The organism is Tessaracoccus sp. MC1756 (genome assembly GCF_014164735.1).
Lineage (GTDB): Bacteria > Actinomycetota > Actinomycetes > Propionibacteriales > Propionibacteriaceae > Arachnia.
Genome location: NZ_JACJFZ010000001.1, coordinates 633,092 through 747,075, shown reverse-complemented (window position 1 = coordinate 747,075; position 113,984 = coordinate 633,092). Strand labels below are relative to the sequence as shown.

At 68.4% G+C, this 113,984-nt stretch carries 106 protein-coding genes, 1 other RNA gene, 1 pseudogene and 1 riboswitch (2 of these 109 running past the window's edge); of the genes and pseudogenes, 55 read left to right on the top strand and 53 right to left on the bottom strand.

What is annotated here, in order from left to right; translation table 11 throughout:
* Window positions 1-2,115 carry the 3' portion of a UvrD-helicase domain-containing protein gene (locus tag H5393_RS03435; RefSeq protein ID WP_182765473.1) on the top strand. It extends 87 nt beyond the left edge of the window, so the window shows 2,115 of its 2,202 coding nt (coding positions 88-2,202); the start codon falls outside the window, past its left edge; it ends in the stop codon at window positions 2,113-2,115.
* Window positions 2,116-2,124: 9 nt separating this feature from the next.
* On the opposite strand, the gene H5393_RS03430 is transcribed toward H5393_RS03435, so the two are convergent.
* A complete protein-coding gene (locus H5393_RS03430; RefSeq protein WP_182765472.1) occupies window positions 2,125-3,015 on the bottom strand; it encodes a methylenetetrahydrofolate reductase in 891 nt (296 codons plus the stop codon).
* Between the two features lie 46 nt (window positions 3,016-3,061).
* On the opposite strand from H5393_RS03430, the gene H5393_RS03425 reads away from it, so the two are divergent.
* On the top strand, window positions 3,062-4,153 hold the full coding sequence (locus tag H5393_RS03425) for a polyprenyl synthetase family protein (protein ID WP_182765471.1): 1,092 nt from the start codon (window positions 3,062-3,064) through the stop codon (window positions 4,151-4,153).
* Entirely contained in the window at window positions 4,143-6,518 is a 2,376-nt protein-coding gene (locus tag H5393_RS03420) for an HAD-IC family P-type ATPase (protein ID WP_182765470.1), read from the top strand. The genes H5393_RS03425 and H5393_RS03420 overlap by 11 nt, the downstream gene beginning before the upstream one ends.
* Here the strand turns inward: H5393_RS03420 and H5393_RS03415 are convergent.
* A complete protein-coding gene (locus H5393_RS03415; protein WP_182765469.1) occupies window positions 6,494-7,171 on the bottom strand; it encodes a thiamine phosphate synthase in 678 nt (225 codons plus the stop codon). The genes H5393_RS03420 and H5393_RS03415 overlap by 25 nt on opposite strands.
* A gap of 146 nt (window positions 7,172-7,317) precedes the next feature.
* Between H5393_RS03415 and pknB the strand changes: the two genes are divergently transcribed.
* The 3 genes from pknB (at window position 7,318) to H5393_RS03400 (ending at window position 11,688) form a co-directional block, all read left to right on the top strand.
* Window positions 7,318-9,372, top strand: a complete 2,055-nt coding sequence (gene pknB / locus H5393_RS03410) for a Stk1 family PASTA domain-containing Ser/Thr kinase (protein WP_182765468.1) — start codon at window positions 7,318-7,320, stop codon at window positions 9,370-9,372.
* 40 nt (window positions 9,373-9,412) lie between these two features.
* Complete coding sequence (locus tag H5393_RS03405; RefSeq protein WP_182765467.1) at window positions 9,413-10,618, top strand: hypothetical protein; 1,206 nt, start codon at window positions 9,413-9,415, stop codon at window positions 10,616-10,618.
* A gap of 239 nt (window positions 10,619-10,857) precedes the next feature.
* Complete coding sequence (locus H5393_RS03400; RefSeq protein WP_143570830.1) at window positions 10,858-11,688, top strand: hypothetical protein; 831 nt, start codon at window positions 10,858-10,860, stop codon at window positions 11,686-11,688.
* A gap of 1,324 nt (window positions 11,689-13,012) precedes the next feature.
* On the opposite strand, the gene H5393_RS03395 is transcribed toward H5393_RS03400, so the two are convergent.
* The 5 genes from H5393_RS03395 to H5393_RS03375 all read right to left on the bottom strand — a co-directional run bounded on the left by H5393_RS03395 (window position 13,013) and on the right by H5393_RS03375 (window position 18,095).
* A complete protein-coding gene (locus H5393_RS03395; protein ID WP_076058246.1) occupies window positions 13,013-14,029 on the bottom strand; it encodes a low specificity L-threonine aldolase in 1,017 nt (338 codons plus the stop codon).
* The gene (locus tag H5393_RS03390; protein WP_076058244.1) at window positions 14,026-15,411 is read right to left on the bottom strand and encodes a class II 3-deoxy-7-phosphoheptulonate synthase; all 1,386 of its coding nucleotides are present in this window, start codon (window positions 15,409-15,411) and stop codon (window positions 14,026-14,028) included. The genes H5393_RS03395 and H5393_RS03390 overlap by 4 nt, the downstream gene beginning before the upstream one ends.
* Window positions 15,412-15,472: 61 nt before the next feature.
* Window positions 15,473-16,114, bottom strand: a complete 642-nt coding sequence (locus H5393_RS03385; protein WP_076059384.1) for a response regulator transcription factor — start codon at window positions 16,112-16,114, stop codon at window positions 15,473-15,475.
* A gap of 30 nt (window positions 16,115-16,144) precedes the next feature.
* Window positions 16,145-17,344, bottom strand: coding sequence for a sensor histidine kinase (locus H5393_RS03380; RefSeq protein ID WP_182763655.1), 1,200 nt, complete (start codon window positions 17,342-17,344; stop codon window positions 16,145-16,147).
* A complete protein-coding gene (locus H5393_RS03375) occupies window positions 17,337-18,095 on the bottom strand; it encodes a 1-acyl-sn-glycerol-3-phosphate acyltransferase (protein WP_182763706.1) in 759 nt (252 codons plus the stop codon). Before H5393_RS03375 ends, H5393_RS03380 begins: the two co-directional genes overlap by 8 nt.
* Window positions 18,096-18,128: 33 nt before the next feature.
* On the opposite strand from H5393_RS03375, the gene H5393_RS03370 reads away from it, so the two are divergent.
* On the top strand, window positions 18,129-18,893 hold the full coding sequence (locus H5393_RS03370) for a carboxylesterase (protein ID WP_182765466.1): 765 nt from the start codon (window positions 18,129-18,131) through the stop codon (window positions 18,891-18,893).
* On the opposite strand, the gene H5393_RS03365 is transcribed toward H5393_RS03370, so the two are convergent.
* The 15 genes from H5393_RS03365 to H5393_RS03295 all read right to left on the bottom strand — a co-directional run bounded on the left by H5393_RS03365 (window position 18,890) and on the right by H5393_RS03295 (window position 33,795).
* Entirely contained in the window at window positions 18,890-19,912 is a 1,023-nt protein-coding gene (locus tag H5393_RS03365; protein WP_182765465.1) for a zinc-dependent alcohol dehydrogenase, read from the bottom strand. The two genes, H5393_RS03370 and H5393_RS03365, sit on opposite strands and share 4 nt — an antisense overlap.
* On the bottom strand, window positions 19,909-21,978 hold the full coding sequence (gene pta, locus H5393_RS03360; protein ID WP_370585912.1) for a phosphate acetyltransferase: 2,070 nt from the start codon (window positions 21,976-21,978) through the stop codon (window positions 19,909-19,911). Before pta ends, H5393_RS03365 begins: the two co-directional genes overlap by 4 nt.
* A 4-nt stretch (window positions 21,979-21,982) precedes the next feature.
* Window positions 21,983-22,291 (bottom strand): hypothetical protein, encoded by a 309-nt coding sequence (locus tag H5393_RS03355; protein ID WP_182765463.1) that lies wholly within the window; start codon window positions 22,289-22,291, stop codon window positions 21,983-21,985.
* Between the two features lie 10 nt (window positions 22,292-22,301).
* Window positions 22,302-22,928, bottom strand: coding sequence for a hypothetical protein (locus H5393_RS03350; RefSeq protein ID WP_182765462.1), 627 nt, complete (start codon window positions 22,926-22,928; stop codon window positions 22,302-22,304).
* 1 nt (window position 22,929) lies between these two features.
* On the bottom strand, window positions 22,930-23,808 hold the full coding sequence (eutJ, locus tag H5393_RS03345; RefSeq protein ID WP_220488152.1) for an ethanolamine utilization protein EutJ: 879 nt from the start codon (window positions 23,806-23,808) through the stop codon (window positions 22,930-22,932).
* Window positions 23,809-23,810: 2 nt separating this feature from the next.
* Complete coding sequence (locus H5393_RS03340; RefSeq protein ID WP_076058229.1) at window positions 23,811-24,416, bottom strand: cupin domain-containing protein; 606 nt, start codon at window positions 24,414-24,416, stop codon at window positions 23,811-23,813.
* A 39-nt stretch (window positions 24,417-24,455) separates the two neighbouring features.
* Window positions 24,456-24,743 (bottom strand): ethanolamine utilization microcompartment protein EutM, encoded by a 288-nt coding sequence (eutM, locus tag H5393_RS03335; protein ID WP_076058227.1) that lies wholly within the window; start codon window positions 24,741-24,743, stop codon window positions 24,456-24,458.
* Between the two features lie 212 nt (window positions 24,744-24,955).
* Entirely contained in the window at window positions 24,956-26,479 is a 1,524-nt protein-coding gene (locus H5393_RS03330) for an aldehyde dehydrogenase family protein (protein WP_182765461.1), read from the bottom strand.
* Window positions 26,480-26,491: 12 nt separating this feature from the next.
* Window positions 26,492-27,148 (bottom strand): ethanolamine utilization microcompartment protein EutL, encoded by a 657-nt coding sequence (gene eutL, locus H5393_RS03325; protein WP_182765460.1) that lies wholly within the window; start codon window positions 27,146-27,148, stop codon window positions 26,492-26,494.
* Window positions 27,149-27,163: 15 nt separating this feature from the next.
* Complete coding sequence (gene eutC / locus H5393_RS03320) at window positions 27,164-28,069, bottom strand: ethanolamine ammonia-lyase subunit EutC (protein WP_076058223.1); 906 nt, start codon at window positions 28,067-28,069, stop codon at window positions 27,164-27,166.
* Window positions 28,070-28,073: 4 nt separating this feature from the next.
* The gene (locus H5393_RS03315; RefSeq protein ID WP_182765459.1) at window positions 28,074-29,441 is read right to left on the bottom strand and encodes an ethanolamine ammonia-lyase subunit EutB; all 1,368 of its coding nucleotides are present in this window, start codon (window positions 29,439-29,441) and stop codon (window positions 28,074-28,076) included.
* 31 nt (window positions 29,442-29,472) lie between these two features.
* Window positions 29,473-30,981: an ethanolamine ammonia-lyase reactivating factor EutA gene (locus H5393_RS03310; protein ID WP_182765458.1), complete on the bottom strand. Its 1,509-nt coding sequence runs from the start codon at window positions 30,979-30,981 to the stop codon at window positions 29,473-29,475.
* Between the two features lie 35 nt (window positions 30,982-31,016).
* Window positions 31,017-31,310, bottom strand: coding sequence for a EutN/CcmL family microcompartment protein (locus H5393_RS03305; protein WP_076058216.1), 294 nt, complete (start codon window positions 31,308-31,310; stop codon window positions 31,017-31,019).
* Between the two features lies 1 nt (window position 31,311).
* Complete coding sequence (locus H5393_RS03300; RefSeq protein ID WP_076058214.1) at window positions 31,312-32,523, bottom strand: ethanolamine utilization protein EutH; 1,212 nt, start codon at window positions 32,521-32,523, stop codon at window positions 31,312-31,314.
* Window positions 32,524-32,688: 165 nt separating this feature from the next.
* The gene (locus tag H5393_RS03295) at window positions 32,689-33,795 is read right to left on the bottom strand and encodes a C40 family peptidase (protein WP_182763657.1); all 1,107 of its coding nucleotides are present in this window, start codon (window positions 33,793-33,795) and stop codon (window positions 32,689-32,691) included.
* A 132-nt stretch (window positions 33,796-33,927) separates the two neighbouring features.
* On the opposite strand from H5393_RS03295, the gene H5393_RS03290 reads away from it, so the two are divergent.
* On the top strand, window positions 33,928-35,661 hold the full coding sequence (locus H5393_RS03290; RefSeq protein WP_182765457.1) for a DEDD exonuclease domain-containing protein: 1,734 nt from the start codon (window positions 33,928-33,930) through the stop codon (window positions 35,659-35,661).
* Between the two features lie 23 nt (window positions 35,662-35,684).
* Here the strand turns inward: H5393_RS03290 and H5393_RS03285 are convergent, their stop codons facing one another.
* Entirely contained in the window at window positions 35,685-36,194 is a 510-nt protein-coding gene (locus tag H5393_RS03285; RefSeq protein ID WP_143570829.1) for a peptidylprolyl isomerase, read from the bottom strand.
* Window positions 36,195-36,354: 160 nt separating this feature from the next.
* Here H5393_RS03285 and H5393_RS14800 point away from each other — a divergent pair, with 160 nt between their 5' ends.
* The 3 genes from H5393_RS14800 (at window position 36,355) to H5393_RS03270 (ending at window position 39,209) form a co-directional block, all read left to right on the top strand.
* Window positions 36,355-37,242 (top strand): hypothetical protein, encoded by an 888-nt coding sequence (locus H5393_RS14800; RefSeq protein ID WP_182763660.1) that lies wholly within the window; start codon window positions 36,355-36,357, stop codon window positions 37,240-37,242.
* Window positions 37,243-37,306: 64 nt separating this feature from the next.
* Window positions 37,307-38,509, top strand: coding sequence for a winged helix-turn-helix domain-containing protein (locus tag H5393_RS03275; protein ID WP_182763661.1), 1,203 nt, complete (start codon window positions 37,307-37,309; stop codon window positions 38,507-38,509).
* 52 nt (window positions 38,510-38,561) lie between these two features.
* Complete coding sequence (locus tag H5393_RS03270; RefSeq protein WP_182763662.1) at window positions 38,562-39,209, top strand: prepilin peptidase; 648 nt, start codon at window positions 38,562-38,564, stop codon at window positions 39,207-39,209.
* On the opposite strand, the gene trpD is transcribed toward H5393_RS03270, so the two are convergent.
* Genes trpD through H5393_RS03255 form a run of 3 tightly spaced genes read right to left on the bottom strand, consistent with a single transcriptional unit; the run spans window position 39,196 to window position 41,641 of the window.
* Window positions 39,196-40,236, bottom strand: a complete 1,041-nt coding sequence (gene trpD / locus H5393_RS03265) for an anthranilate phosphoribosyltransferase (RefSeq protein WP_076058197.1) — start codon at window positions 40,234-40,236, stop codon at window positions 39,196-39,198. The genes H5393_RS03270 and trpD overlap by 14 nt on opposite strands.
* Window positions 40,236-40,643, bottom strand: coding sequence for a response regulator (locus H5393_RS03260; RefSeq protein WP_182763663.1), 408 nt, complete (start codon window positions 40,641-40,643; stop codon window positions 40,236-40,238). Before H5393_RS03260 ends, trpD begins: the two co-directional genes overlap by 1 nt.
* Window positions 40,643-41,641: a cytochrome c oxidase assembly protein gene (locus H5393_RS03255; protein ID WP_182763664.1), complete on the bottom strand. Its 999-nt coding sequence runs from the start codon at window positions 41,639-41,641 to the stop codon at window positions 40,643-40,645. Before H5393_RS03255 ends, H5393_RS03260 begins: the two co-directional genes overlap by 1 nt.
* Before the next feature lie 215 nt (window positions 41,642-41,856).
* On the opposite strand from H5393_RS03255, the gene H5393_RS03250 reads away from it, so the two are divergent.
* The 5 genes from H5393_RS03250 (at window position 41,857) to H5393_RS03230 (ending at window position 47,740) form a co-directional block, all read left to right on the top strand.
* Entirely contained in the window at window positions 41,857-42,447 is a 591-nt protein-coding gene (locus H5393_RS03250) for a cytochrome c oxidase subunit 3 (protein ID WP_182763707.1), read from the top strand.
* 25 nt (window positions 42,448-42,472) lie between these two features.
* Window positions 42,473-43,291, top strand: coding sequence for a c-type cytochrome (locus H5393_RS03245; RefSeq protein WP_076058189.1), 819 nt, complete (start codon window positions 42,473-42,475; stop codon window positions 43,289-43,291).
* Window positions 43,288-44,352 (top strand): ubiquinol-cytochrome c reductase iron-sulfur subunit, encoded by a 1,065-nt coding sequence (locus H5393_RS03240; protein WP_182763665.1) that lies wholly within the window; start codon window positions 43,288-43,290, stop codon window positions 44,350-44,352. Before H5393_RS03245 ends, H5393_RS03240 begins: the two co-directional genes overlap by 4 nt.
* A complete protein-coding gene (locus tag H5393_RS03235) occupies window positions 44,352-46,091 on the top strand; it encodes a ubiquinol-cytochrome c reductase cytochrome b subunit (RefSeq protein ID WP_083665289.1) in 1,740 nt (579 codons plus the stop codon). Before H5393_RS03240 ends, H5393_RS03235 begins: the two co-directional genes overlap by 1 nt.
* Window positions 46,092-46,279: 188 nt before the next feature.
* Window positions 46,280-47,740, top strand: a complete 1,461-nt coding sequence (locus H5393_RS03230) for a GuaB1 family IMP dehydrogenase-related protein (RefSeq protein WP_182765456.1) — start codon at window positions 46,280-46,282, stop codon at window positions 47,738-47,740.
* A 13-nt stretch (window positions 47,741-47,753) separates the two neighbouring features.
* Here the strand turns inward: H5393_RS03230 and H5393_RS03225 are convergent, their stop codons facing one another.
* Window positions 47,754-48,737 carry a pirin family protein gene (locus H5393_RS03225; RefSeq protein WP_182765455.1) on the bottom strand — a complete coding sequence of 328 codons (984 nt, stop codon included), beginning with the start codon at window positions 48,735-48,737 and terminating at the stop codon, window positions 47,754-47,756.
* A gap of 49 nt (window positions 48,738-48,786) precedes the next feature.
* Between H5393_RS03225 and H5393_RS03220 the strand changes: the two genes are divergently transcribed.
* The 4 genes from H5393_RS03220 to H5393_RS03205 all read left to right on the top strand — a co-directional run bounded on the left by H5393_RS03220 (window position 48,787) and on the right by H5393_RS03205 (window position 52,818).
* Window positions 48,787-50,037 carry a sensor histidine kinase gene (locus H5393_RS03220; RefSeq protein WP_182765454.1) on the top strand — a complete coding sequence of 417 codons (1,251 nt, stop codon included), beginning with the start codon at window positions 48,787-48,789 and terminating at the stop codon, window positions 50,035-50,037.
* A gap of 8 nt (window positions 50,038-50,045) precedes the next feature.
* Window positions 50,046-50,705: a response regulator transcription factor gene (locus H5393_RS03215; RefSeq protein ID WP_182763711.1), complete on the top strand. Its 660-nt coding sequence runs from the start codon at window positions 50,046-50,048 to the stop codon at window positions 50,703-50,705.
* Window positions 50,706-50,773: 68 nt separating this feature from the next.
* On the top strand, window positions 50,774-51,655 hold the full coding sequence (locus H5393_RS03210; RefSeq protein WP_182765453.1) for an ABC transporter ATP-binding protein: 882 nt from the start codon (window positions 50,774-50,776) through the stop codon (window positions 51,653-51,655).
* Entirely contained in the window at window positions 51,652-52,818 is a 1,167-nt protein-coding gene (locus tag H5393_RS03205) for an ABC transporter permease (RefSeq protein ID WP_182763713.1), read from the top strand. Before H5393_RS03210 ends, H5393_RS03205 begins: the two co-directional genes overlap by 4 nt.
* A 77-nt stretch (window positions 52,819-52,895) precedes the next feature.
* On the opposite strand, the gene H5393_RS03200 is transcribed toward H5393_RS03205, so the two are convergent.
* The 7 genes from H5393_RS03200 to H5393_RS03170 all read right to left on the bottom strand — a co-directional run bounded on the left by H5393_RS03200 (window position 52,896) and on the right by H5393_RS03170 (window position 58,523).
* Window positions 52,896-53,294 (bottom strand): cytochrome c oxidase subunit 4, encoded by a 399-nt coding sequence (locus H5393_RS03200; protein WP_182763714.1) that lies wholly within the window; start codon window positions 53,292-53,294, stop codon window positions 52,896-52,898.
* Entirely contained in the window at window positions 53,291-54,934 is a 1,644-nt protein-coding gene (ctaD, locus tag H5393_RS03195) for a cytochrome c oxidase subunit I (protein WP_182764223.1), read from the bottom strand. Before ctaD ends, H5393_RS03200 begins: the two co-directional genes overlap by 4 nt.
* An 89-nt stretch (window positions 54,935-55,023) precedes the next feature.
* On the bottom strand, window positions 55,024-55,761 hold the full coding sequence (gene coxB, locus H5393_RS03190; RefSeq protein WP_182764224.1) for a cytochrome c oxidase subunit II: 738 nt from the start codon (window positions 55,759-55,761) through the stop codon (window positions 55,024-55,026).
* Between the two features lie 279 nt (window positions 55,762-56,040).
* A complete protein-coding gene (locus tag H5393_RS03185; protein WP_076058174.1) occupies window positions 56,041-56,385 on the bottom strand; it encodes an iron-sulfur cluster assembly accessory protein in 345 nt (114 codons plus the stop codon).
* A gap of 106 nt (window positions 56,386-56,491) precedes the next feature.
* The gene (locus H5393_RS03180) at window positions 56,492-57,391 is read right to left on the bottom strand and encodes a glycerate kinase (RefSeq protein ID WP_182765452.1); all 900 of its coding nucleotides are present in this window, start codon (window positions 57,389-57,391) and stop codon (window positions 56,492-56,494) included.
* Entirely contained in the window at window positions 57,388-57,723 is a 336-nt protein-coding gene (locus H5393_RS03175; RefSeq protein WP_182765451.1) for a hypothetical protein, read from the bottom strand. Before H5393_RS03175 ends, H5393_RS03180 begins: the two co-directional genes overlap by 4 nt.
* On the bottom strand, window positions 57,720-58,523 hold the full coding sequence (locus H5393_RS03170) for a PspA/IM30 family protein (protein ID WP_182765450.1): 804 nt from the start codon (window positions 58,521-58,523) through the stop codon (window positions 57,720-57,722). The genes H5393_RS03175 and H5393_RS03170 overlap by 4 nt, the downstream gene beginning before the upstream one ends.
* 153 nt (window positions 58,524-58,676) lie before the next feature.
* Between H5393_RS03170 and H5393_RS03165 the strand changes: the two genes are divergently transcribed.
* Together H5393_RS03165 and H5393_RS03160 are read left to right on the top strand one after the other, a co-directional pair.
* Window positions 58,677-59,336, top strand: coding sequence for a DUF3043 domain-containing protein (locus H5393_RS03165; protein WP_182763718.1), 660 nt, complete (start codon window positions 58,677-58,679; stop codon window positions 59,334-59,336).
* A gap of 12 nt (window positions 59,337-59,348) precedes the next feature.
* Complete coding sequence (locus H5393_RS03160) at window positions 59,349-59,555, top strand: hypothetical protein (RefSeq protein WP_182765449.1); 207 nt, start codon at window positions 59,349-59,351, stop codon at window positions 59,553-59,555.
* Here H5393_RS03160 and H5393_RS03155 read toward each other — a convergent pair.
* Window positions 59,545-59,853: a hypothetical protein gene (locus H5393_RS03155; RefSeq protein ID WP_182763720.1), complete on the bottom strand. Its 309-nt coding sequence runs from the start codon at window positions 59,851-59,853 to the stop codon at window positions 59,545-59,547. The two genes, H5393_RS03160 and H5393_RS03155, sit on opposite strands and share 11 nt — an antisense overlap.
* 56 nt (window positions 59,854-59,909) lie before the next feature.
* On the opposite strand from H5393_RS03155, the gene H5393_RS03150 reads away from it, so the two are divergent.
* Window positions 59,910-61,415 (top strand): leucyl aminopeptidase, encoded by a 1,506-nt coding sequence (locus H5393_RS03150; protein ID WP_245243945.1) that lies wholly within the window; start codon window positions 59,910-59,912, stop codon window positions 61,413-61,415.
* A 33-nt stretch (window positions 61,416-61,448) separates the two neighbouring features.
* On the opposite strand, the gene H5393_RS03145 is transcribed toward H5393_RS03150, so the two are convergent.
* A complete protein-coding gene (locus tag H5393_RS03145) occupies window positions 61,449-61,793 on the bottom strand; it encodes a hypothetical protein (protein ID WP_076058160.1) in 345 nt (114 codons plus the stop codon).
* 69 nt (window positions 61,794-61,862) lie between these two features.
* Between H5393_RS03145 and H5393_RS03140 the strand changes: the two genes are divergently transcribed.
* From H5393_RS03140 to H5393_RS03105, 8 genes are all read left to right on the top strand, one after another.
* Window positions 61,863-63,260 carry a dihydrolipoyl dehydrogenase gene (locus H5393_RS03140; RefSeq protein WP_182765448.1) on the top strand — a complete coding sequence of 466 codons (1,398 nt, stop codon included), beginning with the start codon at window positions 61,863-61,865 and terminating at the stop codon, window positions 63,258-63,260.
* Between the two features lie 51 nt (window positions 63,261-63,311).
* Window positions 63,312-65,138, top strand: coding sequence for a 2-oxoglutarate dehydrogenase, E2 component, dihydrolipoamide succinyltransferase (gene sucB / locus H5393_RS03135; RefSeq protein ID WP_182765447.1), 1,827 nt, complete (start codon window positions 63,312-63,314; stop codon window positions 65,136-65,138).
* Window positions 65,139-65,195: 57 nt separating this feature from the next.
* Complete coding sequence (locus H5393_RS03130; RefSeq protein ID WP_182763723.1) at window positions 65,196-65,936, top strand: DUF554 domain-containing protein; 741 nt, start codon at window positions 65,196-65,198, stop codon at window positions 65,934-65,936.
* Between the two features lie 16 nt (window positions 65,937-65,952).
* Window positions 65,953-66,597, top strand: a complete 645-nt coding sequence (lipB, locus tag H5393_RS03125) for a lipoyl(octanoyl) transferase LipB (protein ID WP_182763724.1) — start codon at window positions 65,953-65,955, stop codon at window positions 66,595-66,597.
* A 58-nt stretch (window positions 66,598-66,655) separates the two neighbouring features.
* Window positions 66,656-68,119 (top strand): glycosyltransferase, encoded by a 1,464-nt coding sequence (locus tag H5393_RS03120; RefSeq protein WP_182765446.1) that lies wholly within the window; start codon window positions 66,656-66,658, stop codon window positions 68,117-68,119.
* A 131-nt stretch (window positions 68,120-68,250) separates the two neighbouring features.
* Window positions 68,251-69,183 carry a lipoyl synthase gene (lipA, locus tag H5393_RS03115; protein WP_182763726.1) on the top strand — a complete coding sequence of 311 codons (933 nt, stop codon included), beginning with the start codon at window positions 68,251-68,253 and terminating at the stop codon, window positions 69,181-69,183.
* Between the two features lie 14 nt (window positions 69,184-69,197).
* Window positions 69,198-69,956 (top strand): DUF4191 domain-containing protein, encoded by a 759-nt coding sequence (locus H5393_RS03110; protein ID WP_182763727.1) that lies wholly within the window; start codon window positions 69,198-69,200, stop codon window positions 69,954-69,956.
* A gap of 3 nt (window positions 69,957-69,959) precedes the next feature.
* A complete protein-coding gene (locus H5393_RS03105; RefSeq protein ID WP_182763728.1) occupies window positions 69,960-71,723 on the top strand; it encodes an ABC-F family ATP-binding cassette domain-containing protein in 1,764 nt (587 codons plus the stop codon).
* 67 nt (window positions 71,724-71,790) lie between these two features.
* Here the strand turns inward: H5393_RS03105 and ilvD are convergent, their stop codons facing one another.
* The gene (gene ilvD / locus H5393_RS03100) at window positions 71,791-73,488 is read right to left on the bottom strand and encodes a dihydroxy-acid dehydratase (protein ID WP_182763729.1); all 1,698 of its coding nucleotides are present in this window, start codon (window positions 73,486-73,488) and stop codon (window positions 71,791-71,793) included.
* A 26-nt stretch (window positions 73,489-73,514) separates the two neighbouring features.
* Entirely contained in the window at window positions 73,515-74,333 is an 819-nt protein-coding gene (locus H5393_RS03095; RefSeq protein ID WP_182765445.1) for an aldo/keto reductase, read from the bottom strand.
* Window positions 74,334-74,382: 49 nt separating this feature from the next.
* Between H5393_RS03095 and H5393_RS03090 the strand changes: the two genes are divergently transcribed.
* The 3 genes from H5393_RS03090 to H5393_RS03080 all read left to right on the top strand — a co-directional run bounded on the left by H5393_RS03090 (window position 74,383) and on the right by H5393_RS03080 (window position 78,163).
* Window positions 74,383-74,856 (top strand): FABP family protein, encoded by a 474-nt coding sequence (locus tag H5393_RS03090; protein WP_182765444.1) that lies wholly within the window; start codon window positions 74,383-74,385, stop codon window positions 74,854-74,856.
* Window positions 74,857-74,922: 66 nt separating this feature from the next.
* Window positions 74,923-76,065, top strand: a complete 1,143-nt coding sequence (locus H5393_RS03085; RefSeq protein ID WP_182765443.1) for an AAA family ATPase — start codon at window positions 74,923-74,925, stop codon at window positions 76,063-76,065.
* A 52-nt stretch (window positions 76,066-76,117) separates the two neighbouring features.
* Entirely contained in the window at window positions 76,118-78,163 is a 2,046-nt protein-coding gene (locus tag H5393_RS03080; RefSeq protein WP_182765442.1) for a heavy metal translocating P-type ATPase, read from the top strand.
* On the opposite strand, the gene H5393_RS03075 is transcribed toward H5393_RS03080, so the two are convergent.
* Window positions 78,141-78,581 (bottom strand): iron chaperone, encoded by a 441-nt coding sequence (locus tag H5393_RS03075; protein WP_182765441.1) that lies wholly within the window; start codon window positions 78,579-78,581, stop codon window positions 78,141-78,143. The two genes, H5393_RS03080 and H5393_RS03075, sit on opposite strands and share 23 nt — an antisense overlap.
* Before the next feature lie 25 nt (window positions 78,582-78,606).
* Entirely contained in the window at window positions 78,607-79,026 is a 420-nt protein-coding gene (locus tag H5393_RS03070; RefSeq protein ID WP_245243947.1) for an RDD family protein, read from the bottom strand.
* 202 nt (window positions 79,027-79,228) lie between these two features.
* Here H5393_RS03070 and H5393_RS03065 point away from each other — a divergent pair, with 202 nt between their 5' ends.
* From H5393_RS03065 to H5393_RS03055, 3 genes are all read left to right on the top strand, one after another.
* Window positions 79,229-80,581, top strand: coding sequence for a dicarboxylate/amino acid:cation symporter (locus H5393_RS03065; protein WP_182765440.1), 1,353 nt, complete (start codon window positions 79,229-79,231; stop codon window positions 80,579-80,581).
* Window positions 80,582-80,751: 170 nt separating this feature from the next.
* Window positions 80,752-82,173 carry a type I glutamate--ammonia ligase gene (gene glnA / locus H5393_RS03060; RefSeq protein WP_182763737.1) on the top strand — a complete coding sequence of 474 codons (1,422 nt, stop codon included), beginning with the start codon at window positions 80,752-80,754 and terminating at the stop codon, window positions 82,171-82,173.
* A 148-nt stretch (window positions 82,174-82,321) separates the two neighbouring features.
* Entirely contained in the window at window positions 82,322-84,445 is a 2,124-nt protein-coding gene (locus H5393_RS03055) for an MMPL family transporter (RefSeq protein WP_370585911.1), read from the top strand.
* Between the two features lies 1 nt (window position 84,446).
* Here H5393_RS03055 and H5393_RS03050 read toward each other — a convergent pair whose 3' ends face one another.
* On the bottom strand, window positions 84,447-85,850 hold the full coding sequence (locus H5393_RS03050; protein WP_182765439.1) for an MATE family efflux transporter: 1,404 nt from the start codon (window positions 85,848-85,850) through the stop codon (window positions 84,447-84,449).
* A gap of 210 nt (window positions 85,851-86,060) precedes the next feature.
* On the opposite strand from H5393_RS03050, the gene H5393_RS03045 reads away from it, so the two are divergent.
* From H5393_RS03045 to H5393_RS03035, 3 genes are all read left to right on the top strand, one after another.
* A complete protein-coding gene (locus H5393_RS03045; protein ID WP_182765438.1) occupies window positions 86,061-87,032 on the top strand; it encodes an MDR family oxidoreductase in 972 nt (323 codons plus the stop codon).
* Window positions 87,033-87,197: 165 nt separating this feature from the next.
* Window positions 87,198-87,617, top strand: coding sequence for a Fur family transcriptional regulator (locus tag H5393_RS03040; RefSeq protein WP_182765437.1), 420 nt, complete (start codon window positions 87,198-87,200; stop codon window positions 87,615-87,617).
* A complete protein-coding gene (locus tag H5393_RS03035) occupies window positions 87,614-89,116 on the top strand; it encodes a catalase (protein ID WP_182765436.1) in 1,503 nt (500 codons plus the stop codon). The genes H5393_RS03040 and H5393_RS03035 overlap by 4 nt, the downstream gene beginning before the upstream one ends.
* Window positions 89,117-89,213: 97 nt before the next feature.
* Here the strand turns inward: H5393_RS03035 and H5393_RS03030 are convergent, their stop codons facing one another.
* The 4 genes and pseudogenes from H5393_RS03030 to H5393_RS03015 form a co-directional block, all read right to left on the bottom strand.
* Complete coding sequence (locus tag H5393_RS03030; protein ID WP_182765435.1) at window positions 89,214-90,209, bottom strand: ABC transporter substrate-binding protein; 996 nt, start codon at window positions 90,207-90,209, stop codon at window positions 89,214-89,216.
* A complete protein-coding gene (locus H5393_RS03025) occupies window positions 90,206-91,045 on the bottom strand; it encodes an ABC transporter permease (protein ID WP_158069014.1) in 840 nt (279 codons plus the stop codon). Before H5393_RS03025 ends, H5393_RS03030 begins: the two co-directional genes overlap by 4 nt.
* Before the next feature lie 115 nt (window positions 91,046-91,160).
* Window positions 91,161-91,289: riboswitch (FMN riboswitch) on the bottom strand.
* A gap of 48 nt (window positions 91,290-91,337) precedes the next feature.
* A pseudogene (locus H5393_RS03020) lies at window positions 91,338-91,871 on the bottom strand (NAD(P)-dependent oxidoreductase); the annotation flags it as partial.
* A gap of 33 nt (window positions 91,872-91,904) precedes the next feature.
* Entirely contained in the window at window positions 91,905-94,823 is a 2,919-nt protein-coding gene (locus tag H5393_RS03015) for a bifunctional [glutamine synthetase] adenylyltransferase/[glutamine synthetase]-adenylyl-L-tyrosine phosphorylase (protein WP_182765433.1), read from the bottom strand.
* 89 nt (window positions 94,824-94,912) lie between these two features.
* Between H5393_RS03015 and H5393_RS03010 the strand changes: the two genes are divergently transcribed.
* Window positions 94,913-95,341, top strand: coding sequence for a sterol carrier family protein (locus H5393_RS03010; RefSeq protein WP_182765432.1), 429 nt, complete (start codon window positions 94,913-94,915; stop codon window positions 95,339-95,341).
* 148 nt (window positions 95,342-95,489) lie between these two features.
* Window positions 95,490-96,395 carry an aldo/keto reductase gene (locus H5393_RS03005; protein ID WP_255436248.1) on the top strand — a complete coding sequence of 302 codons (906 nt, stop codon included), beginning with the start codon at window positions 95,490-95,492 and terminating at the stop codon, window positions 96,393-96,395.
* Between the two features lie 4 nt (window positions 96,396-96,399).
* On the opposite strand, the gene H5393_RS03000 is transcribed toward H5393_RS03005, so the two are convergent.
* Window positions 96,400-97,692, bottom strand: coding sequence for a glutamine synthetase family protein (locus tag H5393_RS03000; protein WP_182765773.1), 1,293 nt, complete (start codon window positions 97,690-97,692; stop codon window positions 96,400-96,402).
* A 118-nt stretch (window positions 97,693-97,810) separates the two neighbouring features.
* On the opposite strand from H5393_RS03000, the gene H5393_RS02995 reads away from it, so the two are divergent.
* The 7 genes from H5393_RS02995 (at window position 97,811) to H5393_RS02970 (ending at window position 102,890) form a co-directional block, all read left to right on the top strand.
* Window positions 97,811-98,656 carry a DUF2510 domain-containing protein gene (locus H5393_RS02995; protein ID WP_182765431.1) on the top strand — a complete coding sequence of 282 codons (846 nt, stop codon included), beginning with the start codon at window positions 97,811-97,813 and terminating at the stop codon, window positions 98,654-98,656.
* 46 nt (window positions 98,657-98,702) lie between these two features.
* Window positions 98,703-99,551 (top strand): type I methionyl aminopeptidase, encoded by an 849-nt coding sequence (map, locus tag H5393_RS02990; RefSeq protein WP_370585909.1) that lies wholly within the window; start codon window positions 98,703-98,705, stop codon window positions 99,549-99,551.
* A 78-nt stretch (window positions 99,552-99,629) separates the two neighbouring features.
* Window positions 99,630-99,994: RNase P RNA component class A (gene rnpB, locus H5393_RS02985), an RNA gene on the top strand.
* 85 nt (window positions 99,995-100,079) lie between these two features.
* Entirely contained in the window at window positions 100,080-100,739 is a 660-nt protein-coding gene (locus tag H5393_RS02980) for a TRM11 family methyltransferase (protein WP_182765429.1), read from the top strand.
* Between the two features lie 90 nt (window positions 100,740-100,829).
* Window positions 100,830-101,240 carry a hypothetical protein gene (locus H5393_RS14795; RefSeq protein ID WP_370585908.1) on the top strand — a complete coding sequence of 137 codons (411 nt, stop codon included), beginning with the start codon at window positions 100,830-100,832 and terminating at the stop codon, window positions 101,238-101,240.
* The gene (locus H5393_RS02975; protein WP_370585938.1) at window positions 101,168-102,247 is read left to right on the top strand and encodes a DUF222 domain-containing protein; all 1,080 of its coding nucleotides are present in this window, start codon (window positions 101,168-101,170) and stop codon (window positions 102,245-102,247) included. The genes H5393_RS14795 and H5393_RS02975 overlap by 73 nt, the downstream gene beginning before the upstream one ends.
* A gap of 454 nt (window positions 102,248-102,701) precedes the next feature.
* Window positions 102,702-102,890 (top strand): DUF5302 domain-containing protein, encoded by a 189-nt coding sequence (locus H5393_RS02970; protein WP_182765428.1) that lies wholly within the window; start codon window positions 102,702-102,704, stop codon window positions 102,888-102,890.
* Window positions 102,891-102,897: 7 nt separating this feature from the next.
* Here the strand turns inward: H5393_RS02970 and H5393_RS02965 are convergent, their stop codons facing one another.
* The 5 genes from H5393_RS02965 to rplM all read right to left on the bottom strand — a co-directional run bounded on the left by H5393_RS02965 (window position 102,898) and on the right by rplM (window position 107,581).
* Entirely contained in the window at window positions 102,898-104,331 is a 1,434-nt protein-coding gene (locus tag H5393_RS02965; RefSeq protein ID WP_182765427.1) for an RNB domain-containing ribonuclease, read from the bottom strand.
* A complete protein-coding gene (locus H5393_RS02960; protein ID WP_182765426.1) occupies window positions 104,331-105,071 on the bottom strand; it encodes a zinc ribbon domain-containing protein in 741 nt (246 codons plus the stop codon). The genes H5393_RS02965 and H5393_RS02960 overlap by 1 nt, the downstream gene beginning before the upstream one ends.
* A gap of 55 nt (window positions 105,072-105,126) precedes the next feature.
* On the bottom strand, window positions 105,127-106,476 hold the full coding sequence (glmM, locus tag H5393_RS02955) for a phosphoglucosamine mutase (RefSeq protein WP_182765425.1): 1,350 nt from the start codon (window positions 106,474-106,476) through the stop codon (window positions 105,127-105,129).
* Between the two features lie 116 nt (window positions 106,477-106,592).
* Complete coding sequence (gene rpsI / locus H5393_RS02950; RefSeq protein ID WP_182763753.1) at window positions 106,593-107,120, bottom strand: 30S ribosomal protein S9; 528 nt, start codon at window positions 107,118-107,120, stop codon at window positions 106,593-106,595.
* A gap of 17 nt (window positions 107,121-107,137) precedes the next feature.
* Complete coding sequence (gene rplM, locus H5393_RS02945) at window positions 107,138-107,581, bottom strand: 50S ribosomal protein L13 (protein ID WP_182765424.1); 444 nt, start codon at window positions 107,579-107,581, stop codon at window positions 107,138-107,140.
* 276 nt (window positions 107,582-107,857) lie between these two features.
* Between rplM and H5393_RS02940 the strand changes: the two genes are divergently transcribed.
* The 3 genes from H5393_RS02940 to H5393_RS02930 all read left to right on the top strand — a co-directional run bounded on the left by H5393_RS02940 (window position 107,858) and on the right by H5393_RS02930 (window position 110,766).
* Complete coding sequence (locus tag H5393_RS02940) at window positions 107,858-108,349, top strand: DUF2975 domain-containing protein (RefSeq protein WP_182765423.1); 492 nt, start codon at window positions 107,858-107,860, stop codon at window positions 108,347-108,349.
* Complete coding sequence (locus tag H5393_RS02935) at window positions 108,350-108,622, top strand: helix-turn-helix transcriptional regulator (RefSeq protein WP_182765422.1); 273 nt, start codon at window positions 108,350-108,352, stop codon at window positions 108,620-108,622. It abuts the gene before it with no gap.
* A gap of 65 nt (window positions 108,623-108,687) precedes the next feature.
* Window positions 108,688-110,766, top strand: coding sequence for an elongation factor G-like protein EF-G2 (locus H5393_RS02930; RefSeq protein WP_182765421.1), 2,079 nt, complete (start codon window positions 108,688-108,690; stop codon window positions 110,764-110,766).
* On the opposite strand, the gene coaBC is transcribed toward H5393_RS02930, so the two are convergent.
* The gene (coaBC, locus tag H5393_RS02925) at window positions 110,742-111,950 is read right to left on the bottom strand and encodes a bifunctional phosphopantothenoylcysteine decarboxylase/phosphopantothenate--cysteine ligase CoaBC (RefSeq protein ID WP_182765420.1); all 1,209 of its coding nucleotides are present in this window, start codon (window positions 111,948-111,950) and stop codon (window positions 110,742-110,744) included. The two genes, H5393_RS02930 and coaBC, sit on opposite strands and share 25 nt — an antisense overlap.
* A 45-nt stretch (window positions 111,951-111,995) precedes the next feature.
* Here coaBC and H5393_RS02920 point away from each other — a divergent pair, with 45 nt between their 5' ends.
* The gene (locus H5393_RS02920; RefSeq protein ID WP_220488149.1) at window positions 111,996-112,703 is read left to right on the top strand and encodes an NRDE family protein; all 708 of its coding nucleotides are present in this window, start codon (window positions 111,996-111,998) and stop codon (window positions 112,701-112,703) included.
* A gap of 9 nt (window positions 112,704-112,712) precedes the next feature.
* Here H5393_RS02920 and H5393_RS02915 read toward each other — a convergent pair whose 3' ends face one another.
* The gene (locus H5393_RS02915) at window positions 112,713-113,096 is read right to left on the bottom strand and encodes a YccF domain-containing protein (protein ID WP_182765418.1); all 384 of its coding nucleotides are present in this window, start codon (window positions 113,094-113,096) and stop codon (window positions 112,713-112,715) included.
* 70 nt (window positions 113,097-113,166) lie between these two features.
* Here H5393_RS02915 and trmB point away from each other — a divergent pair, with 70 nt between their 5' ends.
* Both trmB and truA read left to right on the top strand, forming a co-directional pair.
* Entirely contained in the window at window positions 113,167-113,898 is a 732-nt protein-coding gene (gene trmB, locus H5393_RS02910) for a tRNA (guanosine(46)-N7)-methyltransferase TrmB (protein ID WP_245243950.1), read from the top strand.
* A protein-coding gene (gene truA, locus H5393_RS02905) for a tRNA pseudouridine(38-40) synthase TruA (protein WP_182763760.1) crosses the window boundary here: on the top strand, window positions 113,882-113,984 show its 5' end (the start). 701 nt of this gene lie beyond the right edge of the window; 103 of the gene's 804 nt are visible here — the first part of the coding sequence; it begins with the start codon at window positions 113,882-113,884; its stop codon lies beyond the right edge, outside the window. The genes trmB and truA overlap by 17 nt, the downstream gene beginning before the upstream one ends.

The following is a 113,984-nucleotide window of genomic DNA, read 5'->3' as shown; positions in this document are numbered from 1 at the left end:
GCGACGGCGAGCGCCAAGAACCTGGCCCAGCAGGGCAGGGAGATCTTCATCTCCGACCGCACCGATTTCCTCCGCGAGGAGGACGGCACGGCGTTGTTCGAGCGCGACGCGTTCGCCTACCAGGCCGCCAAGCGGCTGGCGATCCTCGACGCGGAACACGAAGGCCTCGTCTTCGGACGCATCGACCTCACCACCGACGAGGTCCGCTACATCGGCCGCATCGGCGTGCGCGACGAGGACTACGAACCGCTGGTGATCGACTGGCGCGCGCCCGCGGCGGAACCGTTCTACCGCGCCACGCCGGCCGAACCCATGAAGGTCATCCGCCGGCGCGTGCTGCGCTGCCGCGACGACAAGGTGGTCGGCCTCGAGGACGACCTGCTGGATTCGTCTGCCGCGACCGACCTGCCCATCCTCGGTGAAGGCGCCCTGATGGCGGCCCTCAGCCGGGCCCGGGGCCGCACCATGCGCGACATCGTGGCCACCATCCAGGCCGAACAGGACGAGGCGATCCGCGCGCCGTACCAGGGGGTCACGATCATCGCCGGCGGCCCCGGCACCGGCAAGACCGTGGTCGCACTGCACCGCGCCGCCTACCTCCTCTACACCAACAGGGCGCGGCTCGAGAAGGGCGGCGTGCTCGTCGTCGGCCCCTCCAGCGTCTTCATGAACTACATCGAGCGGGTGCTGCCCAGCCTCGGCGAGGACTCCGTGACGCTGAAGGCCATCGGCTCGGTGGCCTCCGACGTGTTGGGCTTCAGCACCGAACGCGTCGACGAGGCGGCAGCCGCCACCATCAAGGGGTCGCTCGCGATGCAGAAGGTCCTCAAGCAGCTCGTGCGCGCCCCGCTACCGGAACACGACGTGGACTCCGTCCGGGTCACGGTCAAGGGTGAAGTACTCGGGCTGGGCGCGAGGGAGCTGCAGCGGATCCGCGAACAGGTGCTCTCCAGCGTCAAGCTCAACAAGGGCCGCCGCATGGCGACCGACCTGGTCGCGGCCGCACTCATCCGCAAGTTCCCGGGCGATGTGGAGATCGAGCCACAGGAACTGGAGGCACAGGTGCGCGAACACCCCAGCCTCCACGCCTTCATGCCCCGGTGGTGGCCCCTGCTCAGCGCGACCCGGGTGTTGGCCCGACTGGCCGACCCCGCCGTCGTGGCAGAGGTCGCCGCCGGCGAGCTCGACGAGGACCAGCGTGCCCGCCTCGTCTCCTCCTACCGCTGGCTCGAGGCGGCTGACGAGGGCGACGAAATCGTGCGCGGCTGGTCCGTGGCCGACATCGCACTGCTGGACGAGCTGATCCACATCCTGGGCGTGCCGCCCGAGGATGTCGACAAGGAACTCGACGTCTTCCTCGAGGGCGGCGCTGTCGCCGAGGTGCTCACGACGGCGGACCTGCTGCGGCACGAGAGGCACGTGGATCCGGATGAGGACCCGCACAACACCTACGCCCACATCCTCGTCGACGAAGGCCAGGACGTGACGCCCATGCAGTGGCGGATGCTGCGCAGACGGGGGCCGCAGTCGTCGTGGACCATCGTCGGCGACCCCGCCCAGAGCTCCTACCCCAACCAGGAGGAGACCACCCGGGCCCTCAACGAGGTCGTGGGGCGGGCGGCCAGCCGCACCTTCACGCTCTCGACGAACTACCGCTCCCCCAGCGAGGTGTTCGAGTTCGCCGCCAAGGTCATCACGAAGGTCTTCCCGGACGCGGACCTGCCCAAGGCGGTGCGCTCCACCGGCGTGGAGCCCAGCGTCGAGGCGACCACCACGGAGGCCCTGCCACTGGCGCTGCGCGAGCACCTCCTGTCGGTCGCGGCGAAGGTCAACGGAACCATCGGCGTGATCGTCCCCCCGTCGCGGTTGCGTGCCGTGCAGCTGGGCGTGTTCCAGGATCCCCGCCTCGCGGCGTTCGAGGACCGCCTCATCGTGGTGACGGCGCTCCAGGCCAAGGGCCTCGAATACGACGGTGTGCTGGTGGTCTCGCCGGACGAGATCATCGCGGAGTCGCCGGGCGGCGCCCGCGTCCTCTATGTGGCGCTGACCAGGGCCACGCAGAAGATGATCACCCTCGACGTCGACACTTCCCAGTGGCGGGCTCTGCTGGACTAGGTGTCCAGTTCAGGAGAGGTGCTTCAGCTCTGCCAGGATCTCGCGCGTGGCCTTGCTGCGGTTCTGCGTGAAGAACTGCAGCCCGGGCGCGCCGGCGTCCAGCAGCGTGCGGCACAACTCGAGGCACGTGGCCATCCCGATCTCGCGCACCTCCTCCTTGGAGGCGGCCGAGCGGAGTGCTGCGACGAACTTCTCCGGCAGCGGGCGGCCCGACAGCCCGGCGAAACGCTCGATCTGGGAGATCACGGTCAGCGGCATGATGCCCGGGATGATCGGGATGCTGCAGCCCAGCGCCCGCACGCGGCGCACCAGGTCGATGTAGCTCTGCGCGTCGAAGAACAGCTGGGTGATGGCGAACTCCGCACCCGCCTCCACCTTGGCCAACAGGATGCGGTCGTCGAGTTCAGGGTCGTCGGTGGTCTCGTGGGGGTTGGCGAAGGCGGCGACGCCCACGCAGAAATCGCCCTGGTCCTTGATGAAGCGCACCAGCTCGGTGGCGTTGGCCAGGCCGTCTGCGTGCCGCACCCATTCGCCGCCGCCCGGCATGTCGCCCCGGATGGCCAGGATGTTGGTGACGCCCACGTCGCGGTAGGCGGCCAACGCCTCGGCGATGTCGGCCTTCGACTGGTCCACGCAGGTCAGGTGCCCCACGGTCAGCGGACCGTTCTCCGTGGCGATGCGGCGGGTGGCGTGGATGGTGCGGTCGCGACGCGAGCCCGTGGCCCCGTACGTGACCGACACGAAATCAGGCTCCAGTGGCGTCAGCGCCTCGACGGCGCGCCACAGGATGGGCTCTTCCTCCTCGGAGCGGGGAGGGTAGAACTCGAAGGAGAAAAGGGGACCCTGTGCGGCGGAGAGCAGCTCCCCCACCGTCGTGGGCCGTGAGATCGTCGACGCCATGTACCCACCATAGGGAACGCCGCAACGCCTCGACTAAGCTGCCCACGTGAGCACCCCGTTTGACCCGAGCTCCCCGCTGAGCGCGCCACTGCTGTCCGCCATCGGCGGAACCATCGACCGGTTCCTCGACGGGCAGGAGGAGTTGCTGGACACCATCGGTTCCTCGGACCTGCTCCCCGTCGCGCGTGCCGCAACCGCCGGTGGCAAGCGGCTGAGGCCCGCCTACTGTTACTGGAGCTACGTGGCCGCCGCGGGGCAGCCGACGCAGGGCCAGTCACTCCTCGACGTCGCGAGCTCACTGGACCTGCTCCACGTGTCGGCGCTGGTGCACGACGACCTCATCGACGCCGCCGACACCCGCCGGGGGCTGCCGTCGGCCCACAAGCAGTTCGAGTCGCTGCACGCGGCGCGCGGCGGCCGGGGGTCGGCCACCGACTTCGGGGTGTCGTCGGCCATCCTGCTGGGCGACCTCCTCCTCATGTGGAGCATCGAGCTCGCGGACGGTTCCGGCGCCCCGGGCCTCGATCGCGCCCGGCCGCTCCTCAGCGCCATGCGGGCAGAGGTGACCGCCGGGCAGTTCCTCGACGTGAGCGCGCAGTACCGCGTCACCGGGGCCACGACCGTGGCCGATGAGCTCGATGTCGCCCGCCGAGTGCTCGAATACAAGACGGCCAGCTACTCCATCCGGCGCCCCTCCCAGATCGGCGCTGCGCTCGGTGGTGCTGACGCCCAACTCCAGGGCGCCCTGGCGGAGTTCGGTTCCGTGATCGGTCGCGCCTTCCAACTGCGCGACGACGTGCTCGGCGTCTACGGCCGGCCGGAGATCACGGGCAAGCCCTACGGTGGCGACATCCATGAGGGCAAGCGCACGGTTCTGGTGCTCACGGCCCTGTCCCACGCCTCACCCGACGAGGCCCGCGAACTCGGTGGAATGCTGGGGGCCGAGGGCCTCACGGACACCGACGTCGATCGGGCCGCCGAGCTGATCGAAGCCTCAGGCGCCCTGGCCCACGTGGAGGCCGTGATCGAGGAGAACATGCGCCACGCCCTGGCCGTCCTCGACGACACCCAGATGACCGCGGACGGCCGCACCGCTCTGGCGGGGCTCGCCGAGCGGAGCGTCAGACGTGCCCACTGAGCTCTCCGGGCTCACCTCCACCGAGGTCGCTGAACGCGTCTCATCCGGCCGGGTCAACCACCTGCCCTCGCGGTCCGGGCGCAGCACCGCAGACATCGTGCGCGCCAACGTGCTCACCCGGGTCAACGCCATCCTCTTCGTGCTGTTCTGTCTGGTGCTGGTCACGGGCAACCTGCTCCAGGGAGCGTTCGGCCTGCTCATCATCGCCAACTCCGTCGTGGGCATCGTGCAGGAACTGCGCGCCAAGCGCACGCTGGACAACCTGGCCGTGGTGGGCGAGGCCCACCCCATCGTCGTGCGGGACGGCGAACGCACCCGGGTCGCCAGGGACGAGGTGGTCCTCGACGACCTCATCGCGGTGGGCCCCGGCGAACAGATCGTCGTCGACGGCTCCGTGGTGGCGGCCGACTACCTCGAGGTCGACGAATCGCTGCTCACCGGCGAGGCCGACCCGGTGGCCAAGCAGCCGGGCGACGAGGTGCTCTCGGGGGCCTACGTCATCTCCGGCACCGGGCTGTACCACGCGGAAAAGGTGGGGGCCGACGCCTACGCGGCGCAACTGACGGCTCAGGCCGCCAGGTTCACCCTCGTCTCCTCTGAGCTGCGCCAGGGCATCAACCGGATCCTCCGCTGGGTCACCTATCTGTTGGTCCCGGTCGCCGCGCTGTCCATCTTCGTCCAGTTCAACCAGCCGGACACCACCTGGCAGGAGTCGGTGCTGCGGATGGTGGCCGTCTTGGTGCCGATGGTGCCAGAGGGCCTCGTGCTGCTCACTTCGATGGCCTTCGCGCTGGGCGTGATCAGGCTGGGCCGGCGCCAGTGCCTGGTCAACGAACTCCCCGCGATCGAGGGCCTGGCCCGCGTCGACGTGGTGTGCGCCGACAAGACCGGCACGCTCACCCAGCACGCCATGACGCTGGGCGAACTCCTCGACCTCACCGACGACCCGGCCCACACCCGCCTGGTCCTGTCGCAACTGGTGGCTGCCGACGACGCCCCGAACGCCTCCATGCAGGCCATCGCCGCGGCGATCGAGGCCGCCGACGAGCCCTGGGCCGTCGAGACGCGGGCCCCGTTCACCTCCGCCAGGAAGTGGTCCGGCGTCAGCTTCGCCGGCGACCGTGGGCACTGGGTGCTGGGAGCGCCGGAGGTGCTCGCAGGCCATGACGAACTCGCCCGACGCGCCGAGCAGATCGGCGCCACCGGCCGGCGGGTCCTGCTGCTCGCCCGGACGAAACAGCGCGTCGACTCCCCTCAGGCGCCCGGCGAACTGAGCCCCGTCGCGCTCCTGGTCCTCGACCAGCTCATCCGGCCGGACGCTGCGGAGACGCTCACCTACTTCCAGGAGCAGGGCGTGGCACTCAAGGTCATCTCGGGCGACAACGCCGCGTCGGTGGCCGCCGTCACGCGCTCGCTGGGCGTCGCCATCGGCGACGTCATCGACGCCCGGACGCTGCCCGGGGCGGGCGAGCAGTTCGACGACGCCGTCGACGCCGTCGATGTGTTCGGCCGCGTCACGCCTGAGCAGAAGCGCCAGATGGTGGGTGCCCTGCAGGGCCGCGGCCACACCGTCGCCATGACCGGCGACGGCGTCAACGACGTGCTGGCGCTCAAGGATGCCGATCTCGGCGTGGCGATGGGCTCGGGTGCGCCGGCCACCCGTTCCGTCGCGCAGATCGTGCTGCTCGACGACAAGTTCGCCACCCTCCCCCACGTCGTCGCCGAGGGGCGCCGGGTGATCGGCAACGTGGAACGCGTCGCCAAGCTCTTCCTCACGAAGACTGTCTACGCCATCGCGCTCGCCCTGGTCCTCGGGCTGATGGGCCTCCCCAACCCGTTCCTGCCGCTGCAGATGACGGTGGTGGGGTGGTTCACGATCGGCATCCCGGCATTCCTGTTGAGCCTCGCGCCGAACCGCGAGCGGGCGAGGCCCGGGTTCGTCTGGCGGACCCTCTCCGTGGCGATCCCTTGTGGCCTCATCGTGGCCGGCGTGACCATCGCCACCTACGTCACCGCCCGCGGCTTCGGCGTGGTGCCGGATCCACACCAGGAGCAGGCCTCCACCGCGACGCTCATCGCGCTCATCCTGACGGCCACCTGGGTGCTGGCCGTGGTGGCGCGGCCCTACTACTGGTGGCGGGTGGGCCTGGTGGGGTTCGCGTACGCGTTCTACTTCCTGGTGTTCGCGCTGCCCTCCCCCCGCCGCGCGCTGGGGCTGGACATCACGAACACGGCGGAGATCACCTTCGGCGTCGTCGCCGGGCTGATCGGGATGGCGTTGGTGGAGGTCACCTGGTGGGTCACCAAGATCGTGCGCCGGGAGCGTGCCGACGTCTGGGGTCAGCCGAAGGCGGCGCTCCCGTAGTCTGCGGAGCCGGGGTCCGCCGTCCAGGCGGCCTTCAGCGCGCCTGCGATGGCCTGCGACTCCACGAACGGATCTGCCGCCGTGAACACGGCCGTCGAGACGACGGCGCGGCGCGCGCCGGCGGCGAGCACGGCGTCGACGTTGCCCGACGAGATGCCCCCGGCCGCGAACCACACCGGGCCGGCGGGCAGTGCCAGTGGCGGGTACTGGGCCGCCATCTCCGCGACGGCGTTGCCGGCGTTCTCCCCGTCCATGGCCGGGCCGACGAAGGCGAAGTTCCACGGGTCACCGTCGATCTTGTCGGCGTCGCCGGCACCGTCGATGGAGCGCCCGAGCAGGGCGAACTCATGGGGCCGCTTGACCCCGAACGGACGCCACCCGGGGCGCTTGAGGAAAACCACGTCAGCGCCGCTGGCCTCGGCGACGTCGAGATGGTCCGCCGCGATGAGCGTCTGCAGGCCGAACAGCCGGTTGCGGGCCACGCGGATCCCCTCCGCTGCTTCCTCGACCGAGCGCTCGCCCCTGGTCAGGACCAGCAGGTCGGCCCCGTGGGCGGCGAAGTCTGCGGCCTCCGGGCCGGAACGATCCGGTGGCACCACCAGGGCGAGACGGGCCAGGCGCAGTCTGGTGTGAAGAGACAAGGGTGCGGTCACAAGGGCAATGTACTTCGTCGGGGAGTCCACCGGAAGGAGTTCGGCGAGGTGCCCGCGCGCCGGTCGCGGACGCTTCGGCCGGGCAGCCTACAATCAGGAGAGCAAACGGGCCCACGGCCTCCTTCCCCGACCGTGCTTGGAGTGGCATGAACAGCACTTTCGACCCGTTGGTCGGCCAAGTGCTCGACGGTCGCTACGAAATCGTGGCGAAAGTCGCCCGCGGTGGCATGGCCACGGTGTATCGCGCGCGTGACCGACGTCTGTCGCGCGTCGTCGCGGTCAAGGTCATGCGCAGCGACCTCGGGGAGGACGACGAATTCGCCGCCAAGTTCGACCGCGAGGCCAGGTCCGCGGCCGTCCTCTCTCACCCGAGCGTGGTGTCGATCTTCGACCAGGGCTCCTCCCAGGGCAAGCCGTACATCGTCATGGAGTTCATCGAGGGCGAGACGATGCGCCGGATGATCAGCCGCGACTCCCCCATGCCGCCGGACAGGGCGCTCGAGCTGTTCGAGCAGGTCGCGGCCGCGCTGGCCGCCGCCCACGAGGCGGGCGTGGTGCACCGCGACATCAAACCCGAGAACGTGATGATCACCCGCCGTGGCCAGGTCAAGGTCGCGGATTTCGGGCTCGCCCGCCAGGTGGGCTCCCCCCAGATGACCGCCACGGGCATCCTGGTGGGCACCGCCAGCTACCTCCCGCCGGAACTCGTGACGCACTCGCGCCCGGACGGCCGCAGCGACGTGTACTCCGCGGGCGTGGTGCTCTTCGAGCTGCTCACCGGCAAGAAACCGCACACGGGCGAGAACAACTACCAGATCGCCTACCGCCACGTGAACGTCGACATCGAGCGACCCTCCGAGCGGCTCGCGGAGATCGGGCACAGCGCCGACTGGGAGATCCCGGACTACCTCGACACCCTCGTTCTCGCCGCCACCCGACGCGACCCTCGGGCCCGCATCTCTGACGGCCGGGAACTGCTCAGCGCGGTGCGCCGCGCGCGACGCGAACTCGCGCGCACCGGCGGCCATGACAACCCCACCCTCGCCGCCGCCCTGCTTCCCGAGAGTCCCGCGGAGGATGAGACCGAACACCTGCCCACACGTTCCTCCGAACGGCCGCGCCCCCTGTCCTCGGGCTCGCCCCCCACCGTCGTGCTCCGCCGCGACGAATGGCGCCCGGCGCAGAAGAAACCACGCCCGGACCCGGTCCCCGTCGCCGAACCCGTGTCGCCACGGCCCGTGGCCACCACCTCGCAGCCGCGCAGTCAGCGCACGCCCGTGTTCCCGCACCTGCACATCTCCGACGACCCGGTCCACCGGCGCCGTCGCGTCGTCGCGCTCGTCCTGGTGGTGCTCCTCCTGGCCGGCGCCGCGGGCGTCGGCTCGTGGTGGTGGCTCGACGGGCGCTTCACCACCGTGCCCGCGATGAGCACGCTCAACGAGACCAAAGCCCGGGAGGCCGCAGCAGCCAACGCCCTCAAGGTCAACCGCACCGAGCAGTACTCGGAGACCGTACCGGCGGGGGTCGTGATCACCACGGACCCCACCGCGGGCGAACGCCTCTTCCGGGGCTCCGACGTCACGTTGGTGTTGTCGAAGGGGCCGGAGCGCTACCCCATGCCCGCGGTGGTCGGGATCCCGCTCGAGACGGCGTCCCAGGCACTGACCGCCGGGCGGCTCGCCGTCGGGACCGTCACGGAGCAGTTCTCGGAGACGGTCGCCGAGGGCATCGTGCTGACCGCCTCGCAGGAGGAGGGTGCGCAGTTGAAGCCGGACACCCCCGTCGACCTGAGCGTCTCCAAGGGCCGCGAACCCATCCGCGTCCCGGACCATGTGGGCGGGAGCGCAGACAAGGCCGTGAAGGAACTGGAGAAGCTGGGCTTCACGGTGGCGATCGAGGAGGAGAACTCCGCGGAGGTCGGAGCCGGCCGAGTCATCAGGCAGGACCCGCGCGGCGGGAGCGGCCACCGCGGCGACACCGTCACCCTGGTCAAGTCCCTCGGTCCCGTGATGGTGACGGTCCCCGACGTCTGGATGAAGAGCACGGACGAGGCCACCAAGCTGCTTGAGGACCTCGACCTGGTGGTCAAGGTGGAGCGCAGTTCGAACTTCCCGATCCCGCTGGACATCGCCAACAGCACAGACCCGGCGGCGGGTACCGAGGTCGCCGTGGGGACGAAGGTCACGCTCTACGTCGCCTGATCGCGATCGCTGGCACACTGGTGGCCGGAGGTGGGGGATCGTGCCCGATTTCATGGTGGTCGTGCTCATTGTGCTGGCGGTGGCCGCCGTCGGCTTCGGCATCTGGGGGCTGCTGCGGCACCGCTATGTGCAGTCGCTGCGGGCCAAGGGCTGGGAGTTCATCACGTCTCCCCCGCTGTCCATCACCCACGGCCTGAACGTGCCGCCGTTCGGCCTGGGTTTCGACCGGCGCGTCGACGACCAACTGCTCGGCGTCGCGAAGGACTCAACGCCGTTCACGGCCTTCCGTTACTCGTGCGACGCCTGGCGCAGCGCCGGGTACGTGGCGACCATGCCCCTGCCGAAGTCGCTCCCGGCGGCTGAGGTCCTCCATGTCACCGACGACCGGCTGCCCAGGCTGGGCGAGCCCGTCGAACTAGGCGAACTGCGCGCGGCCGCGCCGTCGCGCCGCTATGCCGAGGAGTTGCTCACGGCGGTGGGCGCCCACCTCCGCGGGCCGTACCGGATCAGCATCGACCACGACAACCTGGTCCTGGTCGACGCGCCCCGCGAGGCGGACCCCCTCGAGGACGCCATCGAGCAGTTGGCAGCCGTGCGCGCCGCGCTGCTCACCACCGCGATCACCCAGTACAGCGGGCCCCCCGCCCCTGCGGGCCTGAGTTTCCACGGCCGCCCGGGCTGGTCCTACCTCCCCCGCGACGACGCCTACCTGGGCGCCGTGAGCAGCACCGGCGGCGGCTTCGACCACCAGGCCCACGACATCATCACCTCGTCCAACGACGGGCTGCCCTTCGTCCGCCTGAAGCACACCTGGAAGACCAGGCACACCCGCAGGGACTCCGAGGGCAGGACCCACACAGAGATCCGCAACCACGACGAGATCCTCTGTGAGTTCCGCACCACATTCCCGTTCGAGGACCTGTCCGTGAACTGGGGCCTGTTCGGGCGGTCGCAGAAGTTCGAGTGGGAGGACTTCAACCGGCGCTTCACCGTGCGCACCGGCAACGCCAGGTTCGGCTCTGACGTCATGCACCAGCGCCAGATGGAGTACCTGATGCTGGCCGATGCGCCGAAGTTCGAGATCTCGGCAGGGGTCATCCGGGTGGGCGACGGCGACGACTGGCTGCCGGCAGACCTGGACCGCACGTCGCGGTTCCTCCACGGGTTCTTCGCGCGGGTGCCCAACTTCGTCTGGCAGGAACTGGGCGCATGGCCGCGCCCGATCGCGGAGCTGGAACCCCGTTAGCCACAGGCTGCAAAACGGAGAGCCGCCATGCTGAGTCCAGCGGGAAGATCTGATCGACATATGACGGCTCGAACTGCATCTCCGCGCTGCGGATCGGCGTCGCTCACCTGACGTGCCCAGTTCACGCTCGGCCAGTATAGAGCCCCTCTCTGTTCACTACGGTTCGTAGTACTCTCGGCATCGCGCCACCCCCATTAGCGCTCGTCTAGCACCGCGCGCTTCAGTCGATGGAGACACCTATGATTTCGCACAAATGGAGCTTAAGCATTCTCCTCGCGATCGGGATAAGCCTCTTTTCGGGAGTGGCTGTGGCGGACGATCCTACGCACGGCGCATCGGTTGGCCCCGGTGTTTCCGATCCTCGGATCGACGAGATACTGTCTGTGAATCCCGGCGTTAGTTCGAAGGAACTCGCCGAGTCCATTGCAGATCACGCGATCAACCGAGGAATCAGCGAGGAAGATGTAGTCGCGATGCTGTATGAAGATTCGAGCGAGGCTAGAGCAGCGCACATTCCGAAAGCAACAGAACTGTCCACGAACAGCACAGGTGAAGGCACCGCTGTCAAGCTAGGTTGCGCAGCCGCTGGATACTTCACGTACTCTTACTCTAAGACCCTCACCGTGGCCCATGGGCACAACACTCTCTTCACAGGCCAGTGTGAGGCAGTGCACATGCCGGGCAGAGACATCCCGAGCATCCGGCGCATCACTAGTACCTACACCGGGCTTCGAACGCATGCAAGTTATCCTGCTCATCTTCGTCGAGTCGACGGTGCGTCCATCAACATGAACGACCGCGCAGGGCAGTTCGGCATCAATCGGTTGAGCGCTAACGTCCAGTACGAGTCCGATTTCTCATTCAACAAACATCCTCTTTGGCCTTTCGCTTCCCTCGACGACCAGGTGTGGAAGTCGACATACAACTGCTCGAGTCTGGTTTGGGCAGCTTGGATGTATGCATCGACCTACAACGTCGACCTGGATCGCAATGGCGGGCCTGGTGTATATCCGGAGGACCTCTGGAAGTCGCCGCTGACCGTCCTGAGTCGCTACCTTGAGCGAGCCTAAGTGCGACGGAGGTCATTCCTAGCGGGAGGCTTGGCGCTCTGCGCCGCGTCTGCCAGCGGTTGCAGCGCAGATCCGTGGATTGAAAGCCCTGCAGAGTCGGAGGGCGAGTTCGATCCCACTGCCAGCGGTTACGCGCTGGGGTTCTCCAACTACGGCGCTGGTGATGAACCTTCGACCCGTAAAGGAGTGGTGCTTCGTCTCAGTGACGACGGCCGCAGTCGTGATGTGACGGAGTTCACCCCGATCGATAATGCCCGCTTGATCGGCTGCAACGGTGCCGTCGCATGGCTCTCGAACGACCGGGCCCACTATTGGGATCAACAACACCGCACATGGGAACTCCCTGTACGCGGCGGAGCAATCGACACTCTTTCGCCGGCGGGAGACCATGTGCTCGCGGTCATCAACTACGGCACTCAAGACCTGAGTAGATACGACTCCGCGCTCCTGTTGTTCAATGGGACCGATCATCATTATTGGGACCATCATGGATTCCTCGGAGCGGGGAGCGGTTGGAACGGGGGACGCACGTTCGCCTTCTCCGCATCAGGATTGTCTCCCGAAGTCCACCTCACCGACCTGACATCCGACGCAGTCTCGAGCTTTGGACCCGCTGCAGAGGTGTCTTCGGTGTGGGGCGAGCGGATGGCTACTTTGGATCGGTTCAGTTACGCCTTCGTGGCGAGGTCACCTGATGCCCAGTCAACAATAGACATTTGGCGGATAGATCCGGAGGCACGCTCAGTCACCCCCCTCCCTCTCACTGGCCCCGGCGCCAGCGTAGCCCAGTGGCAGTCCGAGGGCGGACCGACCACGCTCACAGCGCTCGGCAGGTCCCTCTACTGGTTAGCTACTGGAAGTCTGTGGACAGCGGATCCCCAGACCGGGGTTTCTCGCGAAGTTGTGAGCTTGTCAAGGGAAAGCAGCTGGTTCCTGGGGCCATCGGGAGTGGTAGGAGTTCGACCTGCTGGTCTGGGCTGGTCGTTGGAACATCGCTCGGTCACTGATGGAGAAGTCGTTCACCAGCTGGAAGACATCATGATTCCTGATGTGCCAGGTCTGCACCCTTTTGGTGCTGTCTATACGGGAGGGACTCTCCCCACGGGCCGGGGGTAATTGTCCCTTTTAGCGGAGTGAAACCCCTTGTGGTGAGGAGCCGCCTTGCCCGGCGGGCGAGCACACCGGGCGCGACTCGAAGGCAAGGCACCCACCGCCATCGTCACGAGATCCTCGCCGAATCGAGCACCGCGTGACTGTTCGCCAACCCGCCGCGAACGAGAGCCCTTGGTTCATGGCCGCGCTCGACGGCAGAAATCGAGCCGCGTCAGCGCAGTGCCCAGGCGACACGTTGGCCCGCTTCGGCACACTGCTCCCCAGTGACATCGAGGTGCGTCACGGCGCGCAGCGCCCGCGGGCCCAGGACGCTGACCAACACACCCTTGTCCTTCAGCCGTGCGGCGACTCCCGGCGCATCCGGGGTGGAGATCAGCACGATGTTGGTCACCACCGACTCGACGGTGACGACGCCGGGCCGGGCCGCGTCGATGGTCTCGGCCAGGACGCGCGCCGCGGTGTGGTCCTCCACGACGCGGGCGAGGTTGTGGTCCAGCGCGTAGAGCCCGGCGGCGGCGAGCACGCCGGCCTGGCGCCAGCCGGCACCCAACCGCTTGCGCTGCACGCGGGCGCGGGCCATCTGCTCCGCGCTGCCGACGAGCACGCTGCCCACCGGTGCGCCGAGCCCCTTGGAGAGGCAGATGCTGACGGTGTCGAACAGCGAGCCGTACTCGGCGAACGAGCGACCGGTCACAGCAGCGGCGTTGGCGAGCCGGGCGCCGTCGAGATGCGTGGCGATGCCGAGCGCACGGGCGCCCTCGGAGACCATGCCGAGTTCGTCGAAGTCCTGCACGGTCCCGCCACCGAAGTTGTGGCTGTCCTCCACCTCGATGCAGGCCGTCTCCACCAGGTACGGGCCGCAGTCGACCGCCACCATCGCCAGGGCGTCGTCGGCCACGAGCCGCCCGCGATCCGAGCCCCAGGTGCGCATGGTCACTCCGCCGACGGCGCCGTGGGCGCCCATCTCCGCCCGGGCGATGTGCGCCTGCGCGTCGCAGAGCACTTCGGTGCCGGGCGGGGTGTGCAGCCAGATGCCGAGCTGGTTGGCCAGGGACCCGGTCGCGCAGAAGAGCGCGTCCTCCTTGCCGAATATCCCGGCCACTCGGCGCTCCAGCTCCGCGACGGTGGGGTCCTCGCCGTAGACGTCGTCCCCGACGGGGGCCTCCACCATGGCGGCCAGCATCCCGGCCGAGGGCCGGGTCACCGTGTCGCTGCGGAGATCGATCACAGGTCCTTGGCCTGGAACCACTGGACCGGGTTTTCGCGGTTAAGGCGGCCCGAGCGGAGGCGGCGGGCCACGAGGAAGGCCAGTTCGAGCGACTGGTTGCGGTTCAGGCGGGGGTCGCAGACCGTCTCATAGCGGTTGGCGAGATCGTTCTCGTCGAGGTTGTAGACGCCGCCCACGCATTCTGTGACGTCGTCGCCCGTCATCTCCACGTGCAGGCCGCCGGGCCAGGTGCCGAGTTGCTCGTGGACGTCGAAGAAGCCGTTGACCTCATCGGCGACATCCGCGAACGAGCGGGTCTTGTAGCCGTTCTTCGCCTCGAAGGTGTTGCCGTGCATGGGGTCACAGACCCAGGCGACCTTGCGGCCGCTGGCCTCGACAGCCTCGATGACGGCGGGCAGCACGTCGCGGACCTTCTTGGCGCCCATCCGGGTGATGAACGTCAGGCGCCCCGGGACGTGGTGGGGATCAAGCTTGTCTGCCAGCGCGAGCGCATCGGCGACGCTGGTGGAGGGGCCGAGCTTGACCCCGAGCGGGTTCTGCACGCGGCTGAACAGCTCCACGTGGGCGCCGTCGAGCTGGCGGGTGCGCTCCCCGATCCAGAGCATGTGGCCGGAGCAACCGTACAGCTCCTGCGAGCGGGAGTCGACGCGGGTGAGGGCGCGCTCGTACTCGAGCAGCAGCGCCTCGTGGCTGGCGTAGAAGTCGACGGTGCTGAGCGAGTCGTCCTTCACGCCGCAGGCGACCATGAAGGCCAGCGCGCGGTCGATCTCGGAGGCGAGCTCCTCGTACTCCGCCTCGACCTGCGAGTCGCGGACGAATTCGGCGTTCCAGCTGTGCACTCCACGCAGGTCGGCGAAGCCGCCCTTGACGAAGGCGCGCACGAGGTTCAGCGTGGCCGCGGAAGCGTTGTAGACGCGGAGGAGGCGCTGGGGATCGTGTTCCCGCGACTCCTGCGTGAAGTCGAAGCCGTTGATGGCGTCGCCGCGGTAGGAGGGCAACGACAGGTCGCCCCGGGTCTCCACACCGTTCGAGCGCGGCTTGGCGTACTGACCCGCGATGCGGCCGACCTTGACCACCGGGACCTGCGCGGCGTAGGTCATGACCACTGCCATCGAGAGCTGCACGAGCAGCTTGCTCTTGATGGCCTGGGCGGTGACCCCGGAGAACGTCTCCGCGCAGTCGCCGCCCTGCAGGAGGAACGCCCGGCCGTCGGCGACATCGGCCATCTTGAGACGCAGGTCGTCACACTCCCCAGCGAAAACCAGCGGGGGCAGCTTCTCCAGCGCGTCGATGGTCCGATCGAGGGCCGCGGGATCCGGGTACGACGGCTGCTGGACGTAGGGCAGCGCGCGTAGTTCTTCCCGGGAAATGATGCTCGACATGCGCGTTAGGTTACCCCACCCCGCACAGCGCCCTCACCGGTCGACGAGCCGGTGGACGGCCTCACTCGTTGGGATCGTGCAGGCCCTTGTCGATCGCGTAGAGCGTCAGTTCCACCCGGTTGTGGAGTTGCAGCTTGCGCAGCACGTTCTGCACATGGTTCTGCACGGTGCGGTGGGACACGAACAGTTCGTCGGCGATCTCCTTGTAGGCCATGCCCTTCGCGACGCGGCGGAGCACTTCGATCTCCCGGCTGGTCAGCACCGGGCCCTCTTCGTTGTGGGAGCGGGCCACGTTCACCATCCGGCGGAACTCGCCCAGCACCAGCCCGGCCAGACCCGGCGTGAACACGGCATCGCCGACAGCCGTGCGGCGCACGCCGTCGATGAGTTCCTCCTTGGACGCCGACTTCACCAGGTAGCCCTTCGCACCGGCCTTCATGGCGCGGAGCACGTCGTCGCGTTCACCGGAGGCCGACATCACGAGGACGTGCATGTCCGGGAACTCCTGCAGCAGGATCTCGATGCAGGTGGCGCCGTCCGGCTCGGGGATCTGCAGGTCCATCACCATGACCTCCGGACGGGCCGCGCGCGCCCTGTCCAGGCACTCCCGGCCGTTCTTGGCCACGGCCACGATCTCGAAACCCACCTCGGTGAGGTCCTCGCTCAGCGCGTCGATCCACATGGGGTGGTCGTCGACCAGCATGACCCGCTTCCGCTCCAACTTCGCAACCACTCAACTCTCCATCGCGTCGACGTCGATCGGGAACCTGAGTTCCCATTCTGCCCCAGCACCGGGCGAGGATTTCAGGATCGCCGAACCGCCCAGGGCCGCCATGCGGCCCACGATCGAGTCGCGGATGCCCATCCGGCCATTGGCTGCGGCGGCCTCCACCTGCTGGGCGCTCATGCCGACGCCATTGTCGCGGACCCAGAGGATCACCTCGTCGCACATCTCCTGGTCCAGCAGGATCCAGACCCGGGCGTCCGGGCCGGCGTGTTCCTCCACGTTGTTGAGGATCTCCGCCAGCGCGGCCTCGATCTCGTCCGCCAGGGGCCGCGGGATCTCCACGAGGCTGGCCATGGTGGCGACGGTGACCTTGGATGATTCGTACTTGTCGAGGACGGCCGCCAGGTCGACGGTGGTGGTGGGCTCGACGTCGAGCACGTCGCGGTCCTGCAGGTGCGAGCGCAGCTGCATCTCGGACTCACGCGCCAGCGCCGCGAGCCGGATGCCGCGGGGCCCGAGCGACGGGCCTTCCCGCTCGACGAGGGCCAGCACCTGGAGGGCGCCGTCGTGCACGAGCCTGGAGAGCCGCTCCCGTTCGCCGAGGGCCGCCGAGCGGACGCGCTCCTGCTCCTGCTCCACGATCGTGGCCCGGAACTGGGAGATCAACACGCCCAGGCAGGCCGTGAACAGGATCATGACGAAGCTGCTCCCGAGCCGTTCGAGGCTGAAGTGCGAGGGCACCATCAACGTCGAACCGGCGATGACGACGGAAAACACCACGCCGTAACGGACGCTGTTGAACAGGGCGGCATAGGCAGCCGCGCCGCCCGCCCAGTAGCCCGCCAGCGTCAGCGGCGCCCCTCCGGGCGGTAGGACCAGGGAGGTGAAGAGCACGATCGTCACGGTGACGCCCAGATCTGCCAGATGCGCGGCGCGGGTGCGCTTCGACGGCTTGCGCATCCGCAGCGAGATGAAGATGTGCCAGAACACGAGCGCCATCGTGGCCACGATCACGCCCAGCCGGTTGTCGGCGCGGGGCAACACGAGCAGGAAGTTCACCAGCACCACGTGGAGGCCCAACAGACCCCGGGCCACCTCCACGACGGTGTAGACCCTGCTCAGCACGTCGTGCCGGTCGCGGTACCAGAGGGTGAACGGGCGCAGGCCCCGTGCTGCCTGCGCCTCGTTCCACTGTGTGTCAGGCATCAGAGGCGGCCTGCTCCACCGGGGGCCCCTCCCCACCGGGGCGGGGCCGCACGAACTCGTCGGAACCGATGTCCCTGAGATCGCCGTGCTTCACCCGCGTGGCGTACACGTCTGCGTATTCCTGGCCGGTGAGTTGCTGGATCGCGGCCAGGGTCTCGTCCGTCACCCAGCGCAGCAGCGCCGTGTTGGGCTTCGCGGTGGCGTGGGCGGAGAAGTCGAGGGGCTTGCCGATGATCACGACGGGGCGGCGCACCCACGGCAGGCCGAAGGGACCCTTGAAGGACTTGGTGCCGGTGACGCCCACCGGGATCACGGGCACATTGTTGCTGAGCGCCATGCGGGCCATGCCCGTCTTTCCCTTGTACAGGCGGCCGTCGGGCGAGCGCGTGCCCTCGGGGTAGATGCCCACCACGTTGCCCTCGGCGAGCACGGAGGTGATGCTGCCGAGCGCCTGCGCGCTGGCGCGGCCTCCGCTGCGGTCCATGGGCACCATGCCCACGTTCTTCAGGAACCAGGCCACGATCTTGCTGCCCAGCCCGCCCTCGCCGGAGAACAGTTCCGCCTTGGCGGGGAAGATGATCCGGCGCGGCATGCTGGCGGGCAGCACCAGGGAATCGAAGGCGGCGATGTGGTTGCTGGCCAGGATCGCGCCGCCCTGCCTGGGGAAGTTCTCCTTCCCGATCACCTTCGTGCCATAGCCGTACTTCACCATGGGCGTGAAGATGACGTACTTGAAGAACTGGTACCACATGGGCGGCAGTCTAATCTCTGTCATCGTAGGAAGATGACTACCTCCTACAGCGTCCGGAATGAGGCGCGCACGTTCCGGGGTGGACAGGGCGACATCGGTGTCGTCATGTGCCACGGATTCACCGGGACCGTCGGAAGCCTGCGACCCTGGGCCGAAGGGCTGGCTGAGCCCGACGGCGACTGGCCCGGGGTCCGGGTCCTGGCCCCGCGGCTCCCTGGCCACGGGACACATTGGCGCGACCTGGCACGCACCAGGTGGTGGGACTGGTACAACGACGTCGAGGACGCGTACGTCGACCTGGCCTCCACCTGCAGCACGGTGTTCGTCGCCGGCCTCTCGATGGGCGGCGCGCTGGCGCTGCAGCTGGCCGCAGCCCACCCTGTGGGTGGCACCCTGCTGGTGAACCCCTCCCTCGGCACCAGGGACCGCCGCGTCGCCCCAGCGGTGAAGATCCACCGGCTGCTGCCGCCTCAGCGCGGCATCGCCTCCGACATCGCGCTGGCCGGGGTGGAGGAGCCGGCCTACTCGCGCTTCTCCGTGACCAGCCTCGCCACGATGGCCGAGCTGTGGGCAGACACCCGGGCGAAGCTGCACCGGATCCCCGGCCCGGTGCTCCTGATGGCCTCGACGGTGGACCACGTCGTGGACGGCCTCAGCCGCGAGGTGATCCGCCGGGACATGGCGGAGGTCGTGGATGTCGAACTGACGCGCAGCTACCACGTCGCCACCCTCGACCACGACGCCGGCCGGATCGTCGCCGAATCCCGCCGCTTCATCACGGGGCGCGCAGCCGCCTAGAACTCCAGGACGGTACGGCCGGGCAGGGCCGTGCCTTCGAGCTTGGCCAGCACGTCGTTGACGTCGTCGAGGCGCGCCGGGTGCACCGTCGCCTCGATCTTCGCCTGCGCCGCGAGCGCGAGCGCCCGGTCCAGGTCGTACCGGGTGCCCACGATGGAGCCGCGCAGCGTGATGGCGCGCATCACCATGTCGTAGATGTTGATCGGGAAATCGCCCGGAGGCAGTCCGTTGAGCACCACGGTGCCGCCCGGCCGCATCATCGCCACGGACTGGCCGAATGCCGCCGGCGAGACGGCCGTGACCAGCGCCGCGTGCGCGCCTCCGATGATCCGGCGGACGTAGCTCACCGGGTCCGCCTCCCGCACGTTGATGGTGAGGTTCGCGCCCAGGCGGGCCGCCAGCGTCAGCTTCGCGTCGTCGATGTCGGTGGCCACCACCTGCAGGCCCATGGCACGGGCGTATTGCACGGCCAGGTGGCCCAGCCCGCCCACGCCCGAGACCACGACCCAGTCCCCGGGGTCCGATTCGGTCATCATGAGGCCCTTGTACACGGTGAGCCCCGCGCACATGAGCGGCGCCGCCTGCTCATACGGCAGGCCGGCCGGCAACTTCACCGCGAAATCAGCCTTGGCCACCACGAAATCCGCGAACCCACCGTCCACGTCGTAGCCGGTGCGTCGCTGCTTGGCGCACAGCGTCTCCCACCCCGACATGCACTGCTCGCACCGGCCGCACGCCTCGTGCAGCCACGGCACTCCGACGCGGTCGCCCACCTGGTGCAGTTCGACGCCGGGGCCGACCGCCGCCACCTCGCCCACGGCCTCGTGGCCGGGGATGCGGGGCAACGCGGGCTTGTCGGGCCAGTCGCCGTGGATGGCGTGCAGGTCGGTGTGGCACACGCCACAGGCCCTGACGCGGACGAGGACCTCTCCCCACCGCGGTTCGGGGACGGGCACCTCGCGCAGTTCGAGGGGGGTGCGGAACCTCGTGACGACGGCGGCCCGCATGGTGTCGGTCATGGCTGCTTCCCTGCCTGGATGGCGGTGATGGCGACGGTGTTGACGATGTCGGAGACCAGCGCGCCCCGCGAGAGGTCGTTGACCGGCTTGTTGAGGCCCTGAAGGACGGGCCCGATCGCCAGCGCACCGGCGCTGCGCTGGACTGCCTTGTAGGTGTTGTTGCCCGTCTGCAGGTCCGGGAAGACCAGCACGGTCGCCCGTCCGGCGACCCGGGACTCCGGTGCCTTGGTGCGGGCCACGGCCGGTTCGACGGCCGCGTCGTACTGCAGTGGCCCGTCGACGGGGAGCCCGGGCGCGCGCTCGCGCACGAGCCGGGTCGCCTCGACGGTCTGTTCCACGTCCGGCCCCGTTCCGGAGGCGCCGGTCGAATAGGACAGCATCGCGACGCGGGGCTCGATCCCGAACTGCCGGGCGGTCTCGGCGGAGCTGAGCGCGATCTCGGCCACCTGGTCCGGCGTGGGGTTCGGGTTGACCGCGCAGTCGCCGAACACGAGCACCCGGTCCGCCAGGCACATGAGGAACACCGACGACACCACGGTGATCCCCGGCCTGGTCCTGATGATCTGCAGCGCTGGGCGGATGGTGTGCGCCGTGGTGTGCACCGCCCCTGAGACCATCCCGTCGGCGAGGGACTCGTGAACCATCATGGTGCCGAAGTAGCTGACGTCCTTCATGGTCTCGCGTGCCTGCTCCAGGGTGACGCCCTTCTGGGCGCGAAGCCGGGCATAGCTCTGCGCAAACTCCTCGCGCAACGGGCTCGTGGCGGGGTCGATGAGCTGGGCGGCACCGATGGCGAGGTCGAGTTCCTGCGCCTTCGCCCTGACGACCCCGGGGTCGCCGAGCAGGGTGAGCCGGCAGATCCCCTGATCGAGGAGGCGGTGCGCGGCACGGAGGATGCGCTCCTCCTCTCCCTCGGGCAGCACGATGTGGCGGTCGGCGGCGCGGGCCGCCTCCAACAGCCGGTGCTCGAACATCAGCGGCGTCACCACGTCCTCGCGTCCCACCACCCGAACGCCGCGCAGAAGTTGTCCAGCGTCGGCGTCGCGGGCGAAGACGTCGCGGGCCTCCCGCAGTTGGCGGGCGTTGAGCTGGGCGGGTACCCGCTCGTAGTCACCCAACGCGAGATAGACCTGCTCGATGGTGCTGCTGGTGCGCAACAAGGGCGCGCCCGGCGTCAGCCGCTGCCAGAAGGCGCCGACTGCGGGGTCGAGCGGCCACGGTCCGGCGGCGATGGCCGCCGCAGCGGCGGGGAACCGCCCGGTCGCGGCCGCCAACGGCAGTCCGACGCCGATCTCCGTCCGGTCGGCGGAGAAGATCACCAGCGACTCGGGACGCACCTGGGGCAGGAGGTTGGACAGGCTCATGTCGGCGATCAGCAGCGCGCGCCGGGTGGTCACCGCGGCGAGGTCCCCCTCCCCCGCGACCGGCTCTGCACCGATCGCCACAAGCGCACCCTCGAGGCCGCTCACGGCCCCAGTCACCTCGGGCACGACGAACGCGGGCACCGGCAGTTCGCCGAGGTCCGCGGCACTCAGTTGCTGGCCCTCGCCCCTCGGCGCGAGCACACCGACCACCTGCGCGAAATTGCGGGTCGCCTCGTCCAGGGCGACGTCGATGCGTTCGCGGGTGAGTTCCGCTCCCCCGCCGGACGGCACGACGAGCACCATGGGCACGTCGATGTTGGCCGAGACGCGGGTGTTCCAGGCGAATTCGATGGGGGCCAGCGAACAGTCGTATTCGCTGCCCAGCACCAGCACGGCGTCGTGCCGTTGTGCGCAATCGGCGTAGCGCGCGATGATCTGCGCCATCGCCGCCGTCGAGTTGTGCAGCACCTCGTCGGCAGTGGCGCCCCACCGGGGCTCCGGCCCGTCGTCAGCCGCGAGTTCCAGCAGCGCGCCGAGCACCCGATCGGTGGGTTCCGCCACGATCGGCCGGAACACGCCGACGGATGCATGCCGCGAGCCCAGGTCGTCGAGCAGGCCCACAGCGAACTGCAGGAGGTGGGGGCAGTGCTCGGTCGGACAAAGGTAGATCGATGCGCCGCGCACGTCGGTGCCGGGGCTCACGGCGTTACTTCTTGAGGGCCTTGTTGATGGCGCTGTCCAACCCGTCGGGCTCATAGCCGAGGGCGGCCACGACGGCCTTGCGCACCTCCGCACCCACCCCGGTGGAGCCCGAGGACTGTGGCGGGGGCTGCGCCGCCGGCGAATGGGCGGACGGCGCCGCCGCCGCAGGGGCGGGCACGAGCCGCAGCCCGTGGTCGAGGGCGTACTCCTTGGCGAGCGCGGTCACGATGTCGCCGGGCGCGAGCCGGACCTCCGTGGTGCCGGAGGCGAGCAGTTGGTCGATGGATTCCTTGGTGAGTACGCGGCGAGCCATGGCGTGTTCCTTACTGTCCCGTGACGGCTTCGATGGCGGTGATGGCGGCCGCGCGGGCCGCTTCGATGTCGGCCTCCGTGCCGGAGATCCACATCCGGCCGTAGATGCCCACGGAGCTCATGTGGTTGAGGAAGATCGGTGAGGCCTTCTCGGCCTCGTTGGCGGCCAGCGTGATGTAGGCGGCGGGTTCGACCTCCAGCACCAGCATGGTGTGGCCGCCCTCGATCATCGTGCCCATGTTCATCCGGTTCAGGACCTGGGCCTGGAGGGGATGCACGTTGGTGATGATCTGCTCGGAGGCGATCTTGGGGGCGATGCGTGCCTCCAAGGGCCGGCCCAACGACTCCAGGACCACCTCGCCGGCGCGGAGCACCTCGGACTGGTTGTCGGAGTGCACCTCGAACATCCCGAACTGGCGCTCGACCACCTGGGCGCCCGGCTTCACGTCAACGGCCTTCAGCACGGTGTCGACCACCCTGAAGACCCAGTTGCCCGGCGCCATCTCGACGTAGAGACTGCTCATGCCCTCCACCGGCGGGGAACCGGCCGCGATCTTCCCCGTGAACGCGGCGAACTGGGGCTGGATGCGGTCGAGATGGCAGTAGGCCCGCAGCTGGAAATCGGACTGATCGGCCATGTCAATGGCCTCCCTTCTGGGCGATGGGCTCGGCGAAGCTCGCGACCCCGAGCGGGGTGACGAGCATGGGTTCGGGGGCCACGACGGTGCGGATACCGGTGATGTCGGCCATGATGTCGGCGATGCCGAGGAAGGCGGCGGTGCCTCCCACCAGGTGGATCACGTCGACGTCGTGGCCCGCCACGGCTGCGCGGACGATGGTGGAGATCTTCTCGAGGGTGGGATGGACCAGGGGCAGCAACGCCTCCTGCTCGCGCTTCCTGACCTTGCGTTTCTCCGCTTCGGCCAAGGGGATCTTCAGCGCGCCGGCGATGACCAGCGACAGGTGGGTGCCACCGGTCGGCTCATCGATGTTGGCGATGACCTCGCCGCCGCGCAGGATGGCGACCCCCGTGGTGCCGCCCCCGATGTCGACGACCGCGCCGTCGGTGATCCCGAGGACCGCGTTGGCGGCGGTGGTCTCGTCGACGACGGCGGTGCACTCGATCCCTGCGCCCTCCAGGACGTAGCCGTGCGCGCGGTGGTCAGCTGTGCCGACCGCCGGCGGGATGGTCACGGCACCCTGGGTGAGCGTGCGCCCGGTGGCGGCCTCGACCTCGTTGCGGAGTTCACGGATCACGGCCTGGGCGCCGGCGAAGTCCCACACCACACCGTCGCGCACCACGTCGGCGAACCTCGTGGCGGCGGCGAGCGGGGCGCCGTCGCGATCGGTGACCATGACGACGCTGAACGCGGTGCCGAGATCGACCCCCACCCTGATCGGGGTGTGGGGCGCGATCCGCTGGGGCTGCCGCAGCGCCGCCTTGGCCGCCTTCATGGTGCGTCTGACCGGCGCCGGGGAACTCGGCGTGGGGTCCGACGCAGCCGCGGACACGTGCATGTTCAGAGCCCTTCCTCCCAGTTGGCCGGGAAGGTGACGTAGATGAACTTGGCCCACGACGGCGTGCCGAACGTGATCGACGACCCCTTGGGCACGTAGAGGATGTCGCCGGGGCGGCCGATCTGGCCGCCCCCGTCGCCACCCAGGTGGAGCTCACCTTCGAGGACGATCTGAATCTCGTCGTAGGTGAGGGTCCAGGGGAACGACCCCTTGGTGAGGGTGAGATAGCCCGCCGCCATGGGCGCACCGTCGTCGGCCGTGACCACGTCGCCTGCGGTGACGGCCATGGACGGGGGCGGCCCCGGGTACGGGAACGGTTCGAGCCGCGCGTCGGCCTGGCGGGCCAGTTTGACGCGTGGCCGGGCGGTGGAGGCGGCGAGCGCGCCCCCACCCGACCCCAGCATGGAGGTGACGATCGTGCGGATCTGCGTCATGAGAGCGTCATCGGCCCGCGGCGCTTCCTCCGCGGCACCTCCCCGCACAATGCTGACGCCCCGGTCCTTCGCCACGTCCCGCGCGAGCGGGGTGACGATGGCATCGGCGGGCACCACGAGGCGGTCACCCGAGGCCGCTTGGACCTCGGCTGCTGTGATGACGCTCCTACCCATGACGGCTCACTCCTTCCGGTTCACGATCGTCTTCGGTGGTCAGTCGCGGTGCGGGAGGATGAGTTCCACGTCGCCGTGCGGGCGCGGGATCACGTGGACCGACACGAGCTCGCCGACGCGGCCCGCAGCCGCTGCGCCGGCGTCGGTGGCGGCCTTGACCGCGCCGACGTCGCCGCGCACGAACACGGTGACCAGACCGGCACCGATCTGTTCCTTGCCGATGAGCCGGACGTTGGCGGCCTTGACCATCGCGTCAGCGGCCTCGATGGCGCCGACGAGGCCCTTGGTCTCGACCATGCCGAGAGCGATCATCTGGACATCTGCCATGGGAGTTCTCCTTTGAGTGGGTGTTTCCGGGGTGTGGGGTGTGGTTTCGGATTGTTGTTCCGGTTGTGGTGACGGCGTCGACGGTGGTGGGGCCTCTTCAGTGGCCTGCACCGCGGTCTCTGCCGTGGCTTCGGGGTTCTTCCCGTTGCCGGGTCTGCGCCTCGGCGGCACATTGGTTGGTTGATCGGTCATTGGCTACCTCCTCGCGGACCTCATTTCTGCATTTCTGTGAGTATCTGGCGCACCAGCTTCTCGATCAGCGCCGCGTCCGCGTCCTGACCGGACGCCTCTGCGGTCTGCGCCGTGTCGTCGGTGTCGCCGACGGCCGGCGTCATGCCGTCGAGCCGTCCTCCGTGCGCGCGGGCCACATCGGGCGCCGGGCGCAGGTGGTAGGCGAGCCGCTTGACGTTGAGCACGTGCTCGACGGTGATGTTGTCGCTGACGACCGCCCCGCCGATGCCACCGGGCGCGAGCGTCATGGACGGCCGTACCCCCGTTGTCGCTCCGACGCCACCCAGGCTGCCCCAGGTGTTGACGAGGACGCGGAAGGCGGGCTTCTCGATACCGAACTGGAGGATGGACTCCTCGTCGCGCGAGTGGATGACCATCGAGTGGCCGTCGCCACCGAACCTGAGCACCTGGATGGCCCGGTCGCAGCCGGCTTTCCACCCGTCCTCCACCATCCACCCGAGCACGGTGGTGAGCTTCTCGCGCGACAGTGGGTACTTCGGCCCCACCCCGTCGAGGGGCGCCACGAGGATGCGGGTGCTCGCGGGGACCTGGATCCCGGCCATCCGGCCGAGCTCCTGGGGCGTGCGCCCCACGTACTCCGCGTACATCATCCCGTTGGGACGGAACATGGCTCCTGCGAGCTTGTCCGACTCCTCCGCGGAGAGCCACTGGGCGCCCCGCTGCTGCATCTCGGTCTTGAGTCGCTCTGCGATCGGCCGGTCGGCGATGACCACCTGTTCGGTGGCGCAGATCGTGGAGCAGTCGAACGACTTCGACTCCACGATCATCTGGGCGGCCTTCACGATGTGCGCCGTGCGGTCGACGTAGGCCGGCACGTTGCCGGGCCCGACTCCCAGCGCGGGCTTTCCGCAACTGTGCGCCGCCTTGACCATGCCCGGGCCTCCGGTGGCCAGGATCATGGAGGTGGCGTAGTGGTTCATCAGCTCGTTGGTGCCGTCGAGGCTGAGTTCGGTCATGCAACTGACCAGGCCCTTGGGCATCCCCGCAGCCTCGCCCGCCTCGGCCATGACGCGCACCGCCTCGGCGGTGCAGTTCCGGGCCGAGGGGTGCGGCGCCACGACCACCGCGTTGCGGGCCTTGACGCCGATCAGCACCTTGAAGATGGCGGTGGAGGTGGGGTTGGTCGAGGGGGTCAGTGCGCACAGCACGCCCACCGGCCAGCCGATCTCCACGATGCCCCGGCTCTCGTCGCGACGGAGCACGCCACAGGTGGGGATGTCCTTGATGGAATCCCACACCCCCTGCGCGGCGAACTCGTTCTTGACCTGTTTGTGCGCCGGGTATCCGAAGCCGGTCTCGTCGTGGGCCATCTGGCCCAGCCGGCCGGCTTCCCGCATCGCTGCCGCGACCATGGCCGCACAGATCTTGTCCACCTGCGCCTGGGAGGCGAACTGGAAGGACCGCATCGCCTCCCTCGCCGCCACGGCCAGGTCCCTGGCCTGCTGGATGGACCTCAGATCCGAGTCCATGTTGTTCGGGCTCATGACTCAGTGCTCCTAGAGGCGCTTCGGGTTGGCCGCGACTTCGAGCACGCCGTCCTGGAAGGCAGCACAGGCCGCCCGGCAGGCACTCTGTGAGCCGGTGAGCAGACCGCCGGCGAAGTTGGTCTCGCTCGGCGGTGCGAAGTACTCCTGCACCGAGACGTCCGCTGCTTTGACCGCGAGGTCCAGCGCGTAGGTGGCTTCCAGCGGCGGTGCGATCAGGTACGCCAGGGGCTCGCCCTGGCGGATGCCCGCGCCCTCCGAGAGGTAGCTGCCGGTGCTGGAGATCAGGTGCGCGAAGAAGTTGAGCTCACCAGCCTCGTCCGCGGTGTAGAACCACGCCTCCTCCTCGGCGTAGGAGATGGCGGCGTCCACCCCGGCGCGCACTTCGGCCGGGGTGGGCCCGGCCAGCATGCCGATGATCTCACCGGACAGCGGGCCCGAGGGGTAGCCCGAGCCTGCATAGAAGCTCTTGGCGTAGACGACGTCGACCTCGGCGTACTTCGTGGCGTCGTCGAGCGCCACGTAGAGCGAGTCGTCGATGTCGCACGTGATGAGGCCGAGCGAGCGTTGGTTGTCCGCCAGCCCCAACTTCTCCGCGAAGCCACGATCGACGTTCGCGATGATGCGCACGGCCAGGATGGTCGGCTTGACCGGTTCCAGGATTGCCATGTCAGTTACCTTCCGTCAGTCTTTCGCGACCTCGCGGAGCTTGACTCCGCTGGCGCTGTACTTGAGCATCCGCTTGATGAATTCGACGATGTAGGCGCCGGCCTCGAGGGGGTTGGTGCCACCGTGGGTGGTGATCATGCAGATCAGGTCCCGGTCGGCGTCGGATTTGCCGGGCTGCGGGTCGAAGCCCATGTAGGCGCTCATGGCGTCGGCGATGCCGAGGCCGGGGCGTTCGCCGATGAGCAGGACGACGACCTTGGCCTTGACGATCGTGTTGATGTCGTTCATGAGACCCACCCGGCCGTTCTCGATGAAGAACGGGGTGCCAACGGAGACCCCACCGGATTTGAGCCCCTGCTCGATCACCGGGTAGATGTCGCGCAGGTTGTTGTCGATGGCGGCCGCCGAGAGGCCGTCGACAACACACAGCTGCACGTCGGGCCCCTTGACGCACTTCTCCTCGATGAGCTTCTTGGCGTCGTCGTTGAGCAGGCGTCCGAGGTCCGGCCGGAGCAGGTACTCGGCCCGGTCCTCCACCCTGGTGGTCACGGTGAACAGGTTGAACTGGTCCCTGATCTCCTGGGACACGACGCCGTAGATGGCGTCCTGGGTCACTCCGTGATCGGCCTGGAACAGCAACGCGGTGGCTGTCTTCGGGCGCGGCCCGGCCCTACCGACACCCAGCCGTGCACTGGTGGTGGCCATCAGGTTGCGCAGCCCGTCCGCGTCGGCGGGATTGTCCACCAACATCGCGTGGCGCGCTTCATCCAGCGTGGGGTCTGCCAGGTCGATGACCAGGTCACCACCGTCACGCTTGATGACGGACTCCGAACGCTGTTTCACGTTGTCCTTGGGCTCGAAGCCCTCGGCCTTCAGTTCCGCCAGTACCCTGGCGACGATCTCCTCAATCTTCTGGTTCATCAGTTCACCTCTTCAGGAAGAAGGACGCGTCGCCGGCGATTTCGGTGAGCTGGCCGTCCTTCCACAGGCCCACCTCTTCCATCCAGGCCTCGAACTCGGGCAACGGGCGCACTCCGAGTGCCTGGCGGAGCGCCGCGGCCTCGTGGAAGCTCGTCGTCTGGTAGCTGAGCATCGCGTCGTCGCCCATGGGAACACCCATGATGAAGTTGGCGCCGGCCGAGGCCAGGAGTACAGCCAGGTTGTCGTTGCTGTTCTGATCAGACTTGGCGTGGTTGGTGTAACACACGTCGCAGCCCATCGAGATGCCGCTCAGCTTGCCCATGAAGTGGTCTTCCAGGCCGGCGCGGATGATCTGCACTGAGTCGTAGAGGTACTCGGGGCCGATGAATCCGACGACAGTGTTGACCTGGTAGGGCTTCCACCGACGCGCGATGGCGTAGTTGCGGGCCTCCAGCACGAGCTGGTCCGCACCGTGGTGCGCGTCGGCAGAGAGCGCTGAACCCTGCCCGGTCTCGAAATACATGTAGTTCGGGCCGGCGGTGACGCAGTACTTCTGCGCGAGTGCATAGGCCTCATCGAGGAGGTCCACGGAGATACCGAAGCTCTCCATCGCCTTCTGCGAGCCTGCGATCGACTGGAAGACCAGACCGACCGGCGCGCCGCGCTTCATCGCATCCATCTGCGTCGAGACGTGCGCGAGCACGCAGTTCTGCGTGGGCACTTCCCAGCGGGTGATGACTTCGTGGGTCATCTCCAACAGTCGGCTCACCGAGCCGACGGAGTCGTCGGCCGGGTTGATGCCGATGACCGAGTCGCCCGAGCCGAACGACAGGCCCTCGTAGATCGAGGCGCGGATGCCGTCGACCGAATCCGTCGGGTGGTTGGGCTGGAGCCGTGAGGCGAACGTGCCTGGCAGCCCCATGGTGTTGGCGCAGTGCGTCACCACCCGGATCTTCTTGGCCGCGACGATGAGGTCGAGGTTGCCCATCAGTTTGGTGACGGCCGCCACCATCTCGCCGGTGAGCGAGTGGCTGATGCGCGCGATGTCGTCGCCGGTGGTCTTGTTGGACAGGATCCACTCGCGGAAGTCGCCGACGCTCCACCCCTTGATCTCGTTGTAGATCGTCTCGTTGATGCCGTCGTCGATGGCGCGGGTGACTTCGTCCTCGTCGTACGGCACGACGGGGTTCTCACGTAGCGCGCTCAGTGGCACCTCTGCCAGCACATGTCGTGCCGCGACACGTTCGGCAGCAGATTCGGCAGCAATACCGGCCTGCTGATCGCCCGACTTCTCCTCGTTGGCCTTGGCCAACAGATCCTTGATGTCGGCGAACTCGTAGGTGTGGCCGAACAACTTTGTCCGCAACAGCATCGAAGTCACCTCCTGGCTTTCTTTTCCACGGTCAGCTCCCTGTCTTTCCGGCTGATGTCTGATGGTTGTGTTTTTCTGTTTCTGCCGCTTGATAAAAGATGAGTGTCTTCACTGACACCGGGACGACTCTTCCGTCGAAGAGCGGCTCCCCGATATCGATGAAATCGCCTTCCCCGAGGTGAATCTGGTCGACGACGATGAGCGGCACTTCGGGCAGGTCCTGCTTGATTGTCTGGCCCAGCACCTGGGCATAGTCGGCCTCGGTGACCAGCACCAGCGGACGGCCGGGGGGAAGGTGTCGCACGGCGAAACTGCAAATGCCCCTGGCCAGCGCTGTGACCTGCGGATACGTGAGTCGCTGCGGCAGGTCGAGGGAGACGGCGAAGTCTCCCTCTGCGCCATCGCCCCGGTCCCAGCGCTCCACGGCTACCCCGAGCGCCTCGGCGATGGCGGGGCCGTCGTCGAGCCCGGGCACCGAGTCCTGCAACCTCGGCTCGATGACCGGCGCGTTGCGCAACGGCAGGTGCGAGTCCTCCGCCCAGATGGTGGACCCGGACAGGGTGACCTGCTGGCTGGCCGCCCCCAGGACGGTGGCCCGCAGCGTCTGTTCGGGCTGCTCGACCCGCAACGCGGACCAGCGTGCATTCCTCCGTAACGAGTCCGCGAGCAGCGGTCCGACGTCCCCCCAACGGATGACTTCGGACAGCGTGCGCGCGGGCGCCTTGTCGTAATAGAGGGCACCGACCCCGCCGGAGACGAAGTAGGCGCCGACGCTGCCGTCGACGGCGAGGGGCGGGCTCAGGGCCGCCTCGGCGGCCAGCGGCGAGGTCTCCCCCAGGCAGAGTTCGACGATGATCTCCGCCATGGCATCGGTGAGCCTGCGCAGTTCTTCGAGCCGCGGCACCGACCCTTCGCGTAGGTCGAGCCCGAGTTCCCGAGTCAGCATCCGGCCGATCGGGGCCAGGTGGGTGAGCACACCCGAGGACGCGTCGAGCACCGCCTGGCGCCCGCCCACCATGGACGCGGCCGAAGCCACGTGCCCACCTGAGCGGAACAGGGCGGCGTTCGAGGAGCCGCCACCGATGTCGACGTTGATCACGGTGGCATAGTTGGCCGCCGACCACTGCGCGGCGCCGGAGCCTCGGCCCGCGATCTGCGACTCGAGGTTCGGGCCGGCCACGGTCACCACGAACTCGCCGGCCAGGTCGCCCAACCCGCGCAGGATCTCCTCCGCGTTGCGGGCGCGGGCCGTCTCGCCCGTGATGATGACGGCGCCGGTCTCGACCTGGCTCGGTTCGACCCCGGCGCGCCGGTACTCGGCACGGATGAGTTCGACGAGCCGCTCGACGTCGACCTCGTCGGCGGTGTGCAACGGGGTCAGGTGCGGTTCGCTCTGGTAGAGCACCCGGCGGGCGTCGATGTCCAGCCGGGGCACCAGGCCCGCGCGGGCCTGGTTACTCACCGTCAGCTCGGAGAGGACCAGTTGGCTCGTCGTGGTCCCGACGTCGATCCCGACGGAGAGCATGTCCCGGCTGTCCATCACACCTCCTTCCTCATGCGTAGTCCTGATGTCTGTCAGCTCTTGCGGAACGTGGTGTCGCCGCCGACCTCGAGCGAGTCGAGGATGGCGAGGATCACGGCGTCCACCGGGGCCTCCGCGGTCAGCGGGGTATGGCGCGCCGCGCTCCCCTCGCTGATCAGGACGAGTTCGCCCTGGCCGGCACCGATCGCGTCGACCGCGACGAACACCTCGTCGCCGATCAGCTCATCAGCGGTGGAGGCCGTCTGCACCACGAGCAGTTTGGTGCCGCGCAACGTCTCCGCCTTGATGGTGGACACGGCCGATCCGATGACCCTGGCGATCCGCATGTCAGGCCTCCGCCGGGTCCCTCGGGTCGTCGCGCAGCGGTGGGCGGGCATCCGGCTCGTGCTCCGGCTCGAGGTCGATGACCGGTTCGTGCACGCGCTTGCCGGTGGGCTCGTGGGGAGCCGCTGCAGGAAGCGACCTGCGGAACAGGAAGTACGCGAGCGCGACGGCGAGGATGCCTGCCGTGAGCTTGCCGGCCATCATCGGCGCGATCATGCTGCGCTCGACGCCGGCCGTGAAGCCGAGGTGGTCACCCAGGACGAAGGCTGCCGAGACGGCGAACGCGCTGTTGAGCACCTTGCCGCGGGGGTCCATGTCCTTCATGAGCTGGAACATCGGGATGTTGTTGGCGAGGGTGGCCACCATGCCGCCGGCAGCAGCCTCGTTCATGCCGAGGAGGCCACCGACCTTGGACAGCGGCTTCGCCGCGTACTTGACGATGAGCGCGACGGCCGGGAACGCGCCGAGGAGCATCATGCCGATCTGGGCGACTGTGGCCAGGCCGTCGGTGGGCGGTGCGAGTTCCCATCCCGCCGGCATGATCTGGACGCCTGTCATGTACTCGAACACACCGATGATGAGGCCGATGGTGATGACGAACACCAGGCCCTTGCCGAAGGCCTCGAAGCCCCGGGTCATGCCGTCGGGGATCAGCCACAGGCCGACCGCGATGAGGATGGCCGCAACCAGCACGGGGATGAGGTTCACCAGCACGAACCCGACGGGAAAACCTGCGGCCACGCCACCGACGAAGACGCCGATGGGGATGGTCACGATGCCGGCGAGGATGCCTTTGGCGAGGTAGCCGCGGTCCTCCTTGCTGATGATGCTCAACGCGACCGGGATCGTGAAGACGATGGTCGGGCCCATCATGGAGCCCAGGATCAGGCCGGACAACTGTGCGGCCATGAGGTTGTCGGTCATCTGTTCAGCCAGCGGCCAGCCGCCCATGTCGTTGGCGAGCAACGTGCCCGCGAACATGGCGGGATCAGCACCGACCACGCCATACAACGGGCTGATGATGGGGCTGAGCAACTTTTCCAGAACAGGGGCGAGCGAGGTCACGCCGACCATTGCCAGGGCCAGGGGGCCGAGGGCGTTGAAGCCTTCCTCAAAGTGCTCGCCGAGGCCGAACTTGTTGCCGATTGCTCGGTCGAGACCGCCGAGCACCATGCAGATCATCAGGATCCACACAATGATTTCGTTGATGTCCATTGTTCCCCTCACCATTGAGGCCGCCCCTCGACGTTGAGGGTGCGGTTCCTTTGGACTCTAGCGAGGGTGGAACAGTTCTGCTTCGGAATGCATGAAATGCACGCCTAGGTCAACTTACTCGGGATCCGTCCACTGATCGGGACGCGGACATAGGGCCTGATCGCGTCAGCCGATGACCCGGCGGGCGCCGGTGAAGGGCATCGAATTGAGGCCGGCCACCCGTACGCCGGAGCGCGGGTTGGCGGCGTCGACGATCTTGCCGTTGCCGATGTAGATGCCCACGTGGCTCACGGGGCTGTAGTAGAAGACGAGGTCTCCCGGCTGGAGTTCCGACTTCGACACCTTGTAGCCGGCCGAACTCCACTGCGTGCGCGAGGAGCGCGACAGGTTGACGCCCACCTGGCGGTAGGCCCAGCTGGTGAGGCCGGAGCAGTCGAACGTGTTTTCACCCGAGGTGCCCCACACGTAACGCTTGCCGACCTTGCTGAGCGCCGCGTTGACGACGTCCTGTGCACGACCGGAGGCGGCAGGTGCGGGGGCGGCCGGCTCGGCGGGCGCCGCTGCTGCGGGTGCGGCCGGCGCTGCACCTGGCGCCGCGGGAGCCGCCGCGGCTGTCTGCGCACGGGCCGCGCGCAGTTCGGCGCGGCGCTGCGCTTCTTCCGCCTGGCGGACCCGCTCGGCCTCCAGCCTGGCGAGGCGCTCGCGCTCCTCAGCGGAGAGGCGCTTGTAGACAGCCTCCGCCTCAGCCTCCTTGGCGTCGTAGTCTTCGGCCAGCTCCACCTTGGCGGCGTGTTCCTTCTTCAGGGCGGCCTCGGTGGTGGCGGCGTCCTCGCGCAGGGTGGTGAGCTTCGCCTGGACGAGTTGCAGCTGCTGGATCCCGGCGTTGCTGCGGTCCACTTCGCTGTGCAGGGTGGCCAGGCCGCTGAGGAAATTGTCTGAGGAGCTGCTGAGCAGCAGCTGCGCCGTGAGGGAGACCGAATCGTGCTGCAGTTGGAATGCGGCCACGTCGCCGAGTTCCGAGGACAGCTTCCCGACCTTCTCCTCCTGCGTCTGCACGTCGGTCTTCAGCCGCGCCAGCTTCTTCTCCGCCTGCGCAGCGCGGTCATGGGACTCGATGATCTGCTGGTCGATGGCCGAGGACTCCTGCTGGATGCGCTCCAGCTCCGCCCGGGCCTGTTCGACGGCTTGGGGGTCCGCGCTGGCCACGACGGTTCCGGTGAGGATGACAGCTGAGGTGAGTACAGCGGCGACGGCGGCACGAACTCGGTTCACGGAAGCTCCAGTGGTGGCGGACAGCAAATCTGAGAGAATCCTAAGCTCTTTTCAGGCTTTCTCAAAGTCCTGTCCACGGACTCGCTTAATGGGGTGCGGGATTTGTCGGCACCGGCGATTATCGTCTCCCTCATGTCTGCCACCGCCTTCTCCCAGCCGTCCTTCGAGGACCTCGGCGTACCGCTCCCGGACGTCACCTTCGTCGTGGTGGACCTGGAGACCACCGGCGGGGCGGCAGATTCCGAGATCACCGAGTTCGGCGCGGTCAAGGTCCGTGGCGGCGAGGTGCTCGGGGAGTTCCAGACGCTCGTGCGCCCCTCGGCACCCATCCCGCCCATGATCCAGGTGCTCACCGGCATCACCAATCAGATGGTGGCGGGCGCCCCTCCCCTGTCCCAGGTGCTGCCGGCCTTCGCGGAGTTCGCCGCCGGCGCGGCACTGGTGGCCCACAACGCGCGTTTCGACACCGGCTTCCTGCGCCGCGGCTACGAGCAACTGGGCATGACCTGGCCACGCCCCACCGTGATCGACACGGTCGCGGTGGCCCGCACGGCGCTCATGCGCGACGAGGTGCCCAACTGCAAGCTCGCCACGTTGGCGCGCTACTTCCGCGCCACCACCGAGCCCAACCACCGGGCGCTCAGCGATGCCCGGGCCACCGTCGACGTGCTGCACGGGCTGCTGGCCCGCGTGGGCAACCTCGGCGTGCACACTCTGGAGGACCTCACGGAGTTCGCCCTCCAGGTCTCGCCGGACAGGCGGGCCAAGCGGGTCTGGGCCCAGGACGCCCCGGAGACGGCCGGCGTCTACTTCTTCGTGACGGATTCGACGGCGGCAGACGGCAGCCCGAAGCGCGAAGTGCTCTACGTGGGTAAGTCCAACAACCTCAAGCGGAGGGTGCGGTCCTACTTCTCGGCGGCTGAGAAGCGCGGCCGCATCCACGAGATGGTCCGGGTGGCCACCGGCGTCGAGTTCATCTCCTGCGCCACGGACCTGGAGGCGGAGGTGCGGGAGCTGCGCATGATCGAGTCGCTGGCGCCCCGGTACAACCGGCGGTCGAAGAACCAGCGCAAGCTCACCTGGCTGAAGCTCACCGACGAGGCGTTCCCCCGGCTGTCCGTCGTCACCTCGGTGCGCGACGGCGCGCCGCACTTCGGGCCGTTCCGCAGCCGCGACGCCGCCAACGAAGCAGCGCTCACGCTGTACGACGCCTTCAAGTTGCGGCGCTGCACGCCGCGCCTCTCCAGGAAGACGGCGTCGGCATCGTGCGCCCTCGCGGAGATGGGCCGCTGCCTTGCCCCCTGCGAACTCGGGGCAGGCGCTGAGGGCTACGGCGCCGTGGTGGAGGAGGTGCGCAGCAGTTGGGAGACCGACGTGCGCCCCGTGCTCCGCAGCGTGCGGGGCCGTCTGAGCAAGCTCGTCGGGCAGGAACGCTACGAGGAGGCCGGCGAGGTGGCGGAGCGGCTCACCGCGTACTACCGCACCTCCCTGCGGTTCCACCGCGTGCGGTCGCTGGCCAGGTGCCGCCAGTTGGTGGCCGCCGTCCCCTCGGCGGCGGGCTGGGACATCCACGTCATCCGCTACGGACGGTTGGCCGCGGCCACCACGGCGCCCTCGCCCCGGGCACGGGCCGCGGCGGAGGAAGCCGTCGCGCTGGCGGAGACGGTGCTGCCCGTTACGGGGGGCTGGCCCGCCGCCAGCATCGAGGAGGCGGAGCGGGTCGCCTCCTGGCTTGAGCTGCCCGGGGTCCGCCTCATCGAGACGGACGGGAGCTGGGAATGGCCGCTGAACGCGGGCCTCCCCGAGGGCGCCCTCCCCCGGGAACTACTCGGCGAGCAGCCCCTCTCGGAACTGCTCGCCTCGTGATCGCTGGTTGAACCGGCGAGGGGTCAGGAGATCTCGACGGTCTCGATCACGACGGGCTCGACCGGACGGTCGCCGGAGCCGGTGCGCGTGGTGGAGATGGAGTCGACCACCTTCTGGCTGGCCGGGTCCTTGACCTCACCGAAGATGGTGTGGCGGTTGTTCAGGTGCGGAGTGGGGCCGGCCGTGATGAAGAACTGCGAGCCGTTGGTGCCGGGGCCCGCGTTGGCCATGGCCAGGAGGTAGGGGCGGTTGAACTGCAGCTCGGGGTGGAACTCGTCGGCGAACGTGTAGCCGGGGCCGCCACGGCCGTCACCGCGGGGGCAGCCACCCTGGATCATGAAGCCGTCGATCACGCGGTGGAAGGTCAGCCCGTCGTAGTACTTGCCCGTGGTGGTCTCACCGGTCTTGGCGTCGGCGTATTCCTTGGTGCCGTTGGCGAGGCCGACGAAGTTCTCGACGGTCTTGGGGGCGTGGTTGTCGAAGAGTTCGATGACGATGTCACCGTGGTTGGTCTTGAGGGTAGCGGTGGTCACGCGCTGTCCTTTCTGAGGATTCACTGGAGGCCCAGTCTGTCAGACGGGCCGAAACGACTGCGAAGCGCCGGGTGAAGTTGGGCCAATCGTCTTGAGTGGACCCTACAAGCAGGTAGCGTGGAATCTGCTCGATCACGAGCCACAACCATGGGAGGAACTTGTGAGAAGGTCACAAGAACTGAAGAAGGCCGCCGCAGAGACAGCTTCTGCCGCCGCCGTGTATTCAACCGCCGCTCTGAAGGAGGGCCTGGACCGCGCCCAGATCATGCTGGCGGATCTTCAGAAGCAGGCCGCACCCGTCCTGCACGACGCCAAGATCCGCACCGCGGATTACGCGGCCAAGCGTCTCGACGATTTCGAGCCGCACCTGAAGGACGCCATGAGCAAGGTGGCCCCGGCCATCGAAGTCGCGCGGGAGCGGGTCGAGGACGATCTGCTGCCCAAGGTCCAGGGGTTCCTGCACCATGCCGCTGAGCTCCCCGTCGTCGTCGAGGGCGGCAAGCGGGGCAAGGCAGCCCTGAAGGCGCTGAAGGGTGAGTTGGAGCCCGCTCCCAAGAAGAGCGGCTGGCGCACGTTCGGCAAGGTCCTCGCCATCGGCGCCATCGTGGCCGGTGCAGCCGCGGCGGTGCGCCACTTCCTATCCCCGAAGGACGATGGCTGGACGGCCCATGAACCCTCCAAGGCCTACGTGAACAACAACGACACGTTCTCCAACGCGGCCAAGTTCGCCTCGGACACCGTCGAACCCACCGACGAGGTCGCCGAGCCGGCTGAGGACGAGGTGCAGGCCCAGGACGTGACCACCGAGACCACGCCTCCGGCGTCGGTGGTAGAGGACGCCGCGGCGCCCGGCACTGCCGCCGCCGGCTACGGCGACGGCTCCTACGTGGGCACCGAGCCCCCCGCAGGGTTCACCATCAAGGGCAACGAGCGCTCGAAGAAGTACCACGTCGAAGGCAGCGGCGGCTACGACCGCACCATCGCCGAGGTCTGGTTCAACTCGGAGGAGGCGGCTGAGGCTGCCGGCTTCACGAGGGCGCAGCGCTGACGGCACTGCTCTGACCCCGCCGGGCGCCGACGCATTGTCGGCGCCCGGTTCTATTGTGTAGCCCATGCCCCGCCGTCTGAGTCCCGCCGCCGCACGGCGCATCGCCGTCGACGCCCAGGGCCTGGGACGGCCCCGGAAGGCAGCGGTGGGTCCGGCCGCGCTACGGGCGGTCGTCGCGCGGCTCGGGGTGCTGCAACTGGACACCGTCAACGTCTTCGAGCGGAGCCACTATCTGCCGCTCCTCTCCCGCCTCGGCCCGTATGACCGCGCGGTGCTGGACCGGCTCGTCCACCACGACCAGCGCGCCACCCGGCTGGGCAGCTTCACCGAATACCTCTCCCATGAGGCGGCCATCATGCCCGTGGCAGACTGGCCCCTGTGGGCGTGGCACCGGGCGCGACCCGAACGGCCCGGCTGGGAGCGCTGGGCGCAGGAGAACGGGCGCCTCATCGACGAGGTGCTGGCCGAGTTCCACCTGTCCGGCCCAATGAGGGTCCGAGACCTCCACCACCCGCTGAACGCCCCCACCAGCGGGGGCTGGTGGAACAAGAACGACGTCTACTGGGCAGCGTCCAGGCTCTTTCGCAAGGGCGACATCGTCGTCGTGGGGCGTGACCGGTTCGAACGGGTCTATGGGGTCGCCGGCGACGTGCTCCCGCCAGAAGCGCGGGTCGCGGTGCCGGAGGACGAGGCCGTCATCGAACTCGTCCGCAGGGCCTCCGTCGCCCACGGTGTGGCCACCCTCGAGGACCTGGCGGATTATCCGCGGATCAAGCGGGCTCCTGCACAGAGGGCGGTCGATGTGCTGGTGGCGCGCGGAGAGCTCGAGCCGGTCGAGGTCGACGGCTGGGCCCGCACGGCGTGGTTGGCCACGGGTCAACGGGTACCACGCTCCGTGACAGCGGCCGCGTTGCTGTCGCCGTTCGACCCCCTGGTGTGGTTCCGCCCGCGCGCCGAGCGGGTGTTCGGTTTCCGCTACCGCATCTCCATCTACACGCCGGCAGAGCAGCGCGAGCACGGCTACTACGTGCTGCCCGTGCTGGTCGACGACGAACTCGTCGGCCGCGTCGATCTCAAGGCCGACAGGCAGGCCGGCGTCCTGCGGGTCCAGCATGCGCATGTGGAGCCGGCCAGCGCCCACCGGCGAGAGGAACTGGCCGCCCGGGTGGCGCCGCTGCTGGCAGAGGCCGCCGAATGGCAGGGTCTGGGCTCCGTGTCGTTCACGGGCCCCGGCACCTGGGTCGCTGCGCTGAAGCCCCACTTCTGAGTTGTCCACAGGAGCCGCCGGCCTGACCCTGTGCGCTCCCTAGTCTCAGGCCATGACCTGGTTCATGGCCCTTGCCACAGCGGCCTCAGCAGGCGCCGTCTGGTGGCTGATCGTTCCGCGGCTGCGCGTCGACGATCCCGACGCGCCGGATTTCGCCGCCCTCGTGTCTTGGCGCACCATGCTGGGCGTGCTCGGCACGGCCGGTGCGGCGTCGGGCGTGCTGTGGCTGGTGCCCACGCACCACCACTGGCTGTGGGTGCCCTACCTGGCCGTGGGTGTACCGCTGGTCGCCATCGACCTGCTCAGTACGTTCCTGCCGAAACGGCTCAACGCCCTCGCCGCCGCGCTGATGGCGGCGGGGCTGGCCGCCACGGCGATCACCGACTGGCGCGGGGCAGCGGCCGCAGCTCTGGGCGCGGCGGCCGCGTTCGTGTTCTTCTACCTGGCCTGGCGGCTCTCGGCGAGCCTGGGCTTCGGCGACGTGCGGCTCGCGCTGCTGATCGGCGCCGTCAGCGGACTGGCCGGTGTGGGTACGTGGACGACGGCGCTGCTGACGGGCACGGCCCTGGGCGCCGTGCACGGCATCGGCCATGCGCTGTGGGCCCGGCGCGACGCCGGCCGCCCAAGGCACTTCCCCTTCGGCCCGGCCCTGTGGCTGGGCCCGTTGGCGGCGGCCACGCTGCAGGTCACCGCTGGGTAGCGGCGACCCACTTCTCCAGCGTCTGCGCGGCGTTCCCCGAATCGATCGCCTCTTGGGCTGCGGCCAGCGTGGGGCGCAGCTGGTCGATGAGCTCGGTGACCGTCGAGATGCCCCGGTAGGCCAGCAGGGCCGCCGCGGCGTTCAGGGCGACGATGTCGCGTACCGGGCCCGGCTTACCGGCCACCAGATCGCGCACCACCTGGGCGTTGTGCGCTGGCGGCCCGCCCTGCAGCTCGAAGGAGGAGGCCGGCTCAAGGCCGAGGTCCCGCGGGTCGAGCACGGTGCGGAAGACCCGGCCCTCGGAGATGAGCCACACATCGGATTCCGACGTCGTGGTGAGCTCGTCGAGGCCGTCGTAGCCGCGGAAGACCATGCCACGGGTGCCGCGCTCCGCCAGCACTCGGGCGATCACCGGCGCGATGTCGTCGTTCGCCACGCCCAGCGCCATGGCCCGGGGCCGGGCCGGGTTGGCCAGCGGGCCGAGGAAGTTGAACGTGGTCTGGATGCCCAGCGCCTTGCGCACGCCGGCCACGTTCTTCATGGCGGGGTGGTAGAGCTGCGCGAAAAGGAAGGCGATGCCGGTCTCTGCCAGGATGCCGGCCTGTTTGGCGGGCTCGACGTCGAGTTTGACGCCCAGCGCCTCCAGCGTGTCGGCGGTGCCGGCCTGGGACGATGCCGCGCGGGACCCGTGCTTGATCACCTTGGCGCCGGCGCCCGCAGCGACGATCGCGGCCATCGTCGAGATGTTGACCGTGTTGGCACGGTCGCCGCCGGTACCGACGACGTCCACCGCGTCGGGGTCGAGCGAGATCGGCGTTGAGTTGGCCAGCATGGCGTCGGCCAGTCCGGAGATCTCGTCCTCGCTCTCCCCCTTGGCGCGCAGCGCGGTCAGCATCGCCGCGATCTGCACCTCCGAGGCACGCCCGGCGAGGATCTCGTTGAGGGCCCATGTGGCCGCGGTCGCCTCAAGACCCTCCCTCCGGACGAGACCGGTCAGGATGTCCGGCCAGGTGTAGCTCGTCGACATCAAGCGACCTGCGCCAGGCGCGCACGGATGAGGTGGGCGGCCTGCTCAGGCATGGTGACCGGATCGATCGGGAAGGGGGTCACCGCCTCGGCGCGGGACCAGGAGGCCAGCCAGGCGTCAGCCTCACGCTTGACCAGCAGCATGATGGGGGCGCTGTCGGCGTACTCCTCCTTGACCTGGTGGGCCAGCCCGAAGCCGCCCGACGGCTGCGCGTCGCCGTCGAAGATCATCAGAGCGTAATCGGTGCCTGCGTCCAGGGTGCGCAGCAGTGCGCCCTGCGTCGCGACCTCGAAGACCTCGATCTGCGGCAGGTCCATGGCCACGCGGCGCCCCAGCGTCAGGCGGATCTGCTCACGCACCAGTCGGTCATCGGAGAACACCAGCACCTTCACGGTCGCATCGCTCATTATCGGTCTTCCTTCGCGTTGTCGCTGTCGACGGTGGGTTGAGATTGTTTCTGGGGGTCATGGTAGCCAAGTCCTTGCGCCCGGGCGCGCCGGGCCTCCTCGCGGTCCAGCGCCCGGTCCACCCGCCGGGCCTCCCTGTTGGAGTCCTTGATCCATTGGATGAAGATCGTGATCATCGCCGCGAACATCGTGAGATCCCCCGTGGCCCACATCAGCGCGCCGGCCCACTCCTGGTCCTGCATGGGCGACAGCCCCCAGGTCCGATCAAAGGAGAGGTACCACTCCTCCGCGATGAGCCGGCTCGAACCCATGATCGTCACCCCGAGGAAGGCGTGGAACGGCATGGTGATGAAGAACAACAGGATCCGGATGGGGTACGGCATCTTGATGGGCACCGGGTCCACGCCCAGGAGCGGGAAGAAGAACAGCACCCCCATGGTCACCAGGAACAGGTGGAGTAGGTCGTGCGCGACGTCGTTGGTGAGGGTGATCTCGTAGAGGCCGCTCATGTAGAGGCCGAAGGGGTAGATGACCATCAGGCCCGTGGTGAGCGGGGGGAACATCACGACCTTCCCGAACCAGGAATGCAGCACCTTCAGCAACAGCGCCCGCGACCCCTTGGGCAGGGCGCGCAGCGCAAGCGTCACGGGCGCCCCGAAGACGATGAAGACCGGCGCGATCATGCTGAACAACATGTGCTGCACCATGTGCGACCAGAACAGGACGGTGTCGTATACCCCGAGGAAAGAGAAGGTGCCCACCGCGATGGACCCCAGGCCCAGCACGACGAAGCTGATGGTGCGCATCAGGGGCCACTTGTCGCCGCGCCGCCTCAGCCGCTGCACTCCCCACAGGTACAGGCCGCCCGCGACGAGCAGTCCGATGACGGCGCCGAGGGGGAATTCCCAGGCGGTGAAGAACCGGGCTCCGACGAGGGGAATGATGTCGTCGTCGGGCTTGGCGTGCATCGGCAGGAGTGCCAAGGAGCCGGTAAACATGTGGCGCATTATCGCATAGCCGCTTTCGAGGATTCGGTGGGGGTGGTCCCAATGTTCGTGCCTGGCGTGACCTATGGGGCTTTTGAGGCAATAATGACCCCGTGGCCACGAATCATGAACTCATCCAAGCACCATCGGAGCTGCCGACCGGCGCCATCCATCAGGTGCCGCCTGCCCGGCTGAACAAGCCCTACGGACGTCCCGACGTGACCGCCATCGGCGTGATCGTGTGGCTGGCGAGCGAACTGATGTTCTTCGGCGCCATCTTCGCCGCCTACTTCTGGACCCGCTCCATGGCGGCGGACGCCGCCGCAGCCGCCGGCGTCCCGTCCATGTGGGCCACGGAGAGTGCGCACCTCGACCTGCTGTTCGCCAGCATCAACACCACCATCCTGGTGCTGAGCTCGGTGACCATCCAGCTGGGCGCCAACGCCGCCGAGGCAGGCCGGGTCAACGGTTCCTGGGTGAACCCGCTGAAGTGGGGCGTGCGCCAAGGCTTCATCATCTCGGCCATCCTCGGCTCGATCTTCGTCGCCGGCCAGGTCTGGGAGTACTTCACCCTCTTCAACGAGGGCATCAGCATCTCCACCAACCAGTACTGGTCGCTGTTCTTCATCGCAACCGGTATCCACGGCATCCACGTGTTCGGTGGCGTCGTGGCCATGTGGTACGTGCTGGCCCGCTCCTACATGACCCGCATCCACACCCACGAGCAGACGGTCCACGCCCACGTCGTGTCCTACTACTGGCACTTCGTCGACGTCATCTGGATCGCCCTGTTCGGCGTCCTCTACTTCCTCCGCTAAGACCGAGACCGGGAGTTTCATTTCAGTGAAGAAATCAACCAACCTCAGGCGGCATGCTGCAGCGCGGCCACTGCTGCTGATCTTGGCCCTCCTCGTCGTCGGCCTCAGCTACTCGGTCGTGAGCCCGCCACGCTCCTCGGCGGAGACGGAGACCACCCTGCAGATCGAGCAGGGCAAGGACATCTACATGACCACTTGCTCCTCCTGCCACGGTCTGGGCGGCGAGGGCACGACGCAGGGCCCCAGCCTCATCGGCGTGGGCGCGGCCTCGGTCGACTTCCAGATGGGGACCGGCCGCATGCCGGCCTCCCGCCTCGAAGCACAGATCCGCGCGCGCAAGGTCAACTACACGCAGGAGCAGATCGAAGCGGTGGCGGCCTATGTCGCCTCGCTCGGCGCAGGCCCGGCCATTCCCGAGGAGTCGCAGTACTCCCTCGACGCGCTGAACCAGGGCGACGACGAGAAGGCGCTGGCAGTGGCTCGCGGCGGCGCCCTGTTCCGCGCGAACTGCTCTGCCTGCCACGGTGTCGTCGGCGGCGGCGGCGCCATGCCCGAAGGCAAGTTCGCCCCCAACCTGACGGAAACGGCACCCGTGCACATCTACGAAGCGGTCCGCACCGGCCCGCAGCAGATGCCGTCGTTCTCCAAGGACGTCCTCACGGACGAGAGCGTGAGTGAGATCATCGCTTACCTCGAGGCTGCCGACGAGCAGCCCAACTACGGCGGTCTGACCATGGGCGACGCCGGCCCTGTCTCCGAGGGCTGGTGGATCTTCATCATCGGCATCGGCGGCCTCTCGATTGTTGCCCTGTGGATTGCACGGAAGGGGGCTCGCGCCCGATGAGCTGGAAGAATCTGCCCGTCCAGGATCCTGACCGGGGTCACAGCGTCACTGATCCCGGCATGGAGGAGCACATCGAGCGCTTCACCGACGCCGACAAGGGCGCCGGTAACCGTGCCTACCTGGCCATCCTCGCCATGCTCGGCCTCGTCCCCGTGCTGGCGATCGCCTTCGTGGTGATCTACTTCGCCGTCCCGCGCCGGGCCTACATCGACTTCGGCTGGCTGAAGGCCAGCGCGATGAACGTCGGCCTGGGCGTCACCGCCGGCCTCGCCGTGCTGCTCATCGGCCTGGCCGTCATCCAGTGGTCCCGCGTCCTGATGGGCGACCACGAGTCCGTGGATCCCCGGCACAGCGCCGCCACCTCCCCGGAGGACCGCGCGATCGTCGCCCAGAACTGGCGCGACGGCGTGGAGCAGTCGGCCATCAAGCGTCGCCCGCTCATCCTCGGCGCCCTGGGCGGTGCCCTCGGCATCGCCGTGGTGCCGGCCGTCGTGTTGCTGGCCGACATGGGGCCGCACCCCACCCGCCGCGTCCGCGAGCAGACCATCGAGAAGACCATCTGGGCCAACCAGGTGCGCCTCGTCAACGACGAGAACTGGGTGGAGCTGCGCCCGGAGCACCTCGAGGTCGGCCAACTGGTCAACGCCCAGCCCGCCACGCTGCGCGAGCTGGAGGGCGTCGAGGCCCACCAGGCGAAGGCCAAGGCCGCGATCATCGTGGTGCGCATGGATCCCCAGTCGATCACCATCCCGCCGTCGCGGCAGGACTGGCAGGTGTCGGGCATCCTGGCGTACTCGAAGATCTGCACCCACGTCGGCTGCCCCATCTCGCTGTGGGAGCGCCAGACCCACCATCTGCTGTGCCCCTGCCACCAGTCGACCTTCGACCTCGGCAACAGCGGCACCGTCGTGTTCGGCCCCGCGGCCCGCTCGCTCCCCCAGCTGCCCATCTCCGTGGACGACGAGGGCTACCTCATCGCGACGAGCGACTTCACGGTGCCTGTCGGGCCGAGCTACTTCGAGCGCGACTCGCGCAATGACTTCCAGGACGGAGACCAGTAATGGCCAAGCCAACGAGCGTCGTCGACACGTCGTCCTCGGTCGAGGCCCACGAGGCCCCCACCCAGAAGACCAACAGCACCCCTGGCGTCCTCGGCTGGGCCGACGACCGGCTGGGGCTGGGCAAGCTGGGCCGCACCGGCCTGCGCAAGGTCTTCCCGGACCACTGGTCGTTCCTGCTGGGCGAGATCGCCCTGTACTCGTTCATCGTGCTGCTGCTGACCGGTGTCTTCCTGACCATCTGGTTCAAGCCCTCGATGGCGGAGATCCACTACGACGGCTCCTACCAGCTGATGAAGGGCATGCCGATCTCGGAGGCCTTCGCCTCAACGCTGAACATCTCGTTCGACGTGCGCGGCGGCCTCCTGGTCCGTCAGATCCACCACTGGGCAGCACTGCTGTTCGTGGCGGCCTCGACGGTGCACATGCTGCGCGTGTTCTTCACGGGCGCGTTCCGCAAGCCGCGTGAGATCAACTGGCTCATCGGCGTCGGCCTGCTGTCCATGGGCCTGATGGCAGGCTTCACCGGTTACTCGCTGCCCGATGACCTCCTCTCGGGCACCGGCCTGCGCTTCGTCGACGGCCTGATCCGCTCGATCCCGGTCATCGGTACGTGGGCGGAGTTCTTCGTCTTCGGCGGCGAGTTCCCCGGCAGCCTCATCATCCCCCGCCTGTACATGGCGCACATCCTGCTGATCCCCGGCCTGCTGCTCGGCCTCATCTCCGCGCACCTGGCGCTCGTGGTCTACCACAAGCACACCCAGTACCCCGGCCCCGGCCGCACGGAGAACAACGTCGTCGGCTACCCGCTGTTCCCGGTCTACATGGCCAAGGCCGGCGGCTTCTTCTTCATCGTGTTCGGGTTCCTCGTGCTCATGGGCGGCCTGTTCCAGATCAACCCGGTGTGGGCCTACGGCCCGTACGACCCGGCCAAGGTCACCGCGGGTTCGCAGCCTGACTGGTACATGGGCTTCGTCGAGGGCGCGCTGCGCCTCATCCCGCCCTTCTGGGAATCACACTGGGGCGGCACCACCTGGACCTGGGGCGTGTTCCTCCCCGGTGTGGGCATGATGGGCATCCTGTTCACGCTGCTGGGTGTCTGGCCGTTCGTCGAACGCTGGCTCACAGGAGACGACCGCGAACACCACCTGCTGGACCGCCCGCGCAACGCGCCGACGCGGACCGCGCTCGGTGTGGCAGGCATGGCGGCCTACGGGCTGTTCTGGATCGGCGGCGCCAACGACATCATCGCCACCCGGTTCTCCCTGAGCCTCAACGCGATCACGATCTTCCTGCGCGTCGCCGTGTTCCTCGGGCCGATCATCGCGTTCATCATCACCAAGCGCATCTGCCTGGGTCTCCAGCGCGCTGACCGCGAACGGGCCCTCCACGGCTCTGAGGACGGCGTCATCGTCCGGAGCCCGGACGGCGGCTACTCGGAGTCGCACGTCCCCGTCGGCACGCATGAGCAGTTCGCGCTCACGCAGCACCTGCAGCACCCGGTGCTCGCGCCCGGCGGCGACACGGATGCGTCGGGGGTCGCCCGCAAGGGCGGTATCAGCAGGCTGCGCGCGCGGTTGTCCCGCTGGTACCTCGGCCATGAGATCGCCAAGCCCACGGCCGTTGAACTCACGGACGGCCACCACGGCGAACTCGAGGTCGGGCGCCACGGGGAGCTCCCGGCGCACGACGATGACGACGACCGCGACACCCCGGTGCTCGAAGGCTCGACGCGTCACTGACCGCACCACCCACAGAATCGGGGGCGCCCCCCCCGGGGGGGCCGCCTGGGGGGTGGCCCCGCGCGGAGGTGGGTGAACGGGGGCGCTACGGCTCCCCGCGTCACTGACCGCACCCCCCCCACACCCGGCGCCCCCCCCCCGGGCGGCGCCGATTCTGTTCTCCCCTGCCGCGAAGGTAGAATCCAGGCGTGCGATTTCTCCATGGCGACCCCTCGTATGACCTGACTTACAGCGACGTCTTCATGGTCCCGAGCCGCTCCGGCGTGAGTTCCCGCCTCGACGTGGACCTCACCTCCTCAGACGGCCTCGCCACCCCCACCCCGCTGGTGGCCGCCAACATGACGGCGGTCTCCGGTCGCCGCATGGCAGAGACGATGGCCCGCCGCGGCGGCCTCGCGATCTTCCCGCAGGACATCCCCACCGACGTGGTGGCCGAGTCCATCACCAAGGTGAAGGATTCCCACCTGGTGTTCGACACTGCGGTTACCGTGTCGCTCTCCACCACCGTCGGCATGATTCTTCAGCTCATCCCCAAGCGGTCCCACGGTGTCGCGGTCGTCGTCGACTCCAACCGCAAGGTGCTCGGTGTGGTGCACCCGCGGGCGGCTGAGGACTCAGACCGCTTCGCGCAGGCCCGCGACGTGATGACCACCGACGTGACTGTCCTGTCGGCGGACACCGCTGCGTCGGACGTGTTCGCCACCCTCTCCGAGCACCACCAGAAGGTCGCGATCGCCGTCGACTCGGAGGAGCGCCTCGTCGGCGTGATGACCCCCGAGGGCGCGCTGCGTTCCGGCATCTACTCCCCCGCCGTGGACCACGAGGGCAGGCTCCGCGCCGGCGTCGCCGTCGGCATCAACGGCGACATCGCCGCCAAGGTCCGTGCCGCGCTGGACGCCCGGGCGGACGTGCTCGTCATGGACACCGCGCACGGCCATCAGGAGAAGATGATCAGCGCCCTGAGCACCGCCCGCGGAGAGCGCGACCGCTTCGAGGCGGAGACGGGCCGACGCATCCTGATCGTGGCCGGCAACGTGGTCACCACGGACGGCTGCCACGACCTCATCGAGGCTGGCGCCGACATCCTCAAGGTGGGCGTCGGGCCCGGCGCCATGTGCACCACCCGCATGCAGACGGGCGTGGGCCGCCCGCAGTTCTCCGCCGTCCTGGAGTGCGCAGCCGCCGCGCGCGAGCACGGGAAGTCCATCTGGGCCGACGGCGGGGTCCGCCACCCGCGCGACGTCGCACTGGCGCTGGCGGCCGACGCCGGTTCGGTGATGATCGGCTCCTGGTTCGCCGGCACGCACGAGTCCACCGGCGACCACCTCGTCGACTCCGAGGGCAAGATGTTCAAGGAGTCTTTCGGCATGGCCTCGGCCCGCGCGGTGCGCAACCGCACCCGTGAGCAGTCCGCCTACCAGCGGGCCCGCGCGGCGATGTTCGAGGAGGGCATCTCGGCCTCGCGCATGTACCTCGACCCCCGCCGTCCGGGCGTCGAGGACCTCATCGACTGGATCACGAGCGGCGTGCGCTCGTCGTGCACGTACGCGGGTGCCCGCAGCCTGCACGAGTTCGCCGAGCGCGCCGTCGTCGGCGTCCAGAGCGGGAGCGGCTACGAGGAAGGCCGCCCGCTCGACCGGAGCTGGTGACCCTGACGGGGCGTCAGCGCTGACGACGGCGGAAGCGCGGCTTGAGGCGGATGTCCGGCAGGGGCGGTGCCTCCAACTTCCGTAGGGCGCCGCGGTAACCGCGGACCCCGCCGAAGCGGTCGTCGTCGCGCTGCCAGGCGTCGCGCAACTCGACGATCTCCTCGTGGCTGCGCCCGATGAAGTTCCACCACATGACGATCCCCTCCTCGAACGGGGTGCCACCCAGCAGCATCACGCGCGCCGGCTTGTCGCTCGGGTTCGACAGCCGGAGGTGGTTCAGGCCGGCGTCGCGGACGCCCATGACGTCCTTGTTGATCTCCACGCCGTCCATCTCCACCACGCCCGAATCCACCAGCACACCGTGCTCGAACGAGCGGTCCACCTCGAACTCCCAGTCGGCGCCCGGACGCAGGATGATCTCCGCACCGAGCAGCGGCGTCTCCGTGGAGATGGGCGACGCGTCGCCCACCAGCGAACCCACCATCACCTTGGCCGTGCCGCCGGGGATGTCGAGGAGTTCCGGGCGGTGGTGCTGGAAACCACGGTGCGTGTCCTTGGCGTGCTCCGGAAGAACCACCCACAACTGCACACCGTGCAGGAACTCCGTTTTGGGGGTCGACACCTCGGAGTGCGAGATGCCGTGCCCGGACGTCATCAGGTTCACCTCGCCGGGCCGCACCAGGTCATGGACGCCGCCCGAGTCGCGATGCTCGATCTCGCCGTCGAACAGCCAGCTCACCGTCTGCAGCGAGGTGTGCGGATGGGGGGCCACGTCCATGCCGCAGGTGGCCTCCACCAGGTTGGGGCCGTAGTGGTCCGCGAAACACCACGCGCCGACGAACGAGCGTTCGAGTTGAGGGATGGTGCGTCGCACCGTCATGGCGCTGGGGCCCTCGCCCAGGCTCACCATCCGGGGCTGGAGTTGCTGGATCTCGGTGGGTCCGTGGTCCTCGTGCCCGCAGCCCAGCAGTTGGGGAGAGGTCTCGGTGTTGCTCATGAAGCCACGTTACCCGTCGCCCCCGGGCCCCAGCCCTAGACTGCTGGACATGGTTGACGCGATCCGGGCATTCTTCGGCATGGATGAGGACTACGTCAGGCCCTCCCCCACGCGGCCCGCGTTCGGCGACATAGCCGTGGCCTCGCTGCTCTGCATCATCTCGATGGCCACGGTGATGGTGTACTCAGAGATCGACGACATCAAGGACCACGTCGACGTGTGGCCGTCGCTGGGCGCCATCGCGCTGGCGGGGGTGTTGCTCGCGTACCGGCGGGTCTTCCCGATCACGGTCATGCTGCTGCTCACCGGCGTGCATTTCATCGTCGTGGGCAGCCTGTGGCCGGTCGTGTCCAGCACCCCGAGCATGCAGATCGTCTACTTCCTCGGCATCTACACCGCGCTGGCCTATGCGAAGCGCCGCGACACCCTCGCGCTCGCCGCCGGCGCCGTGGTCTTGGCCATGACGGTGTGGCTGATCGTGGACGACAGCTACAACCGCTCCATCAGTCCAGCCGAGTTCCATCCGACGGCGTGGTATTACGCGGCCACCCTGCTGATCAACGCTGCGTACTTCGGCGGCGCCATGTGGTTGGGCCGCAATGCCTGGCGGCAGGCCCGCGACGCCCACGACCTGGATGAGTCCAAGGCGCTGGTCACGCAGCAGGCACATCAACTTGCCGACCAGGCGGTGCTGGCGGAACGGCTGCGGATCGCCCGTGACCTGCACGATTCGGTCGCGCACCACATCTCGCTGATCGGTATCCAGACCGCCGCTGCCCGCCGGGCGATGGACGCCAAGCCGGAGTTGGCCGCCGAGGCGCTCGTCGAGGTCGAGGAGATGTCCCGCAGCGCCGTTTCGGAGCTGCGCACCCTGCTGGGCTCGCTCCGCGACGTCTCTCCCACCGCGGGGGCCGGCAGCTCCCTGGAGGCCCTCGAGGCGCTGTGTGAGGAGGCCTCGGGCGAGGGTCTCGACGTGAGCTACGAACTCGTCGGCGACCCCTCGCGGGCCGCCGAGCTCACCACCACCCAGAGCGGCGCCCTCCTGCGCATCGCACAGGAGGCCCTCACCAACGTCCGTCGGCATTCGACGGCGGACCACGCCCGCGTGGTGGTCCGGCTCGGCGACACCACTGAAGTCGAGATCACCGACGACGGGATGCCCGTGCACTGCACCGCCGGCTCGGGCCTCGGCCACGTCGGCATGCGCGAGCGGATCGCCGCCCTGGGCGGCACGATCGACATCGGCCCCCGGGCCACCCGTGGCTACCGCGTCCACGCCGTCCTCCCACGAAGGGTTTGATCACCACCATGATCCGAGTCGCACTCGTCGACGACCAGGCGCTCGTGCGCCGCGCCTTCTCCCTGATGCTGAGCGTGGAGGACGACCTCGAACTCGTCGGGCAGGCGGCCGATGGGCAGGCCGCCGTCGAGCTGGCCACCGCCACCTCCCCACATGTCATGTTGATGGACATCGAGATGCCGCGGATGAACGGGCTCGAGGCCACCCGCGCCGTGCGCGCCGCGGGCGACACCCAGGTGATCATCCTGACCACCTTCGACCGCGACGACTACCTGTTCGAGGCCCTCGACGCGGGGGCCGCCGGGTTCCTGCTCAAGAACTGCGAACCTGAGCGCCTGCTGGAGGCCATCCGCACCGTCGCCGACGGCGGGGCGCTGCTCGCGCCGGAGGTCACCCGCCGCGTCATCGAGCAGGCCGTGCAGGTCGTGCACCACCTCACCGAACCCCATCCTGCCGTCGCGCGGTTGACCCAACGGGAGCTGGATGTGCTGGCCGCCTTGGCGCAGGGGCTGAGCAACGCGGAGATCGCGCGCGACCTGTATGTGAGCGAGGCCACCGTGAAGAGCCACGTCTCCAGCTGCCTCGCCAAGCTCGGCGTGCGGGACCGGGTGCAGGCCGTCATCTTCGCGTTCGAGCATGGCCTGACCCGATCTCATCCGAAGGGATGAGGGCTGCCGACGAAGATGTGGCCGCGCGGGCGATGTCCTGACAACCGGACATCCGGCAGGCTGGTGCCATGCTCGAAATCCACTCTGTCACCCGAACATTCGGTGATCTCACGGCCCTGAACAACGTGTCGTTCAGCGTCCCCGACGGCCGGTTCACCGGCTTCGTCGGGGGCAACGGCGCCGGCAAGACCACCACCATGCGCATCATCATGGGGGTGCTATCCCCCACCTCCGGCGAGGTCATGTGGGATGGCCACCCCATCACCGCCGACGACCGCGCGCAGTTCGGCTACATGCCCGAAGAGCGTGGGCTCTACCCCAAGCAACCCATCCTCGGGCAGCTCGCCTACCTCGGGGAGCTCCACGGCATGACGGCCGCCGACGCAAAGGCCGCCGCCCGGCAACTGCTGGAGCGGTTCAACCTCGGCGAGAGGACCGGCGACAAGCTGGAGAAGCTGTCGCTGGGCAATCAGCAGCGGGTCCAGATCGCGGGCGCCGTGATCGCCTCACCCAAGGCCCTCGTGCTGGACGAGCCGTTCAGCGGCCTGGACCCTGAGGCGGTCGACGAGATGTTCGCGCTCCTCACTGAGTTCACCAAGCGCGGCGTGCCGGTGCTGTTCTCGTCGCACCAGCTCGAACTGGTGGAGCGGTTGTGCCACCAGATCGTGATCCTGCGCAAGGGAGAGGTGATCGCCTCCGGCAGCGTGGAGGCGCTGCGTTCGGCCGGGCCGAAGCACCATCGGATCCTGGCCGGCGCGGACCTGGGCTGGCTCCGCCACGAGGGCGGCGTCACCGTCATCGACCTCGACGGCCCGCAGGCGGAGGTTGCCTTCGCCGACGACAGCGTGGCCCAGCGCGTGCTCGCTGAGGCCATCAGCAGGGGGAGCGTCCATTCCTTCGGGCCGATCGTGCGGCCCCTCAGCGAGTACTACCGAGAGGTTTCCCGATGACCGACACCCCCCGCACCCGCACCTCACCCTGGATCATCGTCGCCAAGCGCGAGATCCTGGTGCAGCTGACGGACCGCGCTTTCTGGATCGGCACGCTCACCACCATCGCCCTCATCGCACTCGGCTTCATCTTCGGCGGGTTGCTCGGGGGCGATTCCTCCGAGACCAAGGTGGCCGTGTCCTCCGACGCCGCTGCCACCGTCGTGGCGATGGCGCAGGAGGAGGGAAGCGGCAACTACACCGCCCTGCGCGTGCCGGAGGCCGATGTCATGGCCACCGTCGAGGAGGGCGATGCCTCGGCCGCGCTGACCCATTCGGAGGCCGACGGCTGGCAGCTCACCGTCAAGGACCTCTTCGAGGCACCGGATCTCCGCGCCGCCGTCGCTGACTACCAGATGGGCGTCAACGCCGCCGAGCACAACCTGGATCTGGCCGCGATCAGCGCGGGCACCGAGCTCGAACTCGTGACGATGGAAGACGAGGAGGGCCAGGGGATGGCCGTCATCATCTCCACCATCGCCTTCGCCCTGCTCTTCATGATGTCGGCAATGACGTTCGGCATGCAGATCGCCAACTCGGTGGTCACGGAGAAAGAGTCGCGCATTGTCGAGATCCTCGCCGCCGCCATCCCCACCCGGCAGCTGCTCCTCGGCAAGGTGGTGGGCAGCACGATCATGGCGCTGGCCCAGGTGGTGTTGATCGCCGCCACGGCCCTCGTCGGCCTCTCGCTGTCCGAATGGAGCAGCATGGTGGGCCTCGTCACGCCCGTCGTCGGCTGGTTCGTCCTGTTCTTCCTGGTTGGCTTCGCGTCGTTGGCGTGCCTGTGGGCCGCTGCCGGCGCCATGGCGACCCGCCATCAGGACCTCAACCAGACCACCACGCCCCTGATGACGATCGTGATGCTGGTCTACATGGCCGGCTTCCTCGCACGTGGCGACGTGGCGCACGTCCTCAGCTACGTGCCGATCGCCTCCACCGTATCGATGCCCGGCCGCCTCCTCAGCGGGGAGTCCACCTGGCTCGACGCTGGTCTGGCGATGGTCGTGGCCGTGGCGTTCATGGCGCTGTGCATCTGGCTCGGCTCGAAGATCTACCGCCGGGCCCTGATGCAGACCGGCTCCGTCCTGTCCTGGAAGGACGCCCTCCGGCGCCAAGCCGCCTGAGGCTCTTCCCCGGGCACAAGCACGAAGCCCGCCCCCAGCAGGGGGCGGGCTTTCTCGTCGTTTCAGGGGCGCGGGGCTCAGTGCTTGTAGTCGCCGCGGTAGAACTCGAGAACCCAACCGGACGTGGCCCAGATACCCAGCCCGAGGAACAGGATCGTGATCCAGGCCTGGTGCAGTGCGGGGCCGAGGCAGATGCCGGCCGTGACGACCGCGGCCCAGAAGGGCCAGATCGACTTGGGGGCGAAGAAGCCCATGTCGCCGGCGCCCTCGATGACGTCGGCATCCTCACGGTCCTCCGGGCGGGCGTCGAAGTTGCGCGCCTGGAGCGTCAGGAAGGCGGCGATGAAGCCGCCGAGGAACCCGGTGGCCCCCAGCACGAACGTGCCCGCGATCTCACCCGACACGAACCAGTAGATGGGCGTGACGATCGCGAAGAAGACGAAGATGAACCAGAAAGAGTACTTCTCGGGCTTCACTTGGCGGAACCTTCCAGCTCGGGATCGTGCGTGTCGTCGTCGAGCAGTTCGCCCGGGTCATCGTGGTGGCGCGCTGCCAGCTCCGGACGGGCCGCATCCAGCGCGGGGCTGTTGGACCGCACGCGGGGCAGCGAGTCGAAGTTGTGACGGGGCGGCGGGCAGGAGGTGGCCCACTCGAGCGAGCGGCCCCAGCCCCACGGGTCGTTGACGTTGACCAGCGGCGCCTTGCGCGTGATCCACACATTCCAGAGGAACGGCAGCATCGAGACACCGAGCAGGAACGCGCCGAACGTCGACAGCTGGTTCAGGAAGGTGAAGCCCTCCCAGGCGCCGTAGTCCGCGATGCGCCGCTGCATGCCGCCGACACCCAGCCAGTGCTGCACGAGGAACGTGGTGTGGAAGCCGACGAAGAGGGTCCAGAAGTGGATCTTGCCCCAGGTCTCGTTGAGAATTCTGCCGGTGAACTTCGGCCACCAGTAGTAGAAGCCGGCGAACATCGCGAACACGACGGTGCCGAACAGCACGTAGTGGAAGTGGGCCACGACGAAATAGGTGTCCGTGACCTGGAAGTCCAGTGCGGGAGAAGCCAGGATGATGCCGGTCAGGCCGCCGAAGAGGAACGTGACGAGGAACCCGATGGCGAAGGACATCGACGTGTTCAATGTCAACGATCCTCGCCAGATCGTGCCCACCCAGTTGAAGAACTTCACGCCCGTGGGCACGGCGATGAGGAACGTCATGAAGGCGAAGAACGGGAGGTTCACCGCGCCGGTGGCGAACATGTGGTGGGCCCAGACGGACACCGAGAGCGCGCCGATCGCCAGCGTGGCGAACACGAGCCCGTAGTAGCCGAAGACCGGCTTGCGGCTGAAGGCGCTGAGCACCTCCGTGATCACGCCGAAGAACGGCAGGGCGATGATGTAGACCTCTGGGTGACCGAAGAACCAGAACAGGTGCTGCCACAGGATGGGTCCACCCGACGACGGGTCGAGCACGTGCGAGCCCAGCACACGGTCCGACTCGAGCACGAGGAGGCCGACGGCGAGCACCGGGAACGCGATCAGCACCATGATGGAGGTGACCAGGATGTTCCAGGAGAAGATCGGCATGCGGAACATGGTGAGACCGGGCGCGCGCATGGTGATGACGGTGGTGATGAAGTTCACCGCGCCCAGGATCGACGAGAGACCCAGCAGGTAGAGGCCCATGATCCAGAGGTCGTGGCCCATGCCGGGCGAGTGGATCGAGTTCGACAACGGCGCGTAGGCGAACCAACCGAAGCTGGCCGCGCCACCGGGCATCACGAAGCCCGTGCAGGCCATCACGGCGCCGAACACGTACAGCCAGAAGGCGTAACCGTTCATGCGAGGGAAGGCCACGTCGGGGGCCCCGAGTTGCAGCGGCAGGATGGCGTTGGCGAACCCGGAGAACATGGGGGTGGCGAACATCAGCAGCATGATCGTGCCGTGCATGGTGAAGAACTGGTTGAAGGTCTCGTAGTTCATGTAGTCCATGCCGGGGCTGGCCAACTCGGCACGGATGCCGAGGGCGAGCACGCCGCCGATCATGAAGAAGATGAACGCCGTGACGAAGTACATGTTGCCGATGACCTTGTGATCGGTCGTGGTCAGGTACTTCATGACGCGAGCACCGAGGCGGTGCGACTCCACCCCGACGGGCGCCTGCGCCGCGTCGGTGACGGTGGTGCGTTGGGTGACTGTGAAGCTACTCACTTCTGCTCCTCAGGTGCGGTGGTCTGGAGGACCGCCTGCTTGGCTGGTTCGAGCTTGCGCTCACCGGCGTTACCGCTCTCCGCCAGTTCACGAATCTTGGCTTCGTACTCCTCTTCGGAGACAACGTGCACCTTGAACAACATCAGCGAGTGGAACTCGCCGCACAGCTCGGCGCACTTGCCGTCGTAGGTGCCGAGCTTGTTCGGCGTGGCGTCGAAAGAGTTGAGATGGCCGGGGATGACGTCCAACTTGAAATAGAACGAGGGGACCCAGAACGAGTGGATGACGTCTGCCGAGTTGAGGTTGAACCGCACCCGCTTGTTGACGGGGAGGTACAGGTCCGGGATTCTCTCCAGGGTGCCGATCTCGTGGGCAACGCCGACGTCGGGGTTACCCTCCTCCATGTAGTTGAAGGTCCAGGACCATTTCTGCCCGATGACGTTGATCACGACGTCCGGCTCGGTCTCCTGCTCGACCATCGCGTCCTGCGCCTTGATCGTGTAGAAGAACAGCACGCCGACGATCAGGAACGGCACCAACGTGTACAGCAGTTCCAGCGGCAGGTGGTAGGTGGTCTGGCGGGGAGCCGGGGCGTCGCCCTCACGGCGGCGGTACCGGATGATCGCCCAGATGATCAGGCCCCAGACGATGCCGCCGACGGCGAACGACGCGATCCACGCTCCGAGCCACAGGTTGCCGACGTGGGGGGCCTGCTCCGTTGCGGCCTCCGGCAGGCCCAGGCGCGCGGCGCCTTCAGAGCATGCGGTCAGGGCGACCAGCGCCACGGGAAGCCCAGCTGCCAGGGCCCCTCGGACCCATCGTCTCGACGGCGCAGTTTTGCCACTCACAAGTTGCCCTTCCGTTCTACCTTTTCGGGCCCCTGTCCCCCGTCGGGAGAGCCGGGACCTGCACTGCTGCAGCCACCTTAACGCATAAAAGCCACCCCGGGTGATGCGTCTCCAGCGGGGTGGCGTAGAATCGCGCGACTCGCGCGCGACTGGTATATGCGAGGCTCAGTGGAACGAGTCGCCGCAGGCGCACGAGCCGCCGGCGTTGGGGTTGTCGATCGTGAAGCCCTGCTTCTCGATCGAGTCCATGAAGTCGATGCTCGCACCGCCCAGGTAGGGGGCGCTCATCTTGTCGGTGACGACGGTGACGCCGTCGTAGTCGGTGGCCACGTCGCCGTCGAGCGAGCGGTCGTCGAAGTAGAGCTGGTAGCGGAGGCCGGAGCAGCCACCGGGCTGCACGGCGATCCGCAGCGAGAGGTCATCGCGGCCCTCAGCGTCGAGTAGGGCGCGAACCTTCTGCACGGCGACATCGGTGAGGACAACGCCCTGAGTGGTCTGAGTATCGGTCACGGCTGTTTCTCCAAGTGGTTGGGTTAAGTGAGTCCTCGCCGATTCTACGCCGGACTTGCCGGAAACCCCAGAGGACCGTCCGCCCCCGGGATTCGCCTCCGGCGAACTACCAGGCCCAGGAGGCGGCGAGCCGGCTCGCGGCGGCCGCGAGCTCCTCCGGCGTCGACTCGTCCTCGGCCGCACCTTCGCGCAGCGCATGGGCGGTTTCGAGCCCGGCGATCCGCAGTTCACGCGACGAGACGTAGTTGCGGCCCGCAATGGCGATGGCCGGGCGCAACTGCTCCTCCGCCCAGCTGACGACCTTCTTCACAACGGGGCCACCGACGGCGTGGAACTCCATCAGTTCGGCCCCGGTGACCACCAGGTCTGCCTGCGCCACCGTGCCCGCGAGACCGTAGCGTTCGGCCAGCCAGGAGAGCGGGTCCAGGACGCGGCCCCCGAGGGCGGTGACGATGAGCCCCACACCCCCGGCCGCGCCGGCACCCGGGCCCTGTTCCAGGCCGAGCTCAGCCAGCCACCTCTCGGCGCGCGCGTCGAAGGTGAGGACCTCCTGCAGCGTGGCGCCGGCAGAACGCAGGGCCGTCGATGCGTGACCTTCCAGACCGGTCAGCGGCCGGCTCACCTGGTCTGCGGGCACCAGCGCGACCAGTTGCCTGCCGACCCAGGCGGCCCGGGCCGCGATGAGCCCCTCCACCGGGTCGTCGGCGAAGCGCGCCAGGATGGCGGCGCCGAGGTCGTCGACCTCGCAGTCGGTGAGGTCCACCACCACGTCGGCCTCCGCGCCCGGGCGCGACAAGGCCTCCACTACGTCGGTCGTGAAGTGAGCCGAGATGAACAGTGCCTCGGGAGCCGCGATCGAGGCCGCCTCGGCGAGGGCCTCGCCGTCGACCCCGAGGGGCACGACGGCGACCTCGGCCCCCTTGGCCGCGAAACCGACCGCGATGGTTTCCGACGCGACGCGTGGCGTGAGCCCGGCGATCGAGTCCGCGGCGACGACCACCCTCACAGGACGGAGGACTCCTCGTCGCCCTCCACCAGCTCGCCTTCGGCGTCCGGGAGGATGCCGTAGTACTCGCTGGTGGAATCGAGCAACGCCCGCACCTCTTCGAGGCTGGAATCTGTGTCCGGCAGCACGAGGTCTGATTCGACGATCACGTCGTCGGGCACCTCGACGCCGAGCCTGCGCACGCCCTCGCTGAGTGCAATGAGCGCGGTCTCGAGCGCAGCCTGGTCTTCGGCGGCGACGGCATCCTCCAGTTGACGGTCGAGTTCGTTGAGTTCAATGAGGTGCTCAGGTTCCAACACCCACTGGCCCTGACCCATGATGCGCACGATCATGCCCGGTCCCCTCCCTGGCCGGCCTCGTACACGTCCGGCGTGGCCTGCGGGGTTGCTCCCTGGGGGCCGGAGTTCAGCTCGGGCCGCGCGGCGGGCCCGCCGGTGAGTTCGGCCTTCATCCGGGCCAGCTCACCCTCGACCGACGAATCCGCGGCCAGGGCATCGAGCTCGCGGGTGATGTCGTCGCGCACGGTGCCGGTGGGGTCGTCGAGCGCACCGGTGGCCAGCAGTTCGTCGACGGCGGACGCACGGGCCTGCAGCTGGAGGGTCTTGTCCTCGGCGCGCTGGATGGCCAGGCCGATGTCGCTCATCTCCTCCGAGATGCCGGTGAAGGCCTCGTTGATGCGGGTCTGCGCCTCGGCGGCCGAGTAGGTGGCCTTGATGGTCTCCTTGCGCGTGCGGAACGCGTCGACCTTGGCCTGCAGGCGGGAGCTGGCGCGCACCAGCTTCTCCTCTTCACCCTGCAGCTGCGCGTGCTGCGCCTGGAGGTCTTCGAGCTGCGACTGGAGACCGGCCTTGCGGGTCAGCGCCTCGCGGGCCAGGTCCTCGCGGTTCGCCTCGAGCGCACGCTGGGCGGCCGACTGGAGCCGCTCCACCTCGGAGTTCATCTTCGCGGCCTGCAGCTCGACCCGCTTGCGGCTGGTGGCCACATCAGCGACGCCACGGCGCACGTTCTGCAGGAGTTCGAGTTGCTTCTGGTACGAGTAGTCGAGCGTCTCGCGAGGGTCTTCGTACTTGTCGAGCGCCTTATTGGCCTTCGATTTGAAGACCAGAGCGATGCGTTCAAAAATGCTGGCCACGAGGTGTCCTTCCAGGAACGTGCGGTGTTCAACCTTGAGGTTAGCGCGCATCCGGTGGCAGGACAGCCCTACGGCCCCCTGAGCTGACCCTGAACCCCGCGCGCGGCCCGGTATGATGGCTGCCGACCCCTCCGATCAGAAGGACTCCCCACCGTGGCCCTCTTCCGCCCCTACGAGCGCAAGCAATCGACGTCGACGGACCGCATGGCGACGCTGACCCCGAAGGGCGCCAAGGCCGCGGCGAAGGCCGAGAAGTCCGCGAAGGCGCCGCAGACGACGCAGGCCGCGCCCGCCGTCGAGACCCCGGCCGAGAAGATCAGGGTCACGCGCAAGAAGGAGGGTGCCACCCTCAGCCGCCGTCAGGCCGAGGCGGCCCGCATGGAGCGGCTCCACCCCACTCTCTCCCCCAAGCAGCAGCGCAAGGCGGATGCCCGCGCCCGCCAGGAGAGCCGGATGGAGGCGTGGGAGCGGACGGAGAATTCGCCCGCGCGCCAGTTGGTCCGCGACTACGTCGACACCCGCTGGACCGTGGCCGAGTTCATGCTGCCAGCCATGATCCTGGTGATGGCCGGTGTGATGATCACGATGCAGAACCCGGTGCTGTCCAGCTACATCGCGATGGGCCTCTGGGTGCTGCTCGCCATCACCATCATCAACGTGGCCATCATGTGGCGCGGCTTCAAGAAGCTGTTGGCGGAGCGCCACCCGGGCGAGCCGAAGCGCGGCCTGCTGGTCTACATGTTCAACCGGTCGCTGATGATCCGCCGCTTCCGCCAGCCAGGCCCGCGCGTCAAGCGCGGCGACGCCATCTGAGCCGGTGCCCAGATGAGCTACCGCTGGCAACCCACGTCCGGCACCTATGCCGAATCAGACCTCGCAGCCGCAGACCTGGCCAAGACCTTCGAGGACCAGGCGGCGGCAGAGGCGTGGCTGACCCTGTTCTTCGACGACCTGCTGGAGCAGGGCGTGTCAGAGGTGAGCCTCTACGAGGAGGACCGCCTCGTGTACGGCCCCATGTCGCTCAATCCCTGACGGCATTCTTGTCGGTGGCGGCTTTCAGGTCCTGGCGCAGCAGCCAGCCACCGAAAACGGCCATCCCCAACCCCGTGGCGACGGCGAACGGCACCTGGCTGCGCGCCTCGGCAACCCTGTCCTCGTAGGTCTGCACCCGGCTCGTGCGCTCGTCGGTCCGGCTGGAGTAGTGGCACACGTCCCCCGGCCCCATCTCGACGCCGCGGCACAGCATCGTCGGCGACACCCAGGAGGAGACCCCCCACGCCACGATGATGACCCCCGCAGCGATGAAGGCCCAGAGCCCGACACGTTTCATGCGGGACAAGGTAGCAGCCTGCAAACCCGACAAGCTCGTTGGCTAGGCTGACGGGCGTGACTGAACTGTGCCCTGATCTCTCCCTGTCCACCTCTCTGCCCAAGCACACCGACGCGGTGCTCCTGGGCATGGCGACCATCAACCAGGACGAACCGGCCCTCGTCGGCCTGCTCCCCGCCCTGGACAAGGCCTATCAGAAGGCCTACGGCAGCACGGTCACGGGCATGGCCGGCGCGCTCGGCGCCTCGGCCAAGGAGGGCTGCGTCGTCGCTCTGCCCGCCGTCGACCGTACCCGGGTCTTCGTGGTGGGCCTCGGCAGCGCCGACGTGACGCCCGACGGGGTCCGCAACGCCGTCGGCACCGGCCTGCGCGCCATCGCCGCGCTGCCGGACGTGGCAGACCTCTCCGTCGCCGTGTCCCTCGAACTGTCGGATCCGGAACTCATCCAGGCCGCCGGCGAGGGGGCACTGCTCGGCGCCTACCGCTTCAGGGCCATCACCGCGGAGCCTGCAGCATCGGCAGTGCAGTCGGTGACGCTGGTGTCGGCTGTGACGAGCGCCGGGGCCAAGGCTGCCGTCGCCACTGCCGCCATCGTGTCGGAGGCCGTGTGCCAGGCGCGCACCTGGACCAACACTCCCCCGAACCTGCTGTACCCGGAGACGTTCGCGGAGGCGGCGCGCGGCTACCTGAAGGACCAGAAGGTCGCCGTCGAGGTCCTCGACGAGAAGGCCCTGGAAAGGGGCGGCTACGGCGGCATTCTGGCCGTCGGCGGCGGTTCGGTGCGCAAGCCGCGGCTCGTCCGCATGTCCTACGCGCCCCGCGGCGCGACCGCCCACCTGGCGCTCGTCGGCAAGGGCATCACGTTCGACTCCGGTGGCCTCGACATCAAGCCGGCCGGTCAGATGGCCGGCATGAAGTACGACATGTCCGGCGCTGCGGCCGTCATCGCCGCCTTCCACGCCATCGCCGCCTCGGAGCTGAAGATCAAGGTCACGGCCTACGCCGCGCTGGCGGAGAACCTCCCGTCGGGCAGCTCCTACCGCGCCAGCGACGTGATCACCATGTTCGACGGCCAGACGGTCGAGAACTACAACACCGACGCCGAAGGCCGCCTCGTGATGGCCGACGCGATCGGGCGCGCGGCACAGGACGCCCCGGACCTCATCGTCGACGTCGCGACGCTGACCGGGGCCTGCATGGTGGCCCTGGGACTGCGCACCGGCGGCCTCATCACCAACGGTGAGCCGACCTCCGACGTGGTGCTGGACGCTGCCGAGTCCGCCGGCGAGGACTTCTGGGAGCTGCCGCTGAACGAGTATGTGCGCGGACTGCTGAAGAGCAACGTCGCGGACCTGCGTTCCGGCGCCTCCAACCGGTGGGGCGGGGCGCTGGTGGCCGGCGCCTTCCTCGAGCGCTTCGTGCCGGAAGGCATGGGGTGGGCCCACCTCGACATCGCCGGTCCGGCCGAGAACCCGGAAGAGGCCTACGGCTGCACGCCGAAGGGCGGCACGGGCGTCGGGGTGCGCACGCTGGTGGCGCTCGCCAGGCAGTTGGCGGGCTGATCAGCCCCGCCCGGTGACGGGCGCCGGCTGGTCTCAGCGCAGACCGTCGGCGGCCCGCCGGGCCTGCTTGGCTCGCAGACCGTACTCGCGCATCCGTTTGGGGTACGGCACCACCCCGGCGTCGTAGCACGGGATGTGGTGCTGCTCTGCGAACGCGTAGCCGTACTCCGCGCTGGGCACGCCGCGACGGGTGGACTCCCCGTCTGCGGCCACCAGCAGGATCGACGGCTTGTTGAACGAGGTGGGTTGCTCCACCCACGCCTCGACGCCGCGGCGGCTGATGACGAAGGCGCTCAGGTGCTCGAAGAGCGCGTCAGCGACCTTCTTCGAGTCGCGCGCAACCTCAGCCTGCTTCTTCTTGCGTCCGAACCATCCCACGCCTGCCATTATGCCCAGTGGGCGGTAACGGCAGGGCAACACCCGGCAGGGACGTGGAAGACTGGCCCCATGACGCATCCGTTCGATCTCGCCATCCTCGGTGCCGGCTCCGCCGGTTACGCCTGCGCCCTGCGGGCCGCCCAACTCGGGCTGAGGGTCGCGCTGTTCGACGACACCCCGGTCGGCGGCACCTGCCTCCACCGCGGCTGCATCCCGGCGAAGGCCTGGCTGCAGGCGGCCAAGGTGCGCAGCACCGTGGCCAAGGCTGACGCCTTCGGTATCGGCGCCACCCTCGGCGACACCGACGTCCCCGCGCTCCGCCGCTACGTCGACGGCGTCATCAAGCCGCTGCACAAGGGCCTGGCCGGCCTCATCGCTGCGCGCGGCATCACCCTCATCCAGGAACGCGGCGTCGTCACGAGGGACGACGAGGGCCCTGGCATCGACGTCGGCGACGCCCACTATCGGGCACGGGCGGTCGTCGTGGCCACCGGCGCGGCCCCCATCACCCTCGGGCTGCCCGTCGACGGCGAGCGCATCCTCACCAGCGACCACGCCCTCCGCCTCACTTCGCTGCCCGGCTCGGCCATCGTGCTGGGCGGCGGCGTCATCGGCGTCGAATTCGCGTCGTTGTGGACGGATCTGGGCGTCAAGGTCACGCTCGTCGAGGCGCTGGACCGGCTGCTCCCCGGCGAGGAGCCGGCGCACTCGAGCATCCTCAAGGCAGAACTGATGAGCCGCGGGATCGACGTTCGGCTCGGCGCGCCCCTCACCGACGTCGAAGTGGGCGAGACAGTCAGTGGCCGGGTCCGCGACGACCAGGTCCGGGCCGACGTCCTGCTGGTCGCCGCGGGACGCAGGCCGGCCACCGCCGGGCTGCGCCTCGCCGAGGCCGGCGTCCGGATCGAGGACACCGGGCACGTCGCCGTCGATGAGTTCTTCCAGACCTCCGCCCGCGGGATCTTCGCGGCCGGCGACCTGGTGGCCGGCCCCCAACTGGCCCATCGCGGTTATGCGCACGGCCTGTTCCTCGCGGAACGGATCGCGCAGTTACAGGGCAGGCATGCCAGCCGGCCGACGCCCCCGCGAGACCGTGACATCCCCCGCATCACCTACTCCACCCCACAGGTCGCCTCGGTCGGCCTGACCGCCGAGCAGGCGGGGCCTGACGCGCAGGTCGTCGACTACCCCCTGTCCGGCAACGGCCGCAGCCGCATCCTGCGCGCGCCCGGCGTCCGCGACAGTGGCAGGGTCCGGCTGGTGCGCGAGCCCGACGGCGCCATCGTCGGCGTGCACCTCATCGGCGACGACGTCGGTGAACTGATCGGCGAGGGCGCGCTGCTCGTCGGCTGGCAGGCCACGCCCGAGGATGTCGCCGGGATCGTCCATGCACACCCCACCCTGGGCGAGTCCATCGCGGAGGCCAACTGGGCACTCGCAGGTCGGCCACTGCACATGCATGTCTGAATTGCCATATAGGGTGGAAACACTCACGGTACGCAAAGGAGCCACAACCACATGTCAACCGAAGTCACCCTTCCCGCACTGGGCGAATCCGTCACGGAAGGCACCATTTCTCGCTGGTTGAAGGCGGTCGGAGACACTGTCGAGGCCGACGAGCCGTTGCTCGAAGTCTCCACCGACAAGGTCGACACCGAGATTCCCAGCCCGGTTGGGGGCACCCTGCTCGAGATCCGGTTCGAGGAAGACGACGTGGCTGAGGTCGGCGCCGTGCTGGCCGTCATCGGCGAGGCCGGCGAAGCGCCCGCATCAAGCGACGAAGCACCCGCTGCCGAAACCGCACCCGAGTCACAGCCCGAACCCGAGCCGCAGCCCGAACCCGAACCACAGGCGGCCGAAGAGGAGCCCCTCGAAGCCGCCGTTCCGGCCGACGACCAGCAGTCCCCGGCCGCGTCCCAAGCCCCTGCCGCTGGCGGCCCCGCCTCCGGCACCGAGGTGACCCTCCCGGCCTTGGGCGAGTCCGTCACCGAGGGCACCATCTCCCGCTGGCTCAAGGCCGTGGGCGACGCGGTGGAGGCGGATGAGGCACTCCTCGAGGTCTCCACGGACAAGGTCGACACCGAGATCCCCAGCCCTGTGGCGGGCACCCTGCTCGAGATCCGCTTCCAGGAGGACGAGACGGCCAACGTCGGCGACGTGCTCGCCATCGTGGGCGACGCCTCGGCCCAGGCGGCCGCTCCGGCACCGGAGGCTGCTCCCGCGCCGCAGGCCCAGCCGGAGCCCGAGCCGGAGCCCGAGCCGAAGCCCGAGCCCGAGCCCCAGGCCAAGCCCGAACCCCAGGCCAAGCCCGCTCCCCAGGCCCAGCCGGCCAAGGAAGAACCGAAGCAGGAGCACTCCGCTGCTGTTGAGGCCGCGGTCGCGCGTCGCGCCGCCGAGGCATCGGGAGACGGTACCTATGTGACCCCGCTCGTGCGCAAGCTGGCGAAGGAACACGGCGTGGAGCTCAGTTCCGTGAAGGGCACCGGCGTCGGCGGTCGCATCCGCAAGCAGGACGTCATCGACGCCGCCCAGGCGGCAAAGGCCGCGCCGACACCCGCTGCAGAGGCCCCGAAGGCCGCTGCTGCTCCCGCCGCCAAGGCAGCCCCCGCTTCCACTGAGCAGGTCCGGGGCACCACGGAGAAGCTGTCGCGCCTGCGCAAGGTGATCGCCGCCCGGATGGTGGAATCGCTGCAGACCTCCGCGCAGCTCACGGCCACCGTCGAGGTGGACCTCACCGCGATCAGCCACCTGCGCAACCAGGTCAAGGCAGACTTCAAGCGTCGTGAAGGCGCTTCGCTGTCCTACCTGCCGTTCATCACCATGGCCGCGGTGGAGGCGCTCAAGCAGTTCCCGATCGTCAACGCCACCATCGATGTGGAGGCGGGTACCATGACCTACGCGGACGGCGAACACGTAGGCATCGCCGTCGACACCGAGCGCGGTCTGCTGGTCCCCGTCATCAAGGAGGCCGGCAACCTGAACCTCACCGGCCTGGCGAAGAAGATCGGCGACCTCGCCGCCCGCACCCGCACCGGCCAGGTCGGCCCGGATGAGCTGTCCGGTGGATCTTTCACCATCACGAACTACGGTTCCGCAGGCACGCTCTTCGACACGCCGATCGTGAACCAGCCCCAGGTCGCCATCCTCGGCACCGGCGCGCTGGTGAAGCGTCCAGTCGTGGTCGAGGACCGCTTCGGCGCCGAGTCCATCGCCATCCGCCACATGATGTACCTGTCGCTCAGCTACGACCACCGCCTCATCGACGGGGCCGTGGCCGCGCGATTCCTCTCCGCAGTGAAGGAGCGTCTGGAAGACGGCGACTTCGGCGGCGAATTCGGCATCTGACCGTTCCCCTGAGACAGAGACCCCCGGCCTTGGCCGGGGGTCTCTGCGTCTGGTTGGATGACGCTCGTGTTCATCGGGATCGGTACGGTCGTCAACGTCGCCACTGTGGTGGTCGGCTCTCTGATCGGGCTGGCCCTCGGAAACCGCATCCCTGAGCGCACGAAGGACACCGTCACCTCCGTGCTGGGCCTGTTCACCATGGTGCTCGGCGGGTTCTCCGTCGTGGCGATGAACAGCGACGCGCTCACCTCCGCCGTCGGCAGGTCAGCGATGATCGTGGTGCTGGCCGCGCTGCTGCTGGGCACCCTGCTCGGGTCGTGGTTGCGGGTGGAGGACCGGCTGGAGCAGGGCGCGCACTGGATCCGCTCCAGGTTCAGGGGCGCAGGTGACGAGAACCGCTTCGTCGACGGACTGGTCGTGTCCACCCTCGTCTTCTGCGTGGGGCCGCTGACCATTCTGGGCTCGATCTCCGACGGTCTGGGCCGCGGGGCCGATCAACTGCTGGTCAAGGCCACCCTGGACGGTTTCGCCGCCATGGCGTTCGCCTCGACGCTGGGGTGGGGCGTCCTCGCCTCCGCTGCCGCGGTGGGCGTCCTCCAGGGCTCCCTCACGGTGCTGGGCTACTTCGCCGGCGACATCCTCACCGCCGCGCAGGTCGACGCCCTGACCGCGGCGGGCGGCGTGATCCTGCTGGGTCTGGGCCTGCGGCTGCTCGGCCTGAAGCAGATCCCCGTGGGTGATCTCCTCCCCGCGTTGCTGCTCGCGCCCGTGTTCACCTGGGCTGCGGGTCTTCTCTGAGGCGTAGTATCGCTGCGTGTTGACGTTCGAGTACCGCGGCCTCGGGGACGATCCCGGGCTCAGCGATTACCAAGAGACCTGGGACTACCAACGTGCCGTGCACGCCGAAGTGGCCTCAGCCGCGCGGCCCGGCCACGTCATCTACGTCGAGCATCCGCCGGTCTACACGGCCGGCCGGCGCACCAAGCTCACGGACTACCCGAAGGACGGCACGCCGGTCGTCCCCGTGGACCGCGGCGGCGAGATCACCTACCACGGCCCCGGCCAGCTCGTCGGCTACCCCATCGTGCACCTGCCGGACGGCGTCGGGGTCGTGGACCACGTGCGCGCCGTCGAGGGCGCCGTGATCGACCTGCTCGACACCTATGGCATCCCCTCGGGACGCGTCGAGGGCCGCACCGGGGTGTGGCTGGCAGCCTCCGAAGACAGGCCGCAGCGCAAGATCTGCGCCATCGGCGTGCGGGTCTCGCAGCGCACCGCCCTCCACGGCTTCGCGTTGAACGTGCTGAGTTCAGCCGAGCGGTTCGGCAACATCGTCCCCTGCGGCATCGCCGACGCCGGCGTCACCTCGATCGTCGAGGAAGCGCCGGGGACCTGGTCCGTCAGCGCTGTGGCGCACGATCTGGAGCCTTTCCTCCGTGGGCGCCTCCGCCACACCTAGCCGCGCTCCGGCGAGCCGGAGTGATGTGCTGACCACCTCCATCGAGAGGGGCCGCCACATGGGTCGAATCGCGCTTTATCTGTTCGGATACGCCGCCACGGCAGCGCTCGTGTGGGCGTTCCTCACCCTGCAGACACATCCACAACCCCCTGGCGCCTGGCTGCGCTGGGTGGTGCTGCTCGCGATGGGGCCCTCGCTGTTCCGGTATTCGGTACAACTCGTGCTCGCCCCGCTGTACGAGCTGATCATGGCGCGCCGACGCCGACGCCAGGGTGCCCGGTGCGTCGTGCGGCGGCCGTCGGTCAGCGTGCTGGTGCCGGCCCGGAACGAAGAGGTGGGCATCGAGGCCACCGTGCGCTCCGTTCTCGCCAGCGACTATCCGGATCTCGAACTCGTCGTCGTCGACGACGGTTCAACCGACGGCACCGGGGAGGTGATGCGGCGTCTGGTGCGTGAGCACGAGGAATCACGCCGCCCCGGACGGCTGGTGTTCCGTTCCCTCCCCAACGCCGGCAAATCCCGCGCCATGAACACGGCGCTGTCCCTGTCCAGCGGCGACCTGATCATCACCGTCGATGCCGACAGCGTCGTCGAACCCGACGCCGTCAGGGAGATCGTGCGGCTCTACGACGACCCCCGGGTGATGTCTGTGGCGGGCAACGTCAAGATCGGCAACCACAAGTCCCCCATCGGCCTCATCCAGCAGTTCGAGTACCTCTACGCGTTCTTCTTCAAGAAGGCGGACTCACTGCTCAACGCCGTGTACATCGTCGGTGGGGCCGCAGCCTCCTACCGGCGCAGCATCATCGACGAGCTGGGCGGCTTCGACGAGACGATCATCACCGAGGACATCGAGATGTCCACCAGGATCCAGGACGCCGGCGGAAAGGTGCAGTACACGCCGAGGGCCGTGATCTGGACGGAGGGCGCCTCCGACGTGGTGGGCCTGGCCGGGCAGCGCCTGCACTGGAAGTACGGCCGCCTCATCACGTTCTGGCGCTACCGCTGGATGTTCCTCAGCATCGCGCCCCGGCACAACATGTGGCTGTCCTGGCTGGTGATGCCGGTGACCGTGATCGCCGATCTGCTGCTTCTCCTCGAGCCGTTGCTGCTGGCGCTCATCGTGGCGTACACGTGGGTGAGCCACGACTTCCTGCCGATCATCGTCTACATCGCCCTGCTCGCGGTGGTCCTCGTCTTCCAGGTGCTGACCGACGTGCGCCGGCGTCAGAGCCTCAACCTGCTGCTGGTGGCGCCGATCGCCTGGCTGCTGATCTACTTCGTCGACGCGATCGAGTTCCAGGCGCTCACCCGCAGTCTCCTACGCATCTCCCGACGGCAGGGACTCGACTGGCAGCGCTGGGAACGCTCCGGCGTCTTCAGCGGAGAACCAGTTCCTGAACTTCCGCCGCAGGTCGCCGAGTCGACAACAGCACCGCGCCGATCAGCGGAAGCGCGCCGAGCAGCCCCGCCGGACCCAGCCGCTCCCCCGGAACCAGGAAGGCCAGCGCGGAGCCGGTGACCGGCTCGAGCAGCGCCGTGCCCCATGCCACCCCGGCACGGACCAGGAGCACAATCCCGGATGTGAGGCAACCAGTGGAAGCACGCTGACACCCTACTCACGCCGTCTCCCGGGGGTATTACTCTGGGGGGGTGACAGCAGTGCAGCCAGACGGACGCAGACTCCTCAGAGTCGAAGCGAAGAACGCCGAGACACCGATCGAGCGAAAGCCCGCGTGGATCAAGACCACCGCGAAGATGGGCCCGAACTACCAGGATCTCCAGCAGATCGTGCGTTCGGGTGATCTCCACACCGTGTGCCAGGAGGCGGGTTGTCCCAACATCTACGAGTGCTGGGAAGACCGGGAATCCACGTTCCTCATCGGTGGGGACAGGTGCACCCGTCGCTGTGACTTCTGCCAGATCGAATCCGCCAAGCCGGAGGGTTACGACCCGGCCGAGCCGCTGCGCGTCGCCGCTTCCGTCAAGAAGATGGGGCTGCGCTACGCCACCATCACCGGCGTATGCCGCGATGACCTGCCCGACGAGGGCGCCTGGTTGTACGCGGAGACCATCCGGCAGGTCCACGGGGTCAACCCCGGCGTCGGCGTCGAGATGCTCGCGCCGGACTTCTCCGGCAAGGAGGAACTCCTCGCGCAACTCTTCGACGCACAGCCGGAGGTGTTCGCCCACAACGTCGAGACCGTGCCGCGCATCTTCAAGCGGATCCGTCCGGGCTTCCGCTACGAGCGCTCGCTCGAGGTGCTGAGGATGTCGCGCGATCGCGGGCTGGTCACCAAGTCCAACCTCATCCTGGGCATGGGCGAGACCCGCGAGGAGATCTCGGAGGCGCTGCAGGACCTGCACGACGCCGGTGCCGAGCTGATCACCATCACCCAGTACCTGCGCCCCAACGCGACGCTGCACCCCATCGACAGGTGGGTCACTCCGGAGGAGTTCGAGGAGCTGGATCAGGAGGCCCGCGAGATCGGATATTCTGGCGTGTTGTCCGGGCCGCTCGTTCGTTCTTCGTACCGAGCAGGCAGGCTGTACCGCACAGCGATGGACGCACGTAACAAGAACTGACACGAGAGGCTGTCATGGCGAAGAGCGAACGCGCGAAAGCCTTCGAGGCGAAGCAGAAGGCTGAGGCCCGCGCCGAGAAGGAGCGCAAGCGCAGTTCCACAGACCCCGCAGACTGGGGTCGTTGGCGCCAGCTTGTAGAGACCTACAAGATGAGCGCCAAGTACGACAAGGCGCTGCCCTGGCTGATGCTCGCAGGGTTCGTCGTGCCGTTCGCGCTGCTCCTGGTCGTGGGCTTCATCCTGAACCAGCCCCTCATCTGGGGCCTCGTCGGTGTGTCGGCCGGCTTCCTCGGTGCCATGGCGATCTTCGCCTGGCGGGCCCGCCGCGCCGTGTACAGCCGCTACGAGGGCCAGGCCGGCTCAGGTGAGGTGGCGCTGCAGATGCTGCCGAAGCAGTGGGTGTCTGATCCCGTCATCGCCGTGACCAAGAACATGGACGTCGTGCACCGCACACTCGGCCCCGGCGGCCTCATCCTGATCGGTGAGGGTGAAGCCGGCCGTCTGAAGCCGCTGCTGCAGGGTGAGAAGCGCAAGCATGAGCAGGTCGCCTACGGCGTCGAGGTCAAGACCATCCAGATGGGCAAGGCCGCCGGCCAGGTCCCGCTGGACCAGCTGGCCAGCCACATCAAGAAGATGCCCAAGGTGCTCACCCCCGCAAAGATCGGCGAGGTGCGCCAGCGCCTCCGTGCCCTGGACGCCATGCGCCCCAAGGCACCCATCCCGAAGGGTCCCATCTCGATGAAGGGCTCCCGAGCCGCCATGCGCGGCCGCTGACCTGTGGCCAACATCGTCAATCTCGAAGCCATCACGCACGGCTTCGGTACCCGCACCCTGCTCGACAACGTCTCCTGCGGCATCTCGGAGCGCGAGGTGATCGGCGTCGTCGGCCGCAACGGCGACGGCAAGACCACCCTGCTGCGGATCATGACCGGGGAACTGGAGCCAGATTCGGGGCGCGCCATCCGCGCCACCAACTCCTCCATCGGCGTCCTGCAGCAGCAGAGCGACCCCCGTCCCGGCGAAACGGTGCGCGACCGGATCGTCGGCGGTGAACCGGACCATGTCTGGGCGGCCGACGCCGGCAAGCGCGGCGTCGTGGAGGCGCTCCTGACCGACATCGGCCTGGAACGGCCCCTGGAGAAGTTGTCCGGTGGTGAGCGACGGCGGGTGGAGCTCGTCGCGGTCCTGCTCGGCCACCACGACCTCATCGTGCTCGACGAGCCCACCAACCACCTCGACGTGGAGGCCATCGCTTTCCTGGCGGAGTATCTCCGGGCCCGCACGCAGGCCGGCCTCGCCATGCTGTTGGTCAGCCACGACCGCTGGTTCCTCGACGCCGTGTGCACCCGCATCTGGGAGGTGCACGACGGCGTGATCGACGCCTACGACGGCGGTTACGCCGCCTACGTGCTCGCCCGCGTGGAGCGCCAGCGGGTCGCCGCGACGAACGAGGCGCGTCGGAAGAACCTCGCGCGCAAGGAACTCGCCTGGCTGCGCCGCGGCGCCCCTGCCCGCACGTCGAAGTCCAAGTTCCGCATCGAGGCCGCCAACGTCCTGATCGCCGACGAGCCGCCGCCACGCGACAAGCTGGCGCTCGAACAGTTCGCGGTGACCCGTCTGGGCAAGGACGTGTTCGACCTCATCAACGTCGACTACACGGTGCCGGACCGCACGCTGCTCGACAGGTTGACCTGGTCGATCGGTCCGGGAGACCGGATCGGACTGGTGGGCATCAACGGCGCGGGCAAGACCACCCTCCTCGACCTCCTGGCCGATGAACGTGACCCGGACAGCGGCAAGATCAAGCGCGGCAAGACCCTCCGGTTGGCCTACCTGTCGCAGGCCGTGGCCGAACTCGATGAGGACGACCGCGTGTTGTCGTCGGTGAAGCGGTTGCGGGAGGAGACGAAGCTGGCCACCGGTCGCGACGCCTCCGCGTCGTCGCTGCTGGAGGAGTTCGGGTTCACCGGCGACAAGTTGGTGGCCCGGATCGGTGACCTGTCGGGCGGCGAGCGCAGGAGGCTGCAGTTCCTGCGTCTGCTGCTGACCGAACCCAACGTCCTGCTGCTCGACGAGCCCACCAACGACCTGGACATCGACACCCTGACCGTCATCGAGGACTACCTCGACACCTGGCCGGGCACGCTGATCGTGGTCAGCCACGACCGGTACTTCCTGGAGCGCGTCACCGACGTGACCTACGCGCTGCTGGGCGACGGCACCTGCGTGCTGCTGCCGGGTGGCGTCGAGGAGTACCTGGACAGGCGACGGCGCGCCCAGGCCGCCGACGCGGCTGCCGCGCCTGGCCCGAGCGGGCCCGCCACCAAGTCCGACGCCGCTGCGGAGCGTCAGCGGAAGAAGGACCTCGCGCGGCTCGAGAGCCAGCTCGGCAAGGTCGAAGCGGAGATCGTCAAGCTGCACACGGCGATGACGGAGGCGGCCAGCGACTACCCGCGGCTGGCGAAGCTCACGGCTGACCTGCAGGCCGCCGAGGCCCGCAAGGACGACCTCGAAGAGGCGTGGCTCACCGCCGCTGAGTGACCGCAAGGCGGGCCGTGACCTGGGGTTGTCCCCCGGTTTCGGCCCGCAACTGCTCCAGGCTCCGCCCTCAGCCCAGCACCGCACCCTTGCTGGCCGAACCCACGAGCTTCTGGTACTTGCCCAGGACGCCGGTGGTGAACTTGGGCTTGATGGGGCGCCAGCCCTCCCTGCGGCGCGCGAGCTCCTCCTCGTCAACCTCGAGGTCGAGCGTCATGGTGCCGACGTCGAGACGGATCTGGTCGCCGTCACGGACGAACGCGATGGGCCCCCCGTCGACCGCTTCCGGCGCGACGTGGCCGACGCACAACCCGGTGGTGCCGCCGGAGAACCGGCCGTCGGTGAGCAGCAGGACGGTCTTGCCGAGGTTGGCACCCTTGATAGCCCCGGTGATGGCCAGCATCTCGCGCATGCCCGGGCCACCCTTGGGCCCCTCATAGCGGATGACCACCACGTCGCCGTCGGTGATGGTGCCGTTCTCCAGCGCATCGAGGGCGGCACGCTCACGTTCGAACACCCTGGCGGTGCCTTCGAACACATCGGTCTGGAAGCCGGCGGTCTTGACCACGGCGCCCTCCGGGGCGAGCGATCCGTGCAGGATGGTGATGCCGCCGCGCGGGGCGATGGCGTTGTCCAAGGACCGCAGCACCTTGCCGTCGGGGCGGCGGGGCGCCGACTCCTCAAGGTTCTCAGCGATGGTCTTGCCCGTGACGGTCATGCAGTCGCGGTTGATGAGCCCCGCCTCGTCGAGCAGCCGCATGATGACGGGCACGCCGCCCACCCGGTCGACGTCGTTCATGACGTAGCGCCCGTAGGGCTTGAGGTCGCCCAGGTGCGGCACCTTGGCCTGCATGCGGGTGAAGTCTGCCAGCGTGAGGTCCACGTCGGCCTCGTGGGCGATGGCCAACAGGTGAAGCACGGCGTTGGTGGACCCTCCGAACGCCATCACGACGGCGATGGCGTTCTCGAACGCCTCCTTGGTCATGATGTCCCTGGTGGTGATGCCCTGACGCAGCATCTCGACGACGGCCTCGCCGGCCTTGAACGCAGCGATGTCGCGCCTTGGGTCGACGGCCGGCGGCGCGGCTGAACCGGGGATCGACAGGCCCATGGCCTCTGCCACGCAGGCCATGGTGTTGGCCGTGTACATCCCGCCGCAGGCACCCTCGCCAGGGCAGATCGCCTTCTCGATCACGGTCACGTCCTCGCGCGACATCAGCCCTCTGGCGCAGGCTCCCACCGCCTCATAGGCGTCGATGATCGTGACCTCGCGTTCCTCCCCTGAGGAGAGCCGCGCCAGGCCGGGCATGATGGAACCGGCGTAGACGTAGACGGAGGCCAGGCCGAGGCGGGCGGCGGCCATCATCATGCCCGGCTCGGACTTGTCGCAGCCGGCCAGCAGCACGGATCCGTCGAGGCGTTCCGCCTGCATCACGATTTCGACGGAGTCTGCAATCGTGTCGCGGGAGACGAGTGAGTAGTGCATGCCGTCGTGGCCCATCGAGATGCCGTCGGAGACGGAGATGGTGCCGAATTCGAGCGGGAAACCACCCGCGGCGAACACACCCTCCTTGGCCTTCTTCGCGAGCCTGTCGAGGGAGAGGTTGCAGGGGGTGATCTCGTTCCAACTGGATCCCACGCCGATCTGGGGCTTGGCGAAATCGTCGTCACCGAGGCCGACGGCACGCAACATGCCGCGGGCGGCGGTGGCTTCCAAACCGTCGGTGACCTGGCGGGAGCGGGGCTTGATGTCCGGATGCTCTTCCATTCCCGGAGTCTACGGCCCCGTCCCCGTCACTGCCGTTCGTCGGGCGAAGTGCCGAACCGCTGACCCCTGTCGAGTGTGGCGACGGCAGCCATGTCGTCGTCGGTCAGCGTGAAGTGCTCCACCTCCAGGTTGCTGCGCAGCCGCTCGGGGTTCGTCGACTTCGGGATGACCGCGTTGCCCAACTGCAGGTGCCACCGGATGATGGCCTGCGCCGGGGTGACGCCGTGCCTGGCCGCGATGGCGCGGATCAGCGGGTCTTCCAGCACATGGCCGCGGCCCAGCGGGCTCCACGCCTGCGTGACGATGCCGTGCTCCCGGTGGTACTTCCGGAGGCCCTCCTGTTGGAGGTACGGGTGGAGTTCGACCTGGTTCACGACCGGAGCGACCCCCGTCTCCCCGATGATCCTTTCGATCTGCTCCTCCGTGAAGTTGGACACCCCGATGGAGCGGACGCGGCCCGCCTCCCGCAGCTCGATGAGGGTGCGCCACACGTCGACGAACTGGTTCCGGTTGGGGCGGGGCCAGTGGATCATGTAGACGTCGACGGCCGTGCCCAGCGCCTTCTCCGTCGCGTCGAAGGAGGCGAGCACCGCGTCGCGGTCCTGGCTCTCCTCGCCCCAGAACTTGCTGGTGACGGTGAGGAGCGAGCGGTCGATGTCGACGCGGCGCAGCGCGTTGCCCAGTTCGACCTCGTTGGCATAGAACTCGGCACCGTCGACCAGTCGGTAGCCGGCGGCGACACCGGCGACCACCACCTCCTCCGTCTGCTCCGGCGGAACCTTGTAGAGGCCGAAGCCGAGCGTAGGCATGCGGAAACCGTCGAGGAGTTGCAGGTCGTCTGTCATGGGCCCGATTCTGCCACCGTCGGCCGGCACCCGGCTTAGACTCGGGGGCATGGATCTCCATCCCGCACTGCAGCCCCTGGCAACGCTCGTCGGCACCTGGGAGGGCGCTGGGCACGGGGAATACCCGAGCATCCGGCCCTACGGCTACATCGAAGAGATCACGTTCAGCAACATCGGCAAACCGTTCCTCGAGTACCGGCAGCGGACCTGGAACTCGGACAACGCGCTGATGCACGTGGAGACGGGCTACCTGCGCCTCCCCTCCCCTGACAGGGTGGAGTTCGTGTTGGCGCTGCCGACCGGGCAGGTGGAGCTCGCCGAGGGACACCTCACCGTGGCCCACGGCGCCGTGCAGCTCACCCTGGAGGGCAGGATCCTCAACTCCTCGTCGGCGAAGACCGTCAACGCGACCGCCCGCCGCTACTCCCTCATCGACGACGAGTTGGGCACCAGCCTCGACATGGCCGCCGGCGAATACCCCCTCCAGCGTCACCTGACCTCCGAATTGACCCGCACCAGGTAGCGGCGCTCCGGCCGGCCCGGACGAGGTGCCCCGGCGCTGTCGCACCCTCGGTTTAAGCTCGCCGACATGTACAGGACACTGGCCGTCTCCGGATACCGGTCGCTGCGCGACGTCTCCATCCGGCTCGGCAGGGTCACCGTCGTCACGGGGCCCAACGGATCGGGAAAGTCGAGCCTCTACAGGGCCCTGCGGCTCCTCGCCGGCTGCGCGTTGGGCGACGCGGTGGCCTCGCTGGCGCGCGAGGGCGGGCTGTCGTCGGTGCTGTGGGCCGGCCCCGAGTCACTCACGGGCGCCCGGCGCACCGGCCTGGTGCAGGGCACCATCAGGAGCGGGCCGGTGTCACTCAAGTTGGGCATCGGCGCCGATGCGCTCAGCTACCTCGTCGATCTCGGGCTGCCCCAACAGGGCCTGAGCGCCTTCGACCGAGACCCGGAGGTCAAGCGCGAGGTCGTCTGGGGTGGCCCGCTCATGCGCGCCTCCACCCTCGCCGCCCGCCGGAGGCGCGGCCTGGTGGAGGTCCGCGACGAGGGCCCCTGGGAGGAACTGCCGTTCCAGCTGGCGCCCCACCAGTCCATGCTCCGCGACCTCCCCGAACTCCGGGCGCTGCGGGACGAGCTCGCGGCCTGGCGCTTCTACGACACCCTGCGCACGGACGCCGGGGCCCCCGCCAGGCAGCCGAGGGTGGGCACCCGCACCTGGGCGCTGGCCGGCGACGGCGCCGATGTGGCTGCGGCCCTGCAGACGATCCGCGAACGTGGGCGCGAACCCATCGGCCAGTTCATCGAGGATGCCTTCCCGGGCAGCAGTCTCGAGGTCCCCGTCGTCGACGGGATCTTCGAGCTCGCGCTCCACCAGCCCGGCATGCTGCGGCCCTTGCGGGCCGCCGAACTGTCGGACGGCACGCTGCGCTACCTCATGTGGTTGGCAGCGCTACTGGCCCCGGCCCGCCCTCCCCTGATGGCCTTGAACGAACCCGAGAACAGCCTCCACCCCTCCCTGATCGCACCACTCGGGCGCCTGATCGCACGCTCGGCGGCAGAGACGCAGGTCGTCGTCGTGACCCATTCACGAGCCCTCGTCGAGGCGCTCACCGGCGCGGTGCCCGAGGAGGACCTGGAGTTGGTTGAACTGGTCAAGGACACGGGTGAAACGGTCGTCGCAGATCAGGGGCTACTGTCGCGTCCGAGCTGGGAGTGGGGGCGTCGGTAAGTCCCGCCCGTGCGTCTTTAATACCCCCTGGGGGTATGGTAGCGTCGATGCCATGACTGCTCACCACCATCACGGGCACCCGGCACCCATGAGGCCGGAATCGCAGGGTCACGACGGTCACGGCGGTCACGCCGGCCACGCAGCCCACTTCGGCCGTCTCTTCTGGGTCATGCTCGCCCTGGGCGTCCCGGTCGTCGCGCTGTCGCCGATGTTCGCCCACCTGATCGGCTACGACCTCCCTGGCTGGGCCCTCTGGGTGGCGGCGCTTCTCGGCACGGTGATGTACGTCTGGGGCGGTCAGCCGTTCCTGACGGGAGCCGTCAGCGAGATCAGGCAGCGCAAGCCCGGCATGATGCTGCTGATCGGGCTCGCCATCACCGTCGCCTTCCTGGCCTCCTGGAGCGCGACGCTGGGCATCCTCCACCACGAACTGGAGTTCTGGTGGGAACTGGCGTTGCTGATCGTCATCATGCTGCTCGGCCACTGGGTGGAGATGCGCTCGCTGGCGCAGACCACCTCAGCGCTCGATTCGCTCGCCGCACTGCTGCCGGACGAGGCCGAACGCGTCCTCGATGGCGGCGTGGAGAAGGTCTCCCCCTCTGCCCTGGCAAACGGCGACATCGTGATCGTGCGGCCCGGTGGCCAGGTGCCCGCCGACGGCATGATCACCCAGGGCTCAGCGAGCATGGACGAGTCGATGATCACCGGAGAGTCCAAGCCGGTGGCCCGCAGCGAGGGCGAACAGGTCGTCGCAGGGACCATCGCCACGGACTCGGGCATCCGCCTCCAGGTCACCGCCGTCGGCGACGACACCGCCCTCGCCGGGATCCAGAAGATGGTCCTCGACGCCCAGAACTCCTCGTCGAAGGCACAGCGGATCGCGGACCGGGCGGCTGCCTGGCTGTTCTGGTTCGCCCTCGGTGCCGCCGTGATCACCGCCATCGCGTGGACCGTCCTCGGCGTTCCGGACCAGGCGATCGTCCGCACCATCACGGTGCTCGTGATCGCCTGCCCGCACGCCCTGGGCTTGGCCATCCCGCTGGTCGTGTCGATCGCCACCGAGCGCGCCGCCAAGGCGGGCGTCCTGGTCAAGGACCGGCTCGCCCTCGAGGCGATGCGCACCGTCGACGCGGTCCTGTTCGACAAGACCGGCACGTTGACCGTAGGCGCCCCGGTTGTCGCGGCGGTGCACGCCGTCGGACGCTCCGACGACGAGGTGCTCGCCCTGGCCGCCGCCGCGGAGGCCGACTCCGAGCACCCCCTTGCCAAGGCGATCGTCCGGCGCGCAGCAGAGCGCGGGCTCACGGTGCACAAGGCACATGACTTCTCGTCCTCCCCCGCCGTCGGCGTCAGCGCCCGTGTTGAGGGGCGACGCGTCCAGGTGGGCGGCCCCCACCTCCTGGCCCAGGAGAACGCAACGGCACTGCCCGTCAGCGAGACCTGGGCGTCCTCGGGAGCCACCATCCTGCACGTGCTGGTCGACGGTGAGCCCATCGGTGCACTGCAGGTCGCCGATGAAATCCGCCCAGAGTCCCGGGCGGCCATCGAGGCGCTTCGCCAGCGGGGGGTCACCGTCGTGATGATCACCGGCGACGCCCGGGCGGTGGCGGAATCGGTGGCCGCAGACCTCGGCATCGAGCGGGTCTTCGCGGGGGTCCGCCCGGAGGACAAGGCAGGGAAGGTGCAGGAACTGCAGCGGGAGGGGCGGACGGTGGCGATGGTCGGCGACGGCGTCAACGACGCACCGGCCCTTGCCCAGGCCGACGTCGGCATCGCGATCGGCGCGGGCACCGACGTCGCGATCGGGTCCGCCGGCGTGGTCCTCGCCGGAGACGACCCCCGGGCCGTCGTCTCCGTCATCCAGTTGTCGCGCGCCGCCTACCGCAAGATGAAGCAGAACCTCTGGTGGGCGGCGGGGTACAACCTGGTGGCCGTACCGCTCGCCGCGGGCACGCTCGCCTCAGCGGGCGTCACCCTGCCGATGTCGGTGGGCGCCATCCTGATGTCCCTCTCGACGGTGGTGGTGGCCCTGAATGCGCAGTTGCTGCGCCGCCTGGACCTGGACCCCGCCTCCGTTACGCGCCGACAGCGCGCTTGATCAGGTCGGAGACCCTCTTCTCCACCTGCGCCGTCCACGCCGGGATCGCGAACGCGGAGGGCCAGATGTCGCCGTCGTCGAGCTTGGCGCTGTCGTTGAAGCCGAGGGTGCCGTAGCGGGTGCCGAACTTCTTCGCCGGCTGGAAGAAGAAGACGATCTCCTTGCCCATCATGTAGGCGGGGAACCCGTACCAGGTCTTGCAGCCCATGTCGGGCGCGACCTCCTTCACCAGCGCGTGGAGGGACTCGGCGATCGCCTTGTCGTCGCCCTCCATCTCGGCGATCTTCGCCAGCACATCGGCTTCGGGATCCTTGGTGGAGCGCGACCGCTTCAGCTCAGAGGCGCGTTCCTTCATGGCGGCCTTCTCCTCGGCGGAGAAGGTGTCTGCAGCAGCGTCGGTGCGTTTCTTGGTGGCCATGGCGAAATCCTGCCACGCCAGCGGGCTATTTACGATTGATGACAACAGTTCCGAGCAACAGATCTGTCATGGCACGCCGCTCGGCGCCGATCACGACCGCCGGGATGACGAGGCACTTCAGTGCGGTGCGCACGACGGCGCGCCACCAGCCGACGTGCCGGCCGTCGAGCCGCGCGATCCCGATACGGGCGATGAGCTGACCGAACGAGCCACCGGTGAGCGCTGTGAGGATGCTCGCCTCCACGAAGTACACCGCCAGGATCATGAACGACCTCCACCCGGTGCCCGTCATCACCTCGATGCCGAAGACCGCTATCGCCACCAGCATGCTGGCGGCCCAGTCGCCGATCATGGCGGCGATACGCGCGCGCCACGACGCAAGCGAGCCACGGCCACGCTCGGGCAGACCGATGGTCTGGCCCGGGTAAGTGGTGGTGTCAGTCACGCGGCGCAGCCTACCAGCGGCTCCCCGGTACGCCGTCGGTGAACAGGTTTCCCGGAGCCTTCAAGGACGTGCCATGATCTGTCCATGCTTATGCTCGTCGGTCGACTGTGGGTCGATCTCTGCCGCGTTCCTGCCGGCACCTGTCTGCGCTGACGCGGACCCCTCCCGACGTTCATCCCACCCCAGCTTTCAAGGAATCCTCATGTCCACCATCATCGAGGCGCGCTCTGACGCGCCGCTCCGCGAACCCCGCAAACCTTTCTACACCGGCCTCGGCTTCCAGATCGCCGTGGGCCTTGTCGTCGGTCTGGTCCTCGGCTTCATCGCCCTCGGCATCGGTGCGCCCGCCGAGGGCGAGCGCAACTGGCTGACCGGCCTTCTCTACGAAGTGGGCTCGGCCTACGTCAAGCTCCTCATGCTGCTCGTCGTGCCGCTCGTGGTCACCGCCGTGATCTCGTCGATCGCCCGCCTTCAGCAGGTCAGGAACGCCGCCCGGCTCGCCGTCCAGACGCTCGTGTGGTTCGCCATCACCGCCCTGGCCAGCGTCATCGTCGGCATCGTCGTCGGCCTGCTGTCGAAGCCGTGGCTGACCGCCGGCGTCTCCGGCGACGCCGCCGAACTCCCCAGCCGCCAGGGCGACTGGGCCGCGTTCCTGCTCGGCCTGGTACCCAGCAACATCTTCGGCCTCAGCGTCAGCGCCAGCACCACCGCAGAGGGCGCCGTAACCGCTTCCCCGAGCTTCTCGGTGCTGCAGATCCTCCTCGTCTCGATCCTCTTCGGCATCGCCGCGGTCAAGGTGGGCGACAAGGCCGCACCGTTCGTCGGCTTCATGGAGTCTGCGCTGTCCGTCATCCAGAAGGTCCTGTGGTGGATCATCCGCCTGGCCCCCATCGGCACCGCTGCCCTCGTCGGCCGCGCCGTCGCCACCTACGGCTGGACTTCGCTGGCGTCGCTCGGCTCCTTCGTCCTGGCCCTCTATGTCGGCCTGGCCGTGATCTGGGTGGTCGTGTACCCCGCCGTGTTGAAGTTCAACGGCCTCGACGTGGCGCAGTTCTACCGCAACGTGTGGCCCGCCATCTCGCTGGGCTTCGTGACCCGCTCCTCGATGGGCACCATGCCCGTCACCGAGCAGGTCGTCGAGCGCAACCTGGGCGTGCAGCGCCAGTACGCCAGCTTCGCCGTGCCGCTGGGCGCGACCACGAAGATGGACGGCTGCGCCGCGGTCTTCCCGGCCATCGCCGCGATCTTCATCGCCCAGTTCTACGGCATCGACCTGAACATCACGCACTACCTGCTGATCGCGTTCGTCGCCGTACTCGGCTCCTCGGCCACCGCCGGCACCACCGGCGCGACCGTCATGTTGACCCTCACGCTGTCCACGCTGGGCCTCCCGCTCGAGGGCGTCGGCCTGCTGCTCGCGGTAGAGCCCATCGTCGACATGGGCCGCACGGCCCTCAACGTCACCGGCCAGGCGCTGGTCGCGGCGGTCGTGGGCAAACGCGAAGGCGTGCTGGATCAGGAGATCTACGACGCGCGTCCGCAGTTCGCTGCCTGACACACGCAAGCTGAGAGGGGTCCGGGCCACGCCCTGGCCCCTCTGGCGTTGTGCTGAGGGGCCTTCGATACCGGGAAAGCTGTAACAGGGCCGTTACCCACCGGCAACTGCCGGGCAAAGATAGGCTCATATCGTTTGGACTCGTCAACCGAGACGTAAAGGCTAACCACATGTTCCAAGGCGCAGACGACCTACTGGCTTACATCAAGGAAGAGAATGTCGAGACGATCGACGTGCGCTTCTGCGACCTGCCCGGGGTCATGCAGCACTTCACCGTCCCAGCGACCGCCTTCGGGCCCGAGGTCTTCGAAGATGGCCTGGGGTTCGATGGTTCCTCCATCACCGGCTTCCAGAAGATCCATGAGTCCGACATGGCCCTGCTGCCGGATCCCACCACGGCCTACCTGGACCCGTTCCGCAAGTCGAAGACGATGAACGTCAACTTCTTCGTGCACGACCCGCTGACCAAGGAGCCCTACTCCCGTGACCCGCGCAACATCGCGCGCAAGGCGGAGGCGTTCCTGGGGTCCACCGGCATCGGCGACACCGCCTTCTTCGCCCCTGAAGCGGAGTTCTACGTCTTCGACGACATCAGGTTCGAGACGTCGGCGAACTCGTCGTACTACCACATCGACTCCGAGGCGGGCGCCTGGAACACGGGGCGGATCGAGGACGGCGGCAACCGCGGCTACAAGGTGAGCTACAAGGGCGGCTACTTCCCTGTCGCGCCCGTGGACCACTTCGGGGACCTGCGCGACGACATCGTGCGTCACATGGGCAACGCCGGCCTCGAGGTCGAGCGTGCGCACCACGAGGTCGGCACCGCCGGCCAGGCCGAGATCAATTGGCGCTTCGACACGTTGCTCAAGGCCGCCGACGACGTCATGAAGTTCAAGTACCTCGTGAAGAACACGGCGTGGGAGGCGGGCAAGACCGCCACGTTCATGCCGAAGCCCATCTTCGGCGACAACGGCTCCGGCATGCACGTCCACCAGTCCATCTGGGAGAACGGCAAGCCGCTGTTCTACGACGAGAACGGTTACGCCGGTCTGTCCGACATGGCCCGCTGGTACATCGGTGGCCTGCTGAAGCACGCGCCCGCCCTGCTGGCCTTCACCAACCCGTCGGTGAACTCGTTCCACCGCCTGGTGCCCGGCTTCGAGGCCCCGGTCAACCTGGTCTACTCGCAGCGCAACCGCTCGGCGTGCATCCGCATCCCGATCACCGGTTCGAACCCGAAGGCCAAGCGCATCGAGTTCCGCTGCCCGGACCCGTCGTCGAACCCGTACCTGGCGTTCGCGGCGATGCTGCTGGCCGGCGTCGATGGAATCCAGAACCGGATCGAACCGCTGGCCCCCATCGACAAGGACCTCTACGAACTGCCGCCGGACGAGCATGACCAGGTGCCCACGGTGCCCGGTTCGCTGGGTGCGGTGCTCGAGGAGCTCGAGGCTGACCACGAGTTCCTCTACGCCGGTGACGTGTTCACTCCGGACCTCATCGAGACGTGGATCGAACTGAAGCGCGCAGAGATCCAGGCCATCGCGATGCGCCCGCACCCCCACGAGTTCGAGCTGTACTACGCACTCTGAGCGGGTCACCGGTATTTCGAGGGAGATTGCTGCCACATCGACGCCACAGGGCGCGATGTGGCGGGAGTCTCCCTCGAACTGTCTGATCCATCCTTCGATAGAGCCTTGGTCGTCGCGACAGCGCGATGTTTACATCTAGGCTGCAACCGTGAAAACCTCCCGTGGCCTGCGCGCCGTCATCGCCGTTGTCATCACACTCGTCTGGCTGGTGGGCGCGGGCATCGGCGGACCGTACTTCGGCCGGGTCTCCGAAGTGGCCCAGAACGACGCCGCCCAGTTCCTCCCGGCCGACGCCGAATCGACGTACGTCGACGAGCGTTACCTCGACTTCGTGGACGGCGATACCCTCCCCGCGATCCTGATTTTCACCGCTGAGGAGCCGCTGTCCGAGACCCAGCTGGCCGATCTCGGCACGCTGGCACAGGACCTCTCCGACGAGCAGGGCGTCCTGAGCACCTCCCCCCTCCTCCCGTCCGAGGACGGCCTCGCGGCCCAGCTCTTCCTCGGTCTGGACCCGGATCTCGAGCAGGGGCTCGCCGTCGAGGGCCTGCGGCAGATGCTGGAGGCGGAGACCCCGGACGGTATCGAGCAACACATCACCGGCCCGGCAGGCTTCACCGCCGACATCGCCGACGCTTTCGCGGGCATCGATGGCCTGCTCCTCATCGTCGCGTTGGGCGTCGTCCTCGTCATTCTGCTGGTGGTCTACCGCTCACTGATCCTCCCCTTCGCGGTGCTGTCCACGAGCCTCTTCGCGCTGTGCGTGGCGCTGCTGGTCAACTGGTGGCTCGCCAAGGCCGACATCGTCGCGCTGACCGGGCAGACGCAGGGCATCCTGTTCATCCTGGTCATCGGCGCCGCCACCGACTACTCGCTGCTCTACACCGCCCGCTACGCGGAGGAACTGAAGCGCCACCCGTCGCGCGCCACCGCCACCTGGAAGGCGATCAAGGGCGTCGTCGAGCCCATCCTCGCCTCCGGCGGCACCGTGATCGCCGGCCTGATGTGCCTGCTGCTGAGCGACCTCGGCTCCAACCGTTCACTCGGCCCGGTTGCCTCGATCGGCATCGTGTTCGCCATGCTGGGCGCACTCACCCTGCTGCCGGCTCTCCTCTACATGATGGGCCGCACATCATACTGGCCGCGTCGCCCCCGTTACCTGCCCGAGCGCACCGACGATGACCAGCTCACCGAAGGCGTCTACGCCAAGGCGGCCGGTCTCGTCTCCCGCAAGCCGCGAATGGTGTGGATCGTCTGCGTCATCCTGCTGGCCGCCGGCGCTGCGTTCTGGCCCACGCTGAAGGCCGACGGGGTCCCGCCGAGCGACTTCGTGCTGGGCTCCTCCGATGCCCGCACGGGCCAGGAGAAGCTGGGCGAGCACTTCCCCGGCGGCTCCGGCACGCCGGTCCGCGTGCTGACCGACGAAGCCGAACTCATGCCGGTGACCGAGACGCTGCTCGGCACGGAAGGCATCGCCTCGGTGTCGGTCGTCTCCTCCGATTCTCCCGCCGGCACCGCGCCGGTGACGCTGGACGGCATCCAGGCCCTCGGTCCGCCCGGGACCCCGGCGCCCGCCCCCACCGTCAGCGAGGGCGAGGTCATCCTCCTGGCCACACTCACCGACGCCCCGGACAGCGAGCTCTCGATCCAGACCGTCCGCGACCTCCGCACAGAACTGGCGGGCACCGCCGAACTGGGCGGCCGCACCGCCGTCGACCTCGACACCCGTGACACGTCGGCGCGCGACCGTGCGGTGATCATCCCGATCGTGCTGGTCGTGATCCTCGTAATCCTGATCTTCCTGCTGCGCAGCGTGCTGGCTCCGGCGCTCCTGATCCTCACCACGGCGCTGAGCTTCGGCACGGCCATGGGCACCTCGGCCATCGTGTTCAACCACGTCCTGGACTTCCCGGGGGCGGACCCGTCGGTGCCGCTCTACGGCTTCGTCTTCCTCGTCGCGCTGGGTATCGACTACAACATCTTCCTGATGACCCGCGTGCGGGAGGAGTCGATCAAGCACGGCACGAGGAAGGGCATCCTGCGTGGCCTCTCGGTGACAGGTGGCGTCATCACGTCGGCCGGCCTGGTGCTGGCCGCGACGTTCGCCGCCCTTGCCGTCATCCCGGTGCTGTTCCTGGCTCAACTGGCCTTCATCGTCGCCTTCGGCGTGCTGCTGGACACCTTCCTGGTGCGCACCCTGCTGGTGCCCGCGCTCACCTACGACATCGGCCCGGCCATCTGGTGGCCGTCGAAGCTCCGCAAGAAGGGCTGACTCAGGCGGGGCACACCTGCAGGTGCGGATCTGCCTGCTCCGCGTCCAGGAGGGCGCGGGCGGCAGCTTCGCGCTCTGCCACGACGAGGCGCCGGTGCTGGTAGCGCCAGGCGATGAGCAGCGGGATCAGTGCGGCCACCCAGGCGGCCGGTGCCGCCAGGATCACGGCGATGAACCCGACGTGAGGGACCACGAAGAGCCCGATGACGCCACGGGCCACGAGCTCGAGCACGCCGGCCATCGTCGGGGCCATCGTCGAGCCGAGGCCCTGGATCACGTGGCGGATCACGAACAGGACAGCAAGGATCGCGTAGAGGGCCGCGTTGATGACCAGGTACCGGTGGGCCATGTCCACCACCTGCGGTTCCCCCTCGCCCAGGAACATCCGGACCATCAGCGTGCCCCCGAAGAAGATCGCCACCCCGAGCACCAGCGCCATGCCCATGGCCAACAGGAGCGACTGCCGCACGCCGGTGAGGATCCTGCGCCACTGCCGACCGCCGGCGTTCTGGGCGACGTAGGTGGTCATCGCAACGCCGACGGTGGCCAGCGGGATCACCGCCACCTGATCCACGCGCATGGCCGCGGTGAAGGCGGCCACCGCGTCGGTACCCAGCCCGTTGATGCCGAACTGCAGCAACGCGGCGCCGATGGCGATGATCGACATCTGAAACCCGAGGGTGAGGCCGAGCTTGGTCGACTCCCTCAGCTTGGGCATCTCCAGCCGCCAGTCGGCCCGGTGCAGGTGCAGGTTGGGCATCCGGCGCCAGATGAGGATGAGGCACAGCAGCACCGACACCGTCTGGGCGATCAGCGTTGCCAGAGCGGCGCCGCCCACTCCCGTGCCCAGCACCGCGATGAACACGATCACCAGCACCACGTTGAGGACGGTGGAGATGATGAGGAACACCAGCGGGGTCCGGCTGTCGCCCAGGGCGCGGATGACGGAGCTGAGGTAGTTGAACGCCACCGTGGCGAACGAGCCGCTGAACAGCACGACGAGGAACGTCGTCGACTGCGGCATCAGTTCCTCGGGCGTGCCGAGCCACGTCAGCAGCGTGTGGGCCCCCAGCGTGCCGATCAACGTGATCACCAACGCCACCACGGCGCTGATCAGGACACCCCGCGCCACGGCGCGGCGCATCCCCGGCAGGTCCTGGGCCCCGAAGGCGCGGGCAACCGGGATCGCCAGACCCGCGGAGCAGCCGATCGCGAAACCGAACAGCAGGAACTGGAGGCTGCCGGACGCTCCGACCGCGGCCAAGGCGTCGACACCCAGCAGGCGGCCGACGACGATGGCGTCGGAGACGGCATACGCCTGCTGGAACAGGTTGCCGATCAGCAGCGGGAGCGTGAAGAGCACGATGAGCCGGAGGGGCGATCCGACGGTGAGGTTTTTGGCCATGCAGGACCTTCTGGGAAGTTGGGATGAATGGGACCGCGTCGTGGTGCATCGGGTCGTAGGACTCTGGGTCCGACGCCCTGCGGCGATCAGCGAGAGAATTGTATTGCCATAGCCCAAATAACTCAACTCGGCAAGTTTCGCGTCGCCGGCGCCATGGTGGACACCCTCCCCGCCCCCTCGTCGGAGCGCCCACCGCGTAGGCTGACCCGCATGGTTCGTGCAATTGTGGTTCGTGAGTCCGGCTCTGCAATAGAAGAGGTCGGCGAGGAGTTCCTCGACGGTGACGGCGGGATCGTCGTCGACGTGAAGTTCTCGGATCTCAACTACAAGGATGCGCTCGCGGTCACCGGCCGTCCCGGCGTGGTGCGCAAACACCCCCTGGTCGCGGGCATCGACCTGGTCGGCCGCGTCACCGAATCAGACGACGAGCGCTTCTCTCCCGGCGACTGGATCATGCTCAACGGCGCAGGCCTCTCCGAGACCGAGCACGGCGGCTACGCCACCCGGGCGAGGATCAGCGGTCAGTACGCCGTCGGCCTCCCTGAGGGCCTCTCGCCGGAACAGGCTGCGGCACTCGGCACCGCCGGCTACACCGCTGCCCTCGCCGTGCTGCGGATCCTGAGCGAGAACATCATGCCCGACGACGGACCGGTGCTCGTCACCGGCGCCACCGGAGGCGTCGGTTCCATCGCCACCCAACTGCTCTCCAACGCCGGTTATGTCGTCTACGCGACCACCGGCAGGGCGGAGCAGCTGGGCGACTACCTGCGGAGCATCGGCGCCGACGAGGTCATCGACCGCGCCAGCCTCAGCGAGCCCGGCCGCCCGCTCCAGAAGGCCACCTACTCCGCCGTCGTCGACTCCGTGGGCGGACAGACCCTGGCCAACGCCATCGCCCAGACCACCAAGGGTGGCCTGGTGGCCGCCTGCGGCCTGGCCGGATCGCACGATCTGCCCACCACCGTCATGCCGTTCATCCTGCGGGGCGTCACCCTCGCGGGCATCGATTCCGTGTGGGCCAACCTCGACGACCGGGCCGACGCCTGGCGTATCCTCGCCCGCGGGCTCCAGCTGGACATGCTCGACTCCATCACGGAGCGCGTAGACCTCGACGGCGTGCGCGCAGCGGCCGAGGAGATGATGGCCGGCCAGCGCCACGGCCGCACGCTCGTCACCATCTGACGCGAGACAGGACAAGAGGCGGGACCCATCCTGGGTCCCGCCTCTTCCTGCTCAGTTACCGGACCGACGGCCACGCCCCCGACGGGCGCGATGCCGGACATGGCCCATTACCCGGACGGCTTCCTTCTTTGGATTGTTTCCAGAAAAGGCGCTAAGGTGGCTGTCATGCACGATTGGCCCACCTCACTCAAGGACGCCGGCATGCGCGTCACTGCGGGCCGCGTTGCCGTCCTGACCGTCCTGACAGACCACCCGCACATGCGGGTCGGCGACGTGACGGAGGCGGTGCGGGAACGCACCGGCAGCGCGTCCGTCCAGGCGGTCTACGACAACCTCGCCGCCCTCCACTCCCACGGCCTCATCAGACGCGTGGAACCCGCTGGTCAACCGCCGCGCTACGAGTTGGAGAACGGCGACAACCACCATCACCTGATGTGCCGCAGCTGCGGGGACATGCGTGATGTCCCCTGCGCCGTCGGCGCCGCCCCCTGTTTGTCCGCAGTAGGCGACCACGGCTTCGTCATCGACGAAGCCGAGGTCATCTACTGGGGAACGTGTGCGAACTGCAACGAGAGGAACCAATGACCCAGTTCACCCCTTCCGGCGAGTACCAGCCCACCGGCCCTTCGACCCGCCTGAACGGCGCCCCCGCTGAGTCCGACGCCCACTCCCTGACCGTCGGCAGCGACGGCCCGATCGTCCTGCACGACGTCCACCTGGTCGAGCAGCTCGCCCACTTCAACCGCGAGCGGGTGGCGGAGCGCAGCCCTCATGCCAAGGGCTCGGGCGCCTTCGGCACCTTCACGGTCACCCAGGACGTCACGAAGTACACCAAGGCGGCCCCGTTCCAGCCCGGCGCCGAGACCCGCATGCTGACGCGCTTCTCCACCGTCGCCGGCGAGCAGGGCTCCCCCGACACCTGGCGCGATGTGCGCGGCTTCTCCGTGCGCTTCTACTCCACCGGGGGCAACCTCGACATCGTGGGCAACAACACCCCGGTGTTCTTCGTCAAGGATCCGCTGAAGTTCCCCAACTTCATCCGTTCCCAGAAGCGCCACCCCGCCACCGGCCTGCGCAACACGAACATGCAGTGGGACTTCTGGACCAACTCGCCGGAGACCGCCCACCAGGTCACCTACCTCATGGGCGACCGGGGCCTGCCGGCCACCTGGCGCCACATGCACGGCTTCTCCTCCCACACCTACATGTGGGTCAACGCCGCAGGCGAGAAGTTCTGGGTGAAGTACCACTGGCGCAGCAACCAGGGTGAGAAGAACCTCACCAACGACGAGGCCCAGCGGCTGGCCGGCGAGAACGCCGACTTCCACCGTGCCGACCTGTTCGACGCCATTGGGCGCGGCGAGTTCCCGTCGTGGACGCTGCACATGCAGGTCATGCCGTACGAAGAGGCGAAGACCTACCGCTTCAACCCGTTCGACCTCACCAAGATCTGGTCCCACAAGGACTACCCGCTGATCGAGGTCGGCGTCATGGAACTCAACGAGAACCCGGTCAACTTCTACGCCCAGATCGAGCAGGCAGCGTTCTCCCCGTCGAATTTCATCCCGGGCACCGGTATCTCGCCGGACAAAATGCTCACCGCTCGCGTGTTCGCCTACCCGGACGCCCAGCGCGCCCGCATTGGCTCGAACTTCCACCAGCTCCCGGTGAACCAGCCCATCACGCGGACGAACAACTTCGCCGAGCAGGGCCACATGCAGTACCTGCACACGGGCGCGGCTCCGGTCCACACCTTCAACAGCTACGGCCGTCCGTACTCGGACGCCGAGGTCGTCGATGAGGCAGGCTGGGAGGCTGACGGCTCGCTCGTTCGTGCCGCCATCACGCGGCACGCCGAGGACGACGACTTCGGTCAGGCCGGCACGCTGGTGCGCGAGGTCTTCGACGACGCTCAGCGTGAGCGTTTCGTGGAGACCGTCGCCGGTGGCCTCTCCCAGTGCGAGCAGCAGGTCCGGGAACGCGGCTACTGGTACTGGAAGCAGGTCGACGAGAACATCGGCCAGCGCATCGAGAACAAGGTCCGCGGTCTCTCGACCATCGAGGACGAGGACTCAGTGGCCTGATCCAGGCCACTGATGGGGGCGGGCTGCTGGCGGGCGGCCCGCCCCTCTTTCCGTGCCACCTTGCTGCCGCTTCTGCGCGACCCAGTGGACGAACCGCTCAGAGGACGTCGAGGTACGCCTCTGCAGGTGCCGCCTCGATGACACCGGCCTGGGTGAGAAACTCGCCCATCCGGCCGAAGGCCGCGGTGTCGAGGGCCACGCTGACCTCACCGTCGCGCTTCCACAGCTCGGCGGTGGCGGCCAGCACCTTCTCGGCGGTGGCCCGCTGCTCCGGCTCAGCCATGGCTGGGACGTGCTCCGCCGTGGCGTCCAGTGCGGCCTGCGGGTCTGCCACGACGGCCTCTTCGGCCTCCTTCATGCCGAGCGCCACGGCACGCAGGATGTCCTCGGACACCTTCGTGCCGGGCGCGATCAGGCTGGGCCCGACCAGCAGCGCCTCGCCGGGTTCGAAGACGGGGATGGAGACCGACGCGATGTTCTGGTTCTCCAGTTGGACGCCCTCGTTGTTGATGAAGCCCATGGCGAAGTCCACCTGCTTGGCGGCCAGCGCCGAAAGCGTCGTGAAGCCGATGTCGACGAGCGTGACCTCGTTCTCCGTGAGGCCGGCCTGGTGGATCGCGCAGAGCGCCGCGTAGTAGCTGGAGCCGAAGTGACCCGGGATGCCCAGCGTGGCCCCGTTCAGTACGTCCAGGCCCGGGTCGGCCCCGAGCGTGGCGGGGTCGCCGCCCATCACCCGCAGCGGGTAGGTCTGGTACGAGGTGGCGAAGGTCCGCAGGTCGTTGCCGCCGGCGTTGGCCACCATCGCCTCGTCGGCGGACGCGAAGACGATGTCCTCCTTGCCGCCCAGCACGGCACCCCAGAGGTCTTCCTGCTGGCCGTGGTGACGCAGCGTCACGTCCAGGCCGTGCTTCTTGAACAAACCTTCCCTCACGCCGAGGTAGAACGCGCTGAATTGCACGTTCGGGATGTAGGTGAGCCCGACGGTGAGCTTCCCGTCCCCCGCCGCCTCCGGTTGGCGGCTACCACAGGCGGTGAGGGTGGCCCCCGCTCCCACGGCGAGGCCACCCAACAGCATGCTGCGTCGACTGATCATGTTGTTTCTCCTTGTAGGCGCGCCACTGCCGCTCGCTCCAGAAGTTGGACGAAGGCGTACAGGGCCATGGCTGAGAGGCTGATCCAGGCGACCACGGCGAAGACGCCGGCGGTGTCTGCAGCCTCTCGGGACAACGTGAGCAGGGTGCCCAGACCGGCGCCGCCCATGACGAGTTCGCCGACGACCGCACCGGTCATGGCGAGCACCACACCGCCGCGCACGCCGGCCAGCACCGACGGGGCCGCCATGGGCCCCTCGATGTGGATCAGGCGTTGCCAGGCGCTGGCACCGTCGAGAAGGGCGTTCTCCACCACACGCATGTCGAGGGACCGGAATCCGACGATGGTGGTGGTCACCATGGGGAAGAAGGCGACGATCGCACAGAGCACCGCAATCGGGATGGTTCCGTAGCCGATCCAGAGCACCAGCAGCGGCGCCGTCGCTACGAGCGGCACTGTCTGCGTGATGGCGACGACGGGCTCCATCACCGCTGCGAGCAGCCGGGAATGGGTGATGACGATTCCCAACGGGATCGCGACAAGGACGGCGAAGGCGACACCCAGGAGGGCCGCGATCAGCGTCGGCGACAGATATCGCCACGCGATCCCGAGCTGCGCCTGCGAGACCATGCGGGCGACGACGTCGCCAGGGCCGGGCAGGTAGAGCGGTTCGATCAGGCCGGCGCCGGTCACCGCCCACCACACGCCCACCGCGAGGATGAGCGCAATGGTGGCAGGGATCCAGCGGCCGGCGGTGGGCCTGGTGCGTGCGGGGTAGGCGGACCAGAGCCCGAGGTGCGCAAGCCTGCGCGCCCTACGTCGCTCATCGGTGGTCATCTGCCCCGTCACTCCTTGTCCAGGCCCGGGGCACGCGTCGACAGTATGACCCGAGCAGACCCTCGACACCTCGCTGGATCGCGAGACGTCAGGGCGCATCAAGCACGCCGTCGGCGACGAGTTCCTCCCATCCAGACTTTAACTGTCGGTCTCGGAATTTCACCGAGTCAGCCCTTCTGGAGATCCAGAAGAGGTCGCGGACTGTCACCGCCGGTTCGGACTTACACCGACCCCGGAACACGTTTGCCGTCAACATTAGCACCGCGGCGCCGGGGTGCGCGTTTCCGCCGTCTCAGTAGGCGACCGTGAACCGCTGGCGACGGTGCGCCGGGCGCTCGATCTCGTCGACGAAGGCCTGGTCGTAGTCCTCGCCCGAAATGAACGAATTGCCCTCGTCATCGGTCAGCAGCAGGTCGTCGCCGAGGCGGAAACTGCCCACCCGCTCGCCCGGCGCGAAGGCTCCGAAGCCACCGGCGGGGCTGAGGAAGAACCAGTCGAGCGACTCGTCGCTGGCTCGCAGGTCCTCCAGCAGCCCGGCCATCTCGGTGGCCTCCGGCTTGAGCCAGTCCGGGAAGCCTTCCGTGTCGACGAGGCGGGGACCGCCCGGCGCGACCTCCAACGACGCGGCGCCACCGACGACGGCCAGCCGGGCGCCTGCCGCCCGGGCCTCCTCGGCGATGGTCCGCATGACCTCCCGCAGGCGGCCCTCGAGTTCACCGCGGGGCGACAGGGCCGTCGCGACCACGTCGGCGCCGGCGACCATCTCGCGGACGGCGTCGCGGTGGGACACGTCACAGGTGCGGTACGTCACCGCGTCGGTCTTCTCGTCCGGGACATGGCGGGAGGCCGCAGTGACCGATCAGGCGGCCCAGAAAATGGCGTCGACGGCGTCGGCCGCGCGTCGCAACAACCGACGGGTGTCCTCCACCAGTCTGGACGCCTCACCTGCCCGGTAGCCGAGCAGCAGGGCGATGGCCGCCAGTTCGCGCGTGTCCGAGGGCAACGCGTCGCTGGCCCGACCACGCACCAGCATGATGGCGTCGCGCAACATGCTGGCCCGGTGCCAGGCCTCCTGCAGCCGGACCGCCTGGCTCTCCGGCACGATCTCCAACGCGGCCAGCGCCGCCAGGGCGTCCATGGTGGACGTGGTGCGCAGCACCGCATGCTCATGGCCGTGCTGCAGTTGCAGCAACTGCACCGTCCACTCGACGTCCGAGAGGCCGCCGGGCCCGAGCTTGAGGTGCCGGTCGCGCGGCACGCCCTTGGGGATGCGCTCGTTCTCCATCCGCGACTTCAGCTTGCGGATCTCAGAGATCTGCGCGCGGGTCGGGCCGCCGTCGGGGTACCGGAACCAGTCGATCCCGGCGAGTACCGCCTCCGAGAGCGGCCGCTCCCCCGCGCCATGGCGGGCGCGCAGCAGCATCTGGGCCTCCCAGGTGGAAGCCCATTTCGTGTAATAGGTCAGGTACGACGACACCGTGCGCACCTGGGGGCCGCCCTTGCCCTCGGGGCGGAGGTCGGTGTCGATCACCAGCGCGGGATCCGGGCCCGGCTTGCCGATGATCTCGGCGGCGCGCCGGACCAGGTCGGTCGCCCGCGCGAGCTCCTCGCCCTCCGTTCCGTCGGGGACGACGAACATGCAGTCGGCGTCGGAGGAGTAGCTCACCTCGTACCCGCCCCACCGCCCGAGCGCGATGACGCCCACCGGCGGGGCGTCGATGGTGCGGCGCGCCAACTGCAGGCCGGCCTCGACGGTGGCGGACGCGAGGTCGCTCAGCGCGCCGCCCACCGCCGCGAGGTCGGCGTGCCCCAGCACGTCGCTCAGCGCGATGCGGCACAGCTCGGCGCGGCGCAGTGCCCTGACAGAGGCGATCGACTGGTCCAGGTCGTCGTAGCGGTTGGCGGCCCGGGTGAGGGAGGCGGTGAGCTCGTCGACCGAGCGTGGCCGCAGGTCGTCGGTGCTGGCGAGCATCTTGATGTGCTCGGGCGCGCGCTTCAGGAGGTCGACCACGTAGCGGCTCGACGACGCGACCCTGGCCAGCCGTTGGGCCATGTAGCCCTCGTCGCGCAGTGCCCGCAGGTACCAGGAGGTCTTGCCGAGCGACTCCGACAGCTGGCGGAACGCGAGAAGCCCGAAGTCGGGGTTGGGCCCGTCGGCGAACCACTGCAGCATCGCAGGGAGGAGCTGGCGCTGGATCTCGGTGCCGCGGTCGCGGCCGGTGGTCAACGCGCGGATGTGCCCCAGGCCGGCCTGCGGGTCGGCGAAGCCGAGGGCCCGCATCCGGGTCTTGGCGGCTTCGGTGCTCAGTTGCAACTCGTCCGTGCGCACCTGGCTGACGACATCGAGCAGCGGTGAGAAGAACAGTCGCTGCTGCAGCTGCCGGACCCGGCGCGCGGAATCGCGCCACCGCTTCTGCAGGTCCTCGGCCGAGGATCCCATCGAGCGCGCGACATGGCCGAGGGCGAGCTCGTCGTCGGGCATGAGGTGGGTCCTGCGGAGGCGGCGCAGTTGGATGCGGTGCTCCAGGACCCGCTGGAACCGGTAGGCGCGCGCCATCTCGGCGCCGTCGGCCCTGCCGATGTAGCCGTTGCCGATCAGCGCCATGAGCCCGTCGAACGTGCCACGCGTGCGGATCCGCTCGTCGGCGCGGCCGTGCACCAACTGCAGCAGCTGGACGGAGAACTCGGTGTCGCGCAGACCGCCGGAGCCGAGCTTGATCTCGCGATCCTCCTGTTTCGCGGGGATCAGGGAGATCACCCGCTCCCGCATGGCGCGCACCTCCGGCAGGAACTCGGGCCGCTCCCCCGCCTGCCAGACCAGGGGCCACACGGCGTCGACGAACTCCCGGCCCAGGTCGAGGTCGCCCGCTGCGGGGCGGGCCTTGAGCATGGCCTGGAACTCCCAGTTCTTGGCCCATTTCGCGTAGTAGGCGCGGTAGCTGGCCAGCGTCCTGACGAGCGGGCCGGCTTTCCCCTCAGGACGCAGGGCCGCGTCGAGTTGCCAGATGCTGCCCTCAGACGTGTGCGAGGAACAGATCCGGGCCTGCGCGGCGGCGAGCTTACCGGCGACAGCGACCGCTTCATCGGCCGTTGCGCCCTCCGCCGGTTCGGCCACATAGATCACGTCGACGTCGGAGATGTAGTTGAGCTCCTGTGCGCCCGTCTTGCCCATGGCCAGCACGGCGACGCGGGCCTGTCGCCAGCCTGGCACCTCCGCGCGGGCGAAGGCCAGCGACATGTCCAGCACCACGTCCGCGACGTGCGACAGCTCTGCCGCGATCTCGTGGACCAGCGCGTCCGGCTGCGGAGCGGAGAGGTCGCGCGCGGCGATTTCGATCAGCGCGGCGCGGTTGGCCAGCCGGAGTTGGTCGGCGCTGCCTGCGGCCACCCCGTCGTCCAGGTGGATTCGGGCGTCGAAGAAGGCGCGCCACCCGGACAACCCACGGTGCACGGGTTCGACGGCGAGGATCCGCGCCTCGGCCGGGTGCCGCACAAGCGTGTGGGCCAGCACGCTGGATCCGCCCATGACGAGCAACAGCCGTCGGAGCCACGCCTCATTCGACGCGATCTCGCGGAAAACCTCCGGCGACGCGGCCTCGAGCCGCTCGAGCGAATCGAGCGCGAGGTCCCGGTCCGCCACGGGTTCGAACAGCGCCAGATCGACCGGGGGCTCACCGCCGAGCCTGTCCGTCCAGCGCTCCCAGACGCGGGCGGCACCGCTCGCGGAATCAAACCCGCGACGGGCGAACTCCCCCATCGGCGACTGGTATCTACCCATTGGCTCAGACTAGTGGGCGGCCCTCTCCTAGGGGCGCGACGTTCCGACCTCCGCGGCGGGCGCTGAGCGCCAGCCGTTAAGCTGAATCGATGTTCAAACCCACCCCGAAGGTCGTCGCCGCGCTGCGTGAGCGCCTCGACGACGAGGGCCTGACCGCGCTCGAGGTGGAGCTCAGGTTGCGCCGCCCGGATCTCACGCGGGTGCTGCTGCGCGCCGCCTCCGATCCGGCCCCGCTGGGCCGAGACCTCCTGGCCGCCGTCTGCCGCGCGGGATGTGCCCTGTTGGGCGAGCGGCATCCGGGTGCCACCATCGAGGTGCGGGTGCCGCCGTTCGCGGCGGTGCAGATCGGCTTCGAGACCGGGCCGAGGCATACCCGCGGCACTCCGCCGAACGTGGTGGAGATGAGCGGCGAGACGTTCGCGGCCCTGGCCACCGGACGCCAGCCCTGGGCCGAGGCCGACCTGCGGGCCTCGGGCGTCCATGCCGACGAGGCCTCCGTGGCCTTCCCCCTCTGCTGAGGGTTCAGCTGACGTTCATCCGCCCTCCGGACGACCACCCGGATCCGATGGAGTGGCGGTGGTGACACCCGCGAACTCAGCGAGGGCTTGCGGCGCCTACTCCGGGAGAAGGGCCACCCATGGTCCCGGCAACGGACAGACTGGACGCATGAGCTCCGAAGTCTCCGCGTCACACCATCCGATGCGCACCCTTGAGGTCGCCGGGCGAAGCGTCCCGGCGCTGGGCCAGGGCACCTGGCACATGGGGGACGCATCGTCGCGCAGAGAGGGAGAGATCGCAGCGTTGCGCACAGGCCTGGACCTCGGCTTGACGCTGATCGACACGGCGGAGATGTACGGCTCAGGCCGGGCCGAACTGTTGGTGGGCGAAGCCATCAGGGGTCGCCGCGAGGAGGTGTTCCTGGTGTCCAAGGTGCTGCCAGACAATGCGAGCCACGACGGCACATTCCGCGCCTGCGAGCAGAGCCTGCGCCGCCTGGGCACCGATCACCTCGACCTCTACCTCCTGCACTGGGAAGGTTCGTGCCCGCTGGAGGAAACCTTCGGTGCCTTCGAGGAGCTGCGCGCGCAGGGCAAGATCGGCGCCTGGGGCGTGTCGAACTTCGACCGAGCTCTCATGGCCGAAGCGACAGTGGCGGCGCGCGCCGCCGTCGGGGCCGGTGGGAGCCGGCCTCAGGATCGCCCGGCGACCAACCAGGTGCTGTTCAACCTGCAGCGCCGCTGGCCGGAGGGCGGGCTGCTGGAGGATCTCCGCGCGGCGCAGATCCCGCTCATGGCCTACTCACCGATCGAACAGGGCGCCTTGGCCGGAGGAGGCAGGCGCAGGGCGGCGCTCACCACCGTCGCCCGCCGCCACGGAGCCACCGAGGCGCAGATCGCGCTTGCGTGGGTCATCTCGCAGCCGGGCGTGTTCGCCATCCCGAAGGCCGGATCTACGGCCCACGTGCGTGAGAACGCCGCGGCCGCCAGCATCCAACTCACGGCCGAGGATCACGCCGAGCTGGACGCGGCGTTCCCCAAGCCCGGCGATGATGCACCGCTCGAGTTGATCTGAACGGTCACATCACGCGGATGTGGCGGTCTAGTTCCCAGGGCGTGACCTGCTGGCGGTAGGCCGCGAATTCCTTGCGCTTGTTGCGCATGAAGTACTCGTAGACGTGCTCGCCGAGTGTCTCGGCCACGAGTTCGCTCTCGTCCATGATGCGGATGGCCTCGTCGAGGTTGCGGGGCAGTTCCTGAATGCCGATCGCCTTGCGCTCGCGGTCCGAGAGGCGCCACACCTCGTCCTCGGTCTCCTCGGGCAGCTGGTATTCGCCCTCGATCCCCTTGAGGCCCGCGTTGAGCATCACGGCGTAGGCGAGGTACGGGTTGACTGCCGAGTCGATGGCGCGGTACTCGATGCGCGCCGAGGACGTCTTCCCCGGCGTGAACTGGGGAACCCTCACGAGGGCCGAACGGTTGGCGCGTCCCCAGCACGCGTACGACGGGGCCTCTCCCCCACCGACGAGGCGCTTGTAGGAGTTGACCCACTGGTTGGTGACGGCGGTGATCTCCGGCGCGTGGTGCAGCAGGCCGGCGATGAACTGCTTGGCCGTCTTGGAGAGGTTGTACTGGTCAGCCGCGTCGTAGAAGACGTTGGTGTCGCCTTCGAACAGCGACATGTGGGTGTGCATGCCGGAGCCCGGGTGCTCGGAGAACGGCTTGGGCATGAACGTTGCGTGGATGTCCTGGCTGACAGCCACCTCCCGCACCACGACGCGGAACGTCATGATGTTGTCAGCCATGGTGAGGGCGTCGGCGTAGCGCAGGTCGATCTCGTGCTGCCCCGGGGCAGCCTCGTGGTGGCTGAACTCGACGGAGATGCCCATCTGTTCGAGGATGGTGATGACGTCGCGGCGGAAGTCCGTACCGTCCCCCAGCGTGGTGTGGTCGAAGTAGCCGCCCTGGTCCAGCGGGATGAGCGGATTGAGCGAGCGCAGCAGGAAGAACTCGATCTCGGGGTGGATGTAAAAGGTGTAGCCGAGATCGGCCGCCTTGCCGAGGGCGCGCTTCAGCACGAAACGGGGGTCCGCGAAGCTCGGTGAGCCGTCTGGCAGCTTGATGTCGCAGAACATCCGCGCCGTCGAGCGGCCGGCCTGCCGCCACGGCAGCACCTGATACGTCGACGCGTCCGGGTGCGCCACCATGTCGGACTCGTAGACACGGGCGAAGCCTTCGATCGCGGAGCCGTCGAAACCGACACCCTCCGCGATGGCGCCCTCGACCTCAGCCGGAGCGATCGCCACAGATTTCAGTGAGCCGAGCACATCGGTGAACCACAGCCTGACGAACCGGATCCCGCGCTCCTCCATGGAGCGGAGAACGAACTCCGTTTGCCTATCCATGCGCGCAAGTTTGCCGCGAAGATGTTACAGCCGCGTGACATTCTGCGTTCTGGGCGCGCTCTGGACCACCCCTAGACTGGGGCACATGGCTCAGCCCGGTTGGTATGCGGATCCCACGGCGCCCGATGGGCGCCGTTACTGGGATGGTCAGAGATGGGTGGACCCCACGCCGCCGCGCAGGGGCCGCGCGGGCTGGGTGTGGTTGTCGGTCGCCCTGGTCGTGGTCGCAGCCCTGGTGGCGGCGCTGCTCATCTTCCCCAGCCGGGCCAACCCCTTCGCCCCCACCCCCGAGGACACCCGCACGGCTCGCCCCACCGGCAAGCAGTGGGACGAACGAGTCCCGTCGGAGACGCCCACCCCCACCGAGATCGAGTCGCAGTTCGGCGAGTCCATCGACTGCCCCTCCAGTGAGGACTGGCCGCGCAGCGAGCTGACGGACGGGCGCCTGGAGGGCGGCGGGCTGAGCGTCAATGCGCCCCAAGGCGAGAAGTGGCGGATGAGCCCAGCCCACATCGACTGGATGTACGACGGGAACTCAATGCTGCGCGAGATCGTCTTCGGCTGGATCAGCAACGTCAACGTGGGCTACATCAAGGTCTCCGACGGCTTCTCGGCCAACCCCCGCGCCGCGGCCGAGCAGTTCGTCAACTGCATGGCGTCGTCGGGCATGTTCCTGGGCTTCACCAAGCGCACCGTCCTGTGGAACGAGGAGTGGGACGTCTCCGGCAGACCGGCGTGGCGACTCACGTCGAACGTCTACGTCGACGACTGGGGCCACGAAGGCATCGAAGGCGACACCGTCGACATCATCGTCGTGCCCACAGAAGACAAGGACCGGTTGGCGGTGTACGTCAGTTGCGTGACCATCGGGCACGAGGAGAACATCAGCGAGGTCGAGCCGGTGCTGGAGTCGCTGGCGTACGAGGGTTGACGCCTCCAGACGGCCCGGCGGGAGCGGCGGGATAGACTTGTTGACTGTGAATCCTGTTACTCCGCACACCATCACCCCCGTTCGCGACGTCCCCCGCAGCATCCTGCGCCCGGAGTACGTCGGCAAGAAGGCACCGAAGCGCTACACCGGCTCCGACGTCCAGAACGACGAAGTGATCGAGAAGATGCGGGTGGCAGGGCGGATCGCTTCGCGGGCCATGCATGAGGCAGCGAAGGCGATCGCGCCGGGCGTGACCACCGACGAACTGGACCGCATCGCGCACGAGTACATGCTCGACCACGGCGCCTACCCGTCGTCGCTGGGCTACCGCGGATTCCCGAAGTCGATCTGCACCTCCGTGAACGAGGTCGTCTGCCACGGCATCCCGGACACGCGGCCGCTCGAGGACGGCGACCTGGTCAAGATCGACTGCACCGCGTTCAAGGACGGCGTGCACGGCGACAACTGCGCCACGTTCTTCTGCGGCGATGTCGACGAGGAATCCAGGCTGCTTGCGGAGCGCACGTTGGAGTCACTCAACCGGGCGATCAAGGCGGTGCGGCCGGGTCGCCCCATCTCGGTCATCGGCCGGGTCATCGAGAGCTACGCGAAGCGCTTCAACTACGGCGTGATCCGCGACTACACCGGTCACGGCGTGCACACCGCCTTCCACTCCGGCCTAGTCGTCCTGCACTACGACGAGCCGCGCGTCGACACCGTGATGGTGCCGGGGATGACGTTCACCATCGAGCCCATGCTCACTCTGGGCGGGTACGACACGGAGGTCTGGGACGATGACTGGACCGTCGTCACCGCCGACCGCTCGCGCGTGGCCCAGTACGAGCACTCGCTCGTCGTGACCAAGACCGGCGCGGAGATCCTGACGCTTCCCTGACAAGCCCCCGGGTGCCACCGCGAAGAACAGGGCGGCGGTGTATCGAAGGCAAGATCCACGGTAGAATCGTTGGTTGGACGAGACGGCCAGATGATCGCGGCTGGAAACAGCTGAGGAAAGTCCGGGCTCCACAGAGCAGGGTGGTGGGTAACGCCCACCCGGGGTGACCCGCGGGACAGTGCCACAGAAAACAGACCGCCCAGCAATGGGTAAGGGTGAAACGGTGGTGTAAGAGACCACCAGCGCTCCGGGTGACCGGAGCGGCTAGGTAAACCCCACTCGGAGCAAGACCAAGAAGGCCGGCCCCCGGGCCGGCTGCGGACACCGTTCGAGCGCTGCTCGCGCGAGGTGTCCGGGTAGGTTGCATGAGCGCACCGGCAACGGTGGGCCTCAGATAGATGATCATCCGTCGACAGAACCCGGCTTACCGGCCGTCTCGTCCCACACCACCAGGCCGCACTGCCGCGCCCGGCGCCGGCTCGGGCAGTTCTCCGCGCCACCAGCACCCGAGCGACCTACGATGCAGACATGCGCCTGCGTCCCCACCTCCATGTCGAGCACGACCGCGTGATGGCAGAGCGTCACCCGCTGGCGGACGAGAACGTCCACTTCTCCCGTTCACTGGCGGCCGCGGTGCTGGAAGACCTGTCCCGGCCGGACGACCGGGTGCTCGATCCCTTCGCCGGCTTCGGCACCACCCTCCAGGTCGCGACGGCCATGGGGAGACGGGCTGTGGGAATCGAACTCCTGCCCGAGCGTTGCGCCGTCGCAGCCGCCGTGGCCCCCGGCGCCTCGGTCATCCAGGGCGACGCCCGACGGCTGGCGCGACTGGTCGAGGGCCCCTTCGATCTGATCCTGACGTCCCCGCCCTACATGGCCGCAGATGACGGCCCGGAGGATCCGTTGTCCGGCTACACCGGCGCGAGCACCTACGAGCGCTACCTGGCCGAGCTCCGCGGAGTCCTGGCGCGGTGTCTCGAGCTGCTGACGCCAGAGGGCCGCCTCGTCGTGAACGTCGCCAACATCGACACAGGCAAGCATTTCACCCCCCTGGCGTGGGATGTGGGGAGGATGCTCGGCGATGTCGGGCGCCTGGCCCAGGACGTCTTCGTCTGCTGGGACCGGTCCTGGCACGACCTCGCGGGCGACTACCTGCTCGTCGCGCAACGCGGGGCCGATCAGCGCTGAGCCGCAGCGCCTGCGATCTGCAGGCCGCACTTATCCACAGCCGGGAAACCACCCTGTGAATTGTTACTGCGCGCGAATATCGTGGGTGCCATGGAGATCGGTCAGCATCCGGCAGTCGAAGCGCTCATCGCCGTCGACGCGTTGCTCTCCGGCATCGACGTGGAGGCTCTGGCGTCCTGTCCCGAGGTTGAACTGGTCCATGTGATGCGCAGCGCACGGAGGCTCCGCAGCCGCATCGACGCGCTGGCCTGCGTCGTGACAGACCATGTCAACCGGCGCCAGGCTTCGATGAAGGCCGTCGGCACCCCCACCACCTCGTTGATCGCGCTGGACGAGAACCTCGACAACCGGCAGGCCGCGGGTCAGGTCGCCCTCGCCGGGGACATGGTCCGGCACGAGGCACCCAGCAGGCAGCCCTCGACGGAACCATCTCGGCGCAGCAGGCGGCCGCCATCTCCAAGGGAATTGCGGCCCTTCCGGACCTCCCTGCCGAGGTCGTGACGCGAGTTGCCGAAACCTTCGTGGCCAGGGCCGCAGGAGTCCCCGCGAGGAAGCTCGCGAGACTCGCTCCGGACGTGTTGGCGACGGTCGCTCCGCAGCACGCGCTCCGCGACGAAGACTCGCTCCAGCGTGTCGAGCGCCAGCGGGCCACCGCGGCGAAGAACCGCCGCTTCATGTGGGGCAATGACGGAGAGGGGTCCATCTGGTTTACCGGCCAACTCCCCGAACTCGAAGCAGAGCCGTGGACCCGAACCTTGTCGGCCATGGTTGTTGCGGACAAACGTGCAGAGCGGGACCGCGAGCAGGCAGCCCGTGATGGACGCATCGCTGCCCGCACCCGCCGAGCCCTCACCCGCCCCGACGCGCAGCGCACCCCTGCACAGCGCAACGCGGACGCGCTCATCACTCTTTTCGGGGAACTCGCCACCCGCACTCCCCTGGGTGACGACCACACCGCGCAGCTGCCCGCCCACGGGGCCGCTGCCGCGGCCGAGGGAATCGGACGCCGAGGTGGCAGGCGAAGCCGCTCCCGCAGGGCGCAGATCCGTGTGACGATTTCGATGGCCGATCTACTCGACCGCGCCGGGGCCGGTGGAGTTCTGGATTCGGGCACCGAATTGACGCCCGGCCAGCTGCGCCGACTGGCCGCAGAGGCGGAGATCATCCCCTTCGTCCTCGGTGACAGGTCGGAGATTCTGGACATGGGCCGCGCCTCCAGGCTCGTCACGCCCGCACAACGCCGAGCGCTCGAGCTGCGCGACGGAGGCTGCGTCTTTCCCACCTGTACGAAGACTCCGGAGGAATGCGACGCCCATCACACCAACCCCTGGAACCTCGGCGGGAAGACCAACCTCAGGGAGTTGGTGCTGCTCTGCGGGCACCACCACAACATCGTGGAGCCCGACGTCAGCGGCCGCCGAGACCAATGGAAGATCCAGTTCGATCCAGTAACCGGCACACCGGAAGTACTCCCACCCGAGCGCTTCAACGGCCCTAGGCGCATGTGACGGTCCCCGGTTCGCTCTGTGACTCCTGCGGCGGGCTTCCGCCGGCCACCCCTCGACGTTGACCCCGCAGGAGTCGCGAGTGGATCACTCCTCCCGGTACCGCGCTACCGTGGCACGGATCCGTTCGGCATACCGATAGATGTCGACCACGGCTGGCTCCGCGCCCGCGCGTGTCAGGGAGCCCGAAGCTCGCGCGTCCGAGCGCTCTCGTAGGGTGGGCGTCAGGCCAGAGGAAGGAAGCACCACACATGTACGGCGAGAACAGGGAGTACCCCCAGGCAGCACACCTGCTCACTCCCATCGGCGTTGTTATGGTCGGGATGGTGCTGGCAATTGTCCACACCCCGCTCTGGTGGCTGCTCGTCGCGGCCTTCGCCGGCCGCGCCGTGTACCTGGGGTGGCTCCTGAGGCAACGTCGCCGCCGCGCTACCCCCCAGCCGGGTACAGTTGTGCCATGAGTGACGCTGAGCAGACCGACGCCCCGCTGGACCCCAAAGAGGCCATGCGGCAGGCCCTTGAACGCAAGAAGCAGGCTGAGCATCTCTCCGCCAACGCCGGAACCCACGGGGAACGCAAGCAGGGCGGCCAGGCCCATGGCCCCGCCGTCGGTCGCCGCGAGTTCCGCCGCAAGTCCGGCGGCTAAAGCCTGATCAGTTCGGGCGGGACAGGGTGACCTGTCCCCTCCGGACATCCACCTTGTCCACACGCACCCGCACCTCGGAGCCAACTTCGCTCGCCTTGGCCGGCACCCGGAGTTCTACGGCGGGTTCAGCAATCTGCACCGTCCCCACATGCGTCTTGGGGTCTACGTCGGTGACGACGCCCGTGAAGATCGCACCCACCCGGTTACTGAGCACGAGGCCCTCCGTGAGGTCGATGACGCCACGCTCGTAGGCACGAGCCGACCGGCCGGTCTCGGCCATCTCCTCCGGCAGTGCGGCCAGTCCGTCCCGAGCCCACTGCGGCACCTCGAGGTCGTTGATCAGCGCGTGACAGATGGCGAGGACGTAGCGGTCCACTAGCCTCCGCAACGGCGCGGTCGTATGCGCGTACGGCGCGGCGAGCGCCGCGTGCAGCAAGTTCTCGTCCGGCACCTCGCCGTCGAAAGCCAGGTAGCCGGCTCCACGGAACAGCATCGTGCACTTGGTCAACGCCGCCAGTTGCTTCGGGTCCTGCGGGGAGAGCGACCGCACGAATTCCGGATACGGCATCTCCTTCGGCCATGGCACACCCAACGACCGCACCGCCCGCCGCAGCTTCTGCAGCGACCACTCCTCGGCAGGCGGCAACGTCCGAAGGACGCCCACCTTGCCCCTGAGCATGGTCTGCGCCGCCGCGAAACCGGTCATCAGTGAAATCTGCGCGTTCCAGTTCTCCACCGGCACGAGCGCACGGAACTCCAGTTCCCATGTGCCGTCGCGCTCGACAATCTCCTGATCGGGCAGGTTCAGCGACACACCGCCGCGCTCGATCTCCAACTGCTGACGGAGCTTCCCCACCTCAGGCAGCAGTGCGATGCTCGCATGAGGGGTGCCGCCGTCGAAGTCTGCTTGGACGCCCTCGTAGTCCAGCTTGGCCCGGCTCTGCACCAGAGCGCGCGTCAGGCCGACGTCGACCACCGCGCCGCCGGCGTCCAGATGGAGTTCCCATACGAAGGCGGGCCGGGGCTTCCGGTCGGCCAACAGGGACCCCGCGTCCTCGGAGATCACCGCCGGGTGCAGCGGGATCCGGGCGCTGGGCGCATACTTCGTCATCCCGCGACGGTGGGTCTCGGCCTCCAGCGCCGTGCCCGACCGTACGTAATGCGGCACGTCGGAGATGGCGTAGCGGACCAGGTAACCAGCGCCCTCACGCTCGATCTGAACGGCCTGGTCCAGGTCCTTCGACGTGGGTGGGTCGATCGTGACGAACTCGATGTGGGTCAGGTCCGCGTGGTCATCGGCCGACTGCCGGGCGGCCAGTTCCGCGTCGGCCACCACCTCGTCAGCGAAGTGGAGCGGCATCTCCAGCCGCTCCTGCAGGAGTTGGATGGCCTCCCGGAGGGACTCGGGGATCTCATGGACCCGGAGATGCAGCGAAGGCATCAGAGACCAGACTCAGCCGTACGCACCAGGATGCGGTCGCACTCGACGCAGCGCAAGACCTGGTTCGCGGGGGCCTTCTTGTAGGTGTCCAGATCAGACAGGGTCAGCTGCAACTGGCAGCCGGTGCAGCGCCCGGCCTTCAGCGTCGCGGCCCCCAGCCCGGTGGAGGCCCGCAGCTTCTCGTAGAGCGACATCAGCGGCGGTGCCACCCTGGCCGCCACGGGGCCACGATCAGCGGCCAGGTCCTTGGCCTCCCGGCTCAGCTTCGCCACTGCCTCATCGCGGGCAGCCACCTCGGCGTGCAGCTGGTTCTCGATCTCCACCTTGCGCGCGGCGACCCGGTCGCGATGTGCGACGGCGTCCTCCAGACGACTCATCACCTCGAGCTGGTCGTCCTCGAGCTCGATGATGCGCTTCTTGAGGTGCTCGACCTCCTCGGTGAGCGAGCGCAGCGTCTTCGGATCGCTGACCGAGCCGTCGGCCAACCGCTGCTCGGTGCGCTCCAACCGCGCCTTCACCGGCGTCAGGTCGGTCTCTGCCTTGCGGACCCAGATCTGCAGGTCGTCGACGCGGGTGTTGGAGGCAACCAACTCATCAGCGACACTCTTGCGCGCACTCATCAGCTCTGCGATGGTCTTGTGCTGCGGGAGCGAGCGCGCAGCGTGTTGCACGCGCGCCACCTCCGAGTCGAGCTCCGCCAAGGTAAGCAGAGTGCGTTGATCAGCGGGGTCAGCGAGCATCGCGAATCCTTTGTCCAGTTGGGTGGGGTTCACTCTACTAGGACGGGGGCGTCCGTCAGAGACTGAGACGCTCAGTCACCTTCGCCGCGAGCTGCTCCGTGATCCGCTGGGCCTGCTCGAGGGTGGGCGCCTCGCACATGACCCTCACCACCGGTTCGGTGCCGGAGGGGCGCAGCAGGACTCGGCCAGTGTCTCCGAGTTCCCGGGCGGCGGCCGTGACGGCAGCCTGGACGTCGGGGTCGATACCCGCGCGCAACTTGTCGACGTTGCGGACGTTGATGACCACCTGTGGCAACACCGTCATCGCGGATCCGAGGTCCTTGAGCGACCTGCCGGTGGACTTCATCCGGGACGCGAGGTGCAGGCCGGTGAGCGTGCCGTCGCCGGTGTTGGCGAACTCGGAGATGATCACGTGACCGGACTGCTCGCCGCCCAGCGCGAAGCCGTTGGCGTTCATGGATTCCAGGACGTAGCGGTCCCCCACCTTCGTCTGGTCCACGCGGATCCCGTGCTCACGCATGGCATTGACGAGGCCCAAGTTACTCATCACCGTCGCCACGACGGTGTCTGAGTGCAGGCGGTGCTCCTCCTTCATGGCGATGGCCAGGATCGCGAGGATGCGGTCGCCGTCCACGAGGTTGCCCTCGTGGTCCACGGCGAGGCAGCGGTCGGCGTCGCCGTCGAGCGCGATGCCCAGATCCGCGCCCTCGTCCACGACCCGCTTCACGAGGTCGCCGATGTGGGTGGAGCCGCAGTCGTCGTTGATGTTGATGCCGTCCGGTTCGGCGTGGATCGGGATGATGCGGGCACCCTGGGCCGCGAAGGCCTCGAGGGCGGTCTGGGACGCCGCGCCGTTCGCGCAGTCGATGACGACCTTCAGCCCCTCGAGGGAAGGGTCCCCCAGCGAGGCCACCAGGTGGGCCACGTAGGCCTCCACGGCGCCGAGGTCGCTGCGAATCCGGCCGACGGACGAGCCTGTGGGACGCTTCCACTCCTCGCCCATCCGGGCCTCGATGGCGTCCTCGAGGAAGTCGTCGAGCTTCACGCCGCCCCGGGAGAAGAACTTGATGCCGTTGTCCGGCATGGGATTGTGCGAGGCGGAGATCATGACGCCCAGGTCGGCGTCCATCTCGTTGACGAGGTACGCGACGGCGGGCGTTGGCACCACACCGAGCCGCACCACGTCGACACCTGCCGACGCGAGCCCGGCGATCACCGCCGCCTCCAGGAATTCGCCGCTGGCCCGGGGGTCGCGGCCCACGAGGGCCAACGGCCGGTTGTCGCGGAACGCTCCGGCCTCCCCGAGGATGTGCGCTGCGGCGACCGACAGGTCCAGCGCCAGTTCAGCGGTCAGTTCAACGTTTGCGACGCCGCGGACGCCGTCGGTTCCAAAGAGTCGTGCCACGTCTGGAGACTCTACAGTCGCGCATCGACGCTGAGCGAATCGCCGCGCGCGCCCCCGCACCGGGAAAAGCGAACGCCCACCCTGCCGGAGCAGGATGGGCGTTCGACGTGCAGAGATCAGCGCTTGCTGTACTGCGGGGCCTTACGGGCCTTCTTCAGACCGGCCTTCTTGCGCTCGATGATGCGCGAGTCGCGGGTCAGCATGCCGGCCTTCTTCAGAGCCGGGCGCGAAGCCTCGGCATCGACCTGGTTCAGGGCGCGGGCCACACCGAGGCGCAGGGCGCCAGCCTGGCCGGAGGTGCCGCCACCGTCGATGCGGGCGATCACGTCGTAGGAGCCCTCGACGTTCGCGATCACGAACGGCTCGTTGACGTGCTGCTGGTGCAGCTTGTTCGGGAAGTACTCCTCGAGGCTGCGGCCGTTGATCTTCCAGGTGCCGGAGCCGGGCACGATACGCACGCGGGCGACGGCTTCCTTGCGACGGCCGGTGCCGCCACCGGGGGCGACGATGGCCGGACGGGTGTCGATGCCCGAGGCAGCGACCGGGTCGGCGTCGGAACGGTACGCGATTTCGCGGTTCTCTTCGTCGACGAAGGGAGTGATCTCCTCGACGACGGTCTCGTCGATCTCGTTGGTCTCAGTCATGTTCTTCGGTCCTCGGCTCACTGGGCGATCTGAATGATCTCGAACGGCTGCGGCTTCTGGGCAGCGTGGGGGTGCTCGGGGCCCGCGTAGACCTTGAGCTTGCTCAGCATCTGACGGGAGAGCTTGTTCTTGGGGAGCATGCCCCAGACAGCCTTCTCGACGGCGCGGCGCGGATCCCTGTCAAGCAGTTCACCAATGGTGACGGCCTTCAGACCACCGGGACGACCGGAGTGCGAGTAGCGGTAATCGTCCGAGCGCTTGTTGCCGGAGAGCGCGATCTTCGATGCGTTGATCACGACGACGAAGTCACCCATGTCGACGTGGGGCGCGAACTGCGGCTTGTGCTTGCCACGCAGCAGGTTGGCGATCTGGGCAGCGAGGCGACCCAGAATGATGTTTTCGGCATCGATGACGTGCCAGTTGCGGACGATCTCGCCCGGCTTTGGGGTGTACGTAGACACAGTCCCACTTCCATTCATACTTAACTGATGGGGGTTGCACACCGGGACAGCGCCCCGTTAGGCCCCGAAAAGATGGCGTACAACAGCTACCCATCCTAAGTGCCGCGCGCCCCATCTGCAAAATGACCGCTCCACGCGCACCCGCCCAGAATCGCGACCGGGCGAAGCCACGCCCCCTCCCACCACTGGCACCAACCGTACAGCGACCGATACCTATCGCCGCTCTTGATGTATCTATCGATTCACGATAGGTTTGCACATACGAGAGGAGCTCTCATGGGCAATGCGACAATCTGGGCGCTGAAGGCGGTGATCGCGCTGTCGCTGATCGGTTCGGTGGTGGTGCAGGTCATGATCCTGCCGGCGGTATGGCGCGACATGGTCGACGGCGGGGCCCCGCTGTGGGCCCGCGTGACGTTGGTGGGCATCGCCGCGCTGGGGATCCTGAGCATGCAGATCTTCGCCGTGTGCGTCTGGCGCCTGCTGACGCTGGTGCGCAAGGGGTCGGTGTTCTCGGAAGCCGCCTTCGGCTACGTCAACGTCATCATCGCCACGTTCGCCGTCGCCTCCCTGATCTGCCTCGTACTCGCGGTCGTCCTCGCGCCGGGCGGCGTCGCGCCAGGGCTGGTCGGCCTCATCTGCGGCGCGTCGCTGGTGCTGGCCGGCATCGCCCTGCTCGTCGTGGTGATGCGCCGCCTGCTCATCCAGGCGACCGCCCGCGAGTCCGAGGTTCGGGCGCTCCGCTCCGAACTCGACGAGGTGGTCTGAGTGGCCATCATCGTCGACATCGACGTCATGTTGGCGCGCCGCAAGATGGCCGTCGGCACCCTCGCAGACCTGGTGGGGATCACGCCGGCGAACCTGGCGGTGCTCAAGAACGGCCGGGCCAAGGCAGTGCGCCTGACGACACTCGACGCACTGTGCGAGGCCCTCCGGTGTCAGCCGGGCGACCTGCTGCGCTGGGAACCCGACGCTGGTGCAGATGCCCTCGACGGCGAGGTCGTCGTCGCGTCCCCGAGGTTCGCCGACCGCACCGATTGACCCTTTGGCAGGCCATTTGAGGGGGTCGGGGCCCACGGCCCGATCGCGCACACTAACGTATGTGCATGGCCTCAAAGACGAGTTCCCAGATCACGATCACGTCCCCGGACGATGTACGCAACGTCGTCCTCGTCGGCGCGAGCGGATCGGGCAAGACAACCCTGTTCGAACACCTCCTGCGTGCGCGTGTGGATGGATATCGCGGCGAAAAGGAAACCCAGGAGCGTGCCGCCACGCTGTGGCTGGCATCCATCCCGGCGATCGACGTCCAGATCAACCTCCTCGACGCTCCCGGGCACCCGGATTTCGTGGGCGAGCTGCGCGCAGGTCTGCGTGCGGCCGACGCTGCGGTCTTCGTGGTCCCCGCCGGCGACGACATCGATCCCACGACGGTCGCGTTGTGGGAGGAGTGCACGGAGTCCAACACCCCCCGCATCATCGCGATCACCAAGTTGGACCAGGGCCGCGCGTCGTTCTCCGACATGGTCGCGGCCTGCCAGACGACCTTCGGCGCGGGTGTGATCCCGGCGCTGATCCCGCTGGAGAAGGACGGCACCAACGTCGGCAACCTCTCCCTGCTGAACAAACGCGCCCACGACTACTCCAGCGGCAAGCGCGTCTCCCGCGACTCCACACCTGAGGAACTCGCTCTGATCGACGCGGCCCGCGCAGACCTGCTCGAGGCGATCATCACCGAGGTGCAGGACGACGACCTGATGGAGCGCTACCTCGAGGGCGAGGAGATTGCGGTCGAGGAAGCCAACGCAGCGCTGCTGCGCGCGGTCGTCGGTGCCCGCTTCTTCCCCGTCCTACCCGCCCACACCACCTCCGACAAGGGCACCGAGGAACTGCTGCGCTGGATCGAACAGGGCTTCCCGCCGCCGTCGATGCTGCCCGTGCCCCCGGTGACCACGCCCAACGGCGCGCGCCTGCCCGACGCCGCGTGTGACCCTGAGGGCCCGCTGGTGGCCCAGGTGGTGCGCACCACGTCGGACAACTTCGGCCGCTCCTCCCTGGTGCGCGTCTTCAGCGGCACGCTCCGCGGCGACCAGGTGGTCCACGTCTCCCGCAACCGCGAACTCTTCGGCTGGGATCCGGACCCGATGCGCCCAGACCAGGACGAAGAGGAGCGGATGGGCCCCATGTCGGCGCCCTACGGCACCGAGTTCACCCCGCTGAACCAGGCGATCGCCGGTGAGATCGTGCTCGTCACCAAGCTGTCGAGGGCGGAGACGGGCGACACCCTGTCAGCTACGGAGCGCCCCGCGTTGATCGAGCCGTGGGAACTACCCCGGCCCCTCCTGCCGGTGGCCATCAAGGCCACCACCCGCGGCGACGAGGACAAGCTCGCCGGCGCCCTCCACCGCATCTCGATGGAGGACACCACCGTGCGGCTCGAACGCAACTCCGAGACCGAGCAACAGCTGCTCTGGGTCATGGGCCAGGCGCAGAAGGACCTCGCGCTGAGTAAGTTGAAGGACCGCTTCGGGCTCAACGTGGTCGAGGAGGAGGTGCGCGTTGCGCTTCGCGAGACAGTGCTGGCGCCGTCGAAGGGCCTCGGCCGCAACGTCAAGCAGTCCGGCGGCCACGGCCAGTACGCCATCTGCAACATCCAAGTAGAACCGCTCGAGCGCGGCGCCGGCTTCCAGTTCGTCGACAAGGTCGTCGGAGGGTCTGTGCCGCGCGCCTACATCGGATCGGTCGAGAAGGGCATTGAGCAGCAGTTGGCGCTGGGCACCAAGTTCGGCGTGCCGATGGTCGACGTGCGCGTCACGCTCTACGACGGCAAGTCCCACTCTGTCGATTCCTCCGACATGGCCTTCCAGGTCGCCGGGCAGTACGCGCTGCGCGACGCGTCGGAGAAGGGTCAGATCGGGCTCCTGGAACCCATCGAGCGGGTCCGGGTGCGAGTGGGCGACCAGTACCTCGGCGCCGCGCTGACCGACCTCGGCGCACGACGCGCGCAGGTGCAGGGCACGGAGATGGACGGCAACGGCCACGCCGTGGTCGAGGCGCTGGTGCCTGCGATCGAGTTGGTGAGCTACCCGATCGACCTGCGCGGCGTCGCCCAGGGCACGGGCACCTTCACCCGCGAGTTCGTGGGCTACGAACTCATGCCTCAGGAGGCCTGGCCCACCGCCTGATCGGTGAGCACGTCCAGGAGGGCGTCGGCGACTTCTCGTTTGGAGCCCGACGCCTCCTTCACGACCTCGTCCCGCGCATCCAGCACGTACAACGTGTTGTGCGACGTCTCGAAGCCCTTGTCCCAGCCCACCTGGTTCACCGCCAGGAGGTCGACGCCCTTCTTCTGCCGTTTCCGACGCCCGCGCTCGAGGTAGTCGTCCCCGGTTTCCGCCGCGAAGGCCACGATGGTCTGCCCGTCGCGGCGCCCAGCGGCCAGCCCCGCAACGATGTCCTCGTTCTCGACGAGGGTGAGCGACGGCACTCCCCCGACCTCCTTGGTGAGTTTGCCCTCGGAGACCTCCGCCACGCGGAAATCCGCCACGGCCGCGGCCATGATCACCACGTCGGCCTCGGCGGCCAGTGAGCGCATCACCCCGGCGAGTTCCGCAGCGGAACCCGCCGTCGTGATCTCGACGCCGGGACGCTGGGCCGGGCGCAGCACGTCCGCCTCGACGTTGGTTGCGGCCAGCAGCACACGCGCACCGCGTTCGGCGGCGGCGACGGCGATCGCCACGCCCTGCTTCCCGCTGGAGCGGTTGCCGATGAAACGCACCGGGTCGATGGGTTCGCGGGTACCGCCGGCCGAGACCGCCAGGGTGACGCCCTCCAGATCCCGTCGACGGCCGGCCAGCGCCAGGGCGGCCTCGTAGATGGCCTCGGGTTCACTCATCCTGCCCGGGCCGGAATCGCCGCCGGTCAGCGGCCCGTCGTCGGGGCCCACGACGTGCACGCCGCGGCTCCGCAGCGTCGCCATGTTCGCCTGCGTGGCGGCATGCAGCCACATCTCCGTGTGCATGGCCGGGGCGACCAGCACCGGCGCCTTCGTGGCCAGCAGCGTGGTGCCCAGCAGGTCCGACGCGAGGCCGGCGGCCATCGAGGCGAGGGTGTTGGCCGTGGCGGGCGCGACGATGACCAGGTCTGCGTTCTGCCCGAGCGCCACGTGGCGCACCCGGGGGACGTCGTCGTGCACGGAGGTGGTGACCGGGTTGCGGCTCAGCGACTCCCAGGTGGGACGCCCCACGAACCGCAGCGCGTCCTCTGTCGGCACGACATGCACCTCATGCCCGTCGCCGATCAGCAGCCGCACCAGGTGCACCACCTTGTACGCCGCGATGCCGCCGCTGACCCCAACCACAATGTTCATGTCCGTGATTCTTTCATCCGGGTACGCTGACTGACCATGTGCACCGTGGTGATTCGCGTTCCCGAGCCCGGGCCGGGCCGCGTCAGGCTGCTGGCCATCCGGGACGAGGACCCGGGCCGGCCGTGGCGGCCGTTGGGCCAGTGGTGGCCCCAGCACCCGGAGATCACCGGTATCCAGGACCTGTCCGCCGGCGGAGCATGGCTCGCGCACAACCACCTGCAGCTCAGCGTCCTGCTGAACCGCGCGGGCGGTCCCCCCGAGGGCATCATCCCGACGACCCGGGGCGACCTCGTCATCGGCTCCCTCACGGGACGCCAGGTCCCGGCGACGCCCACCACCCTGGGGTTCAACCTGGTGGAGGCCACCTTCGACAGCGTGCGCGTCACCTCCTGGGAGGGAGGCGCGACGCGCACCGTCGACCTCGAGCCGGGCACGCACATGATCGCGCACTCGGACGTCGACGACTTCGGGGCGGAGCGCATCGCGCACTGGCTGCACCGCTTCGCCGACGCCCCCACCGAGGGGGTGCGCTGGTGGACGCAGTGGGCCAAGGTGCTCGATGAGGGCGGCCGGAACCTGGACCCGACAGACGACCGCGCGCTCATCCGCGACAACCGCGCCCACGGCTTCCCGACGCTGTCGCTGCTGGCCGTCGTGGCGTCGATCGGCCCCGGCAACGTCACCAGCGGGATGGGTGTGCTCGGGGAACCCGGGGTCTGGGAGCCGGTCGCTCCCCTCCTCACCAGTTCCTGAACCGTCGGCTCAGAGGATCCCGCCGCTCGGCACGATCCGCTTGCCGAACGGGAAGCAGGTCACCGGGATCATCTTCAGCGACACCCACGCATTGGCGATACCGATGATCGTCAGCGACTGCGCGAGCGCCGAGGTGATGTGCAGGAGCGCCAGCCACCACCCCGCCACCACGAACCAGATGACGTTCATGAGCCCTGATCCCCAACCGGCCCCCGGCTTCGGTTCGACGGTGCGGCCGAACGGCCAGAGCACGTAGTTGGCCATGCGGAACGACGCGAGCCCCGCCGGGATCGTCACGATGAAGATGCAGGCGATCACGCCCGCCAGCATGTAGCCCAGGGCCAGCCAGAAGCCGCCCAGGATGACCCAGATGACGTTGAGAATGGTGCGCATCGATGACTCCTCGTGGTTGCCGATCAGCACCTCACAGTCTAGTTCGCGCGGTCACCGGTAGGCTGGGCCGGTGATTTCCCGACCCCCACGCCCCCGCCGCGACATCGTCAGTTTCGTGCGCCGCAGCACGCGGATGAACGAGTCGCAGACCAAGGCCTGGGAGCGGCATGCCGCCGAATACCTCGTGGACATCCCGCGTGGCGAGTTGGACACCTCCGTGGCGCCTGAGGCCCACGTCGACTGGGCCGCGGAGTTCGGGCGTGAGGCGCCGCTGATCGTGGAGATCGGCTCCGGCGCCGGCGACTCCCTCGTCCCCATGGCCGCCGGCCGTCCCGAATGCAACGTGGTGGCGTTCGAGGTGTTCGAGCCCGCCGTCGCGTCCACGCTCGGCCGGCTGGGCCGCATCGGAGCCACCAACGTGCGTCTGGCCCTGGTGGACGGGGCGCAGGCGCTCCCCCGCCTGTTCGACGACGGCTCGGTCACCGAACTGTGGACGTTCTTCGCTGACCCCTGGCACAAGAAGCGCCACCACAAGCGTCGCCTCGTCAGCACGGGGTTCGCCGATGTCGTGGCCGCCAAACTGGCGCCGTCCGGGGTGTGGCGACTGGCCACCGACTGGGAGGACTACGCGCTCTGGATGCGGGAGCACCTCGACGACCACCCCGGCCTGGTCAACGTGCACGACGGTTGGGCCCCCAGACTCGAGGAGCGCCCCGTCACCAAGTACGAGGCACGCGGGTTGGCCGCGGGCCGCACCGTCTTCGACCTCACCTACCGGAGGGCCGATGCGACTCAGGATTGATTTGGCCTACGACGGCACCGAGTTCCACGGCTGGGCCACCCAGCCCGGGCTACGCACGGTGCAGGCGACCCTCGAAGAATGGATCG

What these genes read in the sequence shown, in the direction of transcription:
- H5393_RS03365 (WP_182765465.1), bottom strand. Translation starts at nt 19,912, where the DNA reads ATGACCGACACCATGCGGGCCGCCGTCGTCACGAGGTTCCGCACCCCC.
- H5393_RS02980 (WP_182765429.1), top strand. Translation starts at nt 100,080, where the DNA reads ATGCGCCTGCGTCCCCACCTCCATGTCGAGCACGACCGCGTGATGGCA.
- trpD (WP_076058197.1), bottom strand. Translation starts at nt 40,236, where the DNA reads ATGTCGACGAGCTACACCTGGCCGGACATCCTGACCGGTCTCGTCCGG.
- ctaD (WP_182764223.1), bottom strand. Translation starts at nt 54,934, where the DNA reads ATGAAGTACCTGACCACGACCGATCACAAGGTCATCGGCAACATGTAC.
- H5393_RS03140 (WP_182765448.1), top strand. Translation starts at nt 61,863, where the DNA reads ATGACGCATCCGTTCGATCTCGCCATCCTCGGTGCCGGCTCCGCCGGT.
- H5393_RS03275 (WP_182763661.1), top strand. Translation starts at nt 37,307, where the DNA reads ATGCCCCGCCGTCTGAGTCCCGCCGCCGCACGGCGCATCGCCGTCGAC.
- H5393_RS03045 (WP_182765438.1), top strand. Translation starts at nt 86,061, where the DNA reads ATGGTTCGTGCAATTGTGGTTCGTGAGTCCGGCTCTGCAATAGAAGAG.
- H5393_RS03155 (WP_182763720.1), bottom strand. Translation starts at nt 59,853, where the DNA reads ATGAAACGTGTCGGGCTCTGGGCCTTCATCGCTGCGGGGGTCATCATC.
- H5393_RS03080 (WP_182765442.1), top strand. Translation starts at nt 76,118, where the DNA reads ATGACTGCTCACCACCATCACGGGCACCCGGCACCCATGAGGCCGGAA.
- H5393_RS03240 (WP_182763665.1), top strand. Translation starts at nt 43,288, where the DNA reads ATGAGCTGGAAGAATCTGCCCGTCCAGGATCCTGACCGGGGTCACAGC.
- H5393_RS02995 (WP_182765431.1), top strand. Translation starts at nt 97,811, where the DNA reads ATGGCTCAGCCCGGTTGGTATGCGGATCCCACGGCGCCCGATGGGCGC.
- H5393_RS03350 (WP_182765462.1), bottom strand. Translation starts at nt 22,928, where the DNA reads ATGGCCGATCAGTCCGATTTCCAGCTGCGGGCCTACTGCCATCTCGAC.
- H5393_RS03330 (WP_182765461.1), bottom strand. Translation starts at nt 26,479, where the DNA reads ATGAGCCCGAACAACATGGACTCGGATCTGAGGTCCATCCAGCAGGCC.
- H5393_RS03025 (WP_158069014.1), bottom strand. Translation starts at nt 91,045, where the DNA reads ATGACCACCGATGAGCGACGTAGGGCGCGCAGGCTTGCGCACCTCGGG.
- H5393_RS03430 (WP_182765472.1), bottom strand. Translation starts at nt 3,015, where the DNA reads ATGGCGTCGACGATCTCACGGCCCACGACGGTGGGGGAGCTGCTCTCC.
- H5393_RS03255 (WP_182763664.1), bottom strand. Translation starts at nt 41,641, where the DNA reads ATGTTTACCGGCTCCTTGGCACTCCTGCCGATGCACGCCAAGCCCGAC.
- pknB (WP_182765468.1), top strand. Translation starts at nt 7,318, where the DNA reads ATGAACAGCACTTTCGACCCGTTGGTCGGCCAAGTGCTCGACGGTCGC.
- H5393_RS03005 (WP_255436248.1), top strand. Translation starts at nt 95,490, where the DNA reads ATGAGCTCCGAAGTCTCCGCGTCACACCATCCGATGCGCACCCTTGAG.
- H5393_RS03035 (WP_182765436.1), top strand. Translation starts at nt 87,614, where the DNA reads ATGACCCAGTTCACCCCTTCCGGCGAGTACCAGCCCACCGGCCCTTCG.
- H5393_RS03175 (WP_182765451.1), bottom strand. Translation starts at nt 57,723, where the DNA reads ATGATCGTGCGCATCATGGGTCAGGGCCAGTGGGTGTTGGAACCTGAG.
- eutM (WP_076058227.1), bottom strand. Translation starts at nt 24,743, where the DNA reads ATGGCAGATGTCCAGATGATCGCTCTCGGCATGGTCGAGACCAAGGGC.
- H5393_RS02940 (WP_182765423.1), top strand. Translation starts at nt 107,858, where the DNA reads ATGGGCAATGCGACAATCTGGGCGCTGAAGGCGGTGATCGCGCTGTCG.
- H5393_RS03075 (WP_182765441.1), bottom strand. Translation starts at nt 78,581, where the DNA reads ATGGCCACCAAGAAACGCACCGACGCTGCTGCAGACACCTTCTCCGCC.
- H5393_RS02970 (WP_182765428.1), top strand. Translation starts at nt 102,702, where the DNA reads ATGAGTGACGCTGAGCAGACCGACGCCCCGCTGGACCCCAAAGAGGCC.
- H5393_RS03355 (WP_182765463.1), bottom strand. Translation starts at nt 22,291, where the DNA reads ATGGCTCGCCGCGTACTCACCAAGGAATCCATCGACCAACTGCTCGCC.
- H5393_RS03315 (WP_182765459.1), bottom strand. Translation starts at nt 29,441, where the DNA reads ATGCTGTTGCGGACAAAGTTGTTCGGCCACACCTACGAGTTCGCCGAC.
- ilvD (WP_182763729.1), bottom strand. Translation starts at nt 73,488, where the DNA reads ATGGAAGAGCATCCGGACATCAAGCCCCGCTCCCGCCAGGTCACCGAC.
- H5393_RS03160 (WP_182765449.1), top strand. Translation starts at nt 59,349, where the DNA reads ATGAGCTACCGCTGGCAACCCACGTCCGGCACCTATGCCGAATCAGAC.
- H5393_RS03120 (WP_182765446.1), top strand. Translation starts at nt 66,656, where the DNA reads ATGGGTCGAATCGCGCTTTATCTGTTCGGATACGCCGCCACGGCAGCG.
- sucB (WP_182765447.1), top strand. Translation starts at nt 63,312, where the DNA reads ATGTCAACCGAAGTCACCCTTCCCGCACTGGGCGAATCCGTCACGGAA.
- H5393_RS03375 (WP_182763706.1), bottom strand. Translation starts at nt 18,095, where the DNA reads ATGTGGTACCAGTTCTTCAAGTACGTCATCTTCACGCCCATGGTGAAG.
- H5393_RS03215 (WP_182763711.1), top strand. Translation starts at nt 50,046, where the DNA reads ATGATCCGAGTCGCACTCGTCGACGACCAGGCGCTCGTGCGCCGCGCC.
- eutL (WP_182765460.1), bottom strand. Translation starts at nt 27,148, where the DNA reads ATGGCAATCCTGGAACCGGTCAAGCCGACCATCCTGGCCGTGCGCATC.
- H5393_RS03205 (WP_182763713.1), top strand. Translation starts at nt 51,652, where the DNA reads ATGACCGACACCCCCCGCACCCGCACCTCACCCTGGATCATCGTCGCC.
- H5393_RS02930 (WP_182765421.1), top strand. Translation starts at nt 108,688, where the DNA reads ATGGCCTCAAAGACGAGTTCCCAGATCACGATCACGTCCCCGGACGAT.
- H5393_RS03235 (WP_083665289.1), top strand. Translation starts at nt 44,352, where the DNA reads ATGGCCAAGCCAACGAGCGTCGTCGACACGTCGTCCTCGGTCGAGGCC.
- H5393_RS03095 (WP_182765445.1), bottom strand. Translation starts at nt 74,333, where the DNA reads ATGACAGACGACCTGCAACTCCTCGACGGTTTCCGCATGCCTACGCTC.
- H5393_RS03340 (WP_076058229.1), bottom strand. Translation starts at nt 24,416, where the DNA reads ATGGGTAGGAGCGTCATCACAGCAGCCGAGGTCCAAGCGGCCTCGGGT.
- H5393_RS03010 (WP_182765432.1), top strand. Translation starts at nt 94,913, where the DNA reads ATGTTCAAACCCACCCCGAAGGTCGTCGCCGCGCTGCGTGAGCGCCTC.
- H5393_RS03065 (WP_182765440.1), top strand. Translation starts at nt 79,229, where the DNA reads ATGTCCACCATCATCGAGGCGCGCTCTGACGCGCCGCTCCGCGAACCC.
- H5393_RS03030 (WP_182765435.1), bottom strand. Translation starts at nt 90,209, where the DNA reads ATGATCAGTCGACGCAGCATGCTGTTGGGTGGCCTCGCCGTGGGAGCG.
- H5393_RS03130 (WP_182763723.1), top strand. Translation starts at nt 65,196, where the DNA reads ATGACGCTCGTGTTCATCGGGATCGGTACGGTCGTCAACGTCGCCACT.
- H5393_RS03090 (WP_182765444.1), top strand. Translation starts at nt 74,383, where the DNA reads ATGGATCTCCATCCCGCACTGCAGCCCCTGGCAACGCTCGTCGGCACC.
- coaBC (WP_182765420.1), bottom strand. Translation starts at nt 111,950, where the DNA reads ATGAACATTGTGGTTGGGGTCAGCGGCGGCATCGCGGCGTACAAGGTG.
- eutJ (WP_220488152.1), bottom strand. Translation starts at nt 23,808, where the DNA reads ATGCACGTGTCCGCGGCTGCGTCGGACCCCACGCCGAGTTCCCCGGCG.
- eutC (WP_076058223.1), bottom strand. Translation starts at nt 28,069, where the DNA reads ATGAACCAGAAGATTGAGGAGATCGTCGCCAGGGTACTGGCGGAACTG.
- rpsI (WP_182763753.1), bottom strand. Translation starts at nt 107,120, where the DNA reads ATGACTGAGACCAACGAGATCGACGAGACCGTCGTCGAGGAGATCACT.
- H5393_RS03270 (WP_182763662.1), top strand. Translation starts at nt 38,562, where the DNA reads ATGACCTGGTTCATGGCCCTTGCCACAGCGGCCTCAGCAGGCGCCGTC.
- H5393_RS03225 (WP_182765455.1), bottom strand. Translation starts at nt 48,737, where the DNA reads ATGAGCAACACCGAGACCTCTCCCCAACTGCTGGGCTGCGGGCACGAG.
- H5393_RS03400 (WP_143570830.1), top strand. Translation starts at nt 10,858, where the DNA reads ATGATTTCGCACAAATGGAGCTTAAGCATTCTCCTCGCGATCGGGATA.
- H5393_RS03310 (WP_182765458.1), bottom strand. Translation starts at nt 30,981, where the DNA reads ATGGACAGCCGGGACATGCTCTCCGTCGGGATCGACGTCGGGACCACG.
- glnA (WP_182763737.1), top strand. Translation starts at nt 80,752, where the DNA reads ATGTTCCAAGGCGCAGACGACCTACTGGCTTACATCAAGGAAGAGAAT.
- H5393_RS03085 (WP_182765443.1), top strand. Translation starts at nt 74,923, where the DNA reads ATGTACAGGACACTGGCCGTCTCCGGATACCGGTCGCTGCGCGACGTC.
- H5393_RS03050 (WP_182765439.1), bottom strand. Translation starts at nt 85,850, where the DNA reads ATGGCCAAAAACCTCACCGTCGGATCGCCCCTCCGGCTCATCGTGCTC.
- H5393_RS03210 (WP_182765453.1), top strand. Translation starts at nt 50,774, where the DNA reads ATGCTCGAAATCCACTCTGTCACCCGAACATTCGGTGATCTCACGGCC.
- H5393_RS03110 (WP_182763727.1), top strand. Translation starts at nt 69,198, where the DNA reads ATGGCGAAGAGCGAACGCGCGAAAGCCTTCGAGGCGAAGCAGAAGGCT.
- H5393_RS14795 (WP_370585908.1), top strand. Translation starts at nt 100,830, where the DNA reads ATGGAGATCGGTCAGCATCCGGCAGTCGAAGCGCTCATCGCCGTCGAC.
- H5393_RS03015 (WP_182765433.1), bottom strand. Translation starts at nt 94,823, where the DNA reads ATGGGTAGATACCAGTCGCCGATGGGGGAGTTCGCCCGTCGCGGGTTT.
- H5393_RS03260 (WP_182763663.1), bottom strand. Translation starts at nt 40,643, where the DNA reads ATGAGCGATGCGACCGTGAAGGTGCTGGTGTTCTCCGATGACCGACTG.
- H5393_RS03370 (WP_182765466.1), top strand. Translation starts at nt 18,129, where the DNA reads ATGACTACCTCCTACAGCGTCCGGAATGAGGCGCGCACGTTCCGGGGT.
- H5393_RS03300 (WP_076058214.1), bottom strand. Translation starts at nt 32,523, where the DNA reads ATGGACATCAACGAAATCATTGTGTGGATCCTGATGATCTGCATGGTG.
- H5393_RS03305 (WP_076058216.1), bottom strand. Translation starts at nt 31,310, where the DNA reads ATGCGGATCGCCAGGGTCATCGGATCGGCCGTGTCCACCATCAAGGCG.
- H5393_RS03385 (WP_076059384.1), bottom strand. Translation starts at nt 16,114, where the DNA reads ATGCTGGTCGACGACCACCCCATGTGGATCGACGCGCTGAGCGAGGAC.
- H5393_RS02915 (WP_182765418.1), bottom strand. Translation starts at nt 113,096, where the DNA reads ATGCGCACCATTCTCAACGTCATCTGGGTCATCCTGGGCGGCTTCTGG.
- H5393_RS02965 (WP_182765427.1), bottom strand. Translation starts at nt 104,331, where the DNA reads ATGCCTTCGCTGCATCTCCGGGTCCATGAGATCCCCGAGTCCCTCCGG.
- H5393_RS03290 (WP_182765457.1), top strand. Translation starts at nt 33,928, where the DNA reads ATGTCTGCCACCGCCTTCTCCCAGCCGTCCTTCGAGGACCTCGGCGTA.
- H5393_RS02960 (WP_182765426.1), bottom strand. Translation starts at nt 105,071, where the DNA reads ATGCTCGCTGACCCCGCTGATCAACGCACTCTGCTTACCTTGGCGGAG.
- H5393_RS03040 (WP_182765437.1), top strand. Translation starts at nt 87,198, where the DNA reads ATGCACGATTGGCCCACCTCACTCAAGGACGCCGGCATGCGCGTCACT.
- H5393_RS03390 (WP_076058244.1), bottom strand. Translation starts at nt 15,411, where the DNA reads ATGTCGAGCATCATTTCCCGGGAAGAACTACGCGCGCTGCCCTACGTC.
- H5393_RS03000 (WP_182765773.1), bottom strand. Translation starts at nt 97,692, where the DNA reads ATGGAGGAGCGCGGGATCCGGTTCGTCAGGCTGTGGTTCACCGATGTG.
- H5393_RS03380 (WP_182763655.1), bottom strand. Translation starts at nt 17,344, where the DNA reads ATGCCTGACACACAGTGGAACGAGGCGCAGGCAGCACGGGGCCTGCGC.
- H5393_RS03220 (WP_182765454.1), top strand. Translation starts at nt 48,787, where the DNA reads ATGGTTGACGCGATCCGGGCATTCTTCGGCATGGATGAGGACTACGTC.